Below are 115,343 nucleotides of genomic sequence, written 5' to 3' on the forward strand. Positions count from 1 at the left end.
ATCCGTTTGATTGTTCTTGCCATTTCACATCTCCTAAAAAGTTAGGTCGATGTGTCTACTTTTCTAAGGCAAGTCCAGCGTCCCGCTTGAATGATGGGTTAGAGGGTGAACTAAACATCTGGGTTAAAGATAACGAAATGTGGTGAATTTTCAAACTCAGGCAATTTGTCTGATAAATGAACGTGCTCAAAGTTTTTACCCGATTTTTCCATTCCGTCAGCCGCAAACTCCATAAATTTTGCAATTTTTCTTAGTTCAGCTGGGTTTGCTACAAGAGTTATTTCAGCCAACTCTTGCGGTTCAATTTCTTCAATGCTGAGACCTTCATTTTTGTATCCGTAGAGCTTCAAGTTTTTATACCTCTAACGTTTGACATAAGGGGCTGGCGACATTGGTGGCTCAACCCTAGTTATTAAAAATTGGTTCATCGAACAATGCTTTCGCCAGTCCCGCTTGATGGATGCGTTAGGGCTTGTTTGCACGATGGAAAAAGAGATAAATTACCCATGGCAACAGAACTGGAAATAGTAAATTTGTAACCACACCAGCGATGGCATTGAATTGGATTAAACGATAGCCTTCGTAAGCAAATAGCCAACTAAGTACACCATATGTGACAAGGCCACCGAAAAACCAATAAACCCGCTTTTGTTTTGATAGATGAGCGGATGTAGCAATTAGAAAAAACGGAGCCAGAGACACCAAAAGAAATACGAGACCTAAAAGTAACGTGACATACGGATTGAGCATTTCTATTCCCTAACGTTTGAATTAAGGGGCGCCATTAGGCGTCCCGCTTGAATGATGGGTTAGCCAGCAATGGGTGAGAAAGCCATAAGATAGCCCGCTCAACCGATAATTGCTGGGTTAGCAGCGGATTTGCAAGTTCATGCAAAGCCTCATTAACCAATGATGGTTCAATTTTTATATCTTCTCGGCATTCAATTGCATTAGCCCAAGCCTCAACCTCTGATGCTGAAATGGTACCTTGTGTAAATAACTGCAATGCATTCTGTATTTGCGCAGCCTCTAAGCTCACCAACTCGATTTCCCTATCCCACTCAAATTGAGCCAAATCAGAGATTGCCTGCTCAATTGGCAGTTTGAATTGAATCAAATTTTCTAAGGCGGTTTTGCGGTTCATGGCTAACGTAAAGTAGACCCCAAAAACGAACCTAATTTTTTATTTGGTCGAGGGGCTATAAATTTAATAAAATGATTTATCATAATAAAATCAATGCTTAGTGTTTTTATATTACACCTTAAATAGGGATCCCGTTATGGAAAACACACCTGATGTAAAACCGCCGCCAAAGTTGTTCCCTTTAATCGTCGAGCGGTTACGCGTGAAGCATTACAGCAAACGCACTGAAGAAGCTTATATTCAGTGGATTAAACGCTATATTTTGCATCATGGCAAGCGGCACCCGCGCGAAATGGGTGTGGCTGAAGTGGAGAGTTTTTTAACCCACCTTGCGGTTGAACGAAATGTCTCCGCTAGTACGCAAAATCAAGCCAAAAGTGCCCTGCTCTTTTTGTATAAAGAGGTGCTCGAAATGGAGTTGCCTTGGCTGGATAATGTGACACAGGCTAAAGCTCCCAAACGCATGCCGGTGGTACTTAACAAACATGAGGTGCAAGCCTTGCTGAACCGTCTGGATGGGACGCTGTGGTTAATAGGCAGCTTGCTTTACGGTAGTGGCTTAAGGGTGATGGAGTGTTTGCGCTTGCGGGTAAAAGACATTGACTTTGTGAAACGCGAGATTTTGGTGCGTGAGGGTAAAGGGTTTAAAGACCGGGTGACGATGTTGCCTGGAGCCTTGGTAGAGCCACTAAAGCAACATTTAATCAAAGTGCAGGCCTTGCATGATGAAGATTTGGCGGCGGGATTTGGCGAGGTGTATATGCCAATGGCGTTGGATAAAAAATATCCTAATGGCGGCCGTGAGTGGGCTTGGCAATATGTGTTCCCTTCTATTAAGCGCTCTATAGACCCGCTAACAAACAAAATTAGGCGCCATCATGCAGATGAGAAAACCATTCAGCGCGCGGTTAAAAAAGCGGCCAAAGGCGGCAATATTACTAAACTAGCCACGCCTCACACATTACGTCACAGTTTTGCCACGCACCTGCTTGAGGGGGGTTACGATATTCGTACGGTGCAGGAGTTGTTGGGGCATAGTGATGTGTCTACGACCATGATTTACACACATGTGCTCAACAAGGGTGGGCGCGGCGTTTCGAGCCCGCTGGATGTGATGTAAAGCAAAAAGCCAATCTCTTGGATTGGCTTTTTGCTCTTAGTTACTTTTGATTCATGTTTAATTTCGTTCACCAATATGCTGCTTACCCCTCATCCTGGCTAATTTGACCTGTTTTTGCCGCTCACGCAGCGATTCTTTTTTCTCGGCTGACAATTTGTCAAAGCAATACGGGCAGGAAATCCCCGCTTCGTATTGTTCGCTTTGCATTTCCTCTTTGGTCAGTGGCATGCGGCAGGCATAGCATTGGTCATGATCGCCGACCTCCAGGCCATGCTTGACAGCGACACGCTGGTCAAACACAAAGCACTCACCTTCCCACAGGCTTTGCTCCTTGGGGACGGTTTCGAGATATTTGAGAATGCCGCCTTGTAAGTGATAGACCTCTTCAAAGCCTTGCTGCTTCATGAAAGAAGACGCTTTTTCGCAGCGGATGCCGCCGGTACAAAACATCGCCACTTTTTTGTGTTTGGTTTTATCCAGGTTCTCGGCCACGTATTTGGGAAACTCGCGGAAGGTGGTGGTTTTTGGGTCCACCGCGCCTTTAAAGGTGCCAATATGCACTTCGTAGTCATTGCGCGTGTCTAGCACAATCACGTCCGGGTCTGAAATAATGGCGTTCCAGTCTTCAGGCTTCACATAGGTGCCCACGACCAGATTGGGATCCACCTCTGGCACGCCCATGGTGACGATCTCTTTTTTGAGCTTGACCTTCATGCGGTAAAACGGATGACTATCGGCCCAGGATTCTTTGTGCTCGAGATCAGCCAGTCGCGGATCCTGGCGCAAGTAGGTGAGCACGGCGCGGATATCTTCCGGCTTGCCGGCAATGGTGCCATTAATGCCTTCATGCGCCAGCAGCAACGTGCCTTTAATCTGGTGTTGCTGGCAAGTCTCTAAAATCGGTTGTTGCAGGTCTTTGTAATTATCCAGCGTGACAAATTTATAGAGGGCAGCGGTGAGATATTGGCTCATAAGAAATCTGGCTTGATTGCAAAAGCGCGATTTTACCACTCTAACCCACTGATGCAAAAAGAAAAACGGGCCCGCGGCCCGTTTTCATACGCACACTGATTGGCTTTAAGGCTGAATCACCAGTATCTCAGCTTTACCGAGGCCACCCATATCCCCCATCCAGCGTTGTACGCGCTGACTGCTGATTAGCGCAAAGCGGCTATCCAGCAACTTAAAGGATTTATACAGAATATTGAGGAAAGGTAGCTTGTGAAAACCGCAGTCTATCCAAGTGGCTTGCGGCGCTGGCGATTGTGCCAATAATAAAGTCCCGCGTTTCATACCGTAACCCAGATATACACCTGTGCTGCCCAGTACACCCAGCGTCCCCGCCATCATGTCCGAGCCGCAATAGTCACCGGCATTGCCTTCAATCAACAGCATGCCACGACGCATCCGGTCACCGGCACGTGCGCCAGCGTTGCCTTTGCAAATCAGAATACCATTTTGCAGTTGCGCCCCTAAAAAGTCACCCGCATCCGCCTCAACTACCAGCTGGCCAGCCGTCATGCCGAAGCCGATGTATTGGTGCGAAGAAGTTGTGTTTTTAAAAGTCAGCTTAGTTACCTCTGTGGCTGTGTCCACACTCACCTCAAACGCGTCGGCAACAGACAAATTGGCGGCCAGTTTGATGGCGCCGATCTCAGTCTCAGTTTTGCCTTGCAAGGCCAGCGGCAATAAGGCACGGCAATCGACCTTGGGCGAGAGTGGCTTGGCGGTTAATACGATATGGCTCATGCGGTCACCTCCCCGCTTAAAATTGGACGCAGTTTAAAGTGATGCTGGCCCAGCTTGCCGCCGTAGTTACCGGCAGAAATACGCAAGATGCCATTGTCTTTACCCAGGCTACATGCCGCTTCAATCCCAGCTTTCATCGAAATAGCAATATCTTCAAAAGTCAGGCCATTGACCACAATTTCCATCACGCTTTCCACCCGTGGATCGAGCTCGCTCTTAACCACGCCTTTAAGGGTTGGGCAGAATGCGTCGTTGGTACTTGCAAACATTTTGGGGTACTTGCTGCCCACCTTGGAACCAGAGCGCACCACCCCGCCCGGGAAAGGCATAATCACATTGGGCAGTTTGCGCATGGCATCAATGGCGGCTTCACAGGCCGTCAGCACTTGTGCCTGACTGGCCCCCAAGACCAGGAAGTTACCGCCGCCAATGGCACGTACCATACCGGTGGTTTCTTCGGTTAAAAACTCGCCATCCATGACCGGAATACGCCAGTAGCGCTTGAGCTTGCCCGTGGCGTCCGGGATTTGCTTGGACACCTGATAACCATCGCCAAAGAAGCGCAAATGCTTGCCCAGGCTGATCATGTCTTCTGACTCAATCCCGGCAAACGCTGCTGCTGTCGGGCAGGTCAGGATGCATTGCCCCATGCGCGTTTCCAGCTGTTGCATCAGTACTTTGCTACCCATGGCAAACATCAGCACACTGACGCCTGGACGGCCATCGGGGGTTTCGTCTGCGGTCAGTTCACGCTCTATGCCCGCCTCTACGCCACAGCCAATCACGCTGGTGGCAAAGCCGGTCATGGCATTGGCTGCGTTGTAGGCCCAGCGCAAGTTTTGCGCGGTAATCAGGATACGCGTGCCGCGCATATTGAATGCTTCAGCAAAGGTATCGTCTATGTCTACGCCATTTAACTGCATATTCACCCCTGGCTATGGTTAATGACATGATTGCGGCCATCTTCGGCAATCTGATCATCTGAAATTTTAAAGTTTTGCATCTGCATGGTGTGGTAGCGGTCAAAGTATTGCTTGATGTCTTTTTCCACCTGGGTATCAAAAGCAGGTTTGGCCGTGTGCGTTGCGCCCCAGACGACTTTCACCACTTTGCCTTCTTTCACCACCAGTTCGCCGTCTTTAAACACCAGGTCGGGCTTGGCAAACATCGCCTCTTTATCTGCCTGGTCAGTGTAAACGGTGATATCTGCCGCTGCGCCTACACCTAAGTGACCACGGTCTTGCAAGCCAATCAATTTCGCTGGCGCTGAACGGGTCATGGTGGCGATTTCATACAGACTGTATTCGCGTTCCAATGATTTGAGGTTGCTCATGGCTTGCGCATCGAGGTTGAGCTTGTCAAACGCGTCGTTACGGAAGGTTTTATCCATGAGCAACCGGATCAAGTGCGGATAGCTGGTAAACGGCGCGCCGTTCGGGTGGTCTGTGGTCAGGAAGATACGCCATGGATCATCTACGCTGAGGAAGACTTCGAGGCCAATCGCCCATTGCAAGGCATTCACATAATTCTGGTCACGGTATTTAAACGGCACTACGCCACAACCGGCATCGCATTCAATGTCCATAATCACCGATTTTTTCGGGTTAGCGACTTTGGCATTTAAATGCTGCATCATATTGTCGCCAGACGCGGTGACGGTCTGGCCGAACAGAATCTGCCCAACATCGGCAGTGATATGTTTATTCTTGTTGATCGCTTCGGCAATATTGGCAGCGGCGGAAGAAAACTTCTTGTCACCCTCGGTGCCATAGCTGTGAAACTGGATATGGGTCAAATGCATGGGGATGCCATCGCTGGCACCCATGGTATCCAGCGTGGTCTGGAAGTTACCCGCCACACCCAGGTTATTACAGTGCACATGCAAAGGTTTGGCAATACCTATCTCATTTACGGCACGGCTTAAGGCCTGCAAAATGCGGCGCGGCGTGATGTTGTAATAACTGTGCAGTTGATCCAGATCCTGGCGGCGCTCATTGAATTTAAACGCGGAAATGCCGCCCGGATTGACCACTTTGATGCCTATGGTTTGCGTCGCATGCAGAGTCCACGCCACATAGTCATTAATGGTTTTCTGGTCAGCATTCTGGCTCAGCAAACGCAGCAGGTAATCATCGTTACCCAGCATGGCGTAGCCGCCTTTATCAATCATCGGCGTGTCACCCATTTCCATATGCGCCTGACGCGCATTGACGGCGAGCACGGCCGGCTCAAAGGCAGCGGTATAGCCCATCTCGATATAGCGCATGCCGGTATCGGTGGTATTCGGTGTCGCATGGTGGCTGCAGTTGGCGCCGCAGATGTGAGCTTCAGGCTCCTCCAGCTTGCGCATGGCTTGGTATTCAGGCAACAGCATGCGCGCAATATTGACCTTGCCGCCACCGATATGGCTATGCATATCAATCGCCCCGGCCATCACGATCTTGCCATTCAGGTCGAACACCTGCGCAATTTTTTCACTGTCGGCCGGTTTGGCAATAATGCGGCCATCGCGGATATAAATATCCTGCACCACACCATCCTTGCCGTGCGCGGGGTCAATCACTTTAGCGTTCTTGAGTACGGTAATCATGCCGCCACTCCTTTAAGTTCTGTTTCTATCATGGCGATCACTTGTGACAAGGTGGGCAGGTCAGAAGGCTTGGCTGCGCTGAGCGGCAAGGTAACCGAGCCATCGACACGGAATTGCTGGCCATTGCAGTCCAGCCCTGGCGTCGCAACGGGGATAAACACTGCTGGCGTCTCTTCAAATTGGCTGTCAGCAGCACCGAGCACAATCACGGGTTTAGTGCCTGCAGGCGGCATCGCATCCGGGCTGTAACTATTCACCCATACCACCGCGTCATGGCTTTCCCAGTCTGGCGTATCAATAATCACGCCATTGAGCCAGGTATGTGCGTAGTTGACGCTGGTATCGCCATCACTGCCGCCAAGCGACAAACCCATGGCGCGGCTCTTCTGGTTCAAGGCGACCACGGTTTCAGTGATATTTTCAATGGTTAATTCGGCATGCGCATAGTGCAGGTCTTTGGACACCCACACCAAGGTGGCGTACTTGGCTGCCTTCAGGGTCTCAGCCACGGTTCTCAAACGGCTCACATCGACGCCGGCCACCTTGTCCACCGTCACAGGCTTGTCCATGACCAACGCACGCAGCGTGGCAACCACTTCCGGCAATTGTTCGCTTGCACAAGGGATCACTTCAGGCGCGCGTCCATCGGGAGAGACGCCAGGCTTGGTATTCAGCTCATCGCCGCCCAGGTAGATGATCTTGCGGGCAGCAGACTCGGTAAACATGGCCTCAGGCACCCACACCACGCGCTCGAAAAAACGGGTATTGTGGCTCACCACATCAGTGCCTATCATCAGGATCACATCTGCGCGGTTGCGTACTTCGGTCAAGGTGGTGGTCTGCCAGCCGCGATGCTGTAATACCTGCATGTTGCGCAGCGTGCTGCTGGCATTGAGATGCGTCATCGACGCATGCGTGTGATGCGAAAGGCTGACCAGAGCACGCGCACCGTGGACATCGGTACTGCTGCCGGCGATCAATGGCGTTTTGGCTTGCTTGAGCAGTTCGACGGCGGTATGTACGGCCTGGGTCAGCGACACGGGTTGCCCCGCCACCCGAGGTTGCGCACCATTACTCGTTCGAGCATAGAACTTTGCGGCTTTGCCACACGAAAACTGCTGTTTGGCAATGGCCTCCCCCGAAATGTCGTCACATAGCAAGCCACAAGCCGGGCATGCATGCATACTGTTTTGTTGATTTGTCATGGCTTTATAGTCTCTCGTTTTGATCTTTATGTATTCAATCCTGAATATCCACCTGACCGTGGGAAACCATCACATCATAAAACATCTGCTGACAATAGATAAAAAAAATAAAGCAATGAATGCCTGCTATTTAACGCAATAAAAGCCTGTCATCCGTATCTAAGGTTTATCAATCACAGTAAAAATAGTAGAATAGTCGTTTGTTTTTCTTGTTCATTACTTTATTTGGAGTTCTCATGGCTTTAGAGCGTACACTCAGCATCATCAAACCAGACGCCGTTGCAAAAAACGTGATTGGTCAAATCTACACCCGTTTTGAAAACGCCGGTTTGAAAATTGTTGCAGCTAAAATGACCCACCTGACTCAAGCTGAAGCTGAAGGCTTCTACGCTGTGCACAAAGAGCGTCCTTTCTTCAACGACCTGGTTAAATTCATGATCTCTGGTCCAGTGATGATCCAGGCTTTGGAAGGCGAAAACGCGGTTTTGAAAAACCGTGAACTGATGGGTGCAACTAACCCTAAAGACGCAGCCCCTGGCACCATTCGTGCTGACTTCGCTGAAAGCATTGATGCTAACGCCGTGCACGGTTCCGACTCTTTGGAAAATGCGGCCATCGAAATCAAATACTTCTTCGGTTAATCTCACACTTCGTCACTTAAAGACGATCACATTGATACCGAACTAGGAATACACTTGGTTAACTTACTGAATTTTAACCAATCGCAACTCGCCGAGTACTTCACCAGTCTCGGCGAGAAGCCTTTCCGCGCCAAACAATTGATGCGCTGGATGCATCATTTCGGGGTGCTTGACCTCGACCAGATGACCGATATTGCCAAAACTCTGCGCGAAAAACTGCGTCAGGAAACCGAATTTGCGCTGCCAGACGTGCAGTTGGAACAAGTGTCAGATGATGGCACCCGCAAATGGCTGATCGGCACTAATAACTTAAGAGACGGCACGTCTAACAGTGTGGAAACCGTCTTTATCCCTGAAGATGACCGCGGTACGCTGTGTATCTCCAGCCAGGTAGGCTGTGCACTCGAATGCACATTCTGCAGCACCGGTCGCCAGGGCTTCAACCGCAATCTTAACGTCTCCGAAATTATCGGCCAACTATGGATTGCCAATCACGCCCTGCGCCAGGCGCCTGGCTATGACTTGCTGCCACCCGGTGAGCGCATTATCTCCAACGTGGTGATGATGGGCATGGGTGAGCCACTGGCCAACTATGACAACGTCGTCACGGCCATGCAAATCATGCTGGATGACAGCGCTTATGGCTTAAGTCGCCGCCGCGTCACCTTGTCGACCAGCGGCATGGTGCCAGCGATGGACAGACTCAAGGAAGATTGCCCCGTCGCCTTGGCGGTGTCGTTGCATGCGCCGAATGATGCGCTACGTGATGAGATCGTCCCAATTAATAAAAAATATCCAATTAAAGATTTGATGGCCGCTTGCGAGCGCTACCTAGTCAAAGCACCACGTGATTTCGTGACGTTTGAATATGTCATGCTGGACGGCGTCAATGACACCCTGGAACACGCCAAGCAACTGATGAATATCGTGCGCGATGTTCCGTGCAAATTTAACCTGATCCCATTCAACCCGTTCCCTAACAGTGGTTACGGAACGTCCAAGCCCATGCAGGTGCGTGCGTTTCGTGATATGTTAATGCAGGCAGGCTTTGTGGTCACCGTGCGTAAAACCCGCGGAGACGACATTGATGCGGCCTGCGGACAACTGGCAGGCAAAGTGCTCGATAAAACCCGCCGCACCGAGAAAACCATAGCGATACACCCGGAACAGTAAGTGATGACAGCCCCCTTGTATAAGCCTTTCGTGGTCATCTCTGCAGTGACCTTGTTACTGTGGCTGTCAGGGTGTGCGCAAAACCCTTCTTCCAACGCTCAAGCTCAACCTTATGACCAGCAGCCTATCGGACGCGAAAGCGGCGATATGGAATCTGCCCGCGTGCATACTGAACTTGGCGCGGAATATTTCCGTCTCAAACGCTACGATGTGGCGCTTGAAGAGTTTAATACCGCGCTTGAACGCAGCGCGACCTATGCCCTGGCCTACAACGGTTTAGGCCTGGTCTATGCGGCCCTCGGTGAAAAAGCACGGGCAGAAGCCGCATTCAAGCGGGCGATTCAACTGCAACCAGCTAACTCGGAGTCACACAACAACTATGGCCGTTTTTTGTGCGACCAAGGCCAATACGATGCCTCACAAAAAGAATTTTTGCTGGCGGTGAAGAATCCGTTGTATAAAACACCGCAAATTGCGCTGTATAACGCCGGCGTCTGTGCCTTGCGTGCCCAGCAAAAAACACAGGCTGAGCAGTACTTTTATCAGGCACTGCAAGTGGACCCATTGGCCCACGCCAGTGCTTATCAATTGGCCAACCTGCAATTTGCACGCGGCGAGGCACAACTGGCACTCAACACCGTGCAAAATAGTGTGAATGTTGCCCCGACACCAGAGTCCCTCTTTTTGGCAGTCCGAATTTGCCGGTCCTTACAATTGGCCGATGATGCAAATTATTACAGTGTGCAACTGCACAAACTGTTCCCGAATGCCAATGAAACCAAACAATTGCTGAAAACGGAGTAAATGCACGTGACGTCAGAAGATACCACCAACGTCAATCCTGCACCGGCAGAAAAACCCAGACGTGGCCGTCGGCCCAAGAATGCTGCCACCACGCAGACGGCAGCCAGCCAGGCGCCCACAACAGAGACTGCGGTGAGCCTGGAGCAAACGCCTGCAGCAGTTTCGGTTGCGCAAGCAGCGGCCGCAGAAGCTTCGCTAATGGATACCACACCTGACGATACTAGCAATCTCAATCCAGCACCTACTGATGCGCCTGAAGAGTACGGTGCCGCCATGGGCTTGGAAAGCATCCCGCAGCAAGCAGTGAACACGTCCATCGCTTATGGTTCTGGCTGCGGCAATGTCCTCAAAGCGGCACGAGAGGCACAGGGCTTGAGTATCCACGAAGTGTCTGGCCAATTGCGCCTGGGCGTCAAGCAAATCCAGGCCATTGAGCAGGATGACTTTGATAAGTTGCCACAACCAAGCATTGTGCGCGGCTTTATCCGTAACTACGCACGCTTGCTCAATATTGATGTGGCGCCCATCATCGAGGCCTATCAACGCATCGTGCCTAACAAGACCCCGCTGCCCTTGAGTGTCCGCTCGAATGCCAGCCGTTCGGTGATTGATAAACCGGTGCGCGTCTTGCGTCCGCAACGCTTGCTCACCTTGCTGATCTTTTTGATATTAGCCGCGATTGCCGCCTATTTTTATATCAACCATATCAAGCCGCACACACTCAAAGATGCTTCACTGGCGCTGGATGTGGAAGAAATCAGTGAAACAACGGGTCAGCAAATCGAAATTCCAGTGCCTCCGGCAACTGCGACCGCCCCCGAAGCAAGCAACAGTGCGCCCGTAGAATCCGGCAATACTGCGAGTACAGCCTCGGTAGAGGCGCCCGCCGAAGCCAATCTAGCCATGCAACCGGCCGCAGGCATGCCGCCAGCGAGCCCGGCTGATACGGTTGCCAGCACGCCTACCATCGTTAGCACACCGACACCGGCGGCTGGTCAGTCGCTTGAAACGACCATGCTCAAAGCCGTGGATCCGCAGAAGGCAAACTTGAGCTTTAAAGTGACTGAAGACTCCTGGGTGCGCATTGAAGATATGCAAGGCAAAAAATTATTTAGTGAGGTACTCCCGGCCGGTTCAGAACGTCAGGTAGTGACAGACAAACCGGTCAATATCACGGTCGGGCATGCCGCCGGTACTCAGCTCACAATTGATAACCAGCCTTACGATTTAACCCAAGCCACACGTGGTCGTGTTGCGCGTATTCAATTGAAATAATCATGATATCCCGTAGACATACCCGTCAGGTCATGGTCGGACACGTTGCGGTCGGCGGTGGCTTATATGGTACACAGGTGTCGCCTGTGGTCGTGCAAAGCATGACCAATACCGATACCGCCGATGCGGCTGCCACCATCGCGCAGGTCTATGCCTTATGGCAGGCCGGCTCTGAAGTGGTCAGGATCACGGTCAACAGCGCCGAAGCTGCCGCGCAAGTTGCTACCATCCGCAAAGGCCTGGATGCCATGGGATGCTCTGTGCCACTGGTGGGCGACTTTCACTTTAACGGCCACAAGCTGTTGCAAGCTTACCCCGATTGCGCCGAAGCACTGGCCAAGTATCGGATCAACCCCGGTAATGTCGGCAAAGGCAGCAAGCGTGACGAACAGTTTGCGGCGATGATAGAAGCCGCCATCCAGTACAAAAAACCCGTCCGCATCGGCGTGAACTGGGGCAGCCTGGATCAAGCCAAAATGGCACAAATGATGGATGAGAATGGCAAGTCTGCCAACCCGCTCTCGGCCGATGCCTTGATGCGCGAAGCACTGATTCAATCCGCGCTCGAAAGTGCCCAGCAAGCCGTCGATTTAGGCTTAAACCCCGATCAAATCATCATTTCTTGCAAAGTCAGCAACGTGCAGGATCTGGTACTGGTCTATCAGGCGCTGGCGCAACGCTGTGATTATCCCCTGCATTTGGGACTGACTGAAGCGGGCATGGGCTCCAAAGGCATTGTTGCCTCCACTGCCGCACTGGCGATTCTTTTACAGCAAGGCATAGGCGACACCATCCGCGTCTCACTAACCCCCGAGCCGAATGAGTCCCGCACCAAAGAAGTGGTGGTCGCCCAAGAAATCCTGCAAACCATGGGTATCCGCTCATTTACGCCCTTGGTGACCGCCTGCCCAGGCTGCGGCCGGACCACCAGCACCTATTTTCAGGAGCTGGCGATGCAAATCCAGAGCTGGTTACGTAATCAGATGCCAATCTGGCGTAGCCAATACCCCGGCGTGGAAACCCTCAATGTGGCAGTCATGGGCTGCGTGGTCAATGGCCCTGGCGAATCCAAATTAGCCAATATCGGCATTAGCCTGCCGGGCACAGGCGAAACGCCGGTGGCGCCGGTGTTTGTTGATGGTGAAAAAACCGTCACCCTTAAAGGCGACCATATTGCTGAAGAGTTTCAACAGATCGTGGATGAGTATGTGCGCACGCATTATGCCGAAGGTGGCAAATTGCGCACAAATAAAGCGCCCGTGATCCCGATTGTGGCCGTATAAGCCATCCACCTCCCCCATTCGTACAAGATGAGTCAAACATTTCAATCCATTAAAGGTTTTTACGACATTCTGCCAGAAGCCACGCCCTTGTGGTTCAAGCTTGAAGATACGGCACGCCGGATCTTGAGCCAGTATGGTTACAACAATATTCGCATGCCACTGGTCGAGCCAACCGAGTTGTTTGTGCGCAGCGTAGGCGAGCATACAGATATTGTGGAAAAGGAAATGTACGCCTGGGAAGACAAGCTCAATGGCGACAAACTGACGTTGCGCCCGGAAGGCACGGCCGGTTGCGTACGTGCCGTGGTGGAACACAATCTCACTTACAATGGCCCGCAACGCCTGTGGTATATGGGACCCATGTTCCGTCATGAAAACGTACAAAAAGGCCGTCAGCGCCAGTTTCACCAAATCGGCGTAGAAGCCTTTGGCTTTGAAGGGCCCGATGTGGATGCCGAGCAAATCGTATTGCTGGCCAGACTGTGGCAAGCGCTGGGCATTGCCGACGTTGAATTACAGTTAAATAGCATTGGTGATGCCGAGGAGCGCGCGCAATATCGCCAAACCTTGATTGCCTATTTTGAGCAACACATGGACTTGCTGGATGAAGACGCAAAACGTCGTCTGCATAGCAATCCCCTGCGCATTCTGGATACGAAAAACCCACGCATGCAGGCCATGTGTGAGGCGGCCCCCAAGCTGATGGATTGCCTGGGTGAAACATCCAAGCAGCATTTTGCCCAATTGTGCACCCTGCTTGATCAGGCTGGCATTGCTTATACCATTAACCACAGACTGGTGCGTGGTCTGGACTATTACAACCGCACGGTCTTTGAATGGGTGACCACCAAACTTGGCGCGCAAGGCACCATTGCCGGCGGCGGACGCTACGACACGCTGGTAGAACGTATTGGTGGGAGTGCGACTCCGGCTTGTGGCTTTGGCATCGGTCTGGAGCGTGTATTCCTGTTGATGCAGGAATATGGCGTCACCGCCCAGAACCAACCCGATATTTATCTGGTCAATGTGGGCGAGTTGGCGACACAAAAAGCCTTTACGCTGGCCGAAAGACTGCGTAGCATGGGACTCAAGGTGGTCTTGCACGCCGGTGGCGGTAGCTTTAAATCACAAATGAAAAAGGCTGACCGCAGCGGTGCACGCTTTGCCGGCATTTTTGGGGATGATGAAGCAGCCGTTGACGAACTCACCTTAAAACCCATGCTGGGTCAAGGCGAACAAGCACGTGTCAGCTTTGATCAAGTCGCCTCCATCGTTAATGCGGGCTGATTGGCGGCAGTGTTCTGTTTGAATGATGACTGGTCTGAATAGCAAGGCTGGTAAATATCAACAACGGTCGCTGGCATGGCGATAAATCCGTAATTTTGTGAATCTGGTGATTGATCTATCAACATGAGCGAAATCTTAAATATCCAGGACCTCAATATTTACCCGGCCAATGCGCCAGGGCGCTACTTGGTCAAACAGGCCTCGCTCAGCCTCGCCCGTGGCAAGACCACTTGCATCGTGGGTGAGTCTGGTAGCGGCAAAAGCCTCACTGCGCTCAGCATCATGAAGCTACTTTCCCCGCAATTGCGCATGCAAGGCCGCGTGGTGTTTCAAGGCCAGGATCTCAGTCAATTAAGCGAGCGAGAAATGCAAGCCATCCGTGGTCGACAAATCGGCATGATTTTTCAGGAGCCCATGACCTCGTTAAACCCGGTACTCACCATCGGCTTTCAAATCGGTGAGCCACTGCAAACGCATTTAGCGCTTAAAGGTGCCGCACTTAAACAAAAAGTCGCTGAATTACTAACGCAAGTGGGCATTGATCCCACGCGCGCCAACAGTTATCCCGACGAACTTTCAGGCGGGCAACGTCAGCGTGTCATGATAGCCATGAGCATTGCCTGTCAACCTGCCCTGCTGATTGCCGATGAGCCGACAACTGCGCTAGATGTCACCGTGCAAGCACAGGTGCTGCGCTTGCTCGATGAACTCAAGCAACGGCTGAATATGGCGATGTTGTTTATTACCCATGACTTCGGTGTGGTCGCGGATATTGCCGACGATGTCATCGTCATGTTCAGAGGTGAAATCGTAGAAGCTGGCCCGGTCAACCAGGTATTGGATGCGCCACAGCATCCATATACCCGTGCCTTGCTCGCTTGCGTGCCTGATGCTGAGGGCAAAAAAGTGTTGCAGCCCATGCGCTATGACTGGCTGACGCCTGCGTGAGGTCGATATGACGGATTTCCTGTTACAAGCCCATCATCTAAGCAAAAGTTATCGCCAGCGGACGGGCACGCTCGGGCTGAATACCCAGACCATACATGCCCTCGACGATGTCAGCCTGCAACTCAAACGCGGCAGTACGCTGGCTGTGGTCGGCGAATCTGGCAGCGGAAAATCCACACTGGCTCGCGGCATTTTGCGCCTGTTGCCGCTAGACCAAGGCCAGGTGCTGTTCGATGGTCAAGACTTTCTCGCGCTAGACCAAAGTAGCCTGCGGCATGCACGCCGCCATATGCAAATGGTGTTTCAAGACCCATTTGCTTCACTCAACCCTAGAATGCGTGTGGGTGAAATCATTGCCGAGGGCCTGGTGATCCATGGCATCGGCGATAAAAAACAACAACAAAACAGCGTCTTTGAGATGCTGGAAAAAGTCGGGCTAAAAGCTGAAGATGCCAGCAAATATCCGCACCAGTTTTCAGGCGGCCAACGCCAGCGTATCGGCATCGCGCGTGCCCTGATTCTGCAGCCCAAGCTGGTCATCTGCGATGAGCCGGTGTCGGCGCTAGATGTATCAGTGCAGGCGCAAATCCTCCTATTACTCAAGCAACTGCAACAAGAAATGGGGCTCAGTTACCTGTTTATCACGCATGATTTACGCGTGGTCAGACATATTGCCGATGATGTTCTGGTCATGCAAAAAGGCAAAGTAATTGAGCAAGGAAGCGTAGAAACCATTTATAATGCTCCCCAACAAAAATATACCCAACAGCTGCTCAGCGCAATTCCTGGTCAAGGCCTGCGCGGGGCTGCCGCATAATTAAGATCCTAATACAAGAATACGCAGGAAATTCAATGGCATACGATTTGGAAGAACAGGAACAACTAGACGAGTTTAAAGCCTGGTGGAACAAAAACGGTAAACTGGTCACCCGCCTGGTGATTGCAGCGGTCGTCGTCTATGGCGGCTGGCAAGGATACCAGTCTTACATGAATAGCAAGGCCACTGCCGCCTCTACCGCCTATCAGACCTTGATCAGCAGCTCATTGCTGGATGTTGATAGCAAAAAAGCCGAGCAAATTAGCAAAGAAGCCCAAGCCATTGAGCAAGACTACAGCATGACCCCTTATGCAGGCCGTGCCGCCCTGTTTGCAGCGCGCGCATTGCATGAAGCCAAGCAGTCCGAAGCCGCTGAAAAGCAATTGCGCTGGGCGATGGCTGAAGCAAAAGAACCCGCCATTAAACAGATGGCCGCCATTGAAATTGCCGGCTTGCAAATTGAGCGCAATGCACTGGACGATGCCAAGAAAACCTTGGAAGGCATCAATGACCCAGGCTTTGATGGCATTAAAAACAGTTTGCTTGGCGATATCCTGATGGCGAAAAAACAGGAAAAAGAAGCGAAACAAGCCTATACCAAAGCATTGCAAGCGCTTGATCCTGAAGGAAAATTGTTTTACCTGACCCAGCAAAAGCTGGATGCTTTAGGATAATTGCTGATGAAGTTGAATGTTGCCGCCATGCCTGTCCCGTCTCACCGTCTCAAACAATGGACACTGGTTGCCCTGTGTTTCATCGGGAGCAGTTTGACTGCGTGTACGGCATTCAACGATGTTAAAACCAATTTAAGTGAAAGTATTTTTGGCGCCGAGCCTGCCAACCCGCCTGTAGAGCTTGAGGAAATCAAATCCTCTTACGAGACACGCGTACAGTGGTCCACCGATGTGGGCGAGGCAGGCCGTTTCAGCTACGTGCCCGTCCTGGCTGACAACATGGTATATGCCGTCAATGCTGAAGGCAGCGTGATGCAGCTTTCTGCAGAAAATGGCAAAACGCTGTGGCAAACAGAATTAGGCGAGCCCATCAGCAGTGGCGCAGGACTGGGCGGTGGCCTGGTATTGGTCGGGACCAGCAAAGGCCACGTCTATGCACTCAACTTGAATGGCAGAAAGCTCTGGAGCGCCGTGCTCTCCAGTGAAATACAAGGCTCCCCGCGCTATTATGATGGTACGGTGATTGTGCGTACCACCGATCACCACATTTACGGCATTGATGCGGCGGATGGCCGACGCAAATGGTCTTATGAACGTGCCACTCCTTCCCTCTCGCTCAAAACGCATGCCGGCATCGTCGTGGATGGCGGCGCCATTTATGCAGGCTTCCCTGGCGGGAAACTGGTGGCGATTCGTGCCGACAATGGCAAACTGATTTGGGAAGCAACGGTTGCCCAACCCAAAGGCGTGACCGAAATCGAACGGATTGCCGACATCACCAGCCTGCCGTTTGTCGATGGCCCGCTGGTGTATGTGGTAGCTTATCAGGGCAAAGTCGCCGCGGTTGACCGTCAGCGTGGACAAGTGGTGTGGAGCCGCGATATTTCAAGCTATGTCGGCCTGACCGCAGAGAATAACAAAGTGTACCTGAGCCACACCATCGGCTCAGTCTACTCACTGGATGCCAGCAATGGCAAAACCTTTTGGCGCCAGGGCAACCTGGGCTACCGTAACCTGACCGTGCCTCTGCCACTCAGCAATATTGTGGCTGTTGGTGACCTGGAAGGCTATGTCCATTTACTGAGCCAGGATGACGGCAGCTTTGTCGGCCGTCTGCAATTAGGTTCCAAACCCCTTATGGCATTGATCGCAGGCACCAATGCCAACCAGTTTCTTGCACAATCGCGTGACGGTCACCTTTACGCAGTGACATATAAATAATGCTACCTACCATCGTGCTTGTTGGCCGACCCAATGTCGGCAAATCTACTTTATTCAATCGTTTGACCAAATCGCGAGATGCGCTGGTCGCCGATTTGCCTGGTCTCACGCGTGACCGGCACTACGGCCGAGGCCTGGGCGCCAGCCAGCCCTATCTGGTCATTGATACCGGCGGCTTTGAGCCCACCGCAGATACGGGTATCTTGAAAGAAATGGCCAAGCAAACCTTGCTTGCCATTGATGAAGCCGATGTCATTATTTTCCTGGTCGACGCCCGTGCAGGCCTGACACCGCAAGAATTTACCATTGCGCAAACCTTGCGCAAGGCCCAGCGGCCGGTGCTGCTGGCAGTGAACAAAACCGAAGGCATGCGCAAAGCCATCGTCAGCGCTGACTTTCATGAACTGGGCATGGGTGAACCCCTGTCCATCTCTTCCGCGCATGGCGAAGGGGTCAGAGACTTGATTGAACTGGCGCTGGAAACCATCGCCGATAAGGAAATCGAAGCTTCCGAGCCTGTGAATCCGGACAATCCCCGCATTGCAATTGTTGGCCGCCCTAACGTAGGCAAATCGACACTGGTGAATGCGCTGCTGGGAGAAGACCGCGTGATTGCCTTTGACCAGCCAGGCACGACTCGCGACTCGATTGAAATCGCGCTCGAAAAGAACGGCAAGCACTATACGATTATTGACACTGCGGGCGTACGCAAGCGCGGCAAGGTCTTTGAAGCGGTTGAAAAATTCTCCGTGATCAAAACCATGCAAGCGATTGAAGACGCCAACGTGGCTATTTTGGTGGTGGATGCCCAAGAGGGCATTACCGAGCAGGATGCACACGTTGCGGCCTATATTGTCGATGCCGGACGTGCTCTGGTCGTCGCCATTAACAAATGGGATGGCTTGCAGGATGATGAGCGAGAATGGATCAAACGCGAAATCGACCGTAAACTGCAATTCCTCGACTTTGCCAAATTCCACTATATCTCGGCGCTGCGTAAAAAAGGCCTGAATGAGTTACTGGACTCAGTTGATGTTGCCTTTAAGGCGGCCATGGCCAAGTTAGCCACGCCACAACTGACGCGTGTGCTTGGCGAGGCCACCACCCAGCATCAACCACCCATCAGCCGTGGTATTCGCCCCAAACTGCGCTATGCACACCAGGGCGGCAGCAACCCACCGATTGTGGTGGTACACGGCAACCACATTGATGGCGTCAAAGCGAGCTATACGCGTTTTCTCGAAGGGGTGTTCCGTAAAGCCTTTCAATTGGTAGGCACGCCGCTACGCGTGCAATACCATCAGGGTGAAAACCCGTTTGATAGAGAAGACGAGCGCAAAAAAGGCGAAGGCCTGGTCACCATGCGTAGACGTAAAAATGAAATGCGCGCCAAGCTGAAAGCGCGCAACGAGCAAAATAAAACCAAAAAATAATTGCTTGGGCGCTCAGGATGGGCTTTTACTTTATTCCATCCTGCGCGGTCAAGCTTACACGCACAGGCAGCACGCCTCTTGAGTGCTCAACTTGAAATCAGACTTATTTCAAGCTGATTTCATAGGTTTGCCAGCCTTGTATGCCTTGCCAGCTTATCATCGCAGGCACATGCCAGCTGGTTATCCTCAGCAGCCACCCAACGGATCACCGACCATCCCTGCAGTTGTCCAATCTGCACCAGTGCCTTGATCAAAGCGGTGCCAACACCCTGCTCTCTGACCGCGGATGCTACAAACAAATCATCGAGATAACCGCCCATGCTCGCCGCCACAGGTCTGATACCAAAGGTCTGACAAAAGCACGATAACGTGCAAATCCAATCAGGCGCCCCTGCGCATCCACTGCCACCAAAGCAAACATGGCGGGAGACGGCTGGTGTAAGCACTGCCAGACCTGTTCCCGCTTGGCGACAGACTGATTCACAGCATAAAACCTGGCTTAGTCAGCATACAAGGCTGACCACTCGGCATGATCTTCACCAGCGATTGGACGAATATGGAAACGGGATGGTTGTGTCATGGGAGTTCTTCAGTCATACGGCAAACAAAAAAAGGGACCTTGCGGTCCCTTTGCATCCCTTTCAAAGGTTTATCGCAAGGTGGGCAACAGATTTTTTGCGCTCACGCCCAGCTCTTGTGCCATGCTGGCCCCCAACTTCTTGGCAAAGCGATCCACAACCGTCTCCTGGTAGGTGAAATCAACGATTTCAGCCTGCTTGATCACTTCACGGGCGACGTATTCTGCGCTGCCTTGCGCATCCGCCAGACCCAGCTTGATACTTTCTTCGCCGTTCCAGAACAGGCCACTAAAGGTGTCTGCATCTTCCTTGAGGCGGCTACCGCGGCCTTCACGCACCACGGTGATAAATTGCTGGTGGATTTGATTGAGCATGCTTTGCGCAAACGCCTGCTGCTTTGGATTGACCGGTGAGAATGGATCCAGCATGCCTTTGTTTTCGCCGGCAGTCATCAAACGGCGCTCTACCCCCACTTTTTTCATGGCTTCAGTAAAGCCGTAGCCATCCATCAGCACGCCGATAGAGCCAACGATACTGGCTTTATCGACAAATATTTTGTCCGCTGCGACAGCAATGTAATAGCCTCCCGAAGCGCAGATATCTTCAACCACGGCATAGACAGGAATTTCCGGGTGCAATTTGCGCTGACGGTGGATTTCATCATTGATGATGCCTGCTTGTACCGGACTGCCACCTGGACTGTTGATACGCAAGATAATACCCTTGGTGCCCTTGTTGTCGTAAGCATCATTGAGGCTGCTGATCACCGCATCGGCATTGACTTGGCCACCGGCCTCAATCACGCCGGAAATGTCGATCAGCGCAGTGTGGGCAATAGAGGTGCTTTTGCTTTGCCCAACCCAGCCCAACAACATCATGAGCAGGAAGAACAGATAGATAAACGTCAGCGACTTGAACAACACAGACCAGCGTCTGGCTGTTTTTTGCTCCTGCAATCCGGCCAGTGCAATTTTTTCTACCGTGCGCAAAGCCCAATCCTGCGAGGCAGGGCTGGGTTGTGTGTCTGAGGATGGCGTATGGTTTTCTTGCATCATTCAACTTTCGTCTATTAATTTTTAGCTATTCTAGCAATATTTGTGTGCTCGCCGTTGGCTATTTAAGAGGCTGTCACACGGACGAATCCTCATCACTAAAACTGATCGAGATGGACCGTGATCATGCCATCGGCTTCAGTAACAGGGATGGATGACAGGCGCTTGCCCTGGCATGGCCCCACCACACAATAGCCGGTTTCTGGCGCGTACATGGCTCCATGCGTCGCACAGATCAACCACTCTTGTGTCATGTTAAAAAATTTACCATGCTCCCAGTCCAGCTCCACCGGCACATGCGCACAGCGATTAACATACGCATAGGGCTTGCCCTCAAAGCGGACGACAAAGCCGGTGGCATGCGGACCGAGCGCCGGGATATCAAAGCGTAACCCATCGCCTTTTTCAGGCAAGGCGGCACTGTCAAAAGTGACGGCGTTCAGGCTCATGTCTGCTCCAATAACCAGGCGCTTAATGTTGCCACATCATGAAACAGGTAATCCGGGGAATACTGCTGTAAATGCTCAGCTGTTTGCGACCCATAACTGACCGCAGCCGTGATCACCCCTGCGTTTTTGCCCATTTGCATATCATATTGTGAGTCGCCTATCATCAAGGTACGCTCTGGCATCACCACCAGTTCGTCCATGAGCGCATCCAGCATTTGCGGATGCGGTTTCGAAAAACACTCATCCACGGTTTTGGTGGCATTAAAGCACCTGGCCAGGCCCGATTGTTGCAAAGCAGTATTTAAGCCACGCCGCCCTTTGCCTGTCGCGACCGCCTGCTTGCAACCTTTGCGGTCGATGGCAATAATCGTTTCGGCAATGCCTTCAAACAATACAATATTGTTTTCATTGTTGTAATAGTTACGGTTGTAATTGGAGACCAGGGCCTGTGCCTGAAACTCTGGAATATCACCAAACAGTACTTCTATGGATTCGCGCAGTCCCAGGCCGATAATGCTACGCGCACGTGCTTCGGTCAGGCCGGGTAGGCCTGCCTGTTCTGCGGCCTTAATCAGCGCCTGAGAAATCAAACCGGTAGAATCTGCAATGGTGCCATCCCAATCCCAGACAATTAAATCAAACTGTTTCACTAAATCAGACTTCTTCACTCAGCAAACTTTCTTTAAAACTCAACATTGATGCGGCCAGAACACACGACCAACTTTATTTTACGGCCTGAAGTTGACGTTGTTGTTGCAAAAAGCTTTCTAATTCTGCCGGCAACGGTGCCACCAAATGCAAGGGCTCTCCCGTCAGCGGATGGGCAATCCGCGTCTCGCTGGAATGCAAAAACATGCGTTTCAAGCCCTGCTTGCTTAATTGCTTGTTCAAGGCAAAGTCACCATATTTATCGTCACCCAGAATCGGGAAGCCCAAATGAGACAACTGCACCCGCAACTGGTGCGTACGTCCGGTGATTAATTTGGCTTGTAAAAAACTGTACTGTCCCAACACGGATTGCAGGTAAAACCAGGTTTCAGAGATTTGCGTTTCCACCTCAAACTTGCCTTTGGCCGCATGTCGCTTGGCGGTCAAGCCGCTTGCCTTGAGTGACTTTCTGCCGCCCGCTTCGTGATTGAGCAAAGGTTCATCCACGACTTGCACCCTGCGCTCACCACTTTCTGTCACGTATTTCTGCAAATCCAGGGTGACTTTCTTTTTCGCCTCTGTCCACTGCCCCTGCACCAGGATTAAATAGCGTTTATCCATATGATGATGGCGCATGGCTTCGTGCAAGGCAGTCAAGGCCGAGCGTTTTTTGGCAATCATCAATACGCCGGAGGTTTCACGGTCCAGACGGTGCACCAACTCGAGAAATTTGGCTTGCGGCCGCTCCAGGCGCAATTGCTCAATCACGCCCAGACTGATGCCACTGCCACCATGCACCGCCATCCCGGCCGGTTTATTCAGTGCCAGCATGGCATCATCCTCATAAATCACTTGCTCGGCCAACTTGGCCTTGACCGTGGGAGCGGCAGGCTTGGCTGCGGCTTCCGCAAGGCGAATGGGCGGCACGCGCACTTCATCGCCCAGTTGCAATCGGTATTCCGCATCAACGCGCTTCTTATTGACGCGGACTTCGCCACTGCGCAAAATCCGGTAAATATGGCTTTTAGGCACGCCTTTGAGCACCTTGGTCAGAAAGTTATCTACCCGCTGTGTTTCAGACGCCTCGTCCACCATCAAGAATGTGACGCGATCACTGGCGGGCCCGAGCTCGGAATCGAGGCTGGAAGCCATTGCGGCCGTCGCGGATGTGGATGATCGTAATTGTGAGCTCATAGTTGCAGGTCGTGCTTTGCTTTATCAGGACTTATGGATATACTGTCGAGATTCTGAATCAATGGTTTTCCGGCAAAAGCGACAACATTGCCATGCCGATTTCGAGATGACAAACTGTTTTCATCTCTGACCTGTAAGCCCTGATATCCGGACTCGCCAGATTTTGGGTCTCGTCACTGCATTCAGAATCAAAAAAATTTTGGTGAATACCGCTCGCCATCAAGTAGCGATAATTAATTAGAAATGTTTTAACGCGAAGCTCACGCAGAATAACCAAAGAAATGAGCTCGGCGTTAGCCAACCCGAATTTTAACGAAATTGCCCTCTGTTTAGGGTTTTATTTTTGCAGTCTATCGCGCTGGACAATACAGGTCACACACTCCTGCCACGCACACACTGCCCCTTGCAGAAACCGAGTCTTCAGCCACATTCAGTGTTGGCTGCACTCAAGTGCATATTGATGCCTGCCTGCTGCGCTGACAATCTTGTAGCGCACCTCGCAAAAGCCATTGCACATCCCCGGTGACATCTTGGTCACTTCGTTAAGTTCTGGTGGTTGTTTACGACCACGGCCCGCCCTGCGCACATCTCTATTCTGTGGCTTCGTCTAGGAGCCCTGCATGAAAAGAATGTTGTTTAACGCAACGCAATCAGAAGAATTGCGCGTTGCGATCGTCGATGGACAAAAACTCATCGATCTGGATATTGAACACGCTGGTAAAGAACAGCGCAAAAGTAATATCTACAAAGGGGTGATCACCCGTATTGAACCGTCTCTCGAAGCCGCATTTGTCGACTACGGCACTGACAGACACGGCTTTTTGCCGTTCAAGGAAATTGCCCGCAGTTACTTCCAGGAAAAACCAGATCAAGGACGCGCCCGTATTCAGGACGTGATCAAAGAAGGTCAGGAAGTCATTGTGCAGGTAGACAAAGACGAGCGCGGCAGCAAAGGCGCTGCGCTGACTACCTTTATCTCGCTGGCTGGCCGTTACCTGGTCTTGATGCCCAACAATCCACGCGGAGGCGGTGTCTCGCGTCGTGTGGAAGGTGAAGATCGCAATGAGTTGCGCGACACCATGGCGCAACTGGAAGTGCCTAACGGCATGAGCATCATTGCCCGCACTGCTGGCATTGGCCGCAATGCAGAAGAGCTGCAATGGGATTTGAATTACCTGACCCAATTGTGGCAAGCGATTGAAGATGCCTCCAATTTCCAGCCTGGCGCTTACTTGATTTACCAGGAAAGCAGCCTGGTGATCCGCGCCATCCGTGACTACTTCAGTGCTGATATCGGTGAGATCCTGATTGATACCGCTGACGTACACGAGCAAGCCTTGCAGTTCATGAACCACGTGATGCCAGGCAATGTCACCCGCGTCAAACTGTATCAGGACGAAATTCCGCTGTTCTCCCGCTTCCAGATCGAACATCAGATCGAATCTGCGTTTGCGCGTGAAGTACGTCTGCCTTCCGGTGGCGCCATCGTAATCGACCACACCGAAGCACTGGTGTCCATCGACGTCAACTCTGGCCGCTCCATCAAAGGCGCAGATATTGAACAAACCGCGTTTAATACCAACCTTGAAGCGGCCGAAGAAGTGGCACGTCAGATGCGTCTGCGTGACCTGGGTGGCCTGGTGGTCATTGACTTTATTGACATGGAAAACCAGCGCAACCAGCGTGATGTCGAGAACGCCCTGCGCGACGCCTTGCATCACGACCGCGCACGCGTGCAAATGGGCAAGATTTCACGCTTTGGCCTGTTGGAAATGTCCCGCCAGCGCCTGCGTCCTAGCCTGGGCGAAACCAACCACATGACCTGTCCTCGTTGTAACGGTACCGGTCATATCCGCGGTATCGAATCCACGGCCCTGCATATCCTGCGCATCACGCAGGAAGAGGCCATGAAGGACAACAGCGCCATCATTCAGGTACAGTTGCCGGTTGAAGCCGCCACCTTCCTGCTCAATGAAAAACGTGCCGACATCCACAAGATTGAACAACGTACCGGCGTGGAAGTGATCCTGATTCCTAACATCCATATGGAAACGCCAAATTACAACATCTTGCGTATCCGCCATGATGATGTGAACGAAGAAACCACGCAAGCCAGCTACAAGATGGTGGACTTGCCAAGCGAGTCTGATTACCAGCATCGCCTGGAACAGGCTGCAGCCCCGGCCAAAGCTGAAGCTCTAGTCAAAGGCATTACGCCTGCGACATCGGCCCCGATTGTAGAAGAGAAACCTGCGCCTGCGCCGGTACAAGTGACTGAGCAGAAAAAGTCATTCTTTGGCGTGATCAAGTCCTGGCTTGGTCTGGACGAAAAAGAAGTGGTGCCCTCAGAACCTGAAAAACCAGCGCGCGAAAGCAAAGAGCATGGCCGTGACCGGAACAAAAACCGTAACCGTCGTGACCGTCAGCGTGACCGCGGCCAAGAGCGTAATGAGCGTCCAGCCAATGAACGTACAGGCAAAGAGCAACAGGAAACGCAGCATGGTAGCAAACTTCGCCAGGAGCGTCCGGCACAGGAAAAACCTGCGCAGAGAGAACGTCAAGAGCGCCAAGCCAATCAAGAAGTCAAAGCAGAGACCAATCAGCCTGCATTGACCGCGCAATCAGGCGACAACAAGCAGGAACGCGGTGAGCGCGGCAACCGCCGTAACCGTCATGGCCGCCGTGATCGCCGTAACCGTGATGAAGCGCCCAACCAGAACGTTGTAGAGTCTGAAAACAGTGTGGTGACTGAAAATGCTGCATCCGTCAATCTTGCCGCTGCACCAGTTGTTGCTGACACAGTGCCTACGTTTGCGGTGGCAGAAACAACTGCCGCAGTTAGCCCAGTAGAAGTAGTGGCTGCCGCACCAATCGTAGAGAACCCGGCTGCCGCAGTGGAAGCGCCCGTTGAAGACACCGCCATCCAAACCGCAGATGACAATCAGGCTGAAGCGCCCAAGGCACAAAAACCTGCGCGCAATCGTTCAAGAGCAGGCAAGCCAGCAGGAAAAGCCAAAGCGAAACAGGCTGATCAGGCGGTAGACACCAGCGGGATTGAATTGGTGGAAACCGCTGCAACGTCCTCCCCTGTGGTGACTGAGGCTACAGAAGCCCCAGCGGACGCGAAAAAGAAACCGGCCCGTAAACGCAAGCCATCCACGGCAAAAACCACAGAAGCCCAGGCAGACAGTGGGATTCAACTGGTAGAGACCAAAGCAGAAGTGATGAATACGGGCGTGGAAGCCACCCAAAAAACCAAAAAGCCACGTAATGCGGCTAAATGGAAAAAAGATGAGGCCGGCACCGGTGAAGATGGACTGGTGATGGTAGAGACTCAGAAGTAAAACGCTGAGTATGATAAAAAAGAGGGCCTGTCAGGCCCTCTTTTTTTATGGCATCAATGGTATTACCAACTGGAGTGCCAACGCACGATACTCCAATAGCCGACTATCGTCAGCAAGATAGAGACCACCACATGCGAGGTGACATAAAGCAACATTCCACCGTAATTTTGCTTTTGTAACAAGCTGAAAGCTTCTGCCGAAAAGGTAGAGAAAGTGGTTAACCCGCCCAAAAAACCGGTTGTCATCAACAAGCGCCACTCCATAGACAGGGTTGGAATCACCTGCAAGATACCCAACGCAATGCCCATTAACAGGCCCCCAATGGCATTGGCGAGAAAAGTGCCGAGCGGGATCAGTCCGCCTTGATTCAAGCTCAATGCCAGGCCCCATCTGATCCATGCACCAACACTGGCACCGAATGCGACTGCTAGCCATGATTTCATTTGAATATCCTTCTAAAACGTGAACAGGCAATGTATCATAAGTTTAAAAACATTCAGCTTCAACCGCCCGTTGATTTAAAGAGATTGCCTTGCGTTTACTATTCGTTACTTCAGAAGTTTTCCCGTTAATCAAAACAGGTGGTTTGGCAGATGTCAGTGGTGCACTCCCCACCGCCCTCGCTAGCAGTGACACAGAGATTCAAATTCTGTTACCGGCTTATCGTGGCATGCTGGCGCAATGTAGTTCGCCCAAACACTTGGGCAGCTTACAGCCCTTCCATGATATCCGCTGCGAGCTCTACAAAACTTTGTTACCAGGCACCAATATCCCCTTGCTGCTCATAGACTGCCCTGCGCTCTATGACCGGGATGGCGGCCCTTACCATCACCCGCTACATGGGGAGTGGGAAGATAACCCGTTGCGGTTTGGGGTGTTGTCAAAAGTGGCAGCCATGCTGGCGATGCCTAACATGCTGCAGGCCTGGCAGCCAGAGATCGTCCATTGCAATGACTGGCAAACTGGATTAACACCCTACTACCTCAAGCAAATGGGCAGTCAGGCCAAGTCCGTGTTCAGCATCCACAACCTGGCCTTCCAAGGCAACTTTCATGCTGACTGGCGCTATCGATTAACCCTCAACCTTGAGGACTATCAGGCAGAAGGCTACGAGTTTTATGGCCAGGTCTCATTCATGAAATCCGGTCTGTTTTACGCCGATGCTTTATCAACCGTCAGCCCAACCTATGCCCGTGAAATTCAAACCGATCAGTTTGGTTTTGGTTTTCAAGGCTTGCTGCAGCATCGTGCGGCAGATTTAACCGGGATTTTGAATGGCATCGATACCGAAATCTGGAATCCCGCACAAGACCCTTATTTGCCAGCACACTACACTGCCAGTGCGTTATCCGGCAAGCAAGCGATCAAGCAAGCCTTGCAGGCAGAATTAGGACTGCGTCAGCAAGCAGATACGCCACTGTTGGGGGTCGTTAGTCGCCTCACCTATCAAAAAGGGCTGGATATGCTGATCGAGATTGCTGACGCACTGCTTGGCAGCGGCTGTCAATTAGCCGTGCTTGGCAGTGGTGAGGCCAGCATGCAACGGCAGTATCTGAGTTTAATGCAACGCTATCCTGGACAAGTGGCCGTGACCATCGGCTATAACGAGCCACTCTCGCACCGTATCATGGCCGGTACCGATATTTTTGTCATGCCCTCGCGGTTTGAGCCCTGCGGGCTGAACCAGATGTATGGCTTGCGATATGGCACGATTCCCGTAGTCGCCAATACTGGTGGACTGGCAGACTCAGTGCATGGCGGCGAAATCAATGCACAAGGAGTTCCCGGCACGATGACTGGATGGGTCATGGCTGACAATGACGCATCGACACTTTTGGTCACATTACAAACTGCGATACAGGTTTATGCCAATTCTGGTCAGTGGCAACAGCTGCAACGGCAAGCGATGCAACAGGATGTGAGCTGGGAAACCAGCGCCCAACACTATCAAACACTGTACCAAAACGTGCTTTCAAGCCCAAAAGCCTGATTTTTAAAGCCAGAGAGACAAAAAGGAGAAGTTGGCACGGAAGCTGCTTACTACTAATCAAGCTTCTCCAAAGCTAACTTCTCCTCCCTCAAGACGCCGAATAGGCGTCTTTTTTTTGCCTGAATTCAGACTCAGTCGATTATTCAGCAGCCGCAGGTGGTGTCATATTCAAAAAGTGTTCGCGGTAATACTTGAGCTCATCAATCGACTCATAAATATCCGCCAGGGCTTCATGACGGCTGGCTTTTTTAAATCCCGCATAAATATCCGGACGCCAGCGACGTGATAATTCTTTAAACACACTCACATCAAGATTGCGGTAATGGAAAAATGACTCCAGACGCGGCATGTAACGCGCCATAAAGCGCCTGTCCTGACAAATTGAATTGCCACACATCGGCGACTTGCCTGCTGGCACATGCTCTTTCAAGAATGCCAGCATGGCATCTGTTGCTGCTTCTTCATCCAGGGTCGATGCCTTGACCTTATCAATCAAGCCACTCCGGCCATGCGTGCCTTTATTCCAGGCATCCATGCCATCGAGTACCGCATCAGACTGATGAATGACCAGCACAGGGGACTCTGCAATCACATTTAATTGTGCATCGGTGACGACGGCAGCTAATTCCAGAATGCGGTCCGTGTCAGGCAGTAAACCGCTCATCTCCATATCCAGCCAGATTAAATTGTCCTGATTAGTTGCCAATTGTGTGCCTCTCGTCATGATTTCCATTAAAATGAAACATTATATTCAGTTCAGTGAACAAGGTGGAGTTAAATCCATCAAAATAGCTAACTGAAATCATTCATCATCATTACTGTTATGTCCGGATTATTTACTCAAATTTTTGTCGCTGTGATTGTAATCAGCTTGGCAGTACGTGTCTGGCTGGGCTTGCGCCATATTCGCCATATCCAGCAACATCGTGCACAAGTACCTGCCGCCTTTAGTCAAACAATTAGCCTGGAGGCACATCAACGCGCTGCAGACTATACGACCGCCAAGGTAAAACTGCGCCTGAGTGAAACCGTCATGGAGTCATTGATTTTGCTGGCACTCACGCTAGGCGGCGTTTTACAACTGCTGGATCAGGCCTGGCAACAATGGCTGCCTGACCATGAAATCATTCGTGGTGCACTGGTCATTTGCTCGGCCATGTTGATCTCGGGTGCAGCGACCCTGCCGTTTGATTACATTCAGACTTTTAAAGTCGATGAGAAATTTGGCTTTAACAAGATGTCACGCAGCATGTTTTTTAGTGACCTGGTTAAACACACCGTTGTTGGCTTAATGCTGGGCGGACCAATCTTGTTTGTCGCGCTCTGGCTTATGCAAGGTGCTGGCGATTTATGGTGGCTCTACCTCTGGCTGATCTGGAGTGCGTTTAACCTGTTTATGCTGGCCGTCTATCCCATCTGGATTGCGCCACTGTTTAACAAGTTTACGCCCATGCAGGATCAATCCCTCAAGGCACGTATCGAGGCCCTGTTGCAAAAATGCGGCTTTGCCAGCCAAGGCTTGTTTGTGATGGATGGATCCACTCGCTCTGGTCATGGCAATGCCTACTTCACCGGTTTTGGCAAAAACAAACGTGTCGTGTTCTTTGACACCTTGCTGGAAAAGCTCAGTGCCGATGAAATTGAAGCAGTGTTGGCCCATGAGCTTGGTCACTTCAAACACCAGCATGTCATTAAACGCATCATCATGATGTTTGGATTAAGCCTGTTAGGATTGGCGTTATTGGGTTACCTGATCAAACAGGAATGGTTTTTTACAGGGCTGGGGATTTCGGCACCGAGTAACCACATGGCTTTGCTCCTGTTTGTGCTGGTCTCGCCCGTCTTCATGTTTATTCTGCGTCCAGTCATGGCGGCCTACTCCCGAACCAATGAGTTTGAAGCCGACCACTACGCGGCACAACAATCCAGACCACAGTTTCTGATTGATGCACTGGTTAAGCTGTATCGTGACAATGCGTCTACGCTGACCCCGGATCCACTCCACTCTGCATTCTATGACTCGCATCCACCGGCGAGCCTGCGGATTGCCAAGTTGCAAACATACGCATGAAAGCGCTCCTGCTGATCAGTTGGTCTTTATTGCTCGCCAGCCATGATGCAAGCGCAACTGAAGCCCAGCTGCAAGCAGGAAAAAAACTGGTCGACACCCATTGTATCAGTTGTCATGCCAGCAGCTATGGCGGCGATGGTAGCGGCATTTATACACGTGACTACCGCAAGGTGCGCTCTTTCAATGGTTTAAAAGCTCAAGTCACCAACTGTAATACCATGCTCAACCTTAAATGGTTCGATGATGAAGAGCAGCAAGTGGTACAGTACTTGAATCACACCTACTATCATTTCTAGCATGTCGCATCCAGGCCTGATTGTCGCTGCCTACGGCAAGCGCTATAACGTAGAATTGCCCGATGGGCGAATTCTTAGCTGTGTCACGCGTGGCAAAAAAGTCGATAATGCGGCAGGTGACCGCGTCACAGTGACCCTCACTGCCAACAATGAAGGCGTCATTGAGAAAACCTCAGAACGGACCACCCTGCTCTATCGCAGCAATGCTTATAAAAGCAAAGTGCTGGCAGCCAATGTCACCCAGATATTGATTGTGCTGGCAACGCAGCCCAGCTTTTATGAAGACCTGCTCAACCGCTGCCTGGTCGCTGCAGAAGCCGCTGGCATTCGGGCTGTCATTCTCCTCAACAAATGTGACTTGCCTAACCCGCAAGCCCTACACAAGCTGGAGCAATATGCAGCGCTTGGCTACCTCACTTTACAACTCAATGCGCGGCAATCGGTAGAGGCGCTCAAACCGTTGCTGGCAGGTCATACCAGTGTGCTGGTAGGACAATCCGGCATGGGTAAATCCACAATTATCAATAGCCTACTCCCTGAAGCACGCAGCAAAACACAGGAAATCAGTACCACACTGGATAGTGGCAAACACACCACGACAGCCACCCATCTCTATCATCTTGATCAGGACAGTGCCATTATTGACTCACCAGGCCTGCAGGAGTTTGGGCTGTATCATATCAATGAGACCGAGCTTGAATATGCATTTGTCGAGTTCAGGCCTTTTATTGGTCACTGCAAATTCAATAATTGCACGCATACGCACGAACCAGACTGCGCGATTCTAAAGGCTGTCCAAGCAGGCAGCATTCCCCGCGAACGCTTACAAATATTCCAGCAAATCCGTAGCGAAAATAGCGTGCAAGTCTACGGTTAACCCCCCGTTTTTTATTCATCTGTCAGTATTTAGAGACAAAAAAACACCCTGCCGAAGCAGGGTGTTTAGTCTGTTTAACCGATCAATAACTTGATCGGTTATAAGCTGCGCTTGATTACAGTGCGAACACGCTCAATGCACCGCCGCCAGGAGCAGCGTTGTACTTGGTCAACTCTTTGTAACCACCAGCAGCACCCAGTGCGTCTGTGTCAGTAGTCATACCCAAGTTCATCGCAACACCAGCCCAACCACCGATACCAGACAAGATACCAACGTATTGCTTGCCTTTGTTACCGTAGGTGAATGCGTTACCAATCGCGCCGGAACCCACTTGGAATTTCCACAGTTCTTTACCGGTTTTCGCGTCAACCGCCTTGAACCAACGATCCAATGTACCGTAGAACACGATGTCTGAAGCCGTTGTCAGTGCACCACTCCACGCAGAGAACTTCTCTTTGTTGTACCAAACTTTTTTGTTGGTCATTGGATCGTAAGCACCGAAACCACCCATTACGCCGTCTGGACCAGCAAACATAGTCAGTGTCGCACCAACCCATGGTTGACCAGCAACGTATTTGGACTCAACTGGCTCGTATGTCATACATACGTGGTTCAATGGTGTGTACATCAAACCAGTTTTTGGTGAGTAAGCCGCTGGCTGTTGGTCTTTAGTACCCAAAGCAGCCGGGCAGATACCCTTGGCGTTGTAGTCTTGGTGAGTAGAAGCAGATGCCAGTTTGTTTGGCACACCTGTTTTCAGGTCAACATCAGTTGCCCAGTTAACAAATGGATGCACTTTTTCAGCAGCAACCAATGTACCGTTACCAGCTTGCCATGTGTAGATGAAACCGTTACGGTCATGGTGCCATGCGTATGTTTTGCCACCTTTGTCGAACAGGATCACTTCGTTAATACCGTCGTAGTCCCACTCATCGTGTGGTGTCATTTGCATTGCCCATTTAGCAACACCAGTATCCAGATCACGTGCAGTGATTGTCATGGACCATTTGTTGTCGCCTGGACGTACGTCTGGGTTCCAAACAGATGGGTTACCTGAACCGTAGTATACCAAGTTTGTCTTGGCATCATATGGCCACCAGCCCCATACGGAACCACCACCATGTTGCCAGCCGTCTTTCACAGCTTGTGGTTTCAACCAAGTACGTGTACCCAGTTCTTTTTCGCCGCCTTTGATCTGGTCAGCTGACAAACGCTTGAAGGAACCGCCTTCTTTGTTACCACCATTCACGTCTTGATAAACAGACAGTGCGTTATACAAAGGATTGTCCTTGTTGGTGTTAGCATCGTGCAATGTTTCGCTATCTGGGCCTGTTGAGTAGGCTTTCCATGCCAGAGAACCATCTTTCAGGTTGTATGCAGCGATAAAGCAACGTACGCCGAACTCAGCACCTGAGCAACCGGTCAGGACCTTGTCTTTGATCACGTGTGGTGCGTTGGTGTTAGTTGCACCGACTTTTGGATCAGTGTTTTTAACATCCCAAACTTTAGCACCGGTTTTTGCATCCAAAGCAACCAGCATGCCGTCGTTTTGTTGCAAGAAAATTTTGCCATCGCCAAAACCCAGACCACGAGTCACGTTGTCACAGCACAGCACAGCTTGAACGCTTGGGTCTTGTTTAGGGAAATAGGTCCAAACGATTTTCTGGTTATCGTTCAGGTCCAATGCATAGACGTTGTTTGGGAAAGCAGTCACGATATACATCATGTTGCCAACAACGACTGGAGAGCCTTCATGACCACGGTTTACACCGGTCGCGAATGTCCACGCCATTTTCAGGTTTTTAACGTTGCCCTTGTTGATTTGTGCCAAAGCACTGTAACCTTGGTTGTTGTGTTGACCACGTGGATGTGCCCAGTTGTTAGGATCTTTCATCGCAGCTTCTTGATCAGCAGCAGCGAATGCGAGCATTGGCATGGCAAGCGCAACGCTGGCAGCAATACCAAAAGCAGTTTTGATTTTCATGATAGTTATATCTCCGAGATAATCACAAGGTAGCAATTGTTAATATCAATTGCGCGGTGCTTAAATTGCCACTGGCACTAGGATTTCCAGAGCTGAAACATCCTGTAACGGATGTATGTCACTTTATTAAGCGCTTGTAACTGTAATACAAATAATAGCCCATGACAGCCAGCCAGTTTCAGGTTTTATTCATGGGCCAGAGCGGGAATTTTTCCGAAAACTTTATTGAATTGCTTTTTTTTTGTATCATCTGTTAACGGAAGGCCATGTCCTAGTGTGCCCTTCAGGTAAGCGTGCCCGATGTGATGTGCAGGCACCCTTTTCTTGAACATAAGGCAAACGTAGACGTGCTGAGACCCTGGTATTACTCACTGGTATTAGATAAAGATTCCCCTTCATCCATACATCAGCAACTCATAGACCACTTCAGGTCGATGATAGAAGCGGGTGACTGGTTAGGCGGCAGCCCCTTGCCCAGCTCACGCGACATTGCGCAACGCCTGGGGATCAACCGTAAAACGGTTTCTCGCGTTTACGAAGAGCTCTCTGCGCAAGGGCTGATCTACACCCAACCCAAGCGCGGCACTTTTGTGGCCGAGACTGCCAAGCGTGCCAGCACGGCAGACAAAGCGATAACTGACCTGAGCCTATCATCGCCCGCGCCACTCAGCGAAACCAGCAACATCGAAAGCCTGATCCAGAAAAGCAGTATACATCACCTGCGCCGGGCGGCATTGCATCTGCACAAATTGCGGCAAGCAGATTACGATGTCACGGGCTTGCATCACCTCAAGCATTTGCTGGCAAATTTGCTGGCACACGAACGGCGCTATCTGGTGCCGCCGGAACATATTGCCTGTGGCGCGCGACATGGCCTGCAACAGGCGATCCTATGCAATCTGGATGCCGCCCATGGTTATGTATTGATTGATGCCGCGGTCGGAACAGGTCTGGAGCGCGCATTAAAAAAACAGGGCATTCCGGTCATGCAACTGCCTGAAATGGCATGCAACCAGACACAACAGTTTATTGATCAGGTTGAAAAATACTGCATCAATTTTCCGGTATCCGCAGTGTGGTGTGACAGCAGCAAGATTGTATCGCCAGACCAGTTGGAAGCAGAGCAAGCACTGATTGCACAAAAACTGTCTGATTATGGCCTGCTACTCATTGATGACCAGCGCAGCCGCCTACCCCTGGGCCTGGAACACCAACCACCACTGGCAGCAAAGTACGCACGCAGCCTGCTCCTTGGCAGCTTGTATGGTACGTTTTGCGAGATGTTCAACATTTGCTATGTGGCGAGCAATCTGGGATTCACCGACAAATTTTTGAATGAGATGGACGCGCACTCACAATCTCCGTTGCTATTGAATATGCTGGCGCAAAGTGACCTGATTAAGCGAGGAGAGTATAAAAAACTGGTGACCACGATACATCGCACCATGGCGTAACCATGCGCGCATAGCAACGCACCAAACCGGTTGCAATGAACCAAACAATGGCAAAATCGGCTACACACAACCACCACAATGATGGAAAAAATCCCATTTACTCTAAAAATAGATTTTTAAAACATTGGGTTAAATTAATTTTATAAAGTTGGCACGAGAAATGCTAAAATCCAGCCGGGAGTGAGCTATCACTAGGACCGATACCAGCAGACTGCATATCCGCCGGTATCGGGGTAGCCACTCCCAAACTTGCATATTGATCTCATGCAGAATAAAAAAGGCAGCGCAATTGCGCTGCCTTTTTTATTCTGTCTTTGAGACTAGATTTACCTCACGGAGAGGCAAACCACAGCCCAATTACTCTTGACCGATTTGGTAAACTTCGTAGCTGGTTTCTACAATCTTACCGGTCGTCGCATCAACTTCGACTTTGACTTCTTCGTTGTCTGCTTCAAGGATATCGAACTCGTAAGAAGCTTTGCCATCTGGCTCCAGCTCATACTCTACTTCAACCACTTTACCAGCATGCGCAGCCAAAGCAGTGGCTTTGGCATCGGCTTCTGAAACTTTAGCCAAGGCTTTGAATTTCTCGTCATCCGCAGTCACTTCTTGCTCTACTTCTGTGACTTTACCTGTTTTGGCACTGCATTCGATATCCCAAGCGGTGCCGTCTTTAGACTGCACATCAAACTCGTATACCAATTGCTTACGCTCAGACTTGGCTTCGACTTTTACAATTTTGCCATCATGTACAGACAAGGCTGCTTTTACGCACTTACCCAGGCTGTCGTAGGCTTTTGGTTTGATAGTTTCATGGTCAGCAAATGCTGGAGCTGACAATACACCGCATACAGCGGCAATGATGAATGAGGCTTTAATTTGCATAATGATCTCCTAAGTTTAAGTCATGAACTCAACATGCCAGACAGCGCTAGGGACGCTTCTTGACACATTCATAACGATGCAAAGGATATCAAAAACAAACAGGGGTTTTGCAAATATTACACCTTATTAACAAAATGGTTTAAATCAACCATTTCACGCCCCACACCCGCACCTTTAGACCGCAACTGGCGCCTTGATGGCAGGATAAGGATCGTAGTTTTCTAGCGTAAAATCTTCAAATTTAAAGCCAAAAATATCGTTGACTGCCGGGTTAATGCGCATGTTAGGCAAGGCACGTGGTGTGCGTGCAAGTTGCTCTTTCACTTGCTCCATATGGTTGCTGTAGATATGGGCATCGCCCAGCGTATGCACAAAATCGCCCACTTGCAGGTCGCATACCTGCGCCACCATCATGGTGAGCAAAGCATATGAGGCAATGTTAAACGGCACGCCGAGGAAATTCTAACCACCATGAATGTGTTCATTACATACACATATCAATACCAACTCATCAGACTATCATTGTACAAAATATATAAAAATTGTACAAAACATAGACTCTTATAATTCCTATTCAAATTTGAAATAATGATTCTATAATTTCTGCCGTAAATGTTGAGAATTCCAGAGTTGGTATAATGATCAACCTGGCGATAGGCCTCTTAATTTAAATCAGCAACTTCCCCTTAAGGTTTTCAAATGAAGCAATATTTAGACTTGGCAAAAAATATTATTGACAATGGGGTTTGGGTGCAAAATGAACGTACAGGCAAAAGATGCCTTACATTAATTAATGCGGACTTAACTTATGACGTTGATGAAGGAAAGTTTCCTTTAATAACCACTCGAAAAAGCTATTACAAATCCGCAATTGCTGAAATGCTCGGCTATATTCGCGGCTATGACAATGCTGCGCAGTTTAGAGCCATCGGTACGAAAACATGGGATGCAAACGCTAATGAGAATAGTGCTTGGCTTTCCTCACCTTTCAGAAAAGGAGAGGATGATTGTGGATTTATTTACGGAAAAATAGGACGGAATTTCCCTAAACCAGACGGCGGTAGCATAGACCTCCTTAGAAAGATATACAACGACTTAAGAGCTGGTTTAGATGATCGCGGTGAAATCTATACTTTTTATCATCCAGGAGCTTTTCATATGGGTTGTTTGCGCCCATGTATGTATAGTCATCACTTCTCGTTACTTGGAGACACACTGTACCTCAATAGCACTCAAAGAAGCTGCGATGTTCCATTAGGACTGAATTTCAACATGGTTCAGGTATATTTTTTCTTAGCAATTATGGCTCAAATCACTGGCCACAAGCCCGGTAAGGCCTATCATAAAATCGTTAATGCACACATATATGAAGATCAATTAGATCTAATGCAAAATGTACAATTAAAACGTGAACCATTTGACTCCCCAACACTAAAAATAAATCCAAATATAAAAACTTTAGAAGACCTGGAAACATGGGTAACAGTAGATGATTTCGAAGTTATTGGATACCAATACCATGACCCAATTTCGTATCCTTTCTCTGTCTAAGACTTGTGGTTAAACACAAAGTCGAAACTAGGTTAAATCAGCCCCCTCGATAAACCCGTGATTTTCTGTGAGTTATAACATTTTAGAGAATAATAAAGCCCTCAATGAGGGTTTTAAAAACAACAACTCCTACACGCTCGTGGCATTGAAGGTGAATTCAGAAGCGAATTAACCGGCTTGTAGATTCTGCAGAATACCCACAAAAACAGCTACCGGTTATCCTCAGTTTGGTCATTCTGCCCATTGCTCGTTAGCAAAAAGTTAAGCGTGAACTTGATATTCATAAATAGCCAATAGTGAGGTTATTGAGCATCGCATAAAGCTTCTTACCTCACGTTGTTGTTGAAGCCATAGTGATTTTGTTAAACCATCCTGTCGGCTTATTGCTCTACTACCCACCCTTTTTCAATTAAAGCACTCAAGGTTTGTGGGGCTATACGTGTCTCATTCACTGCAAGACAGAGAAAGTGCGTTGGGCGAGACATTGCAACATACAAATTCCTGAGTTGACCTCGCTGCAATTTACTAAGGCTAGCTGGATTTTTCTTAATCCCTGCAACATATGGAAGTGCCATTTCCAAATCAAACTTCTTACTATTACCACCATAAGATTCCATTACTAACGAGGCAATGTGGGTTTCACCCTTCATGCTTGCCACTGTCCCTATTGTGTAATTTATATCTCGACCCATATGAGAAACTGCACAAAGATTTGGAAGTTGTGCTGGGTTTAACAAGAAAAAGGCCTGATCAAATGTGGACAGATTTTTGAAGGATTGAAGCAGAGTTCCCGTTGGAAGATAAGATTTTAAACGCGTATAAATGTAATCTATCAAAACATCGCGCGCTGCAGGAGTGGCATATAAATCAGGTTTTAGTATAAGATCTTGAACTAATAGATGTATGGGTAATGCAGTTCCAGTTTGCTCAGTGACTGCCTTTATTAAAGCATTACTATCTCTGATGCTCTCAACGATTGGAGAGCCGGCTTCCCGCATGATTAGCAATATTGCTCGTCGAACTTGAGCTACCCTTCCGAAAAGAATAGATTCATTATTGTGGTTAGGTGGGGGCAAGAGAGCCTGCCAGAAATTATCATTTGAATTAGTTGCCCCCGTCTGAGTTTGCGCAAACGCGGGCCAGTAATCACCTAAGTGTCGTCCAGGAACCACGTCTCCACTTCCGACTTTACGCGTGCACATGCCACGGACTGATTTTTTCTCCAACTCTAGGTCAGTAAAACGATCAATTACTAACTGACCAAATTTGGTTAGCACTTTCTCAACGTCAGCAGTCTTATATAGCAATAATACTGGCGGCATTTCTTGATTTGCTTCTCCAATCACAGGAAGCTGGGATAAGCGAACACTGGCTACTGCTTCAGCAATTTTGTTGCCAAATCGTTTACTAGTACTAATTACTTTATGACCTGCCCGGGGGAATGTGCAATTAACAATGCCTTCATCGTCCGTGAGGATTTTCTGATCAATATCTCCAAATCGTTGAACAGTGGATTTGTTTTCAAAGATGCTATTTAGAATACTTTCCTGTGCCCAGGAGGTATCTTGCATCTCATCAATAAATACTAGTGGAAAACGTCGGAAAATTACGTCCAGAAGATTCGGGTTACTTTTTAAAGCGCTCTCAGCAAAGGCAAACATATCTCGGTGCCGAAAGATTCCTGCGTCTAAAAGTGAATATTTCAGTTCTCGTACTTGTTTCCCAGATGGAGTGGTAGCGTTGGTCAGAGTTCCACTTTCGGTCGATATTTCCAATTCACTACCTTTAAAGTAGAGTGTATTGATTAATTCGTCTGCATTTTCCTGGTATTTTAGCCAACCCCGTAGTGTCTTAAATTTGTATTGCTGAAGAAGTTTCTGCGCTTTTTTTGCAAATGCATCGTCATCAATAATCTCAACTTTGATGCCCGCACTTCGGAGTGCCGGTAAAGCTATATATTGGTTCACAAAGCCGTGAATCGTCCCGATATAATGTGGGTAGGTTAAAAGTTTTTGGCCGTCGGCATTTAATTTTAAACGCCTAGTGATTTCTTCTCGAGCAACGTTTGTATGACTGAGTACGCAGAGCCCCTTCTTCTGCTGATTCCATTTTCTTGCAATTAGTAAAAGTTTTGCTGCAAGCAGTGATGTTTTACCACTTCCTGGGACGGCATTGAAGTCCCGTGAAGTTGTTTCTAGAATAGCTTCTTGTCTCTCAGTATCGCTAAAGTCCAAATCTGGACTGACTTCCTTTAACCACAAAAGATCAGCAGTGTTTAAATCAATAACTGACATAATTTAATTCACCGCCGTTGTCTCGGTTTTTGTTGCTGGTTTACTTTTATCCCCGGTTAGATGTATGAATGCCTTTTTTAGATACGGCGGAAGGCGATTGAAAAGTTCATCACCAGAACCAAACTCACCAGACAACAAAAGCTCTGCAGCATATTGGGCTACGATTGCCTTCGAAGCTTCTTTATTGTACAGAGGCTTGAAGATTTGATTTGCCAACTCCTCCTCAGTCAAACCTTTGGTTTCTAATTCCTCCCAAGATTCTTTTGCTGCTTCCTTGGCTTTAGTTTCATCAGCATCCTCTAACCTTTCACCTTTAGTTTTAGCTTTCCTTCCGAGCTGGATGGCGTAATACATGAGTTTTGCGCACCCAAAATAAGCGAGATCATATTCAAGCGTCCATTTGTCGGAAATACACACGATAGTGCTGCCTCCCTGCGCCCGATTACTCTTGTCTAGTAAAAACTTTGCAAGCTCTTCTTCGTTATAATCAGAAGTGAAACGTTTCTTTCCTTCCCCGGGGGCAGAAACAAATGTTTTAGCCGATTCAGGAACAATATCTCGATCAGTTAAGCAGACCACAGGAATTTTTAGCTCTGGTCCAGCACCTTCAACCTGCAAAATTCGAGCATAGTGAAAAAGCCCCGTATGACCTACATTTACCAGTGAAACACCATGTTTGGACAATGAGCGATCACAGACTTCTGCTAAGGTTGGAAGTAGGATAGCTTCAGCCGGACCTTCCACCATCATGACCCCTCTTGCAAAGAAGAGATTGGCTTTCGTCGCTTCTATAAATCTACGTAAGAATGAGTAGTCAGTTTTTTTCAGTTTAGTATTGCCAGCGGATAACGGGAAGGTCTGAGCCTTATGCACTAAGGTCATGTTCTCTATGTCTGTATGGGAAACTAATGATGGGCTGTGAGTAGTCATCACTACTTGTACTTGTCTTTCATCAGTTTCTTTGGTTTTAGAGTGATTTTCAAGCAAGTCCATTACTCTATATTGCAATTGCGGGTGCAAATGAGCTTCAGGCTCTTCAATTAATAACAGCGCAAGATCATCACCTTCTCTCAGCAAAACTAGTTCAGTTGCCATAAATAACGCATTGTTATATCCCAACCCGCGAGCACATCTGGCATTTGGATCCACATCACCTCCTGGCAACAAAGCTAATTCAAATTTTTCCAAGATTGGTGTCAGTGATAAATCTGGAGTGATACGAATCCGAGACTGCAACTTTTCACTCTCAAATGAAAACTCTTCTAAATAGTTTTGGTTGATGTCCTGTTCAACGCTTTTGATCACTGTATGCTCACCAATATGGTGCTGAGAAAATGCCATTAAACCTACAATATTCTTTGGAACGTCATTAGGATTGGCTGTTTGGAAGTCGTTGACTTCCTGTCCATCAATATTTTTGTGTGCTGCAAGTATTTGCGACAAGCGGGATTGTCTGCCGGGGCGCAGCTCCGCTTCAGCATCCCTTAATGGTCGCAGATAGGTTGCACGGATTAGCTCACGAACTGTGCTGCCTATTTCTTGGCCAATTCCCTCTTTCCCTGCACGTACAGAAAACTCAACTCGCGCGCGTTTGTTTGGCTGTGGAGGAATCCACCTTGCACTGAGGTGGATAATTAGTGAACAAGATCCATCGCTCTCATGAGTTAACCATTCAAGAACACTAGCTTGTTGTTCGCTCGATAGATCACATAAAGTAGCCTCAATCCAAAGGCTAGTCGCACGTTCTGTTCCATGTATATGAAAATCATGTTCATAGAGCCGGATGTTTTCGTAACTGGTAGTAAGAAGTATTTGCCTTATAGCATCGACTATTGTTGTTTTGCCAGCATCGTTTTCACCCACCAAAATATTAAGACCAGGCCTTAAAGCCCAATCCAGTGCAGGAGCCTTTTTACCATCTCCAAATGCTCGAAAATTATTGGCTCGAATGTGCTTTAGATACATATATCTCTCTTATTTTGTTATTAATTTTTTATTTAAGCTATGGACAAAAAATAGCCATTTTTTAATAATAAATCATAGTCAATGCAAATTATCTTCAAACGGTCTAAACATTCAGGGAAAAACTCGACTTAGGATTATTTTGGCATTTCATAACTAATATCCGAACATTACTAAATCACATCAAGATGTCACTCCCAATAGTCAATACTTGTATTACTCTGCTTCAATTATTTTCAGCGCTGTTTCTGATTTCTGATGCTTATCTACCAGAACAGAAAAGTGCTGATTAAGATAAACATGTTCTAAAGTTATTTGGTAATTTTCGGGACTCTTAAAAAACCATCTCAGCCTCATCAATATATTCTTGCGATTCCCATTCTGCTATGGTTTGGCTAAGGCATCGAAGGGACCAATCTATGCATTTGGATTTCTTCTTTTAGTTTTTTCTCATCTGATAAAACTGCTTATGGAGTATTTCAAATAGGCAGCCCTAATTTAACGTTGAGAGTGATATGAGTGACATTAGAAAGTTAGCATCTAAAATTGATTTAGCTTGTGATAGAAATGATCACGAGACTCTCAACGAAACACTTGATGAGATTGGCAAAATTAATCTAAAGCCTCTCTCTCCAGTGGAATGCGCTACCCTAAACTACTTTATCGCCAATGCCCACTCCGGGATAAGACGATCTGTAAAACAAAAACAAAACTGGTTAGGCGATCAACACCACCGAGAAAAGGAAATTCTACATTTAAGATTAGCGCTTTCTGACTTAGGCGAACTTACTGATGAAGAAATTCGAACAGACCTCAAATCTCGGATAACCACCAATCTTGCAAATGCTTTAAACAATATTGGCAGATTCGTAGAAGCCATTCAGCTTTGGGATCAAACATTAATAAGCTATCCATATTTCCCAATGGCAATGGGAAATAAAGCTTCAACAATGTTCGAATATGCAAGATATGCCAGCAAAGGTTACGTTCAAGCCATATTTCTCCAAGAAAGCTATAAATTGCTCAAATCAGCTTTGGAAATTGGTGTAGAGAAACAGGCGAGAAATGAGATGTCTGCTTTAGCTGACCACATAAACACCTTTGGAGACTGGGATTGGAACAAAGTTGAAATTCCCCTGCCAGCCTATCGTAAAGGGCGTACCAAGAAAGAAAAAACATATAGAAAGTGGTGCGTTGAGAATCAACTCTATCTTGATTTCTTGAATGACGTTTCTAGAGACTGGACCTCATTAGAAGATACTCTAACCTTGCCCAATATGGTTCAAGACATCTTGGAAGAGGATGTTTATTTACCTGCCCCATATGCTATTTTCAATCAGCTCAAGCAAGAGTACGTTTCTGCAAGGTTTTTAATTTTCGAAGCAATACAAGAAAAAGATAAACCGCTACATTTTTCAGATAGATGTGTAAAACTGTATGACGCTCTTGATTACAGGTATTACAGATTATGGGTTGAAAGACTAAAAATGTCGTTCCTTTCAATCTTTGCTATTTTCGACAAAATTGCATACTTGGTGAATGATTACTGGAAACTTGAGATACCCGTTAGAAACTTAAGCTTTCAGTCAGTATGGTTTGAGGACAGAGGTTTAACTAAAATCCGGGAGCAATTTTTGATTTCAGAAAATAAGCCTCTGCAGGGCTTATTTTGGTTGAGCAAAGATTTATATTACCGATCAAAAGATGTGCAATTGATTAGCCCTGAAGCCAAGACTCTAACTGATATCCGCAATCATATTGCTCATAAGTACTTGCGGGTCCATGATCACTATTTAAACAATCCCGCTCAAGAACGTAAAACTAAAGGAAAGGAATTAAGTTTCCCTGTCAGTGATATAGAGTTGGTTGAAGAAAGTATTAGATTATTAAAGCTTGCTAGGAGCGCGTTAATCTACTTAACCACTGCGATTACCTATGAAGAAAGTAAAAAGAGTGCGGACTCAAACTCAGAATACACTTTTCCAATGACAATACACTCAGTAAATGACAATAGTCGATTATGACCTTACAGGTTTAAATCAAGCCTTACTATAATATTTGATTGGATTAAGTCGACTTGCCAAAAGGGCCAATGGATTTAGTTATATCTCATTTATGCCCTGCTGTGGCCAGCATACTGTTTTGGCTGAAAAAAACCACACCGGAATAGCAATATCAGCAAGAGTAATTGACGCCAAAAGTGACAACACAATGACTATCTGGCAAGCAATCATCCGATACCTTGCATATTACTTGTCTGGAGCTGCACTAGGATTAGGGTTGTTTTGGATTGAATTTGATAGGCGCAAAACAAGGCTAGCAGGATAAGTTGGCTGGCACAGTTGTAGTTATAGCTAAAACCAGTGGATCGGGCTAGCTTACGTTTAAAAGTAACAATTACTGACTTTAGAGTTGGCTACAAAAACGGCAAATGCTGCCATTAGCAGAAAACTCTAGTTGCAGGTGACTTTCTTATGGCGTCCAATAAAAATCAACATTTTGTACCTCGTTGCTACCTTCGGCCATTTTCCCAGAATGAGGGTAAAACAATAAGCTTATATAACATTGACCGAGACAAAGCGATATTTGATTCCGCTTTGAAAAACCAATGTTCAAGAGATTATTTCTATGGAAAAGATGACAACCTAGAAAGAGCCATTCAGCAAGTCGAACGCCTTTACGCCAGTCTACTGCCGCACCTACTTCAACCTGGCTTCGTTTTGAATACGGACGCATCCAGCATTCTTTTCAGATTCTGGCTGCTACAACATCATAGGACGGAAGCTGCATCAATTCGTATGGCTCAAATGACTAATGAGGCAAATGGATTGCTTGGGGATCCAGGAATGTCTGTTGCTATAGAAATTAAGCAGGCAGTACAAATCTCAATGCAGACCTTTGCAGATTATATGTATTCGCTTGATGATCTAAAAATAGTGCTAATAGAGAACAAGACTGATACACCATTTATCACATCTGATGATCCAGCTGTGATGGTCAACCGTTTTGCTGACAGTAGGCGATTTGATGAGCGAAGTTATGGCTTGAATGCAGCTGGACTGATTTGTTTACTCCCACTGTCCCCTAAAGTCTGTTGTATGTTTTACGATGACTCTGTTTATAGCATTAAAAGTAAAAACAACTGGACATCGATAAAATCAACTATGGATGTAGACTCGCTTAATGCAACCCAATACTTAAATTGTTTTGCAAATCTATATTTCAAAGAAAAAGATGATTCCGGTATTTTCTCTAATTTACGAAATACAAATCGAAATATTAGGCCAGTCGAACGTTACCGAATTCATTATGCTATTAAAACCAAGACTGAAAATGACCACGAAGTTTTCACTGTAGTTGATAAAAAGAACATCCCAGCTCACACGCATGCATTACTACATCTGCTAGCTGTTCATATCAAACCACGAAATTGGCCAGGTTTCCTAAGATGGAGACCAGGTGGATATTATTATTCAAACAAGTTTGGGAGGGTATGTGTACGTAAAGCGCATGTTGTCAGTAGAGACTCGTATCCTTATATGAAAGTCAAAACTGGCCAGTAAACTCCACATTGTGTATTGCATTCATTTTGAGCAGTCGTTCCAGTTCTAATGATCAGCCCATATAACTCCTGCTAAATATGTTTTATTGCAGTTAAAGACTCAAATCTTTATTATGCTGCAAGGTTCTATAGAACCTACTTAAGTAACTAGCTGTTCATGCTTCTTCAACTTGAAACACATTAAACATGTTCAAAAAGGGAGTTTTGCTATGAAGGGGATTATTGCTGTACTCATTATTGTTTGCTCAAGCCTTGCCCATGCTCACTCTGGCGGTACAGATAAAAATGGCTGTCATCATGATCGCCAAACGGGTACATATCACTGTCATTAATTTGGAGGGTATATGGCTACTTTTAAAATTAAGGCACCCAAACCTCCTAAGCCACCAAAACCACCGGATCGATTACAAAATTTACAAACGGTACGCCCGCTCGGTAAAACAAAATGGGTTAAAGCACATTGGCGTTGGAATTATGGAACGCACCAATGGGAATGGGTACTAGGCCATTGGAGTAAATAACAAAAACGACTTGCAAATGTGCAAGCCGTTTTTGTTTTAGTTAAGGCCAGAGGCCGATCACTTCACTAATGACCAGAATGGTTAATCGGCTTCCTGACATTGACCTCCAACTCACCGTCAACGTGAGGCTTTTGACGTTCAATCTTAGTTAGATCCACTTCAACTATATGTGCTACCGTGCCGCTTGGATGTTTATAATCACCAGGATTTTTATAGTCATTTCGGGCAAGTCCGTCTCTCACTTTCACTGTCGTGAACATTCCACCCATCTCAAGTGATCCAAATTGTCCGTTGCCCATCATCATTGGCAATGTATTTTTAGGTAATGGCATATCCATCATCTCAGACATATCAGTCATTTCAGACATGCCCGTTTCACCCATAGGCATGTAGTCAGGGACGAGGTTGGTGATCTTTTTCATCAGATCACCCTGTTTCACACCTATCATGGTGGGGAAACTGTGCCCCATGGCATTCATGGTGTGATGGCTTTTGTGACAGTGAAATGCCCAATCGCCAGGCTCGTTTGCAACAAACTCAATGGCACGCATTTGACCAACGGCAACATCAGTCGTTACTTCTGGCCAACGTGCGGTTTTTGGCACCCAACCACCATCTGTCCCTGTGACTTCGAACTCATGCCCATGTAAATGGATGGGATGATTCGTCATGGTCAGGTTCCCTACGCGGATGCGTACACGATCATTTTTACGAACAACGAGAGGATCAATGCCTGGGAATGCGCGACTGTTCCAAGTCCATAAGTTGAAATCGAGCATGGTGTTCACTTTAGGGGTGAAGCTGCCAGGCTCGATGTCATAGGCATTAAGCAGAAATACAAAATCACGATCCACAGGCATAAACTTCGGGTTCTTGGGGTGAGTAATCCAACTGCCCATCATGCCCATAGCCATTTGCAGCATTTCATCCGCGTGAGGGTGATACATAAACGTGCCTGGTCGTTTGGCCTCGAACTCATAAACAAAGGTTTTGCCAGGCTCAATAGCCGGTTGCGTTAATCCACTGACACCATCCATACCATTAGGCAAGCGCTGACCATGCCAGTGAACACTGGTTTTCTCGGGCAAGCGGTTTGTCACAAAGATACGGACGCGATCACCTTCAACGACTTCAATGGTTGGGCCCGGGCTTTGACCATTGTAGCCCCAGAGATTTGCTTTCATACCCGGTGCAATCTCTCTTACGACAGGCTCCGCAACAAGGTGAAATTCTTTGACACCATTGTTCATCTTCCAGGGAAGGCTCCAGCCATTCAAAGTGACTACCGGCTGATATGGGCGTCCTGTATCTGGGTAAAGTGGCTCTTGTGTATTAGCCACCTCAGAGGTAATGATTTCCGGAATAGCAGCTAATGCAACCTTGCTGACCGCACTAACGGCAACGCCAGCCATGCCTAGTCCAGCATATTTAAAAAAGTTTCTTCTATCCATAGTTGTCATCTTATTGACCTTCCATCAAACGAGGACTGGCGACTAAAGTAGCTTGCAATTCAGCATCAGCTAACCAAAAGTCACGTAATGATTCGATATAGCCTTTGACGCTTTGCACTTGCGCCCTGGCATCGCCAAATAATTCAAATGGGCTTGTGAGCATGCCGTTATAGCGTAATTGATCTTCGTACAGTATGCGTTTGCGTAATGGCACAATCTCATCGCGAATGTGGCGTGTGACATCATGTTTGGTGCGATAGGTGTTATACCGCTCGCGTATCTCAGATTGCGCATTAGTCACCAACTGTGCAGTTTCCTGTACGGATTGCATATAAATGGACTCTGCTCGCGGCACCTTGGCCTGACCCCAGTCAAACAACGGGATCTCGAAAGCGATATCGATACCTTTCTTGTATGGCTCGCTTCTTCTGCCTTCCAATACTCTTGCCGGGCCTAACTCGATCACATTGATGAACCGCGTGGTTTTGGTCAGTCCTAGCTGCTTAGCCAAAGCATCCATTTCAGAGCGCTTAACCAGCAGGTCCAACCGTTGTTCGTAGGCGTTCTGTTCAAAGGCCTGTAACTCTGAAAGAGACTTAGGCAGGTCAGGTAATCGAGATTGGATTTTGAGTTGTGCAGCTTTCACACCTAATTGCCTGGCCAAAGCCTCATATGCCCTAACCTCAGCATTCTTCGCATTAGCATATTCGAGTGCGGCATCTGCATAGAAGCTTTGCTCACGTGACTGCTCCAAACGATTCCAGTTGCCAGTTTCATGCAGACGTTTAGCCAACACAGCACTGGCCTCTGCAGACTCTTTCACTTGTGCGCTATATCTCGCCAATTCAGTCGCGGCAACCGCATTGAAATAAGCTGTACGTGTCTGATAGGCAAGCTTCAGGACCTCAATAGCAGTAGAGGCTTGTGTCTGGGCAAAACGTCTTTTCTCAACCTCTACAGCTTTAGGCATCGTGATCAATGAGAAGACGTTGAACGTGAATGCCTGCTCAATCTTATACTCACCACCATTCCGTGCATAAAGCATAGAGAAGCGCGGATTAGGCAAGCGGCCTGCCTGGACAAGATCTGCTTCGGAGATTCCCAGCTCGTAGAATGAAGCCTGTAGTCCCTTGTTGTTATAAAGAGCGACCTGTACGGCACCTTCTACATCCAAAGGTTGTGCCAGCAATGCCTGTGTCTTGTCCTGCAGGGACTTTTTAGACTCCTCTGTCTTAGCCCATTCATACGCTTGCTTCAGGTGCGGTTGAGTTTGTTTTTGTACTTCATCCATGCCGCCATCTTTTGAGAAGGTCGCGCACCCACCTAATAACAAGCTTACGGCAACAAGAATGACACTGCGTGCTCTGAGATTTACAATATTAGTGCTCATGTGCACTCCCTTCAGATGATTCATGTTGATGATCTGAATGACTGTCTTGAGACGGTATTGCTGAGTCAATTGCTTCCCCATGATGGTGTCCCGCATGATGATGGCCACCAGATGCAGGTAAAGATAGAACACCAATGCCATGACGATAAACTACTTCACCACCCAGCCATGCCGTTGCCGCGACAGACAGGGATAAACCCGCCAGGCAAACTAATACAGGAATAGACATCGGGCTGTCCTGACGGGATTTCAACGAGTGCCAGATTGCAAGGAGCACCAATCCAACAGCAGTAGGGATTGCCCAGGCTCGATGCAACAACATGGCAGCATGGCCAGCGTCATCGTGATTCATGGTTGAGTTGAATGCCAGCCAACCAAAACCAACGGCAGCCACAGCACTTACACCGGCTAGCATCAATGCGTAATATCCTGCGGCGGCCAATGCCGTGGATGATGCAGATTGGCGGAACAGGCGGGCAGCAAGGCCTAAAATGAAAGCCACCATAGTCAATGCAATTGGGAAATGCACCACTGCCGGATGCAGGTTTGGAATAATTTGGAAGCCGGTGTGTTCTGAGGGCGCTACTGGTTTAGCAGCTTCTGAAGGCTCATGGATATGGCTTGAGTGATCTTCTTCCGCAAGTTCACCCACCGCATTTCCATGCTCATGGGGCGTTGATACAACCTCTTCACTATCACCTTCTGAATGATTCATATTTTGCATGGCGTGATGATCCATACCCGCATGGTTCATCATTGCATGGTCGTGTATGTGTCCCGACATTTCAGGGGAAGATGATTTGTGATCCATGCTCGCCATACTGCCGCCCATATCCTCAGCCTGACTATTCATGTCATGCATTTTGCTATGGTCCATTCCCGGCATGCTGTGATGGTCCATGCCTTTCATATTGCCGTGATCCATGGGGGGGATCTGAGACTTTGAGTCATGTGAAGCATGCGTATCGCCATGAGAGATACTATGTCCCATCGCTTCATGATTCATTGGTTGATCAGAGGAGTGCTGCATCCCCGACATTTGATGTCCTTGGTCTGCAATCGAAGAGTCTAGTGATGTCCAATCTGTTTGATTGTCACTATTTGTCGCCTTGTAATCTTCAAACGTGGACTGGTAAGGCGCGGAGCTTTCTTCCGCAAATGATGCGCTAATACCCAATGCTAATGTCATTGCAAGACACAATAAGTATTGATAGAGGGAGGCAAGCCTGACTCTCTTTAAGGTAGGAAATTTCATATAAACCTCTCATTTAGAATTCCCAACATCTATTGGAAACTCATTCTTTTGCTTGCCGCAAGCAGGCAAAAGCATAAGTGTAGTGGCTAAAGACCTGATAGGACTTTAGCCAATAACATACTAATGAGGGTAAAGCGCGGAGGTCGCTCAGGACCGGAGGATATGTGGCTAGTGAAATCTGGAACGATAAAACCGATGGCTGTACCTGCAACAATCAAATGATGCTTCAGCCCATCACTCGAAGTTGCAAAGGCGAAACCTGAGCAACAGACTGAACATTTGGAGCAATGGTTACAAGCGTGTTTAGTATCATCTTGATGTTTGTGAGCATGACTCTCCACAGCACCTTCGTGATGTTCATGGCTATGACCACTTACACCTTCATGACTGTGCTGGCTTTGTGGCTTCTCGCAATTCATCATGCTGACCGCTGCAATTCCCTGCACCGGTAGAATGATTGCGATGAGCCAAATAGCGAAGATTTGAATGAGCTTTCTCACGATGAGCTTATGATACCCCTAAATTAAAAATGATTCAGTGCCAAACTGAAATTTTCCTGTTATGAAATATCCTATGTTTGATTAAGCGCAAGTTGCTCCAAGATGGGGCACTCTGGGCGATCATCTCCATGACAGCAATGTACAAGCTTTTGTAGCTCTGACTTAATCGACATCAGGCTTTGAATCTTTTGGTCTAAGGCCTCAACATGGGCATTTGCCAATTCTTTCACTTTACTGCTTGGCCGATGCGGGTCTTGCCATAAGCTTAATAATTCCTCAATTTGCTTGATAGAAAAGCCTAAGTCGCGGGAGTGTCGAATAAAACTCAGCGTATGGATCTCTTTTTCAGAATATTGACGATATCCAGAAAAGGTTCTTGAAGCAGCAGGCAATAAACCAACGCTTTCATAATGTCGGATCATTTTGGTCGATATGCCTGACGCCTTAGCGGCTTGTCCAATGTTAAATAAACTCATCGTTCATACCCAAATGATAAACAAAAAAGCCTGCTGATCTAGCTCAGCAGGCAGAAGAGCGTTATTCACTCGCAGGTGGAAACCCTGCATCAACAAGCGCTGCAACGATCTCATCTTTTGCGACGCTGGTTTCAACCTTGACTGTCCTGGTTGGGGGATCCGTTGTAATGCTTGCTTCTGGATCGATTGCTTTGATTGCGCTTGTGACACCTCTTGCACATCCACCGCAGGTCATGTTTTCAATATGAAACTCCATCATCAACTCCTTAAAGAGTAATTGGTAGTGATACAAGCTTAAAGGTTCCAATAATGGTAAGGTCAAGCATTATTTAGCCATTAATTTTAACGGCTGTTTAATTCGACGAATGATGGCTTGAATGTGCGTAAGCGCAAGGCGTTACCTAAAACGAACACGCTCGACAAGGCCATTGCTGCTGCAGCAAATACTGGTGAAAGTAATAAACCCCAGGCAGGATAAAGCGCACCTGCAGCTACCGGAATCAAAACCGTGTTATAGGCAAATGCCCAGAACAGGTTTTGATGAATATTGCCTATTGTAGCTTTGGATAAAGCAATCGCATCTGGCACGCCTTGCAGATTGCCAGACATCAAGACGACATCTGCTGACTCTACAGCGATATCTGTACCGGTCCCGATTGCCAGGCCTACATCTGCTTCTGCCAAAGCGGGGGCATCATTGATGCCATCCCCTACAAAAGCGATCTGCCCGTAAGTCGCTTTCAAGCGGCGTACAGCGTTAACTTTTCCCTCTGGCATGACCTCAGCAATCACTTCATCAATGCCAAGCTGGCGGGCGATTGCGTGCGCGGTCTTGGCATTATCCCCAGTAATCATAGCCACTTTGAGACCTAACTGATGCAGTGCGGCAATCGCTCCCGGTGTCGAAGTTTTTATAGGGTCGGCGACTGCAATAATGCCAGCTAGCTGACCATTAATAGCGGCGTATAAGGGTGACTTACCTTCTTGACCTAATCGCTCAGCAGTTTGCGCAAAGACTTTCAAATCTAACCCCAGTTGTCGCATGAATCGATCAGCGCCCACTTCAACGAGACTCCCCTCCACAAGTGCCCTTACGCCCATGCCGGTCACAGACTCAAAGTCTGTTAAAGACGGTAGCGATTGTCCATTTTCAGTAGCAGCGGCCACAATAGCGCGGGCAATCGGATGCTCAGATTTAGATTCAACCGCCCCGACTTTTGCTAAAAGGCTGTCACGCTCAAAGCCCTCCGCAACGTCAAGGTCGGTCAGCACTGGCCGTCCCTCTGTTAGCGTACCGGTCTTGTCAACTGCAACGACCTTGGCATCCTTGAGTAACTGTAATGCTTCGCCTCTTCTAAACAATACGCCTAGCTCGGCACCTCGCCCCGTTCCAACCATGATTGAAGTTGGTGTGGCTAGCCCCATGGCACACGGACACGCAATGATCAACACGGAGACTGCATTTACTAGTGCGAAGGTCAACGCAGGAGATGGACCAAAGATCATCCAGCTGATAAATGTGAGCAATGCTGCGCCCATGACAGCAGGTACAAACCACATGGTCACTTTATCTACGAGCGCCTGTATTGGTAGTTTAGACCCTTGTGCCTGTTCCACCATACGTATGATTTGAGCCAGCATGGTTTGATTGCCAACTGCTGTGGCACGCATCTCCAACATCCCGTTCTGATTGACCGTACCACCTACTACGGAACTACCTAGAATTTTCTCAACAGGGATGGGTTCTCCAGTGATCATCGATTCATCAACGAAGCTTTTACCATTGGTGACGACCCCGTCTACCGGCACTCTTTCACCAGGTCGTACTTCGAGTACATCATTAAGGACCACTTCATTGATCGGAACATCCCAAAAGCGATGATTACGCATGACATGCGCTTCTTTGACCTGCATTTTTGCTAGGCGCTTGATTGCTTCGGAAGTACGCCCCTTGGCACGTGCCTCCAAAAAACGGCCAAGTAATATCAAAACGACGATGACTGCAGCCGCCTCATAATAGACATTGACAGTTCCTTCCGGTAACAGTCCGGAGGCGAAGGTCGCGACGATGGAATATCCAAAGGCCGCAGCAGTACCTACCGCGACGAGTGAGTTCATGTCAGGGGCAAGCCTAAGTAGCGCAGGAAAGCCTTTCTGGTAAAAGCGTCTACCAGGGAAAGCCAGTACCAGAGCAGTCAACACAAACTGCATGTACCAACTAGGTTTCATGCCGATAGTGTCCATAATTAACTCGTGCACACCTGGTATCAAATGCGCACCCATTTCCATGAGAAATACTGGTAACGACAGTGCTGCTGCCAGTATGAGGTCTCGCTTCAATTTGAGCAGTTCAACTTCTTTTTGACTCTCGGCTACACCTTGTAAGGAGGATAGAGAGTCAATGATCTTAGCTTCGTAACCAATACGCTCAATCGCGGAAATCAATTCTGCGGGGCCGACAGAACCAATAATTGATGCACGCTCAGTGGCCAAGTTAACTGTTGCTTCAAAAACTCCCGGTACAGATCTGAGGGCTTTCTCAACACGACCAACACATGACGCACAGGTCATGCCAATCACATTGAGTTCTATCTTGGATGTTGGAACTTCATAACCAGTTTTATGAACAGCTTCGATCAAGGCAGTGGGATCAACACCTTCGGTAGCTTGAATCGTCGCTCGCTCGGTTGTGAGGTTAACTGAGACATTTTTTACCCCAGGAACTTTTGTTAAGGCGGCTTCAACACGCCCCACGCAACTGGCACATGTCATCCCTTCGATGGGTAGGGAGATATTTTGAATGGCATCACTTAAAGTCTTTTTAGGCATGCTCATAATCCGAAACTTGTATTAGATATAAATCAGTCTAAAGCTTCCAACAATTGGAAGGTCAACTGATTTTATTCTAAATTAAAGAATCAGGTCAGTTTAGGCTTTAAGCTAGATCAAACAACGCCTCCGTTGTGGGCCGCATGGTGACAAGAAGTGCACAATGGAATGAGATCTCCTATTTGAAAAATTATAATCTTAGCCAAGGCAGGCAGCTAAAAATGAAAAAACTAGCGTTCGCTGGCTTTCCCCCAAAGGTCAGAGTGGTCAAGCCACTATATACTATGGGTCAGTTGTTATCAGAAAAATATTGGGTTTACTTCGTTCAGTCAAGTTGGCTTGAAATTGAATATCATAATCGCCTATTAAAGCGGTGAAGTCCAATATTTGGATTGAGTTCAGGGTAGCATTTCACATTATCGTACTATTTGATCTAGAAATTAGTGCTTATGTTGATGATGCATATCTGGAAAATGCGGGTGACTATGACTTAAGTTCTTATGCTCATGTGGGTGCACATGTGGTTCGCCTCCATCCCAATCGAACTCATGAGTGTGATGATGGTGTTCATCGTGAAAATGACTATGTTGATGTAGTAATTCTTCGTGATGATGCAGATGAGCATGATGCTCGGTTAAATGGAGCCAAACTCCAATCAGCATTAAACAGGTAGCCAACCAGAACAAGGTATCAGGTTGCTCATGAAGCAATAGAAAAGAGCAAGCTACACCAACAAATGGAGCAACAGAAAAATATGCTCCTGTTCTGGCAGTGCCAATGAGCCGCAAAGACATAACAAATAATACGAGACTAACCCCATAGCTGAGAAAGCCTATCGCGGCGGCACTCATACCTACGGTAAAGACAGGTAAAGCATTACCAAGGCTTAATGCAATTCCCAGATTAATCAAACCAGCCACTAACCCTTTGATACAAGCAATTAGAAGGGCATCATTTGCTGCAATCTTCCTGGTAAGGTTATTATCAATCGCCCAGCAAGCGCAGGCACCCACGATGGCCAAGGTGTCAAATGGAAAAGCTGAACTGAGCTGTTTAGGCCATGATAACAATAGGCTGCCCACCAAAATGCAAGTCATCCCAATCAAAATTCGCCGATCAAAGTGCTCCTTGAATATGAGCCAGGCCATCAGCGCAGTGAAAACACTTTCCAGATTAAGTAATAGTGACGCCATAGAGGCGGGTGTAGCGCGCAAACCCTGCATAAGCAACAAAGGTGCAAGTACGCCACCAAATAAAATACCCCCTGATAGCCAGGATAGATCTGATGCCTGTATAGAGAGGTGTTCACTATTATTTTGTTTAAACAAGCGAATTAGCGCATATAGGAGTAATAGGCCAATCCCACTCCCTGAATACAATAATCCAGCCAACATTTGTGGTGAAACATCACCAATTAGAAGCTTGGCGACAGGCGTCGCCAAACCAAATAAAATGGCAGCTAGTATGGCAAATATTGCTTCCGGATGTATTTTGAGAGAGGGCACATTAGCCATTTATGTTATCCCTTTATCTTATGGTTAGCGGCAAACTTACGAGCCATTGCCATTAATTGCAGCCATCACTTCTTTAAGTTTGTCCGTCACAAAAGTTAACCCGGCTTCATAGCGAATTCCATTGTCCACATAGGCATTTCGTTCAACATCCATGTCTACCGTATTACCATCTACAGAGCCTTGTACTAAAGAACGGTATAGGGTATCTCCCGAATTGGTTTTCACCGCGTTTAAATGTGATTCATTAGTCTGCTGCAACAGGCCTGCATGTTGGCCTGTTGGATTTTTACCTGACATTTGCTGCATCGCAGATTGCATTGCCGCTTTAAAATCTATGTCTTTCGCTTTATATTGTGGTGTATCGGCATTTGCAATGTTAGAAGCAAGTAACTCTTGGCGCTGACTACGTATCCGTAAAGCAGCCTGCTGCAAATTCAATTCTTCATCCAACTTTTTGAGCAACATCTTTTCTCTCCCTAAAATGCTTCGACAAATGATTAGCTGTGAATATCATTAGCAATTATTTCCGAAATCAGCTTTTTGACTTAGGTTTGAAAGTAATCAGTCGCAAGCCATTAAACACCACTATCAAACTTGCTCCCATATCCGCAAATACGGCCATCCACATGGATGCATTTTCAAATAAAGCTAAAAACAAAAATACAAACTTGATGCCTAAGGCGAGTACGATGTTCTGCCAAAGAATGGCGTGCGTTTGTTTTGAGAGTCGAATAGTTTCAGGTAGCCTACGTAAATCATCATTCATAACTAAAATATCCGCTGCTTCCATCGCGGTGTGCGTGCCAGCAGCGCCCATTGCAAAACCGATGTCTGCCCTTGCTAAAGATGGGGCGTCATTGATTCCATCACCGGTCATGGCGGTCACACCGAATTGTTTCTGAAGAGATTCAATTTCCTTCAATTTATCTTCTGGTAAAAGATTACCTTTTACCTCAGTAATACCCGCCTGGACACCGACCGTTTTTGCTGTGGCCGCATTATCCCCGGTCAACATAATTGGCGTGACACCAAGTAATATTAGTTCTGAAACTGCTGCTTTGGAGGAGGCTTTGATCGTATCGGCAACCGCACAAACTGCCAGCACCTTTTCGGTAGTAGCTAACAAACTGACTGTACGACCAGTGTTTTCCAATATTGATAATTGAGCTTCAATTTCTGGAGTGCAGAGTTCAAGCTCTTCAATCCATCGATGATTACCCAGGAAGTAAGTAGTATCTGCTATTCGGCCTTGGACGCCGCGTCCTGCAATAGCTTTGAAGTTTTTTACCTCCTTTGCCTGCGCAGATAAACCTTCTGCAATCGCTTTGGAGACCGGATGGTCAGACCTGCTTGCCAAGCTTTTTGCAATGCCCTTCAATTCGGCTGAGTCAGCCTGCAAATCGAATACTTCGAAATTAGATAACTTAGGCTTCCCTTCGGTAATTGTGCCGGTCTTGTCCAGTGCGACTGCTTTGATCTTGCGTGCCTCTTCAAGATACACGCCACCTTTGATGAGTATTCCTCTCCTCGCTGCCGCAGCAAGACCACTCACTACAGTCACTGGGGTGGATATCACTAATGCACATGGGCAAGCGATCACCAGTAAGACCAAGGCTTTGTAGATTGACTTCATCCATGTCCATTCCAGCAAGAATGGCATCCAGAGGGCTACGATGAGTGCAAGCACAAAGACCGCCGGGGTATAGAATGCCGCGAATGCATCTACAAATCTTTGTGTAGGTGCACGGGCCCCTTGGGCTTCCTCGACCGCATTGATGATTCTGGAGATTGTGCTATTCGAAGCAAGTGAAGTGATTCGAATCTCTAGTTCTGCGGCCTGGTTGATTGTCCCTGCAAATACCTCGTCATTGGGAGATTTATCAACCGGTAAGCTTTCACCAGTAACAGGCGACTGATCTATTGCACTTTGACCAGAGATAACGATGCCATCCAGTGGAATACGCTCCCCCGGTCGAATGCGTACCTTTGCATCGATAGGGATGTCTTTGACTAATTCACGCTTCCAAGCCCCATCCGGTTGCAAAACTTCGGCATCCTCTGGCGTTAATTCCATCAAACTCTTAATCGCATTCCTGGCTCTATCCACGGCCTTGGCTTCAATTGCTTCTGCAATGGCATATAGCGCCATGACCATTGCGGCCTCTGGCCATTGACCAATGAGGAAGGCGCCTGTGACAGCAACTGTCATTAATGCATTGATGTTTAAGCGGCCATCACCGAAGGCTTTTAGGCCTTTTACGTAGACATCCAGTCCAGCGAGTATGATGGATATGCTGGCTAAAGCCATTCCAAGATATTTAATTTCTTGAATATCCGGATATGCAAACTCAAGGACTTCAGCAATCACAGCCAAGATTAGACCGCTGATTGGCCTGCCCCATGTATTCCAGAATCCTTTTGATAGCTCTGAACCGCTTTCAAAACTCTCTGCATCAGAAATTAACTCTGAATTGAAACCTGCCTTTTTGATTGCCTCGACGGCAAGTTGGATGCTGTCAGCGTCGGCATTAATGATTAACTCCCGCGCCCCCAGATTAAATCTTAAGCTTTTAATTCCATCAATCTTAGCGAGTGCACGCCTGATTTCAGACTCCTCTGAGGCACAGTCCATGGAAGGTATACGAAATCTTGCGGCATTATCGTCTGCAGAAACTGAGTGGAGTGATGAGTCCTCTGAGATTCCAGCTACCTTTGTTGATCCTTTATCCATGCAGTCCGGGCACGGCACATTTTCATTTTTATGATTTTTAGAACTATTCACGATGTTCTCCTAGATGGAATCATGAAACATGTGTTTAAGATTACCAGGCTGCCCAAACGGCAACCTGGCACAAGCGATTGATTAACCAAAACTCCAAATCAATTGGTGATTTTGGCTTCGTTGAGCTCCCTTCTTGTTTCCATCCAGTCGTATGCAACTGGCAGGAAAACCAGAGTTAATGCAGTGGCTGTTAACAGACCTCCGATGACTACAACAGCAAGTGGTCTGAGGATTTCTGAGCCCACACCGGTTGCCAGTAGGAATGGAATTAGACCGAAAATCTCAACCATCGCTGTCATCATCACCGGCCTTAGTCGGAGGGTTGTACCTTCCAGTACAGCTTCATCTACGGTTTTACCTTCTTCACGCAACCCGTTGATAAACTCCACCAAAACAATACCGTTCAGCATGGCAACCCCGAATACGGCGATGAATCCAATCGCCGCAGGCACTGAAAGGTACTGCCCGGCAATCGCCAGCGAGAAAATTCCGCCGATAGCTGCAAAAGGTACGTTGGCAATAATCAGCCCGGCATAACGGAGTGAATGGAAGGCTGTATATAGCAGCACGAATATCAAGCCAATCGTGAGCGGCACAATAATTGCCAGCTTAGTCATGGCTCTTTGCTGGTTCTCAAATGCACCGCCCCATTGAATCCAGTATCCACTTGGCAGTTTTACTTGCTGTTCGATCGCGACCTGGGCTTCTTTAACGAAACCATCAATATCACGCCCTTGAACATCCATTTGGATGACGGCGTAACGTTGCAATTGCTCACGCCTGACGAATGAGTAGCCTTCCTCCACATCGACACTTGCTACTTGCGACAGCGGAATCAATGCACCTTGAGCTGTAGAGATAGGAATATCGTTAATCGCTCTGATATCGCTGCGATACTCAGGCTGCAGCCATACTTGTATGGCAAATCGTTTAACACCATCAATCAAGGTAGAGACTGGCTTGCCACCAATCCCGGATTGCACGACCTGGAGTACGTCATCAGCATTGATGCCATAACGAGCAATGGCCTCACGATCAACATTAATAATGAGTTGAGGTTTGCCTATATTGGCCTCCAAAGCCAAATCAGTGACGCCGTTAACCTTGGAGACCACTGCTCTTACTTGGTTAGCGATGCGATCAATGGTTGCAAGATCTTCGCCATAGACTTTAGCTGATAATGTCGCCCTTACCCCTGAAATCAGCTCTTCTACACGCGACTGGATAGGTTGTGATGCTGAAATGACAGCTTCAGGTACATCTTTCTCAACTTGCTCCTGGAGCTGCTGTGCGAGATCGCCATAAGTGATTTGTTCTGGCCATGCGTCTACAGGTTTTAAATGCACCAGAATTTCCATGTAGTTCACATCAGCGGTTTCACCTTTCTCGGCACGCCCAATCATCGCCAGGCTGCTTTGCACCTGAGGCATTTTCTTCAGGCTTTTGGCCACACGGTCAGAGACCGAAATAGACTGCTCAAGCGATGTGGAAGGAATACCTGTCACTCTAAAAAGGATGTCTTGCTCCTGTAGGTTAGGCATAAACTCTTTACCCAAGAATGGAAACATCGCTAACGCGGCTATGAAGGCAATACCAGTTGAGCCGACGACTAATTTTTTATGTGACAAACACCACTTTAACAGTGAGACATACTTCGGCTTTATCAAGCGTATCAGCCAAGGGTCTCTCTCCTCTTTTGGTTTCAATGCCAGAGAGCACAACACCGGGATCAGTGTAAGCGTCAGAATCATTGAGCCAATCATGGCGAAAGTCATATTGATGGCGAGCGGCTTAAACAGCTTCCCTTCCAAGCCAGTCAAGGAAAATATAGGCAGGAAAACAACGGTAATGATCAGTACACCGAAAGTGATGGGATTGATCACCTCACGTGAAGCATCCAGTACGATTCTGGATCTATCCACCTTCTGACCAGCGAAGTGCGCCAGGCGCCTGAAGCAATTCTCAACAAGTACTAACGGCCCATCAATGGTCATACCCAAGCCAATGATGAGGCCGCCTAATGACATCAAATTTGCTGAGATGCCATATTTCTCCATAAAGATAAAAGCAATCAGACGACCCATAGGAATGGCGACAACCACGACCAGAGCGGAGCGGACTTCGCCAAGCAGCATGAATAACACGGCAATCACTAGTAATGCGCCTTCAATCATGGCACGGTCTGCCATACGAATGGCTTTGTCGATAATCGCGGTGCGATCATAAACCGTTTCCAGCGTCACGCCTTTAGGCAAGGTGGCCTTAACCAGATTCAGCTTCTCTTTAGCGGCGTCAACAACTTGTTGAGCATTCTCACCAATCCTGGCAAGCACCATTCCCATCACGACCTCTTTGCCATCTTGCGTGACAGCACCGAAACGAGGGCCTGCGCCTTCAACGACTTTGGCAATATTTTCTACATAGACTGGGGTCCCTTGATTTTCAGAGACAACAATACGCTGAATGTCACGGCTATTCTTCACGAGCCCTAAACCTCGAACCAAGAACTGCTCTTGGCCTATGTTGACATACTGTCCTCCGACTTGATGGTTATTAGCGACTAAGCGCTCAATGACTTCAGAAAATGTCAGGCCATATTTGAATAGCTTTTGCGGATCAATTTGCACCTGAAATTGCTTTTCATTACCACCCCAGGAAGTGATGTCATCTACGCCAGGGACGGTCCGCATCACCATACGCACATTCCAGTCATGCAATGTGCGCAGATCCATGGTGGATTGCTTGTCAGACTTCAAGGTGTACCAAAGTACCTGGCCTAGCCCAGAAGTGTTAGGTCCTAGCGTTGGTTCGCCATATCCTGCCGGCATTCTGGAGCGGGCGTCAGCAAGTTTCTCACCCACCAAGAAACGTGCCTGTTGGATATCTGTGGTGTCAGAAAAATACACACTGACATACGACAATCCAAACAATGACACTGAACGAATTTCCTCAATGCCTTTGAGGCCTGCCAGTGAACTCTCTACCGGGAAGGTAATGAGTTTTTCAACATCTTCAGAAGCAAGACCGGGAGATTCTGTATATACGTTTACCTGTACAGGGGTCACATCCGGGAAAGCATCTAAAGGGACTTCCTGCCATGCCTTTGCACCGAAAAAAACCACGACCACAAATGCCAGAATGACCAGCAGCTTGTATTTAAGAGCAGCATCTAATATCCAATTCAACATGCTGTTCTCCTAGTGCTCATCACTGATTTGTGATTTGAGTTGCCGAGCTTTAAGTGCGTATACACCGGTCTGAACGATACTTTCATCCTCAGTCAGCCCTGTCTTAATTTCGACGTACTCGTTATATCGAGCACCAAGTTCGACCGCCCTTGCTTTGAAACCACCTTCCACGCTAACGTAAACATTGGGTATGCCCTGGACCATCACAACGGAAGTATTAGGCGCGACCAGAACTTCCTTGGTACCAGAATGATTCAGAACAACTTTGGCGAACATATCAATGCGGAGTTTTTGATCTGCATTTGGGAGCTCGATACGTGCCTTCACCGTACGCGTGGTTTTGTCTACGACACTGGATAGATAACTTACTTTACCGGTAAAGACCTCATCAGGATAAGCGGTCACGGTTACACTCGCTGTTTTGCCAACCTCAAGATATTGCAAGTCTCGCTCGGGGACATCAGCATCAATCCAGACAGTGGACATATCGGCAATCGTGAAGATAGTATCTGCTGGATTAGCCAACTCACCAATGACCGCATTTTTCTCAATCACAATGCCGTTGAATGGTGCTTTCAAGACGTAAGTAGAACCACTCGGCTGCCCCAGCCCGCCATACATTCTCAATCTTTCGGAATCTGCATAAAGTGCCGATTTAGCTCGCTCCAATGCTGACTGTGATTCGATAAATTGCTTTTGTGGAACAACCTTATCCTCATACAGCTTGGATATACGGTCGAAGTTTGCTTGGGCGAGCGCTAGATCAGTTTTAGAGCTTCTGAATTGGGCACGCGCTTCACCCATCTGGATACTGTCAATTTCAGCCAGAGTCTGGCCTGTTTTGACATGATCCCCAAGATTGGCAATGACTTTAGACAGCTTGCCTTCAATACGGGGCGTCACGTGCGCCAGCTTGTTCTGATTGGCCAGAATATTAGCCGTAAAACTGAGTTGATCCTGTATGGGTTGTTTGGTGACTTTAGCAATAGTGACACCGCTTTGCTGAATCTCTGAGTTGCTCAGTTTGATTAAGTCTTCGTCAGTCTTGGCCTCTGTGGCAACTGTTGAAGGTTCTGTTTTTGCTCCTTCAGCTTGGTTGCTTTTCGAGCTGCACCCGCTTAAAAGTATAAAGAAAATGATGACTGAGCATGCCAGCGCTACGACGTATAAATTTTTGAAGAACTTTAGCATTTTTATTTCCTAGTTTTGATTGGCCGCAGCGATAGGGGATAACCAGCCAGAGATATATTCCAGTTCAATCTGCACAAGACGAAGCTCCCTCTGAGCGTCAATAATGTCCCGCTGTGCATCAACAACTTGTCTTTGAACAATTAACAACTGAGGCAGACCAATTTCACCGTTTTCAAACGCTAATTTAGATAGATTCAGATTCTCTTCGAGCTTTGGATATACCTCGCTATCCAAACGTCTGACACGGTCTTTGATGTTTTCACGCCGCAGCCATGCCGCCTCTACAGTCGCTTTTGCATTACGAGTGCCAGAGGCACGATTGATTTCAGATTGAGTGAGTTCAGCCGACGCCCGACCAATACCTGCTGCATTTCGGCGGAAAATAGGCAAAGGCATAGATACACCAATGGAAGAGATATTGTCGCTACCTGCCAGGCTGGCCTCGGTCGTATTGATCAGACTGACTGTTAAGTCTGGGTAACGCATGCTCTTTTGCAGTTCTAAACGAGAACGTGCAGAAGCCTCTTTACTGGTAAGTGCCTGGATGCCTGGCCGTGTATCTAGCTTATTGAAAAGATCTTGCAGCGTATATTGCGTTTGATTTGGCGTTAACTCGCCCATGACTTCAGGAAAGTCATTTGCATTAAGCTGTAGTGTTGCAGCCAGTTGAGTTCTGGCACGCAATAGTTGCTCATTGAGGGAGATTAGCTGATTTCTTGCACGTTCTGCGTCCACGATGGCCAGATTGCCATCAAGCAAACTATCCTCGCCGGCACTAACTCGCTTACGTGAGAGTGAGGTGTTCTGCTCGATGAGTTTGAGAATGCGCTTTTCAACGTCTATACGCTTTTGTACGGCAAGCACGTTAATGAACTGCTCTTCTAATTGTGCATGCAAGAGCCGGTACTCTTCAGCGATATCCTGACTAATGGCCGTTTTGCTTTCTTCGGCCGCTTGTCTACGGAAGCCTTGTTGGCCTGCAATCTCAAAGGTTTGTGAAACACCAATACCATACTCGCCGCGATATGGGTCTGAACCACCTGTTTGCGCAATTCGGCGCGTTCTGGCTTCCAAACTCAGTGTTGGGTTGTAATAAAGTGGACCGGATGCGTCCTGGAATTCGCCGGCAGGAATACTCTGGTTGGCGATCAAGCGCTTCAGATCTGGGTTGTTCTGGGCAGCGATATTCCAAGCTGCGTCCAGTGTTAATGGTTCAGCCTGTATAGATGGGGCTGACAAGAAAGCTATTGAAACCAATAGCCATCTTCTAAAAGATGATTCAAACACGGTAAGACCTCTCTCGTTAGATCAATGATCAAGACGCCGAATAAATCGGCATCTTAGAAAAATTGATTAAGCGAGCGCAGGAGGTCGGTAGAGACTTTTCAGAACAGGATTGGTGAATTGATCTTTAGATTCGATTTTGAAAATCGTTGTATCTAATTCTGGTAGTGAATTAATAATTTCACTGGTTTCAATGGCCGTCATATGTGCAGAGATATGGCAAGCATGATTACAGAACTGCTCCGGCATTGGCACATTCTCATTATCCGAAATGGAATTAACATGCGACTTATTAATCAAGTGCACATCTTGCATCACGGCTTGAGACGTCGTTGCATCATCAAACAAAACTTCTGGCGAAAAAGCCCACACTGATGAACTCATCACTGAGATCAGCGCAAGAAAAACCATAAACTTTCTGAAAATTTGATACATGCTTTTTTAAATCTAACAATAACTTATTGATTAGTCAATTTTTTCAGTGTAACCAAATGTACGAGAATCCAATTGAGGGGTAATGCGTGGAGTCTCTACCTCAATGATGTTAAATCTGCAGAGTTTGCAGTCTCAGGATCGTCCTTCTGCAAAAAATGCATAATATGCAATATAAAAAATGGAATAAATACTTAAAATCAATGGGTTAAAAAATGGCATCCGAATTGCTTATTGGGAACGATAATCATTAGAAGATACATACAATGCTCATAAGTACTTTCAAAACAGGGATTGGAAAATACTTTTCTGTACCAGAAACACAAACCAGGTGGATATTTGCGATTTCATTATTCATCATGGTCACTGGCAACCTTTCCTTTTGTCAAAACCTGCTGAAAACTTATCCGTTAAGTTTCCATAACCTACCATTCTTAGTTTCTCTGGTAATTTTCTTCTTTGCTACAATCGCTATCGTCTTTCAGATTCTAAGCATAGGCAGACCAGCAAGATGGGTTTTAGCCGCATTGATCATCGTCGCTTCCACTAACGCTTACTTTATGGATAGCTTTGGTGTGGTTATTGATCACACAATGATGGATAACGTAGCGCAAACTGACCTCAAAGAAATGCAGGGATTGCTCAGCTTCGAGCTATTGTTCAGATTCGTTGCGCTTGGCTTGATTCCAGCCTACTTGGTCATAAAGTTCTTTCCAAAGAGTGCATCACTCAAACAAGAACTTAAAGGTAGACTAAAAGCGATTTCCGCACTTGGATTAACAGCCATCATGGTTGTTTTACCATTCACTGCTGGTTACGCGTCATTCATTAGAGAGCATAAAATTGTCAGATTTTATGCAAACCCGACTTACTCAATTTACTCTGCCTACAACTACTTGAGTCAAGAAGCCAAGGTCTATGAGGCACGCAATACAGTGCTCAAAACCATTGCTGGAGACGCAGTAAAGACTACCTCTACCAGTAATAAACATAAGCTGATTATTATGGTGGTTGGCGAAACAGCTCGGTTTGACAGGTTCTCGCTGAATGGTTATCAACGTATTACCAATCCCAACCTCGCAAACGCCAATGTGATCAGTTTTGATAACGTTTCCTCTTGCGGGACTTCTACAAGTGTTTCAGTGCCGTGTATGTTTTCTTCTCTTGGTAAGAAGAATTACGATAAACAGGCAGCATTAAATCAAGAGAATGTCATTGATGTGCTCGCCAGAAATGGCATTGACGTTTTGTGGAGAGACAACAACTCAGACTCCAAAGGCGTTGCTTTGAGAGTTAAATACCAAAACTTCCAGTCAACCACATTGAATCCAATTTGCGATCCAGAATGTCGGGACGTTGGCATGTTGGACGGTCTTGATAAGCACATCCAATCCAAAGGCGATAAAGACGTCCTCATCGTATTGCATCAAATGGGCAATCATGGTCCAGAATACTTCAGGAGATACCCAGCTAGCTTTGAAAAATTTAGCCCGGTTTGTAAATCCAAAGAGCTTAAAGACTGTACGAAACAAGAGATAGACAACTCCTACGACAATGCAATTCTTTATACGGATTATTTCTTGTCAGAGGTTATCAAATTCTTGAAACCCTATGAAGAAAATTATGATGTTGGAATGTTGTATATCGCAGACCATGGAGAGTCTCTTGGTGAATATGGAATGTATCTGCACGCGGCTCCAGTGATGATTGCGCCAAAAGAGCAAACCAGAGTGCCATTGATAGTTTGGACAGGAAACTCATCTGCTTTCCCGGAAAGTCACTTAAGGCAACATAAAAGCTTGGCGCTAAGCCATGATGATGTATTTTGCTCTTTGTTGGTGGCGTATGACTTCCGTTCAAGTATGTGTACGCCGTACGTGGAAGCAGCTAGACATCTGCATGACTCATTAGACCATGATGCAATTGCAGTAGATGATAAGGGCGCTTCAAGCTAAAAACAGTTTGAGTTATTGGTCCCAGTTAATTAGGGCCAACACCCACTCCATTCAAGTTTGGTTTGCCGTTTTCCTAAACAGTAACCTCAATTTTCTCGCGGAAAACGAAGTGCCAAACAATCCAGCTGATGTGTATGGTGTGTAACCAAGGTTGAGGCTTAATATTAAAGAGTGTCAGATTTACTAATTGAACCCAAAGATGGCTTTGAGAAGTTGCCAGCAAAAGGTAGATCTACATGCACCTTGCCCCATGAGCATACGAATACTGTTTATATCGGGCTAGGATATAATAGAACGGCCACGTAGTTCTTTTCAAGCATTTTATAAGTTTGCTTATTCTCTTCTAATAGAACACTTCAAGCACACCAAAAAATGCTCCCCAGTTATCTCGATGAGCCACACTGCAAATATGCAAAAGGAAATCTAATTTTGGCTCTCCTATTAGATAACTCTCTATAAGATAATACGATCCTGATGCCGTCAGAACTGCATTATTTTGCTTATCGAAATACTTTATCGGAGAGGTATGATAAGCATTTTTACCTTCATCATTTTGAATAAATCCTACTAAAAAAACGTGTTCAATTGGATGTGCCGATATCACTCGTTTGTAAAAAAAGGCATCTTGGATAACGCCATTAATACAGGTAAATTTCAGATTTGAGTTTAAGTGTACCAAATCATTTAGTGACACTCTCTCCAATTTAAGCTGATCTCGATTTCTTCTGATTACGTCATCTAAACTCTTAGGGATTAAATCAATTCCAAAACTCTCTTCATTCAAATTCGTCATCTTCATACCTCGAAAATTTATTTTATTTGTTGACACTATATATAGTGTAATGCTACTTTTGAGAAACTCGCAATATCCTATACTCCCAGCATCAGCCTGGAGTACATATGGATACCAAAATTGCGTTCGGAATTACTTTGAAGGGATTTAGAAAGTCAAACGGGATTACACATAGAGACTTTGGTACTAGTCGTACATATATAGGTTCTATTGAGAAAGGTCATGTTTCTCCAACTTTAGAGAAAATTGATGATATAGCCAAAGTTGTAGGTGTCCATCCTATCAGTTTGATTGTCCAGACTTATCTAAACATGGATGTGAATCATTCGTTTGAATATCTGATTTCCATAGTTAAAGAGGACCTAGCTAAATACCATTCAGATCTATGACTTACTATTTGGATAGCATTTATGTTTTTTTCTTTTTATCAAAAAAACAGTATTGAACTTGTTGACTATTCCCCTTGGTTTCTTTGTGAGGTGAGAGAGGAGGAAGGTGTTTCTGGAGATATCAGTTTTTCTAAAACTCATTTAATCGCAGATTTTATAAAGCTAACTGACTTTGCTTCAGGAAATGAGATAAACAAAGCATACGTCGTTATTCCTTACTGTTTGAATAATACAAGCGATTGGAGTTTGGCAAGATTAAGAGGAGTATCACTTGCACAATATTTTCATGAAGGAATTGAAAATATAGTATATCGCTATGAATTAGCTAACGAAGATACTTTTTTAGTTGACTCTTTAGGATTAAAAGTTGAAAGCGAATTAACTTTTAAACCGATTATAAAATTCAAGTAATCTAAATTGGTTTTATTGTATTAAACTCAATTACATTCTTTAAAAGAGGATCGTTTGAATTCTCTAGGTTAGACTGCAATAAGTTGACTCTTCTAGTCTGAACTTCAAGAAGATGTCTTAAGTGCTCATTGTCTTTGGCATACTGATCTGCTTTTGTTTTCCAAACGCGAACTTCCTCACGGCTACAATTCAGGCGCTCTTCTAAGCTTAGGCTCGGCAGAGGTGGGATTGTACTTTCTTTCTCACTCTCAACGAGTTTTACTAAATCTTTTCTTTGGCTTTTGATCTCTTCAAGCTTTTCTAAAGGCCAAACTCTATTATTTAGAGTACCTCTGCTAACCTTGGACAATCTAGCAAGCACTGACTGTGTAGGTTTGAGTTTAGGATTAGAGGATATTTTCTGTAAAGCATCAGAAATCCTATTTGTAACCGTAATAAAGTCAGCTTGATTTTTTTCTTCAAGAGCCTGAGGAAGACTTGATTTGTTAACTATTTTCAACTTTTTCTCCGAGACTTTCTAGAACCATCTTAGCTTCTAAAGCAGCAGTTAAATGAACGTCTTTAGCGTGAGCGAAAGCATCATCATGAGCCATCTGTATATTTTGCTCATAAATTCGCTTCCACTGAGGCACATGCGTTGATGTAATAATTGCTTGGCTACACTTTCCTGGATTACATTGAAGCGAACCAATGCAGGGACTTGTCTCTTTTGTCCCGTCTTTCAGTAAACGATCCCTACGACCTCCGCAATAGCCAGTGCCGACACTAGCAAAAGGAATACCTTGTTTTGAAAGCTGAGCCATTAGCATTTCTTTGGACCAGCCTTGAGCGGCCATGCCTTGAAAATATACCCTTCTTCTTTGTTTGAATTCCTCAGCCCCACCTCCAGCAACTGGCGTATCGGGATCATAAAGGCTTGAAGCAATCTCGGTGTATGCGTTAGTCGTCTGCCTCGCTCTTTGAGCAGAAATATCAGCAATATTCCCATACATCAAAGTAACTGACGGGGGTATTGCATTCAATGCAGAATATAAATGTTTCAATTGATGGGCAATAAACATTAAACCCAAATCAGCTCTAGCAAGTTGGTTCGCAAGACTATGACGAAGTTGGTGAGAACTGATAACCCAACTTCGCCATCTTTCTGTGGTATCGATTTCCCGCAAATAATTATTCATACTTCCAACAAATCCGGTAATGCTTAGAGGTGTTGGCTTTACTCCAATTGGTACAGTTTCTCTGCTAGAAATCAAATATGGATTGAATGTCACTCTTGAAATTTCTTCGAGACATCGCAATGCATCTCGCATTATTGGTATCGCTGGCCATATGTCATTTTCTTCTGGTGACAGGTCATCCTGGCTTTTAACTAATGTGCCCAGCAACACATAAATACCATGATGTTTCTTGATACAGCCTACTTGAAAGGTGGTCAAATCCGAATACCTGGCCCCTGTATACATTCCGATTATGGTATAAGCTGCCCGCTGGACCTTGTAAATGTAATCTAATACATCACTAAGTAATATTCCGTGATCCTCTTTGAATTTTGCTCTCAATTTGATAGTTCCAAAATGACGCTTCTTGCTTAAAGCCGCTGAAATTTCTCGGTCAATTTTCCTTATATTTGTATAGTCTTCAAAGACCAAATTCCCACCCGAAGAACATTCAAGAACTTTATGTTTTGGTATTTCAGCATGGCCATTATCAGCCGCTTCAATATTGAGCCAATTTAAAAAGCCTTTAACCTCTCCACAGGCACGGTTAGATAAGAATTTAAATAAATCATTTGGCATTACCGGATTGTAGTCCGTCCGCTGCGTTTCATACTTAAAAGCTAGCGCCTCAATATCAGTATTAGTCCAGAGCACCCCTTTACCCAAATATCTGGTTACGATTGGGCTTGTAAGGTCTTTTAAACCCTTTTTTAAAGCCTTACCATCTTTGAAGGAATATGATTTAAGAGTCTCCGCAATGTCATGAAGCCTAATATCCGTTATTGATGAAATATGACTCAGACTTCCTGATTGAGAACGTAATGAAATTAAACTTTCTTTATAAACTGCTGAGAAAAAGCGTGCCAGAATCTTGACCATTACAATAACTGTTTGTGGCTTTACCCATCCTTTTCCCTTTAGACTACTGTCAACAAGATAACTTATCGCTGTAAGTATTTTCAACTCATATATTAGCTGGTCTGGAATTGACCGGGCTTCATTTGAATCACCAGAAACATGACATCTATAGTTTTCCCAATTTATCTGAAGCCGAGAAATTGGTACTGATGTTTGTCTAGTTAAGCTTTCATCAAAAAAATCCCAAAAGTCGTCCTGAAATTTAGACTTCTTGGAAACATAAAACTCCTCGTCAAAGTTGAAGTCATTCTCTATTACGGATTTAATATCAATTTTCTTCGCTTTATCAATCACGGGTTACTCCATGATAGATTAGAGGGTCAATTACAACGTCTAGCGTCTCGGACATTTCGACAGCCCATTCAAGAACATCAGAATCGAACTCGCTTTCGTCTGGATCGAAAAGTTGCTCTAATAACTCGAGAGTTTTATCGTAATGATCTGCATTTGGTAGATTTTGAATATTGTTGTTCTGTAAGTCCAAGAGTTGACTTCGGTAGGCTGCTAACACTGGGAGGTGCTCTTTTAATAAGATCACGTTTTTACAAAAAAGACACATATTGAATCTAGTACATGCGGAACCTTGAACATACCCTTGCAATCTTTTTACAGAGTCAGGTGGATCGTAGGTGTTTTTACAATCTGCAACCAATCCCTTATAAATCTTGATTGGTTGATATTCGGGAGCCGTACTTATCTTTGTGGAGCACTCGTTTGTATAGTCAGCTCTATTCTCCCTAATTCTCTGCAAAGCCTCACTCACAACTTTACGAATTGGAATGTCAAGTCTGTTCTTATTTATATACATAAGAGTAGTTGTAATACTTTTGTGGCGAGCAACCTGCTGAATTTCAAAAAGGTCACGACCCGAAAGAGCCATATTGGTTAATTTAGTTGAGCGAAATCTCACCAAATTAAACTCCAACGGTTCTCCATCATCATTTCTTAAATCATATTTATTAACTATTTCTCTACACCAATTTGAAGTTTGTGCGGAACTCAGCCCAATTACCTCACCATACTTTTTTCGACTCCCTGCCTCATAAATTATCAATCTATTTTTAAGTTCGCATTCATCTTGCAATCCATCTCGCATGGTTTGTGTTAAAGCAACTAATGTGTCAAAAGCTTTCTTAACATTAATAGCTTGCTTTCTTTTAAGAGGTTGCTCATCCAAACTATCTAACAATGAGAGGTGCAGCTCCTTTTCCCCTCCAGAGCGTTTTTTTTCAAACTTTATGTAAGGCATGTTTGTTAATGGATGCTCATCAACATACGAATCTAGACTCAGGTTGAGTAAAGAGTCTGGATTTAATCCAGTGAGGTATATCAAATTCACAACCGTAGGCATAATCAAATTTCTCCCTATAAATGGAGTTACGCCCCAGCTGTGGTAGACATTCTGAATACCTCCGTGGGTATTACTGGCATGAAAGTAAAAATTCTTGTGTTTTGAACTATCCTCTGACTGATTTAAAAAGCTGGCATTACCCTTCATAACATTTTCAAAATACCATTGAAGATTGGCTTTAATTTTCCAGCCATGACCAGGATCATTAAGTCTCGCATTTGGGTTAGTTTCAGACTTAATTCGCGGGTCTTTCCCTTCGCCTGGCTTTAGGGAGGTGTAGCCGGCAAGGATTCGTAGGACAACTCTCATTTCTGAATTTACGGCTGTCAATATTTGTTCTAGCTCTTTATCCGAATAGTCTTTATGAGCATTAGTTTCTCTAAAGCCGGATTTTGTATTTGCATTCAGTATCGAATGACATGAAAGCAAATCTTGTGCAAATGCTTCCTTTAAAGTTTGCCGTACCGCGCTCAGAAAACTTACTAAGGTATGAGACGCGAGCTTTGGTAGGTCACTTTTTACATTTCCATGTAAGTCAGTAACTTTTTTCAATCGGACAAAAAAGAATTCATCAATATGTTCTTTTAAAATGAAAGGCCTATTTCCATGCTGCTCCTTCAAGTAAATCAATAATTTTCTTTTTGCTCCCATATAGGTTGATCTGGTTTCTTTTGTAGCAGCTCTGCTTGCCCTTTTATCGAATAACCAAATGATCTGTGCATATGGATTACCTGAAGTAGCCGCAGGTGGCTTCCCAAATTTTTCAATATCTAAAGGAGTTATGTTCGAGCTATTATTCAACTTTCACTCCAATTTTTTTTATGGGTGGTAATTCACGTGCTCTAATGTACGTTTCCTTAAAGATTTTTTCCGACTCTTCTATCCTTTTAATCATAAGAGGGTTATTTGATGCTTCTCTTAGCTTTTGTAGCAAGGCTACTGGAATCTGAGTATAGATTTCGGTTGTTTTAATGCTAGCGTGTCCGAGCATTTTCTGAAGATATAAAAGGTTATCTAGAAAGCTTCCACTTTCTTTTGCTTTCAGTATAGATATTGCGGTACCGTGTCTTAGTCTATGAGGTGACACTTTCTTACCTAGACCTGCCCTGTGAGCAGCATCATCCATAAATTTTTGTATTGCTTTAATGGTTAGCTCCTCTCCATATACATTAAAAAAAGCTGGTCTTGCTTGTTTTGGATTTGGGACATAATTAGCAAACATGTATGATTTTGAATTAAAGTAGCGATTCAATCTGACCAAGAGTGGTCTAGAAATGATTGTATCTCTCATTTTGTACGCACCATTTCGCCCCTTGCTACCCTTTATCCTTAATGGAAAATAATCATCAGTCTCAGGATAGTTTTCCATATTTGGAATATCATCTTGAGTGACTCTAAGAACTTCTGATACGCGAACTCCAGTGTCGAAAATAAAATGTGTGATAAGCCTTTGGATCTCCCAACGCATTCCTTTTGATAATTGAATAACTTCGTTGGGTAATAAATATCTAGGTATTCCTTTTGACGGATTTGAGGTTCGAAAACCAGAATTACAATATAGTGATTTCTTGTGTACTTTCCCTGAGCTCTCGCTAGCCAGCCAATTTGTAAAAGACTTAATAAGAGATTCATAACCTCTAACAGTGCTTGCTGCCAGCCCTTTATTTATTAAATGCTTATAAAAATCGTCGATGATAGTCAAATTTAATCCAACGATTGCTTGGTCCACTGTTACCTGCCCAAAGACTCTATGCGACTCGAGAAAACTACAAAAGTCTTTCAACCGTTTTGAATATAAGTCTAACGTGCATCTACTTCTTGATTTTGGAGACCCCACCATTGAATTCAGAAAATTTGTAGGAAGCTCTACTACACGCTCTAAATTATCAAAGAACAGGTATTCATTCTCGCAAACGGAATCCGCAGTATGGAGTATCAATTTGCACCTCTACTTTTGCTACACATTGATTATGTATTACAAAATCAAATAGCTAACTATTATTTATCGCGACAACATTATAAGAAAATAATATATCAACAAAAAAAACTTGTAAACCATAATTAAAGTTTAAATTGGTTTATTTGAAGGACTTGTGAAGAATTATTCTTACAGGTCTCACTCAATTAAACGTTACAGGCATGTGTTATGCCATTTAACAGTTCGCGGGTAAAAGTAGATTCAAATACGCTATCCAGTATCCGCAAAGGTCAAGTGCTCCGAGACCTCAAGCGATAAGGAAGATTTGAACGAGAAGCATAAGAATGAGGCAACTACTTGAAGATTCTGGCCCTATTAAATACAGGGATTTGAAGTGACATCTGCTTGAATATCTATGGAAAAGAAAGCAGATTTAAATTGATCAGATTAAATTTGGAATAACTGTAAGCGAGAATAATGTGTTTATTTTTGATACTTTAAATCTCAATAGACTTATGTAATGTACAAAAGCATTACGGTAGATAAATAGAAAAATATCCGCACTTCGCTGATAGAGCTGGCAGGATAGTTTGCCATCTGCCACATAAAACTGGAAAAAAGCATGGCATGGCGGCAACTTCATCCGCTCAACATCGGCCACATTCCAGGCAGACACAATTAAACGACGTGAGTCAGGGGTCTTTTTGATCTGCTCTATAACCTGCGAAATCTGGTCAATATGACTGCCATCCGGCTTGGGCCAATTGCGCCATTGATAACCATACACAGGCCCAAGATTGCCTTGTTCATCTGCCCACTCATCCCAAATGGTAACGCCGTGTTCCTTGAGATAGGCAATATTGGTACTGCCTTGCAAAAACCAGAGGAGCTCATGAATAATCGACTTCAGGTGTACCTTTTTGGTCGTTAATAATGGAAAACCTTCTGCCAGGTTAAAGCGCATCTGATAGCCAAACACCGAGATCGTGCCTGTACCGGTGCGATCAGTTTTGACATGACCATGCGCAAGTACGTGGTTCAGTAAATCATGATACTGTTGCATAGACAGGCTCCCGCTAATTTAGGTATTGGCGACGATAAATGCTTTAATCGCATCGACACTGACGTCCATGACGGTCGAGGTTTGCGGCAAGTCTTCCAGGCCTTGCAGGCTGGCTGGCCGCTCTGGTTTTTCTCCTAGAGCTTCCACGATGGCGTCTTCAAACTTGGCCGGCAGTGCCGTTTCCAATACTAGCATGGGCACATTTGGCTTACGGTGTTCCAGAGCGACTTTCAAGCCATCGGCAGTATGCGTATCAATAGTCACGCCATATTTTTCTTTGGTAGTGCGTATGATTTGCATCCGGTTGGCATGGTTACTATGGCCTGAAACAAACCCAAAGTCAGCCACTTTCTCAAAATAACCATCTGCATTCAGGTCAAACTTGCCCCCATGATCCACAGCGGTCCACAGCTCGCGTACCCTTGCGCTGTCTTGCCCCACCAAGTCATAGACAAAGCGCTCAAAGTTGGAGGCTTTGCTGATATCCATGGACGGGCTGGAGGTATGATAAGTATTGGCTGAACCACGCGGCGCATAAACGCCGGTATTGAAAAATTCGTCCAGCACATCATTTTCGTTGGTAGCAACGATCAATTGATCAATGGGCAAGCCCATCATGCGCGCAATATGCCCTGCACAGACATTACCAAAGTTGCCACTTGGCACGGTGAAGCTGACCTTCTGGCTGTTGTTTGTGGTCACAGCCAAATAGCCTTTGAAGTAATACACAATTTGGGCTGCAATGCGCCCCCAGTTAATGGAGTTGACTGCGCCGATTTTGTATTGCGCCTTGAATGCATGATCATTTGAGACGGCTTTGACCATATCCTGTGCATCATCAAATACCCCTTTAACCGCAATATTGAAGATGTTTTTATCTTGCAGGCTGAACATCTGCGCCGTCTGGAAGCGGCTCATTTTCTGGTAAGGCGACAGCATGAAGACACGCACGCCTTTTTTGCCACGCATGGCGTATTCGGCCGCTGAGCCTGTATCACCGGACGTTGCGCCCAAAATATTGGTGGTCTGGCCAGTTTTTTCCAGCACGTATTCAAACAGGTTGCCCAGCAGCTGCATCGCCATGTCTTTAAACGCCAGCGTTGGCCCATTTGAGAGACTCAACAGGTAGAGATTATCTTCGAGCTTGAGTGTAGGTGTAATGTCTTCGGCATTTTGGCCAGCACGCGCATATTGATAGACTTCAGCCCGATAGGTTTTATCAATAATGGCTTTGAGATCTGCGTGTGGAATATCACTGTCATCAACCAAGCGTGACAAAACCGCAAACGCCAGCTCACGGTAACTCATGCCACGCATGGCATTGAGGTCAGCATCGCTGAATTGCGGATACTGCTCAGGCAGATACAAGCCGCCGTCTGGCGCCAGGCCACCCAGCAAAATCGCACTAAAATTCAAAGCAGGCGATTGCCCGCGGGTACTGATATATTTCATTGTATGACACTCATTGAATTAGGCCGGGTCAGCATTACACTGACTTAGCGCGACAAGGATTCGACGCGGATTTTTGTCACTTTACCGGTCAAGGCGGGCAAGGCCTCGATACGGGCGATCGCGGTATCCATGGTTTTTTCCTGGGTGGTGTGGGTCAGAATAACGATATCCGCTTCTGACTCCCCATCTGCCGGCTCTTTCTGCAGCATGGCATCAATCGAAATTTGCAGATCAGCCAGAATCTTGGTCAAATCGGCCATGACACCAGGTTTATCCGATGCACGCAAACGCAAGTAGTAATCAGAATGCACTTCTGCAATCGGCAACACCGGCAAAGCTTGCTGTTGGTCCAACTGGTAGCCCAAATAGGCCACGCGTTGTTCGGCCTGCGTGCCCTGCAAGCGCGCGATATCCACCAGATCAGCCACCACAGCACTCGCGGTAGGCTCAGCGCCAGCACCGGCGCCGTAGTACAAGGTTGGCCCGACGGCATCGCCTTTCACCACAACGGCATTCATGGCGCCATCAACATTGGCAATCAGGCGTTTTTCCGGGATCAAGGTGGGATGCACACGCAACTCGACGCCCTCGCTGGTTTTCTTGCTGATGCCTAGCAATTTAACGCGGTAACCCAACTCTGCCGCATAGCTAATATCTTGAATGCTGAGTTGAGTGATGCCCTCAGTATAAGCTTGTTCAAACTGCATGGGCATGCCAAACGCAATACTGGCCATGATGGTCAGCTTGTGTGCGGCATCAATGCCTTCGACGTCAAACGTCGGATCAGCCTCGGCATATCCCAGACGCTGCGCTTCTTTGAGCACATCTGCGAAGGCGAGGCCTTTGTCACGCATTTCGCTGAGGATAAAGTTGGTGGTGCCATTAATAATGCCAGCCACCCATTCGATTTTGTTGGCACTTAAGCCTTCACGTAAAGCTTTGATGATGGGGATACCACCCGCGACTGCCGCCTCAAACGCTACGATTACGCCTTTATCGGCCGCAGCTTTAAAAATCTCGTTACCATGCACGGCCAGCAAGGCTTTGTTGGCGGTGACCACGTGCTTGCCATTGGCAATGGCTTGCAGCACCAGCTCCTTGGCAATGGTGTAGCCGCCGATCAACTCAACAACCACATCAATCTCCGGGTTATTGACCACGGCAAAGGCGTCGTCAGTCAAGGCAACCTGCCCATTCGTGACCTGTTTGGCGAGCTCCAGGTTGCGGTCAGCCACTTGCACAATACGGATATTGCCCCCAATCCGGCGTGCGATTTCCGCCTGGTTACGGGTGAGCACGGTGTAAGTACCACCGCCTACTGTGCCTATGCCCAACAATCCAACTTTTAATTCTTTCATACTTAATACTCACCATTGATTGCATGCCCACTGGCACACCTTTTATTTTGAATGTTTCTTTCGATACCCATCGAGGTAACGCCCTATACGTGTCATGGCCTCGGTCAGGTCATCCACATTAGGCAGGAAGACTACACGGAAGTGGTCTGGCGACTTCCAGTTAAAACCGGTCCCCTGTACCAACAGCACTTTTTCTTCGAGCAGCAAGTCCAGAATAAATTGCTGGTCATCCGCAATCGGATACATGTTGGCATCCAGCTTGGGGAACAAATACATGGCGGCCTGAGGTTTGACACAGGTCACCCCTGGCATCGCGGTCAACATCTCATAGGCCAGGTCGCGCTGTTTGCACAGACGACCACCAGGGGCCACCAGATCGTTGATACTCTGATATCCACCCAGCGCAGTCTGAATCGCCAGTTGGCCTGGCACATTGGCGCATAAGCGCATTGAGGCCAGCATATTCAGACCTTCGATGTAGTCCTTGGCGTCTTTTTTATCGCCAGAGATAATCATCCAGCCAGACCGGTAGCCACAAGCCCGGTAGTTCTTGGACAAGCCATTGAAGGTCACAAACAATACGTCATCGGCCAAAGAAGCAATCGACGTATGTGTATTGCCGTCGTACAAGACCTTGTCGTAAATTTCATCGGCAAAAATCACCAGACCGTGATGGCGGGCGATCTCAATAATGCCTTCTAGCGTCTCTTTAGGGTACAAGGCACCGGTGGGGTTATTGGGGTTGATAATCACAATACCTTTGGTATTAGCATTGATTTTGTTCTCAATATCCTCAAGGTCAGGCAACCAGCCAGACTGCTCATCACACACATAATGCCGTGCGGTGCCGCCAGCCAGATTGACGGCCGCCGTCCACAGTGGATAATCGGGCATGGGTACCAGAATCTGGTCACCATTATTGAGCAAGCCTTGCATAGCCATGACAATCAGCTCGGACACGCCGTTGCCAATAATAATGTCGTCTATGGTCACGCCAGTAATATTCTTTTGCTGGGTGTAATGCATGATGGCTTTACGCGCGGCAAACAACCCTTTGGAATCGGTATAGCCAGAGGCCTGATCCATATTATGAATCACGTCCTGAACAATTTCTTCTGGTGCATTGAAACCGAACGGCATCGGGTTACCGATATTCAGCTTGATAATGCGCTGCCCGTCTTCCTCCATCTGGCGTGCGCGCTGTAATACAGGGCCGCGGATGTCGTAACAGACATTACTGAGTTTGCTGGATTTATTGACTGGCTGCATAGCGGATTAACAAACACATCTGGCGTGTGTTAAGCTCTTAAAGTAAAACTTTCATTCTACCTGCAAACCCTTGCTACATCAATGAACCTAGTACGCGGCATCGGGTCTGGATTGGATAGTCCTTGCACATTCAGCCACCTCACAATTGAGCTTCAAACTTATGAAACTACATCTGCATACCGGTGAACAGCAATACCAGATTCATGGCGTCGATAGCGATGCGGTCACCATCAATCAGCAGCGCTATCCACAACCAGTCATTGTCAGCGATCAAGCACTGCGCACTGACTGGTTTCATGGCCCATGGGAAAAGCTGGACGCTCAAGCTTTATCACTCATTCTAGAGTTTAAACCAGAAGTCGTGTTATTGGGGACGGGAGACAAACAGCGCTTTATTCACCCCAAACATCTGCAGCCCTTTTTATCTGAACTGATCGCTGTGGAATGCATGACCACTGCAGCCGCTTGCCGTACCTTCAACATTTTGAGCGCAGAAAATAGAAAAGTCGTGGCTGCCCTGCTACTTGAAAAACACCTCTCGGACGCAAGTTAGCCGCTTACTGCGGCTTGAGCGTCACGCTTAGCCCATCCGAGGTGATTTTAAACTGGTCGGGTTGATACTTTCTCCCGGCATAACTCAAATCTTCCGGCTTCACTTCATATAGCACGACCTGCTTAAACCATTGCCGACCTATGTCTTTAGCCAACTGCTGGGCGAGGTTGCTCCACTCACTGCCGGCACCATCCAGCTGTAACGAATCCACCTCAGGCTGATCCAGCACCACCGCCTGTTGCGCCTGATCAAACCTCAACAAACCAGAGAGACCGAGTTTGCCGGTCGCAGAGTTAGCCAGCAAATCACTACGGACACTCGCATCCATCAAGGCATGTATGCGGCCCGAGCCAGGCTCGACCGACACGAGTGCATTAGAAAGCTGAAGATGAAATATACGCATGAGTGTGATCGGTTTTTCCAGTTTTCGATTCAACTTTTGCTGTAATTGTGCCGTATTAATATGCAAGGTGCGCTCGCCCAGACTCACACAGTGCGAGAGGAGTAACGCTAGCAAAACACTGAGGCAAAGCCCGATTAATTGACGCATTTGTAAGCCCTATTTAACACTTGTAACATTCAACAAAAATCGAAAACACTTCACAGAGGATACGATAAGATCGTGCGCTATGGAAATTAAACATCGCCTCCAGCCTGGATTTACATTGGTAGAAATGATTGTGGTCATGCTGATTCTATCAGCGCTGGCTGTGACTGCCTATGCACGTATTTCGCAGGTCGACTCACAGGCCAGACAAGCCAGCTTGTCAGCCTTCAAAGCTAACGTACAAGCGACTGCCATCATGGCCAAAGGCGTATGCATGTCCGACCCGCAATGTGACAGCCAGCAAGTGGCACCGTCAACTACGATAGAGGGCAATGTCATTTACTTCAGCCAAAGCTATCCTGTCGGCTGGCTGGGCAATAGTGATGGTGCAGGCACCCTCAACCAGTTACTAGACACTGGGAAATTTGCTATCCAGCCATCTCTGTCAGATCGTGAGCATGCCATCTATTATTTGCAAGGGGCCAGAAACAGCGCACACTGCAAGCTGGAATATATCCTGGCCTCCGGTGCAAACAACACTCAGCCCCTGACGATCCAGACAGACAGCAGCGGTTGCTAATATCAGGTCAACCAGGCACCAAAAATAAAAAAGCCGTGTGTTGAAATAACACACGGCTATATACAGCTCAACCCAAGCTTAAAGATGTTTGGTTGACAAGGTCAAGGTGGCGTTAGTGCCACCAAAACCGAAGCTGTTAGAAAGTGCGGTTTGCACCTTGGCAGATGGAATGGCCTGACGCACAATATTCAAGCCCTCAGCCGCCGGGTCCAGATGATCAATATTGGCAGAGGCCGCAATAAACCCATGCTGCATCATCAGCAAGGTATAAATGGCTTCATTGACACCGGCGGCCCCAAGCGCATGACCAGACAGTGATTTGGTGGAGGCAATCGCTGCCCGGCTTTGCTTGCCAAAAACAGCGCGAATGGCTTCAAGCTCTTTGGTATCGCCAACCGGGGTACTGGTCCCATGCGTATTGATGTAATCAATATCGTCTGGACTAATCCCTTGCAGGGCTTGCTGCATACAGCGCACAGCCCCTTCCCCGCTAGGAGCCACCATGTCATAGCCATCAGAGGTTGCCCCGTAGCCTATCACTTCAGCATAAATCTGCGCACCGCGGGCTTTGGCATGTTCGTACTCTTCAAGCACGACAATGCCGCCTCCACCGGAGATGACAAAGCCATCCCTATCCACATCGTAAGTACGGGAAGCTTTTTCAGGCGTCTCGTTATACTTGCTCGACAAGGCGCCCATGGCATCAAACAGATAACTCATGGTCCAGTGCTCTTCTTCGCCGCCGCCAGCAAACACGATATCCTGTTTACCCAATTGAATTTGCTCTACACCGGCGCCGATACAGTGGGCACTGGTTGAACAGGCAGAACTGATGCCGTAATTGACGCCCTTGATTTTCGCCCCGGTCGCCAAGCAGGCAGCAATGCCACTGCTCATGGTTTTGGTGACCATGTAAGGTCCCACACGACGAATCCCTTTTTCAGCCAGTGTATTGGTGCCTTCCAGCATACTCTCGGTGGATGTCCCACCGGCACCGACAATAAGGCCGGTCCGCACGTTGGACACCAGTTCCGCTGGCAGTTGCGCATCAGCAATCGCTTCCTGCATGGCCAACCAGGCATAAGCATGGCCTTTGGCCATAAAACGCAACAACTTACGGTCAATCAGGGCTTCGATATCCAAATTTTTAATCGAACCCGCCACGTGCGAGCGCAACCCGCGCTCGGCATACTCCGGCTGATAGCTTATGCCAGAGCGCCCGGCTTTCAGGCTCTCCAGCACTTCTTGTTTGTTATTACCGAGACTTGATACGATACCAAATCCTGTAATCACTACGCGACGCATTGCGCCTCCCTTAAACTTCAAAAAACGGTCACGAATACTAAAAATGATCCGTACTAAAAATTGTCTGTAGTGGTAAACAGCCCAACACGCAAATCGCTGGCAGAATAAATCTCACGACCATCCACCTCCATCCGTGCATCTGCGATACCCATCACCAGTTTGCGCATGATCACGCGTTTTAAATCAATGTGATAACGCACCAACTTGGCCTTGGGCAGGACTTGACCGGTAAACTTCACCTCGCCTGAACCCAGCGCGCGGCCACGTCCAGGCCCACCTTTCCAACCCAGAAAAAAGCCAACCAGCTGCCACATCGCATCCAGACCCAAACAGCCTGGCATCACAGGGTCTCCGGTGAAGTGGCATTCAAAAAACCACAGGTCAGGACGGATATCCAGCTCGGCAATAATTTCGCCCTGGCCATATTTTCCACCTTCATCAGAAATCTTTACGATCCGGTCAAACATCAGCATAGGAGGCAGTGGCAATTGCGCGTTGCCTTCACCAAACATTTCGCCGCGACCACAGGCCAGCAACTCCTCTTTACTGAAACTACTTTTTCTAGTCATGTATTTTTAGATTTTTAGTATAAAACAATATTTTCGCCGGAAATTGCGTTTAGTGAAAGCTTTTTGTCACGTCCTAGCTATACAGACCTGTATACTTTTATTCAAAACACAGGTAAGATTCCCGAAATTGTTACTGAATTTTACATATTAAAAAATGACTGCCTGACGGGGTTTTAATCAGGATTAGCGAATTTTTCACTCCGTTAAAGTTACAATTTAGTTACAATCAAAATCACTTAATACATTCAAATCATCAGGAAATCAGGCATGCAAGAACAACTCAACGATTGGCGTACCCATGCGCTCACACTCGAGTCAGAAGTCAACAAAGTCGTCGTCGGTCAGGAAACCCCGGTACGCCTGATTACCACGGCTGTGTTTGCGCGTGGTCACGTGCTGCTGGAAGGTGACGTGGGCGTCGGTAAAACGACCTTGCTGCGCGCATTCACCCGTGGCATTGGCGGTGGCTACCAGCGGATTGAAGGCACCATCGACCTGATGCCTAATGACTTGGTGTATCACACCTATTTGGGCGAAGACGGCAAACCTCATGTGAGCCCCGGTCCGCTGCTGATGTCGGGCCAGGATTTGTCGATCTTCTTCTTTAACGAGATCAACCGCGCGCGGCCACAAGTGCACTCCCTCATGTTGCGTGTGATGGCGGAGCGGACACTGACCGCGTTTAACAAAGAACACCACTTCCCGCACATGCTGGTGTTTGCTGACCGCAACCAGGTAGAGCGTGAAGAAACCTTTGATATTCCTTCGGCTGCACGTGACCGTTTCATGATGGAAATTCCAATCGTGGTGCCGCCTGCACACGACATTATGGAATCCCTGATTTTTGACACCCGCTTTCATGATGTCGACCAACTGATTTCGAATGTACCCGCCGATATTCTCCAGTTTGACCAGCTCAACAGCTTTGCCAAGGTGATCCAAGAAAATATTCAGGCCAGCCCTGCCCTGCGCAAATATGCGCTTGACCTCTGGCTCGCCACCAAAGATCCGGTGGCCTATGGCATCAAGGTCTCCAACGTAGACATGAAGCGTCTGGTACTGAGCGGTGCCAGCCCACGCGGGATGGGCATGCTGTTGCGTGCGGCCCGCGTCAATGCCTGGCTCAATAACCGCACTGCGGTGGTCCCGGAAGATATCCATGCGGTGTTCCACGAAACCATTGCCCACCGTCTGGTATTTAGCCCGGTCTACGAAATGCGCCGGACGGAAATCGCGCGCGAATTGCTGTCTGGCATCGTTCACGCGATCGCTGCCCCTTAATTGATGGCGTACGGATTCACAAAATAACGAGTGCTGAAAAGTGATGCAGACAATTAAGGAATTCAGCTACCACATCGGCTGGCGCTCGCGCTCACGCCGCCCTGGCCGCCACAAGAGCAATCAGCGTGGCATGGGGATGGAGTTTCGCGGTCACACCACGCTGTTGTCCTACCCGGACCCGCGCCGGATTGACATCCGCCAAACCATACGCGACCCCATGGAGCAGGTGTATGTGCGTATTTTTAACCAGAAAAGCGCCACACCTGTGTTTGTCTTGTGTGATATGTCGGGCTCTATGCAATACGGTACACCGCATACCAAACTGGTGACTGCAGCTGAAATCACCCGCTCGGTCGCGCAATCGGCCTGCCGCAACACGGATCCGGTTGGCTTTATTGGCTTTGATGATGCCTTGCATGACGCGTGGTTGTCTACCTTGTCTTCACGGCCACACAGCATGTTTGACCTGGCTGACCGCCTTGAAAACCATTTACCCAATGAGGTCGGTGCCGCCGCCCTGCTGGAAAGCGTCAGGCTGTTGCCACGCGAGCGATCCCTGATTTTCATGGTGTCTGATTTTCATATGCCACTGGAACAACTGGAAGCCGCGCTGGTGCTCATGCTGCGTCATCATATTGTGCCCGTGGTGTTATGGAACAGCACAGAATACAAGCAATTGCCGGAGTTTGGCATCACCAGTATCAATGACCCGGAAACCGGCGAGCGTCGCACCCTGTTTTTACGCGCCTCCTACCGTCAGCGCATCCTGGAAGCGTTTGCGGCCAGACGCCAGGCCATTGAAGATATTTTTATGAGATTTGATATGCAGCCGTTTTTTGTGGAAGACCAATTCGACGCTGATTTACTGACCGAATACTTCCATCAATACGTGCCTGCCTGAGGAAAGCGACCCATGAAAGCGCGCCACCATTTTTTATCTTTAGTGTTAGCGGCCAGCCTATTGGCTGCCGCGCTCAACAGTGTTGCTGATGTGATTTTGCCATCCGTTGACAATAAATTTGTCAGTGTCCAGGAAATCAACCCGACCCGCGATGCCGGCTTTTTCGTCGGTGACAAGCTGCAACGGACCATGATCCTGACCGTCAAGCAACCCTACGAACTGATCAAGGAGTCGCTACCGATTGTCGGTTATGAGCACCGTTACCGCGGCCAGATTTCTGGCATTGAGTTGACGGCCATTGACATGGAAGAAGCCCATGAGCCGCAGCAGACCGTGTATACGATACATCTGGAATATCAGGTCTTCAAATCTGGTCGCGTGGTTAAACCCGCCATCCTCAGAGGCGAAATTGTCAAGCTACGCCAGCAAGGCAGTCCAGACATCAAGCAATTCCGCATGCCTTCGTTTAACTTCAGGACCTCGCCCCTCTCTGTCTATGGCGAAGTCAACCTGAAGAATGAAATGAGCCCGTTTGTAGCGCCCTTGAAACTGCATGCCGATAAAGAATGGCTGGCACTAAAGGTGGCGGCGGCTGTGCTGGCCATCTGCTTGTTGGGCTTAATCTATATTCTGGCGGCCAATACCTGGTTACCGCGTATGGGTGGTGCCTTTGCCAAAGCCTACCGCAAACTCGGCAAATTTCCGGATGACGCGCAAGGTCTGCAACAGGCGATTTCTACGCTTCATGAAGCCTTACATCAAGTGGCAGGGCACAGCGTATTTGGCAACGGGATTGAGCATTTCTTGCAGCAAAAACCTGGCTTTGCCCCTGTCAGGCCAGAAATTGAACGTTTTTTTGCCTTATCTCGCCAAGTATTTTTTGATGCCAGTACACCACTGGAGCTGGGCATCCCGCCACGTGAATGGCTGAAAAAATTCTGTCGACATATGCGCGACTGCGAGCGCGGTTTGAAGCCTGAGGTACACGCATAATGGCTTTTACCCATCCTTGGCTATTGTGGGCACTGCCCCTGGCGCTGTTACCATTATTGCTGGAACGCTCCCATAGCAAACATTACTCATGGGTAAACTTGTTGCCGCCGGATCCGCTGTCCAAAACCATCGGTTTTTTACTCAAGGTATTGGCGGTCATTAGCATCGTATTCATTATTCTGGGCCTGGCCGGGCCACATAGCCTGGAGCAACAGGTCGAGCGGACTGGCATAGGCGCGCAGATCGGCCTGGTGCTGGACCGTAGCGCGAGTATGGACGACCCGTTTGTCGGAGATAAAGATGGCAATGTCGGTGAAACCAAGTCAGTCGCGGCCGCTCGCATCATGACCAAATTTGTGCAAAGCCGCCAAAACGACATGATGGGCCTGATTACCTTTAGTAACTCAGCCATGTATGTGTTACCCCTGACTGAAAATAAAGAAGCAATTTTGTCTGCCATTCAGGCGACTGCCGGCAACTCGCTGTTTCAAACCAATATTGGCGGCGGTTTGACCAGTGCGGTTGAATTGTTCAAGGATATGCCGGACTCCGGCTCTCGCGTGATTATTCTGATTTCTGATGGTGCAGGACGCGTCAGTGACATGGTGCAACAGAAGCTGCGTGACTGGCTGCAACGCTACAACATCGGCTTGTACTGGATTGTATTGCGCCAGCCAGGCGGCATTACCATCTTCGACCCCAAATACACTGCCAGTGGCTACGACGGCCCCATGCCATCTGAAGTGTTGCTGTATCAGTTCTTCCAGACGCTGCGCACGCCATTTAGTGCCTATGAGGCCGCAGATCCCAAGTCACTTGAAGCGGCAATTGCTGACATCAACAGCAAAGAAAAAAAACCGATTCAATATCTGGAAAAAATTCCCGGCCATGATTACACCAATGTGTGTTACTGGGTGGCTTTCGTCATGATTGCACTCTTGCTGGCGGTTAAATATTTGGAGATTCATACATGGCGCTCAGCGTAAATAAACTCGTGATTGGACTGGTCGTGGTCGCTACCGTGGCCGCAGGTACCATTACTTATAGCTGGCAACGCATCAAGCAAGTCGAAGCCTTTAATCAAGCCGTCGCGAAAGCTAAAAGCCCACAAACGGACCAGCAAAGCTTTGAGGCCAAGTATGCGGTCGCCTACTGGTTAGGCAAAAATGAACGCTACAAAGAATCGACGCTCTTGTTTACCAAGCTCATCGAGCAAGCTAATCCCAGTCAGCGCGCGGCCATCTTGCACAATGTGGGCAATATGTTTTTCATGCGTGCAATCCAAATGACGGGTGGCAACGACAACAGCACGCGTGATGAAATGGAATACCTGCTGTCGCAAGCGGCCACCTCTTATAAATCAGCCCTCAAAGCGGATAACAGCAACTGGGGCACGCGCCGCAACTATGACCGTGTCCTGGGCTTGCTGCCAGAAAAACCCACGCCAGGTGTAGGCGAATCTGACAATCCCGGGTTGATCATGGGCAACATTCCCAACGGACTGCCATAACAGGCGGCGATTCCCTATGGCTCTGGTTCTGAATATATTGACTGGCATGGCATGAAAATCTGGCTAAGACATTTTATCAAGCATCGCGACACGACCCTGCTGGCGCTGGCGCTGATATTGCTGCTGGGGGCAATTTTGCGGCCCAGCATCCCATTCAAGCATAATATTTATGCCTATTTTCTGGTTGCAGACATCTCGCAAAGCATGAATGCAGAGGACATGATGCTGCATGGCAAAAAAGTCACGCGCATGGCTTATATGCAAAACATGATGCATGAAGTGGTCGCTTCGTTGCCCTGTGGCACCAAAGTTAGCGTCGGCATGTTTGCCGGCAACTCGGTCGCCGCCATGTACGCGCCCATTGAGGTATGCCGTAACTTTGCCGCGATCCAGGACACCATTGCCCATCTGGACTGGCGTATGGCGTGGTCTGGCAACAGCCGGGTACGCGAAAGCCTGTTAGTGACTGCAAAAGTGGTCCGCGCCATGCCTGAGCCCGCACAAGTGCTGTATTTTACCGATGGCGAAGAAGCGCCCAAACTGCATGCCTTCAACACTAAAAACCTTGATGAGTTTCAAGGTGGCGATGATTGGCTGTTTGTTGGCATCGGCACCGAAGAAGGCATGGCTATTCCCAAACTGAGCCAGGATAACCAGGTCATTGGCTATTGGTCTAACGAGAGTTTTGCCATGCAGCCTGGTATCGCACAGATTTCCGAAAGCACCTTGGGCGTGCGCGATGATAACGTCGCATTTGGTGACCATGACCGCTACGTCTCCAAATTGGCCACCGAGTATCTGGAAAGCCTGACCAAAGAAATTGGTGCAAAATTCATCAAGGGGGACAGCACTTATACTGTACTCAAGGCCATGAAGGAACAAAAACCGGCTCGTCGCGATATTGCCCCCTTACCGCTGGATTGGTTATTGGCAAGCCTGGCGGGCTTATGCATCCTTGCCACCTATGCGAGCCATCATCCTTGGCGGCAAATCAAGCAGAACCTGCATCTTTACCGTCGTGAGATTCAATCCAAATTTTTTGTAAAAAGCGAGACCGTCGCTCACGACAACCATTTTCAATAACCGTTAACGCTGCGCCCCTCTAACATTCCAGGCCAAAAGTGCAGAAAAACCGAAGACATGACCATCTACAAAAGTGGCTATACTTTTCTCTGAAGCAACGCGACCCTGCTGTATGGCATCGCCCTGATGCGCTCACAACGCAACATAGCAGTCTACGCAGTCGCCAGGCAAGCGATTGACCAAATTGAGGGGGAGGCGCTTGTTTAACACTAGCACCATATCGCACACGGCCATCACTTTTCAGTATGAGCTATTCAAGCCTGCCCCAACGCAACCAGACTCGCAAAGCCGTTACGCTTGCGCTGTCGGCCTGGTCAGGGAGCAGTAGCATACGCTGCGTGCGCGGCATGGATTCAGGCGCAGCCTCATGCAGCGGTAGCATCTGCAGATGCAAGACCAGGCACCACGGATGCACCACACTGTCAGGGAGCACGCTGACCTGATAGACCTGTCCCGCCCGGTTCACGACAGCCATCTGCCCATACACATCCACACGCACGCTCTGGATACTGTGTTTCCAAGGCGTTGCCGCCAGTTGCGTCCAGTGCCAGCCGCTTGCCAGACCATAGACAGCCGTCGCAATTGCCGCCCAGATAAACGCTAATTTCCACCACAGGCAGGCCATCACCAGCATTGAAAATAAGCACCACCAGCCCCATAAAAGATATGATGGTCGCAAGCGCAGATCAATTTCAGTTGATAAAATAGTTTTTTTCATTGCATGAACCAGGGCAAAGCCGCGCAAGCGACTCTGGCCCAGAAGGAAAACCGAGTTATGTCCAATCCAGCCACCGCATGGCAAACGTTTTTAATCTCGCAAGGGGCTCACTTCAATTCACAAGGTGAAACCAGCTTCCCCATAGAAAAGGCCTCTGCGCAACTATTTGACCTGTCGGGCAATGGCCTGATCGCCATCAGCGGTGCAGATAGCCAGACCTTTTTGCAGGGCCAGGTCACCAATGATATTAAACTGCTCGTCCAAGGTGCGCAATTCAATGGTTATTGCACGCCCAAAGGCCGCTTGCTGGCGCTGTTTTACACCTTTACTGTTGAGGACGTCATTTACTTGCAATGCCCGCGTGCCTTGGTGCCAGACCTGGTGAAACGCTTGCGCATGTATGTACTCCGCAGCAAGGTGGTGGTAGAGGATGCCAGTGAACGCCTGTACAGCCTGGGATTGGCGAGTGATGCGCTTGCGAGCACATTGACTGGCCTGCCCGCCGATCCGCATCAACTGGCGCAAACAGAGCTGGGGACTCTGATCCGCCTCGCTGACGCTGGCACACAACAACGCGCCCAGCTGATTGTCGCTGCCGACCAGGCTGAAACCGTTTGGCAATCGCTGCGCGCGACCTTCACCCCTAGCAGCACGGCTCACTGGGAAACGCTGGAAATTCAGGCGGGGATTCCGCAAGTCTACCCAGCCACTAAAGAACAGTTTGTCCCACAAATGGTCAATCTGGATGCATTAAATGGCATCAACTTTAAGAAAGGCTGCTATACCGGCCAGGAGATCGTTGCCCGCACGCACTATCTGGGCAAGGTCAAGCGCCGCACATTGCTGGCACAGCTGCCTAAAACCGCCCAAGTCCCACTGGCAGGCGACACCTTGCAGGATGCCCAGACACAAGACGCGGGTCAACTGGTGCGCGTTTCGCCCGATGCCTTGAGTGGCGGCTGGTGGGTATTGGCAGAATGCCGGCTGGAGGCCAAAGAGATTCTCTGGCAAGGTCAGCCCTTGCTGTTTAAAGAATTACCGTATGCCTTGCCCTAATCTACTAGGTCAATAAAAATAAAAAAGGCGCTTGAAGCGCCTTTTTTATTGTGGCGGCTGCGCCGGGATCACAGGCGCTGCATCTGCTGGCTTGGCTGCAGCGTCGGTCTGGCTCTTGCTGGCTGAAGACTTGTTCTGAATCACCTGAAAAAATACTTCGTCCTGCTTCACCAGGCCCAGCTCACTGCGTGCCCGCTCTTCAATCGCAGACTGTCCCTGCTTGAGATCGCGCACTTCAGCGCGCAGTGTTTCATTGCGTTGCCGATAATAATCGTTACGCTTTTGGTGCGCCTCAATCTGCTGTGAATATTGCCATACGCGCAACCAACTGCCCTTGCCCAGCCACAACGGATATTGCAGCAGGGCAATCAGGACCACTAATACAACTGTCAGTTTACGCACCGTGGCCCAAAATCAGTTATTTGAACAACTGATAGAAAGCAGACAAGCCAGCGTAGCTGGTGGCATCGCCCAACTCTTCTTCAATACGCAGCAACTGGTTGTACTTGGCAACGCGCTCTGAACGGCACAGGGAACCTGTCTTGATTTGCAAGGCATTGGTCGCCACAGAGATGTCGGCAATCGTCGTATCTTCGGTTTCGCCAGAGCGGTGTGACACTACGGCCGTGTAGTTGGCACGTTTTGCCATCTCGATGGTCTGGAAAGTTTCAGTCAAGGTACCAATCTGGTTGACTTTGATCAGCACAGAGTTGGCCACGCCTTTCTGGATGCCTTCACGCAGGATTTTTGGGTTGGTCACAAACAGGTCATCGCCGACCAACTGTGTGGATTTACCCAAGCGTTGTGTCAACAGGTCCCAGCCCTCCCAGTCAAACTCGCTCATACCATCTTCAATGGTGATGATAGGATACTTGTCGGCCAAGGTAGCCAGGTAGTCACAGAACTGGGCAGAGGTCAGTGCAGCGCCTTCAGACTCGAGGTGGTATTTACCATCACGGTAGAATTCGGTACTGGCGCAATCCAGACCCAGGTAAATATCTTTGCCTGGCTCATAGCCAGCCGCTTCGATGGATTCCATGATCAGCTGCAAGGCAGACTCATTGGAAGGCAAGTTAGGTGCAAAACCACCTTCATCGCCCACGGTTGTCGCCAAGCCTTTGGCATGCAAGGTTTTCTTCAGTGCATGGAACACTTCTGCACCCGCACGCAAGGCTTCACGGAAGCTTGGCAAGCCCGCTGGCACAATCATGAATTCCTGAATATCCACAGAGTTATCTGCGTGTGCACCACCGTTGATGATGTTCATCATAGGGGTTGGCAATTGCATGAACGCAGAGCCACCCAGGTAACGATACAGTGGCAAACCGCTTTCTTCAGCCGCCGCACGTGCACAGGCCATAGACACGCCCAAAATCGCATTTGCACCCAGACGGTCTTTGTTCTCGGTACCATCCAGTTCAATCAGCGTCTTGTCGATAAAACTTTGCTCTTCAGCATCCAGGCCAATGATCGCTTCGGTAATTTCCGTGTTGACGTTCTCAATCGCGTTCAATACGCCTTTGCCCAGGTAACGGCTTTTATCGCCATCCCGCAGTTCCACGGCTTCTTTGGTACCGGTAGATGCGCCTGAAGGCACTGCCGCACGACCAATCACCCCGCTTTCCAGCAAAACGTCGACTTCAACCGTCGGGTTGCCACGGGAATCCATAATCTCGCGGGCGATAATATCTACAATAGCGCTCATGATTTATCCTTATCTAAGATGAAAAAAATTATAGGGTTTGTTCTGCGAAACCGGCTTTTTTGACCAGCTTGTCGAGATCGACCAGCAAGTGCAGCAAGTCTTCCATTTTGCCCAAGGGCCAGGCGTTCGGGCCATCAGACAAAGCTTGGCTCGGGTCAGGATGGGTTTCCATAAAGACGCCGGCAATACCACTCGCCACCGCTGCACGTGCCAACACCGGCACAAACTCACGCTGACCGCCACTCTTCTCGCCCTGCCCGCCTGGTTGCTGGACAGAATGGGTGGCATCAAATACCACTGGACACTGTGTTTCACGCATAATCGCCAAACCACGCATGTCAGAAACCAGCGTGTTATAGCCAAACGAAGCACCGCGTTCGCAAACCATAATATTGTCGGCACCACCGTTGGCTTCTTTAGCCTTGTTGACCACTTGTTTCATGTCACCAGGGGCTAAAAACTGGCCTTTTTTGATATTGACCGGCTTGCCAGACTGGGCACAAGCGACGATAAAGTCGGTCTGACGGCACAGAAAAGCCGGGGTTTGCAACACATCCACCACCGCGGCCACATGAGGCACCTGTTCTTCGGTATGCACGTCGGTCAAGATCGGTACACCGACCTGGGCACGCACTTCGTCCAGAATTTTCAGGCCCTCTTCCATGCCAAAACCACGGAAAGTCTTGGTCGAACTACGGTTGGCTTTGTCGTAAGAAGATTTATAAATAAATGGCACCCCCACGCGGGCAGCCATCTCTTTTAACTGGCCAGCCGTATCAATTGCCATTTGTTTGGATTCAATGACGCAGGGGCCAGCGATCAGAAACAAAGGATGTTCGAGACCAACGTCAAAACCACATAATTTCATTCAACATTCCTTATTTTTTGGATGCTTTTTGTGCCAGCGCAGCCTGCACATAGGCTTTAAACAATGGATGACCCGCACGCGGGTTAGACGTAAACTCGGGGTGGAACTGGCACGCGACAAACCACGGATGCACAGACTGTGGCAACTCAATCATTTCACACAATTCTTCACGCGGCGTGCGTGCAGAAATGACCAGACCGGCGTCTTTCAACTGGTCCACATAGTGGTTGTTGACTTCATAGCGGTGACGGTGACGCTCATTAACTTCGCTGCCGTAAATGCTGGCGGCCAACGTGTTCGGCACAATCGGACAGCTTTGCGCACCCAGACGCATGGTGCCACCGAGATCGGAGTGTTCATCACGCTTCTCGATCTTGCCGGAAGCATCTTGCCACTCGTCAATCAGACCAATCAATTTATGCTCGGTGCCAGGGTTAAACTCAGTGCTGTTCGCATCCTTAAGCCCTGCGACATTACGCGCATACTCAATCACTGCCAATTGCATGCCCAGGCAGATACCCAGGTAAGGCACTTTGTTTTCACGCGCATACCGAATGGCCGCAATCTTGCCTTCGGTACCACGTACGCCAAAGCCGCCAGGAATCAGGATCGCATCCATGCCCTTGAGACTATCGGTGCCACTTTTCTCAATGTCTTCGCTATCGATGTAGTGAATCTTGACCTTGGACTCGGTATGAATACCAGCGTGTATCAGCGCTTCGGTCAGCGACTTGTATGACTCGGTCAAATCGACATACTTACCGACAAATGCGATATCGACAATCTCTTTGGGATTGGCTTGCGCGTGAGTAATTTTTTGCCAGGCAGACAAATCCGCTGCTTTGGCCAGAATATTCAGTTTGTGGCAAACAATCTCATCCAGCATTTGCGCGTGCAACAGGCCGGGAATTTTGTAAATCGAATCGCTATCAATGGCACTAATCACCGCCTCAAAAGCCACATTGGTGAACAAGGCAATCTTGCGTTTTTCGTCTTCAGGGATTTCACGCTCGGCGCGGCACATCAAAATATCCGGCTGAATACCGATTTCGCGCAATTCTTTCACCGAGTGCTGGGTGGGTTTGGTTTTCAGCTCGCCTGCGGTTGGAATCCATGGCAACAGGGTCAGATGGATATAACAGGCGTTGTTTCTGCCCTCTTCAATCCCCATCTGACGAATCGCTTCCAGAAACGGCAAGGACTCAATATCGCCGACCGTACCGCCCACTTCGACAATCGCCACATCCGCGCCTTCAGCACCACGTTTCACGTGTGCCTTGATTTCATCGGTAATATGCGGAATGACCTGTACGGTTTTACCCAGATATTCGCCACGGCGTTCTTTCTTGATCACCGTCTCGTAAATCTGGCCTGTGGTAAAGTTGTTACGCTTGGACATCTTGCTGCTGATAAAGCGCTCGTAATGGCCAAGATCGAGATCGGTTTCCGCGCCGTCGTCGGTCACAAACACTTCGCCGTGCTGAAATGGCGACATGGTGCCGGGGTCAACGTTGATATAGGGATCAAGTTTCAGCATGGTCACTTTAATGCCACGCGATTCGAGAATGGCGCCGAGGCTGGCGGCCGCGATACCTTTTCCAAGAGAAGAAACAACACCGCCGGTTACGAATACATATTTGGTCATGGATCAGGTACTTTGAGATTGTTACAGACGGGAGAACATTTTACCGTAAAGCCCCCTCTCCCACAATGAAAGTCAGGCATTAAATCTGGCAGAGACTCGCCAAGGCCTGCGCTTACGCATACAATTCAATGATGTATGACACTCAAACAAACGCTCCAGCCCTGTGGCAACCATTATTGCCGCAACCGCATGCGCAAAGCCATAAATATAGCCGCGGCTATGTGCTGATCCAGGGTGGCTACCCGGTCACTGGCGCAGCCCGCCTCGCGGCAATGGCGGCAGCCAGATGCGGGGCAGGCATGACAGCGATTGCGGCACCAGCGATCGCACTGCCTATTTATGCCAGCGCGCTATTGAGCGTGATGGTGAAACCCTATGCGAATACCGCAGAATTACAGACACTGCTTGAAGACACCCGCGTGAGTTGCTATTTAATTGGCCCCGGGGCAGGTCTCTCACAAGACACCAGACTCACCACCCTGGCCATGTTAGCCACAGGCAAACCGGTGGTGATCGATGCCGATGCCCTGACAACCTTTGCCGGTCAGGCAGACACCCTCAAGCAAGCAATACGTGCAAGTTGCGTGCTCACCCCGCATGAAGGCGAGTTCAAAAGCGTTTTTGGAATGAGTGCGGCGCATGATAGACCCACCCGTATCACACAAGTAATGACGGCGGCACAAACCTGCGGGGCGATTGTTTTACTCAAAGGGGCCCACACCATTATTGCCACACCGGAAGGCCGGGTGTTGATCAACGAACAGGCACCACCGACCTTGGCGACTGCAGGCGCTGGCGATGTGCTGGCGGGCATGATTGCCAGTCTGTTGGCACAAGACATGCCCGCATTCGAAGCATGTGCGGCGGCCACCTGGATGCATGCGCAAGCCGCGCGTTTATTTGGAGTGGGATTGATTGCAGAAGATTTGCCAGGGATGATTCCGGCCGTGTTGCAGGCGCTTTTAAAAACTTAACCCTTTTCTAAAGATTCGCCTTTGCTAAGCGCACTTGATTTCGCGTCACTTTTAACGCTTCATCTTGTTTTTCATCAGCGCATTTTGCTCGCGCTTCCAGTCGCGCTCTTTTTCAGCATCGCGCTTATCGTGTTGTTTTTTACCTTTAGCCAGGCCAATTTGCACTTTTACCCGTCCGCGGGTGAAATGCATGTCCAGCGGCACCAATGTGTACCCTGCACGCTCGACCTTACCGATCAATTTGTCGATCTCTTCGCGGTGCAGCAGCAATTTGCGTGTACGGATCGCATCGGGACGCACATGGGTGGATGCCGAGCCTAGCGGCGTAATGTGGCAACCGATCAGGTACAACTCCCCACGCATGACCACCACGTAGGATTCCTTGAGGTTGGTACGGTTATCGCGTATCGCCTTGACTTCCCAGCCCTCGAGCACGAGGCCGGCTTCGTACTTTTCTTCAATAAAATAGTCAAAAAACGCTTTTTTGTTTTGCGCGATAGTCATAACGCTGCTGTGCGGGCTTAAATCACTTAAAATAGCATTTTAACCCAAAACCGACTTTCGTTCTGACGCAATGGCTCAAGTAGAAAAAACCGTGCTGGTCATGCATTCGTGTGAAGCGATGTTTCAATTGGTCGATGCCGTTGAAACTTATGCTGACTTTTTACCCTGGTGTGGCGGTAGCCAGGTCATCGAGCGTACGGATACCGTGACCCAGGCTACCATCCACATCCGTTACCACGGCATACAGCAGCACTTTACAACACGCAACCACAAACAGTTCCCGCACCGCATGGAAATCACGCTGGTGGATGGCCCGTTCAAGCAACTGAGTGGACACTGGCACTTTATAAGACTGCGTGAAGATGCCTGCAAAATTGAATTCAAGCTTGAATATGTCTTTGCCAACGGCCTGATTGAACGCATGATTGCGCCGGTGTTCAGCCATATTGCCAACACCTTCGTCGACAGCTTTGTCAAACAGGCTGGCAAGCTCCAACTCAAGTAATGACCAAACCGGTCACGCCAGCCATGCCAGAAGAACTCACCGGGATGCTTAATATAGAAGTGGTCTATGCGCTGCCAACGTCGCAAACGCTGATCACACTCGTGGTGCCGCCCGGCACCACCGCAATCGCGGCCGTGCGACAGTCAGGCATTCTGGAACAACACCAGATTACCGCAAGCAAAGAATTACCCTTAGGCATTTTTGGCAAAAAAGTCAGCCACGACAGGCCACTAAAAGCGATGGACAGGATAGAAATTTATCGCCCGCTGATTGCGAACGCCAAAGAAATGCGCCGTCAGCGTGCCACTAAACAGAAAACAGCCACGACCAAGCGGGCCAATTCCCGTTAATTACGTATTGCACCATTCAGCGCACTGACAAAACTGCAGGCTTTCTGATCAACACCATCAAGATGCATTACTCGGGTGGACAATTTTCGTCGATTTCTTGCTGCGCGGCTGCCAGCCCCTGACGAATTTGCTCATCTGACAGATATTCGCGCTGACCATTCTCGTTCACATTCTGCATGCGGCCGCCCACGGCATAGTTGCGATAGTTGCTTCTGGCTGCTGCACAATTTTGGGCTTTTTGACGCGCTTCCATCGCCTTGAGCGCTTCAGCTTCTGGGGACGCATTCTGCCCGGCTGAGTTCTCGGGCATTTTCTGTTTGGCCGGATTCATTTGCTCGCGCGAATAGGCGTCGGATCGCGTCAGTGGCGTATCCGCTGGCACCGTCGTCGCCTTGATTTTTTGCGTGGATGGACCGGCGACAGGAGGCGTATCCGAATAATTCATAATGCCTTTTTCATCGCGCCATTTATAAATCTCGGCCGCAGCCTGCATGGCCCAGCACAAGCCCAGCATCAACATCCATCTCAACGTCATTCTCATTTGATAAACCCACACTTGCTTAGAAAAAGGTTAAGTAAAGGCCTCATGCACAAACCATGCCAGACATCAGCAAACAGAACTGCAAAAACGCAAAACGCTTTGTCAAGGCAAAGTGAAATCGGTATAATTATATTTTGGAGATAAGGAATTCACATGCGTTTGTTGCAACAAGCTCTTACCTTTGATGACGTTTTACTCGTTCCCGCACATTCGAATGTGATGCCGCGCGAGGTCAATCTCAGCACCAAGCTTACCAAGAGCATCACCTTAAATATTCCCCTGCTATCTGCTGCGATGGACACCGTCACTGAAGCACGCATGGCCATTGCCTTGGCGCAACTGGGCGGCATGGGCATCATACACAAAAACATGTCGGTAGAGATGCAAGCTTCTCGCGTCTCCCGCGTAAAACGCTTCGAGTCCGGCGTTGTCATTGACCCGGTCACCATCCACCCGGCCATGAGTGTGCGCGAGGTGATGAATATCACCCAACAGCAAAAAATCTCAGGCTTGCCAGTGTTGCAAGACGGCAAGGTAGTCGGCATTGTTACCAACCGTGACCTGCGCTTTGAAACCAACCTTGATCAAGCTGTCAGCAATGTGATGACCCCGCAAGACCGTCTGGTCACCGTGCGTGAAGGCGCCAGTCGCGAAGAAATCATGGGCTTGCTGCATAAACACCGTCTTGAGCGCTTGCTGGTTATTGGTGAAAACTACGAGCTCAAAGGCTTGATTACCGTTAAAGACATTCAAAAATCGTCAGATCACCCCCTGGCCTGTAAAGATGAAAAAGGCCGCCTGCGCGTCGGCGCGGCAGTGGGCGTGGGTGACGGCACAGAAGAACGCATTGCCGCACTGGTTGAAGCCGGTGTCGATGCCATTGTGGTAGATACCGCGCATGGTCACTCACAAGGCGTACTGGATCGCGTCAAATGGGCTAAAACCCACTATCCAAAACTGCAAGTGATTGGTGGCAACATTGCCACGGCAGAAGCAGCGCTGGCCTTGGTGGATCATGGCGCTGACTGTGTCAAAGTGGGCATCGGCCCTGGCTCTATCTGCACCACCCGTATCGTGGCTGGCGTCGGCGTGCCGCAAATCACAGCCATCAGCAATGTGGCCAAAGCCCTCGAAAAATCAGGCGTGCCATTTATTGCAGACGGCGGGATTCGCTTCTCTGGCGACATTTCCAAAGCCATTGCTGCAGGCGCGTACAACGTCATGCTGGGTGGGATGTTTGCAGGCACTGAAGAAGCGCCTGGCGAAGTAGAGTTGTACCAAGGTCGCTCTTACAAATCCTACCGCGGCATGGGCTCCATAGGCGCCATGCAAAAAGGCTCTTCTGACCGCTACTTCCAGGACAGCACGGCCAACGCCGACAAGCTGGTGCCTGAAGGCATCGAAGGCCGCGTCCCTTATAAAGGCAGTGTCGTTGCCGTGATCCATCAGTTGATGGGCGGCTTGCGTGCCTCCATGGGTTATGTGGGCTGCGCTTCTATTGAAGAAATGCGTAACAAGGCAGAGTTTGTGCAAATCACCAGTGCCGGTATGCGCGAGTCGCATGTGCATGATGTGCAGATTACCAAAGAAGCACCGAATTACCGTATTGATTAACCCATATTGATAAACGCGAATTCATCCATTTAATCAAAGCCTCAGAGGACACAGAGATCACAGAGAAATGACTTCTCTAAGACTCTGTGTCCTCTGTGCACTCTGTGGCTAAACAAATGTCTCATTCAAAAATCCTGATTCTAGATTTCGGCTCCCAGGTCACCCAACTGATTGCACGCCGTGTACGCGAAGCGCATGTCTACTGCGAAATTCATCCTTGTGATGTGTCCGATGAATTTGTCCGCAATTTCGGTGCTGACGGCATCATTTTGTCTGGCAGCCACGCCAGCGTTTACGAAGAAGAAACTGACAAGGCCCCACAAGCCGTGTTTGAACAAGGCGTACCTGTGCTGGGCATTTGCTACGGCATGCAAACCATGGCGCAGCAGTTAGGCGGCAAGGTTGAGGCAGGTGCAAAACGCGAATTTGGCTACGCCCAAGTGCGTGCACGTGGCCACTCTGCCCTGTTTCGCGACATTCAGGATGCCACCAACGCTGAAGGCCACGGCCTGATCGACGTCTGGATGAGCCACGGCGACAAGGTCACCGAACTGCCTGACGGTTTCAAAGTGATCGCCAGCAACGACACCACGCCCATCGCCGCCATGGCTGACGAAAGCCGCAAGTTTTACGCGGTGCAATTTCACCCTGAAGTCACCCACACCAAGCAAGGCCAGGCCATGCTTGAGCGCTTTGTACTGGATATCTGCGCGGCCAAGGCAGACTGGATCATGGGTGACTATATCGCCGAAGCCGTTGCAAAAATCAAGGCACAAGTTGGCGATGAAGAAGTCATTCTCGGCTTATCAGGAGGCGTAGACTCCTCCGTGGCAGCCGCACTGATACACCGTGCCATTGGTGACCAACTCACCTGCGTCTTTGTCGATCACGGCCTGCTGCGTCTGAATGAAGGCGATATGGTGATGGACATGTTTGCTGGTCGTCTGCACGCCAAAGTCATCCGCGTGGATGCCTCTGCACAATTCATGGGTAAACTGGCTGGCGTCAGTGACCCGGAGGCCAAGCGCAAGATCATAGGCGCAGAATTCGTTGAAGTGTTTAAGGCCGAAGCCGCCAAGCTCAAGGCCAGCGGTGCCGGTCACAAAGGCGCCACCTTCCTGGCACAGGGCACCATTTACCCGGATGTGATTGAATCGGGCGGCGCCAAGTCCAAAAAAGCGGTCACCATCAAGAGCCACCACAATGTCGGTGGCTTGCCAGAACAATTAGGCCTCAAGCTGCTGGAGCCATTGCGTGACCTGTTTAAGGATGAAGTGCGTGAACTGGGCGTCGCGCTCGGCTTACCCCGCGACATGGTTTATCGCCACCCCTTCCCTGGCCCTGGCTTGGGCGTACGCATTCTGGGTGAGGTCAAACAGGAATATGCCTTGTTACTGCAACGTGCAGATGCCATCTTCATTGAAGAGTTACGTAATACCGTAGATGCCGCCAGCGGTAAGACTTGGTACGACCTCACCAGTCAGGCATTTACCGTGTTTCTGCCGGTCAAGTCTGTCGGCGTGATGGGCGATGGCCGAACTTACGATTATGTGGTGGCCTTGCGTGCCGTGGTCACCAGCGACTTCATGACTGCACATTGGGCGGAATTACCCTATAGCCTGCTGGGCAAAGTGTCTAACCGCATCATTAATGAAGTGCGCGGCATTAACCGCGTGGTTTATGATATTTCCGGCAAACCTCCCGCAACCATTGAGTGGGAATAAGCTTTAAACACTATTCTGACGGCCTACACTGAGAACAAAAAATGAGCACTAAATCCATCATCCTTACTGGTGATCGCCCGACTGGCCCGCTGCATTTGGGGCACTTTGTCGGCAGTTTGCGCAACCGTGTCAAATACCAACATGAATACAAACAGTATGTCATGTTGGCCGATGCGCAAGCGCTGACCGACAATATGGATGATATCGACAAGGTGCATCGCAACGTGGTGGAAGTTGCGCTGGATTATCTGGCAGTCGGTATAGACCCCAAGCTGTCGACCATATTTATCCAGTCGCAAGTGCCTGAACTGACTGAGCTGGCGTTTTACTACCTCAACCTGGTCACTGTGGCCCGTTTGGAGCGCAATCCGACGGTGAAAGAAGAGATACGTCTGCGTGATTTTGAGCGCGACATTCCTGCCGGTTTCCTCACCTACCCGGTCAGTCAGGCAGCCGATATTACGGCCTTTAAAGCAACGCTGGTACCAGTGGGCGAAGACCAGATTCCCATGATTGAGCAAACCAATGAAATCGTGCGCCGCTTTAACCGCACCTATAAAAACATTCAAACCAAGCAAGAGATCCTGGTTGAAACCAAGGCGCTGGTGCCTGAACTCGGCCGCTTGCCTGGTATTGATGGCAAAGCCAAGATGAGTAAATCCCTGGGCAATGTGATAAATCTGGGTGCAAGCGCAGACGAAGTCACCAAAGCCGTCAAGCGCGTCTACACCGATCCCTTGCATTTGAAGATTGAAGATCCTGGCCATGTAGAGGGCAATATTGCCTTTACCTATCTTGATGCGTTTGACCCGGATAAAGCAGCGGTCGCCGAGTTAAAAGCACACTACACACGCGGTGGACTGGCAGACAGCATTGTAAAAAAACGCCTGGAAGCCGTATTGCAGGAAATGCTGGAACCCATTCGTAGCCGCCGGGCCGAACTGGCCAATGACAAAGGCTACATTTTGCAGTTGCTGCGCGAAGGTACCGAGCAAGCGCGTGAAGTCGCCGCTCAAACCATGAGCGAAGTGCGCGCGGCGCTAGGCCTGAATTACTTTTAAATGGCGCAGGCATCCACACCTCACCTATGAGCCGGGGCTTTGTCAAAGAAGACGATCTGGAACTGGCGGGCACCGATTTACCGGAACGCCCCATCAGTGCGCATGTCAATTACGTCACGCCTGCAGGCTTGCAACAATTGCAGCAGGCAGTGAAAGCGCTGGAAGCTGACCGCTTGCACTTTAGTGCGCGCAAGGAAGATCCCAACGCGCAACAGAAGCTGGCCGAGATAGACCGCGACCTGCGCTACTTTGTCGCACGGCTGGAAACCGCACAACTGGTGGATCCTGGCCAACAGCCACAACATACGGTGCTCTTCGGCGCGACCGTGACCGTAGAAGACGAGCAGGGGGCGCAACAGGCTTACCAGATTGTTGGAGAAGACGAGGCAGACATTGCGCAGCACAAAGTCAGCTATGTTTCGCCCGTGGCCAAAGCCCTGCTAGGCCGTAAAGTCGGTGACACCACGGTCTGGCAACGGCCTGCGGGTCCCTTGTCACTGGATATTTTAGACATTAAATACTGAAAACACGATGAACGTTTCCCAAGCAATTGAACAACGCCGCTCTATCAAAGCCTATGACTCTGCACACCGCATGACAGAGGCAGAAATCCAGCAACTCTTGTCGCTGGCCATGCTCTCCCCGACCGCTTTTAACATCCAGCACTGGCGTTTTGTGGTCGTGACTGACCCGGTCTTGCGTCATCAGATCCGCGCAGTGAGCTGGAACCAGGCACAAGTCACCGATGCCTCATTGCTGATTATCCTGACTGCGGATTTAAAGGCCTGGGAAAAAGACCCTGCCCGCTACTGGGTCAACGCGCCACAGCCGGTCAGTGACTACCTGGTCAAGGCCATTCATGGCTATTACACTGATCAACCTCTGGCACAACGCGATGAAGGCATGCGTTCTTGCGGCATGGCAGCCATGACCTTGATGCTGGCCGCCAAAGAAATGGGCTATGACACCTGCCCGATGGATGGTTTTGATTTTGAGGCTGTGTCCAAATTAATCAACTTGCCTGAAGATCATGTCCCCGTGATGTTTGTCGTGGTAGGGAAAGCCCTCGAAGCAGCCAAGCCACGTGGCGGCCAATTGGCGATGGATGAAGTCGTCATTTATAACCGTTTTTAGCAATATTACGATGCCTGAAGCAGGCGCACCTTTTTAATTATTGATTGAGAGTTCTTGCATGTTAGTTGCGAACAATATCACCATGCAGTTTGGCTCCAAGCCACTGTTTGAAAATGTTTCCGTCAAATTTGGTGATGGCAACCGTTATGGTCTGATTGGCGCCAATGGCTGTGGTAAATCCACGTTTATGAAAATCCTGGCCGGGGTGCTGGAGCCTACCAGTGGCAACGTCAGCCTGGACCCGAACGAACGCATGGCTTTTTTGAAGCAGGACCAATTTGCCTATGAAGACCAGCGCGTGCTGGACGTAGTCATGATGGGTCACGAGCAAATGTGGAAAGCCATGCAAGAGCGTGACGCGATTTACGCCAACCTCGAAGCCACCGAGGACGACTACATGCGTGCCGCCGAACTGGAAGGCGTATTTGCAGAGTATGACGGCTATACTGCCGAAGCACGTGCTGGCGAATTGCTGTTAGGCGTAGGCATTCCCCTGGAGCAACATAATGGCCCGATGAGCGCCGTAGCCCCAGGCTGGAAGTTGCGTGTGCTGCTGGTACAAGCCCTGTTTGCAAATCCGGATGTGTTATTGCTGGACGAACCGACCAACAACCTGGACATCAACACCATCCGCTGGCTGGAAGATGTGGTCAATAATCGTGACTGCACCATGGTCATTATTTCGCACGACCGCCACTTTTTAAACCAGGTCTGTACCCATACCTGCGATATGGATTACGGCAAGATTACCTCTTATCCAGGTAACTATGATGATTACATGGAAGCCAGCATTGCCGCACGTAATCAGCAAGCCAAGGACAATGCCAAGGCCAAACAGCAGATTGCAGACTTGCAGGACTTTGTCCGTCGCTTTTCGGCGAATGCGTCTAAAGCTAAGCAGGCAACCAGCCGCGCCAAACAGATTGATAAAATCAAGGTCGAAGAGTTTAAACCCTCTAGCCGCCAGTATCCGTTTATTCGCTTTGAATTTGACGACAAAGAGAAGCTGCACCGCAATGCCGTCGAGCTCAAAAAACTCGGCCATGGCTTTGACAAACCCTTGTTTAACAACGTGGAATTGATCTTCGAAGCAGGTGAAAAAGTCGCCATCATTGGTGAAAACGGCATTGGTAAAACCACCTTTTTGCGGTGCCTGGCCGGGGATTTGCAGCCCAAGCATGGCGAAGTCAAATGGGCAGAAAAAGCCAAGCTGGGCTATTTTGCGCAAGACCATGAATACGAGTTTGCAGAAGGTGAAGACTTGTTTGAATGGATGACCAAGCAACGCCAGCAAGGCGATGATGACAACACCGTGCGCAGCATGCTGGGCCGTTTGCTGTTCCCGACCGAAGCCACTAAAAAATCAGTCAAAGTGCTGTCCGGGGGTGAAAAAGGCCGCATGCTTTACGGCAAACTGATGCTGGCGAAAACCAATGTTTTGCTGATGGACGAACCGACTAACCATATGGACATGGAGTCGATTGAAGCGCTGAATACGGCACTGGACAAATACAAGGGCACCTTGTTTTTTGTCAGCCATGACCGTGAGTTTGTCAGCTCGATTGCCACCCGTATTATCGAAATCAAGGCGGATGGCATTGTCGACTTTACCGGCAACTATGAAGACTATTTAGCTAGCCAGGGGATTGCCTAAAAACTGACGATACATTCCGTTACACAGCTGACCACCCCTGACAAACACCCGATACAATCGGGTGTTTTAATATCATCATTGCAAATTCGCAATGGTGATTGAAAGGATCCATCATGAAACTGAACAAACTGGTATTCGCGGGGCTTTTGGTGTTGGTGTGCGGAACTGCCTTTGCCGAGCATGGACATGATTGCGGTAAAGGCAAATTTGACCCTGCCAACTGGCAAGCACAGCGCCTGGAGCACTTTGAACAGCATCAGGAAAAATTGCATACCATTTTGCAACTCACTAGCGCACAAGAAAATGCCTGGAAAACCTATCAGGCACAGATCAAACCGCAAGACAAGGAACATCCGGACTTTGCAGAGTTAAGCAAACTGAATACCTTGCAACGCCTGGACAAAATGGAAGCCTGGGATAAAGCGCGTGACGCACGTCAGGCTGAACGTGCCAAAGCCATCCGTACATTTTATGCCCAGCTGAATGATGCGCAGAAAAAAGCATTTGATGAAAATGCCTTACCGCAACATCCGCATCATGCCGACGCGCATCACGAAAAACCTGTGCGTGAATAATCTCAACGCGTTTCACAGACTCACCGGCCCCAATGGCCGGTTTTTGTGCTCAAATACTCCCCTTGCAAGTCCGAGACACTTTTATGACTGACGGCCATCCTGATACCCATGTGCTTGTCGTAGATGACGACGATGCCATCCGTGATTTATTGTGCGACTTTTTGCAGGATAATCAACTCAGCACACAACAAGCCAGCAATCATGCACAAATGTGGCAAGCGTTGCAGCAGCGCATGCCTGATGTCATTATCCTCGACATCAACATGCCGCAGCGGAGTGGTATTGAGCTCTGCCGTGAACTGCGCGAGTCCGGCAAATACCATCTCCTGCCCATCATCATGCTCACAGCCAGAACCAGCTCTCTGGATACCATCATGGGCCTGGAAACCGGGGCTGATGACTACGTTGCCAAACCGTTTGAGCCGCTGGAACTGCTGTCGCGTATCCGTAGCGTGGTCAGACGGTCGCGCATGATGCTGGAGAGCGCAGGCAAACCCGATCACGAATGGCAGACCGATCACGCTCTTTTGCGTTTCATTGAGTTTAACGAATGGACTCTGGATATTCAAAACCGTACCTTGGTCGACAGCCAGCATACGCGGATTCCCCTCTCCAATGCCGAATTCAAGTTCTTGCGTTTCATGCTCCTGCATGCCAACCGCACCTTGAGCCGTGATCAGCTCATGGAAGAAATGCATGGCCGAGAGGCGGGTCCATTTGACCGGTCAATAGACTTACAAATCAGTAGATTAAGACAGAAACTTGAAGTGGATACTAAGAATCCATCCATGATCAAAACGCTACGCAACGAAGGCTATTTACTCACCGCCGAAGTGCGTTACATTAAATGATGTGTGACATTCAATGACCGGATACACAAGATGATGAAAAAATGGCTAGGCACCATGTCGGTTCGTATTTTCCTGATCACGGTGATCGGTATTCTATTGACCGCCACCACGGTCAGGATGCTGGGCCAGCGGGACTTTAAAGAAAATGAATCTCGCATGCGCGACCAATTTGCCTTTGACCGTATTGAGAGCATGGTGCGCATACTTGAAGCCACCGTCCCCGAAAAACGCGTCGAAATTCAAGATGTGTTTAAGCGTATGGGCAGCCGCGTCACCATTGGCGCCAACAAACCTTCACAGGTGCCCGCCTTACCCGCAGAACTGGCGCACTTGAATACCTTGCTGGTGCCAGAAGTGGCAGACATGATTGATCTGGTGCCCCTCAGTAATTGTGCTCCACGCCGCATGCCACTCCCGCCGCCTACGATGGGTTTTTCACCGCCTCCCCGTCCCCATGGACAATGCCTGGCCATTTATACCCACCTTGAAGACCAGACACCGGTACTGATCACTCTGCACTATGGCGGCCATAGACCACCGCCACCGCACGAACGCAACCCGTTAGCCATTTTACTGGCCTTCCTCGGCTTACTGCTGATCATTTGGACCGTAGCCTCCGTGGCGACCAGACCACTGCGTAAACTGGCCGATGCGGCCTTGCAGCTCGCCCATAATATCGAGCACCCGCCGCTGCCAGAAAATAAAGGCTCGACAGAGGTCCGCCATGCCGCCAAAGCCTTTAATGAAATGCAACGCAGCATCCTCAAGCATATTCAGGAGCGTGGCTTTATTCTGGGGGCCATCGCGCATGACCTGCAAACACCGTTGACCCGTCTGCGCTTGCGCCTCGAAAAAGTCAAAGACCCAGAACTCAAGCAGGGACTGATCAAAGATCTGACCGCCACCCAGGAAATGGTCCGGGAAGGACTGGATTTTGCGCGCCTCTGCGGTGAAAACATCCACAAAAACAAAGTGGATCTCACCGCCCTGGCAACGGCTGTTTGCGACGACTTTGAAGACGCAGGCCAAGCCATTCAAAAAAAACTACCCGAACAGGCAATCACCGTCATGGGCTCAGCCCATTTGCTCACACGCTGTCTCACCAACCTGCTCAACAATACCATTGCCTATGCAAAAACGCCTGCCTTATCCATTCAAGTCAAAGGTAAACAAGTCATCTGTACCGTCTCGGACAATGGCCCAGGCATTCCTGAATCTGCCCTAACCAGCGTGCTGGAACCGTTCCGGCGCCTGGAGGACTCCCGCTCCCGCCAGACCGGTGGCACCGGCCTCGGCCTGGCCATTGCACGAATGATTGTTGAAAAACACGGTGGAAAAATGGCATTGAACAACAAGACAGCCCCTGAAACCGGCCTGGTCGTGCAGATTGTGCTACCACTGAACTAAATCAGCCGTTGCGTAACACTGCTTGCATATTTTTGTTGAAGCGCGAGGCCACCACAGTGTAGACTAGCGCCCTTATCAAGGCTTGCTGGTCGCAATGATTACGCAAGACCTCCCGGAGAAGTGGCAGAGCTGGTTGAATGTACCTGACTCGAAATCAGGCATACGTGAAAGCGTATCGGGGGTTCGAATCCCCCCTTCTCCGCCAGTCATCTCAGGCATGAGAAATCCGTAGCTGGATTCCGATGACATTTTATTCACGCCTGTTTAATGTTCACCCATTCATTCTACTTGCTTAGAACAACCATACTACTCGACATCCAGTTGACTCATTTTTTGCTTGAAGCTGTCTACAGAAAAATCAACCGCAGCAAGACATGCAGCCATATCAAATTGATTGTCACTGATATCAATATAGCCCATTCCCCAGTCACCATATAGCCTCCCTGGCAGATCACCGCTTAGCTTAGGATTGTCACGATATTTTTGTGTCGCCGATCACGCAGGATATTCGCTAGCAGCGCATCGACACTGTCCGCTTCCCCTTCAAAATATTGCGTGAAATTTAAGCCATCAAACAGTAATACACCGGTAATTCCATCAAGGCTGTTAGCAGTGCGCGCAGTTTTAACGATCTCAGGCACCACCAATACGTCGTAGTGCTCTTGGTTTAATACGCTGGTATACAGAACAAATTTCATGGCTGTGCTCATGTTTTGAGATACTTACTGATATACGATAAATAATTGATCAATATGCATATTTAAAGCGTCATGTTTTATCTCGTCTGTTCGTCGCAACAGTTCTAGCAAGCGCGCTAGCCCCGTCCTGACTGATCCTACAGCCCCTTGTCATCAATAACTGCCTGATCCTGCATCAAGCTCGACTACGTTGTTTAACGTATTAATCAACCATGACTTCGGTGCGAGCATAGTAGCAAACAAGCTTGGCAGTAAACCGTGCAATGGTGATCAGCCCTTCTGTTTCTCTTTTCTTCAGGCCCGCGAGATCGGTGGTCAACGCAAAAGAGTAACAGGTCATAGAGCGCACTTCCCCATATTCAGCCAGCCCCCCATAGGCGGCATGCACACCTCTTATCCATCATTCAGCCGCTCTCAAGCCTTGTTCCTTGAGCCAACGACTATCACGCCTAGCAGCGCCATGTTAACGAGCTCACTTGCACATTCTTAACCCAGTGGAGTCTTTCAATATGTCAGAGCATACTTGTAGTCCCGGTTGTCAGCATGGCGTTACCCCAGGTAATGAAGCACACATCAAAGAAGAGTTTCACGAGGCAAGGAGGTCTTTTTTAAAAGATGCCTTTGCCGTCGGCAGCACCACTGCCGCGCTTGGCGCGATGGGGATTACCATGTCGTCAAACGCCTTTGCTCAGAGCCCCAAGGTCGGTACGGGCCGCGCCAATCATTTTTATGTCCCTGCCAATGACAAAACGGTCCATTGGGGATTTTTCAGTAAATCCCTCAAACCGTTAATTGAGGTCGAGTCTGGGGACTATGTCACCCTGGAAACGCTGACCCACCATGCCAATGATGATGCCGAACGGATGGTGAGAGGCGATGCGGGCGCAGAAAGTGTGTTTTACTGGGATAGTAAGCGCAAGGGGGTAGACCGGCGCGGGATAGGCGCCATGAATGCCAAAGTGGGCGCAGGGGGTGGCTTAGGTGTCCATATTTGTACCGGGCCGATTGCGGTTAAGGGGGCTGAGCCGGGTGATATTCTGGAAGTCCGCATTGTGGATGTCACTCCCAGACCTAGCGCTAACCCCTTGTACAAGGGCAAGGCCTTTGGCAGTAATGCTGCCGCCTGGTGGGGATTTCATTACGGTGACACGATAGAGGAGCCGAAAAAACGTGAAGTGATCACCATTTATGAAGTCGATGCGACCGGCGAAAGAAACTATGCGTCCGCAGTGTATAACTTCCGCTGGACGCCACAAACCGATCCATTCGGAATTGTGCACCCCATCATTGACTACCCAGGCGTCCCGGTCGACCATAAAACCATCAAAGAAAATCATAATGTACTGAAAAACGTCCGTATCCCTATCCGTCCGCACTTCGGTACTATGGGGGTCGCGCCAAGTGAAGCTGACATGGTCAACTCGATTCCTCCCAACTACACCGGCGGCAACATAGATAACTGGCGCATTGGTAAAGGCGCCACGCTCTACTACCCGGTATCGGTGTCAGGCGGCTTATTTTCGGTCGGCGATCCGCATGCGTCACAAGGCGATTCCGAGCTGTGTGGCACGGCCATCGAGTGTTCTCTGACCGGCACTTTTCAGCTGATTTTGCATAAAAAAGCCAGCCTGCCCGGCACGGCACTGGAAAGCCTGAAATATCCACTGCTGGAAACGCAAGATGAATGGCTGTTGCATGGGTTCAGTTACCCTAACTACCTGGCCGATCTGGGTCCAGATGCACAGAATAGTATTTTTGCCAAATCTTCGGTCGACTTAGCCTTGCGCGATGCCTACCGCAAAATGCGTGATTTCTTGATGACAACGCAAGGATTGAGTGAAGACGAGGCGATCTCGCTGATGTCGATTGCGGTTGACTTTGGCATTACGCAGGTGGTGGATGGCAACTGGGGCGTACATGCCTTGGTGAAAAAAAGCATTTTCCCGCCGCGCAAAAATTGATCACGCACCACAGCATCAGCCGGATAAACTGCTAACGGAAAGGCAACGCGCCTCTCTGTTAGCAAATCTATTTAAGAAGAAGGATGCTTTCTAAGAAAAAACAGGATTGAGCAGAGCAGCGTGCAATGCATGCAGTGACTAGATTAAAGCGCGAATCTCGGGCAAATTGCGCCACCAGCCATACACGTCCATGCCGCAGCCAAATACGTAGCGGTTTGGCACCACCAACCCGACCACATCGGCTTGCAATGGCTTTTGCAAGCCATTGTCTTTTTCAGTCAGCACCGCGGTGAGCACGTGGCGCGCACCTGCCGCATGGCAAAAGCGCACCACTTCTGCCAAGGTAATCCCCTCATCCAGAATATCGTCCACAATCACCACAGTTTGGTCACGCAGGTCTAACTCGGGCTGCTTGCTCCAGACAATTTCATGGCCAGCGGTGCCGTGATAGCGATTGGCCTGCAAGTAGTCTATTCGTGCTGGCAGATTGAGTCGCGCCATTAATTGACCAGCCAGATAAAGGCCGCCACGCATCACGCAAAGCAACACGATGCTTTCGCTAGCAAGGTCTTGCATGCGCTGCTGCAACTGTAACGCAACGCGCTCGATGGCGGCGTTGACCTCTTCTGCGGTAAATACCACCTGCGATTGCGCCAGCCAGTGCGACGGCGGTTGATCCTGCGGTGCAACCATGCGCGTTAGAGGCTCAGGGTTTTCAGATACGCTCTGAAGCTGTCGGCGATTTCGGGGTGTTTGAGACCCAACTCAACGTTGGCCTGCATAAAGCCGAGTTTGCTGCCGCAATCATAGCGTTTGCCCTTGTAGCGGTACGCCATGACTTTCTCGTACTGCATCAAGGCAGAAATACCGTCTGTCAGTTGAATTTCGCCGCCTTTGCCTGGCTTGACGTGCTCCAGGCACTCAAAAATGCGTGGGCTCAATACATAACGACCGACCACGGCCAGGTTGGAAGGCGCTTCTTCTGGTTTTGGTTTTTCTACCATACCTTTCACTTCGAGCAAGTCATCGGTTTTTGCCACGGCATCCACCACACCATAGCTGCTGGTTTCTTCCGGTGAAACCGTTTCAATGCCCAAAATGGAGCATTGCTGCTCTTCATACATGTCTACCATTTGCTTGGTGATGGATACATCACCAACCAGCAAATCGTCCGCAAGTAAGACTGAAAATGGCTCATCCCCGACCACAGGCTTGGCGCAAAGCACGGCATGTCCCAGGCCCAATGCTTGTGACTGGCGGATAAACACGCAGCTGACGCCTTTGGGCAGAATGCTGTGCACGATATCCAGCAATTTTTGCTTGCCGGCCGCCTCGAGTTCGGCTTCCAGTTCATAGGCCTTGTCAAAGTGGTCAGCAATCGAACGTTTGTTGCGACCCGTGATAAAAATTAACTCGGTTGCGCCAGCGGCAATCGCCTCTTCGGCTGCATATTGAATCAGCGGCTTATCGACGACAGGCAGCATTTCCTTAGGGCTAGCCTTGGTCGCTGGCAAAAATCGGGTCCCTAGCCCTGCCACCGGGAAGACTGCTTTTGTAATTTTTTTCATGGTCGTATCCTCAATAAATAAAATAGTTATAACAAAAAATAAAGGTGTGACTCAAATTTTTAATATAGATTTCAACTTTAAGCAAAGAACGATCCCTGCCAGCAATGCCGTTACCGCATTGGCGATAATCACCGGCCAATCACCGATCAAAAGACCATAAATCAGCCATAACACCACGCCAGAAGTGAAAATGGTGTACATCGGCAACGAGATGCCGCTTAAATCCCTGGTACGCCATGATTGCAAAACTTGTGGGATAAAGGCTAACGTGGTGCACACGGCAGCGATTGATCCAATACAGGTGTTTACTATGCTCATTTCAAATCTTCTACTTCGGCACCAAAGGCCTGTAACTTGAGTTTTTTGAGTTGATCTCTGAATTGGGCCGCTTTTTCAAACTCAAGGTTTTTGGCCGCGTCGTGCATGGCTTTTTCAATGCGCTTGATTTCCTTAGTCAGCATTTTTTCGCTCATGCTTTCATAGCTGGCCTGTTCCTGCGCAGCCTTGCGTTCACGCTGTGCCTCATCCTTGTCATAGACGCCATCAATGATGTCTTTAATGCGCTTGGTGACGCCTTTGGGCGTAATGCCATGCTCGGCGTTAAACGCCAATTGAATCTTGCGGCGACGGTCCCCTTCATCCATCGCCAGCTTCATGCTGCGTGTGATGCTATTGGCATAAAAAATGACGCGCCCATTCAAATTACGCGCCGCACGGCCCGCTGTTTGAATCAATGAACGCTCAGAGCGCAAAAAGCCCTCTTTATCGGCATCCAGCACAGCCACCAGCGACACCTCGGGGATGTCCAGGCCCTCACGCAGCAGGTTAATGCCGACCAGCACATCAAACTCACCCAGGCGCAAGTCACGGATGATCTCCACGCGTTCCACCGTATCAATATCGCTATGCAAATAGCGGACCTTGACGCCATGTTCGCTCAGATAATCCGTCAGGTCTTCAGCCATGCGCTTGGTCAGGGTTGTTGCTAGCACGCGTTCGCCCACGGCGACACAGCGTTTGATCTCGCCGAGCAGATCATCTACCTGAGTATCGGCAGGTTTGACGGTAATTTCAGGGTCTACCAGTCCGGTTGGCCGAGCAATCATTTCCACCACTTGCTGCTGATGCTCTTTTTCGTAATTGGCAGGGGTGGCCGAGACAAATACGCATTGCCGCATAATACGCTCAAACTCTTCAAACTTGAGCGGACGATTATCCATAGCCGAGGGCAGGCGCCAGCCGTAATCCACCAGGTTAGCCTTGCGTGAGCGATCGCCCAGATACATACCGCCAATTTGCGGCACGGTCACATGACTCTCGTCTATGATCATCAGCGCTTCAGCGGGCAGGTAATCAATCAAGGTCGGCGGCGGGTCGCCGGGGTTGCGGCCCGTCAAATGACGGCTGTAATTTTCAATGCCTTTGCAAAAGCCGATTTCGTTAAGCATTTCGAGGTCAAAACGCGTGCGTTGCTCAATGCGCTGCGCTTCTACCAGCTTGTTTTCACTCAGGAAAAAACTGACGCGCTGACGCAGTTCTTCCTTGATGGTCTCCATGGCGCGTACCGTCGCTTCACGCGCGGTCACATAATGGCTGGACGGGAAAATACGGAAATTGTGTATCTTGTTAAAAATCTGGCCTGTCAGCGGATCAAACAACTGAATGGTATCAATCTCGTCATCAAACAGATTGATTCTGACCGCCGTTTCACTGTTCTCTGAAGGAAACACGTCAATAATGTCGCCCCGGACACGGAAGCAGCCCCGGCTAAAGTCAAAGTCGTTGCGGTCATACTGCATGGCAATCAGGTGCGCAACAATGTCTTTTTGTGCAATCTTTTTGCCCTGATGAATATGCAACACCATGCCATGGTATTCGCCTGGATCACCAATACCGTAAATGGCCGAAACAGTAGCCACAATCACGGCATCTTCGCGCTCGAGCAAGGCTTTGGTCGCTGACAAACGCATCTGCTCAATATGTTCGTTGATGCTGGAGTCTTTTTCGATAAACAAGTCGCGCGAAGGCACGTAGGCTTCAGGTTGGTAATAATCGTAATAGCTGACGAAATACTCGACGGCATTATTGGGAAAAAACTCGCGGAACTCGCTATAAAGCTGTGCCGCCAAGGTTTTATTCGGTGCCATGACAATCGCCGGTTTGCCGGTACGTGCAATCACGTTCGCCATGGTGTAGGTCTTGCCAGAGCCTGTCACCCCCAGCAAGGTTTGAAACTTGAGGCCGTCATGAATCCCCTGCGTCAATTTTTCAATTGCCTGTGGTTGATCCCCAGCCGGTGGAAAGGGCTGGTGTAATTCATATTTACTACCGGGGAAAGTAACGATCACAACAACAGTCTGTGCATGGGATAAATAATATACGTTCTATTTTAACTGCTTTTGCGCAGGCAGGCATATGATTTACAATTTTATCAACTACTTTGCGCCTGAACTTTTATCGCAAGCACCAGTCAGTTAAACCACAATGAATCATATTCTTTTGGGGGTCGCGTGAAATTCCTTTTAATAGCCATTTTGGCACTCGGTACACCAGCGGCGCAAGCCTACAATCAGCAAGCCCTGATGGAAGCTTACTTTGGCGTGGTCATGATACGCGGCTACAATCAGGAAGGTGGCATGGCCTATGGTTCCGGCGTGGTCGTCAGCGACAATTCAGTGGTCACCAATTGCCATGTCTTGCGCGCAACCAAACAGCCCTGGGTCTCCCGTGGCGAAGACAGCTACCCAATCACCAGCGTACGCGCAGATGCCTGGCATGATTTGTGTCTGGTGACCACTAGCAATATGCCCTTCAAGCCAGTCCCGCGCGGCAACAGCCTGGCCTTGAGTCGTGGCCAGGAAATCACCGCGATTGGACACTCAAATGGTGTGCCTGCGCCGATCACCTCTATTGGTGAAATTCAGGGCTTGTATCCCACGCCTGCCGGCAATATGATCCGCAGCAGCGCCAAGTTCCTCATGGGGGCCAGCGGCAGCGGCTTGTTTGACATGGATGGCAAACTGGTAGGCATCAATACCTTTAAAACCGCAGGCAATGGTGGCAGCATTCACTTTGCATTACCCGTCGAGTGGCTGGAGACCCTGGAGAAAATGCCTGACAGTAACGTCTTTCCAGTGTCAGGCAAAGCATTGTGGGAGGAAGACGAAGACAAAAAACCCTACTATATGCGTGCTGCCGTGCCCGAATCCCGTCAAGATTGGCCCGCACTGGCACAAGTCAGCCAACTTTGGACTCAACAAGAAACAAGTAGCCCAGATGCCTGGTTTAGTCTGGGGCTGGCAGAAATGTCACTCAAGCACTTTGATGTCGCCGCCTCCGCCTTTAGCCAAGCCGTCAAACTGGACAAACAGTTTGTTGAGGCCTGGTTTAGACGTGGTGAAATGGCCCAGAAACTGGGAGACCAGCACACCGTGCATGAGATTGAGAGCCAGCTGCAACAAATAGATCCTACCCTGGTGCCTGTCTACCAGGCTTATCTCGGCTGCGGCAAACAATGTTAAATCTTCCTGTCATCATTTTCGCCTCACCGCCCCGCCCGGGGCGACCAGCTTAAAACACCTGGCGCGCTTTTTGCGCGCCTTTCACTTCCCTATCCGCTTGTTTTTGCGTAAAATATTGCGTTTTTCATTTTTTTGCAGGCTGCATATGCAGCCTGCTTATTAAGCATACGACCCAACAAGGAAGTGATCTTGAACCAAGCTGCTGCCAACGTGCTGTCCGCACGCGTGTTATCCATTAAAGAATCGCCCACCTTGGCCATTACAGCCAAAGCGGCCAAATACAAGTCTGAAGGACGTCCTATCATTGGTCTGGCGGCAGGCGAACCAGATTTTGACACGCCACAACATATTAAAGATGCAGCCAAGGCAGCGATTGACGCCGGTTACACCAAATACACCCCTGTGAGCGGGATTCCCGCCCTCAAAAAAGCCATCGTCAACAAATTCAAGAACGAAAATGGCTTTGATTACGCAGCCAATGAAGTGATTGTTGGCGTCGGCGGCAAACAAACCATTTTCAACCTGTGTCTGGCGGTGTTAAACCCAGGCGACGAAGTCATCGTGCCTGCCCCCTACTGGGTCAGCTATGCCGACATTGCCATGGTCGCAGAGGCAAAACCGGTGATTATCGAATGCGGGATTGAGCAAGGCTTTAAACTGCTGCCCGCGCAACTTGAAGCAGCGATCAACAGCAAAACCAAACTGGTGATGTTTAACTCACCTTCCAACCCAACTGGCGCAGTCTATAGCCTGGATGAGCTCAAGGCGCTGGGCGAGGTGCTGCTCAAACATCCACATGTGCTGGTCGCAACTGATGACATGTATGAACACGTCAACCTGACCGGCGAAAAATTCCACAACATCCTCAATGCCGCACCAGGCCTCAAAGACCGCTGCATTGTGCTCAATGGGGTGTCAAAAGCTT

107 protein-coding genes, 1 tRNA gene and 2 pseudogenes (1 of these 110 running past the window's edge) are annotated in these 115,343 nt (G+C 48.5%); 51 read left to right on the plus strand and 59 right to left on the minus strand.

Annotation, left to right across the window (positions count from 1 at the left end):
* Nucleotides 1-110: 110 nt before the first annotated feature.
* The 3 genes from ACT53C_RS12620 to ACT53C_RS12630 form a co-directional block, all read right to left on the minus strand.
* Complete coding sequence (locus ACT53C_RS12620; protein WP_476146596.1) at nucleotides 111-350, minus strand: Imm32 family immunity protein; 240 nt, start codon at nucleotides 348-350, stop codon at nucleotides 111-113.
* Between the two features lie 115 nt (nucleotides 351-465).
* Nucleotides 466-750 (minus strand): hypothetical protein, encoded by a 285-nt coding sequence (locus ACT53C_RS12625; protein ID WP_476146598.1) that lies wholly within the window; start codon nucleotides 748-750, stop codon nucleotides 466-468.
* Nucleotides 751-784: 34 nt separating this feature from the next.
* A complete protein-coding gene (locus tag ACT53C_RS12630) occupies nucleotides 785-1,144 on the minus strand; it encodes a hypothetical protein (protein WP_476146600.1) in 360 nt (119 codons plus the stop codon).
* 136 nt (nucleotides 1,145-1,280) lie between these two features.
* On the opposite strand from ACT53C_RS12630, the gene ACT53C_RS12635 reads away from it, so the two are divergent.
* On the plus strand, nucleotides 1,281-2,264 hold the full coding sequence (locus tag ACT53C_RS12635; protein ID WP_476146602.1) for an integron integrase: 984 nt from the start codon (nucleotides 1,281-1,283) through the stop codon (nucleotides 2,262-2,264).
* 57 nt (nucleotides 2,265-2,321) lie between these two features.
* Here the strand turns inward: ACT53C_RS12635 and trhO are convergent, their stop codons facing one another.
* The 5 genes from trhO to ACT53C_RS12660 all read right to left on the minus strand — a co-directional run bounded on the left by trhO (nucleotide 2,322) and on the right by ACT53C_RS12660 (nucleotide 7,808).
* Nucleotides 2,322-3,236: an oxygen-dependent tRNA uridine(34) hydroxylase TrhO gene (trhO, locus tag ACT53C_RS12640; RefSeq protein ID WP_476146604.1), complete on the minus strand. Its 915-nt coding sequence runs from the start codon at nucleotides 3,234-3,236 to the stop codon at nucleotides 2,322-2,324.
* A 105-nt stretch (nucleotides 3,237-3,341) separates the two neighbouring features.
* Complete coding sequence (locus tag ACT53C_RS12645) at nucleotides 3,342-4,013, minus strand: formylmethanofuran dehydrogenase subunit C (RefSeq protein WP_476146606.1); 672 nt, start codon at nucleotides 4,011-4,013, stop codon at nucleotides 3,342-3,344.
* Nucleotides 4,010-4,936 (minus strand): formylmethanofuran--tetrahydromethanopterin N-formyltransferase, encoded by a 927-nt coding sequence (fhcD, locus tag ACT53C_RS12650; protein ID WP_476146608.1) that lies wholly within the window; start codon nucleotides 4,934-4,936, stop codon nucleotides 4,010-4,012. The genes ACT53C_RS12645 and fhcD overlap by 4 nt, the downstream gene beginning before the upstream one ends.
* 2 nt (nucleotides 4,937-4,938) lie before the next feature.
* The gene (locus tag ACT53C_RS12655) at nucleotides 4,939-6,603 is read right to left on the minus strand and encodes a formylmethanofuran dehydrogenase subunit A (protein ID WP_476146610.1); all 1,665 of its coding nucleotides are present in this window, start codon (nucleotides 6,601-6,603) and stop codon (nucleotides 4,939-4,941) included.
* Complete coding sequence (locus tag ACT53C_RS12660; protein ID WP_379075968.1) at nucleotides 6,600-7,808, minus strand: formylmethanofuran dehydrogenase; 1,209 nt, start codon at nucleotides 7,806-7,808, stop codon at nucleotides 6,600-6,602. The genes ACT53C_RS12655 and ACT53C_RS12660 overlap by 4 nt, the downstream gene beginning before the upstream one ends.
* A gap of 236 nt (nucleotides 7,809-8,044) precedes the next feature.
* Here ACT53C_RS12660 and ndk point away from each other — a divergent pair, with 236 nt between their 5' ends.
* From ndk to der, 11 genes are all read left to right on the plus strand, one after another.
* On the plus strand, nucleotides 8,045-8,449 hold the full coding sequence (gene ndk, locus ACT53C_RS12665) for a nucleoside-diphosphate kinase (protein ID WP_194748437.1): 405 nt from the start codon (nucleotides 8,045-8,047) through the stop codon (nucleotides 8,447-8,449).
* Between the two features lie 54 nt (nucleotides 8,450-8,503).
* Complete coding sequence (gene rlmN / locus ACT53C_RS12670; RefSeq protein WP_194747785.1) at nucleotides 8,504-9,622, plus strand: dual-specificity RNA methyltransferase RlmN; 1,119 nt, start codon at nucleotides 8,504-8,506, stop codon at nucleotides 9,620-9,622.
* A gap of 3 nt (nucleotides 9,623-9,625) precedes the next feature.
* Entirely contained in the window at nucleotides 9,626-10,426 is an 801-nt protein-coding gene (gene pilW / locus ACT53C_RS12675; protein ID WP_275356379.1) for a type IV pilus biogenesis/stability protein PilW, read from the plus strand.
* Nucleotides 10,427-11,701, plus strand: coding sequence for a helix-turn-helix domain-containing protein (locus ACT53C_RS12680; RefSeq protein ID WP_379075963.1), 1,275 nt, complete (start codon nucleotides 10,427-10,429; stop codon nucleotides 11,699-11,701).
* A gap of 2 nt (nucleotides 11,702-11,703) precedes the next feature.
* Nucleotides 11,704-12,984: a flavodoxin-dependent (E)-4-hydroxy-3-methylbut-2-enyl-diphosphate synthase gene (gene ispG, locus ACT53C_RS12685; protein WP_476146613.1), complete on the plus strand. Its 1,281-nt coding sequence runs from the start codon at nucleotides 11,704-11,706 to the stop codon at nucleotides 12,982-12,984.
* Between the two features lie 27 nt (nucleotides 12,985-13,011).
* Nucleotides 13,012-14,271, plus strand: coding sequence for a histidine--tRNA ligase (gene hisS / locus ACT53C_RS12690; protein WP_476146615.1), 1,260 nt, complete (start codon nucleotides 13,012-13,014; stop codon nucleotides 14,269-14,271).
* Between the two features lie 123 nt (nucleotides 14,272-14,394).
* Nucleotides 14,395-15,219 carry an ATP-binding cassette domain-containing protein gene (locus ACT53C_RS12695; protein ID WP_476146617.1) on the plus strand — a complete coding sequence of 275 codons (825 nt, stop codon included), beginning with the start codon at nucleotides 14,395-14,397 and terminating at the stop codon, nucleotides 15,217-15,219.
* A gap of 7 nt (nucleotides 15,220-15,226) precedes the next feature.
* Nucleotides 15,227-16,036, plus strand: a complete 810-nt coding sequence (locus ACT53C_RS12700) for an ATP-binding cassette domain-containing protein (RefSeq protein WP_476146619.1) — start codon at nucleotides 15,227-15,229, stop codon at nucleotides 16,034-16,036.
* A 35-nt stretch (nucleotides 16,037-16,071) separates the two neighbouring features.
* Nucleotides 16,072-16,710, plus strand: coding sequence for a YfgM family protein (locus tag ACT53C_RS12705; protein WP_194747799.1), 639 nt, complete (start codon nucleotides 16,072-16,074; stop codon nucleotides 16,708-16,710).
* Nucleotides 16,711-16,716: 6 nt separating this feature from the next.
* Entirely contained in the window at nucleotides 16,717-17,931 is a 1,215-nt protein-coding gene (gene bamB, locus ACT53C_RS12710; protein ID WP_379075947.1) for an outer membrane protein assembly factor BamB, read from the plus strand.
* A complete protein-coding gene (der, locus tag ACT53C_RS12715; protein WP_379075944.1) occupies nucleotides 17,931-19,364 on the plus strand; it encodes a ribosome biogenesis GTPase Der in 1,434 nt (477 codons plus the stop codon). The genes bamB and der overlap by 1 nt, the downstream gene beginning before the upstream one ends.
* A 119-nt stretch (nucleotides 19,365-19,483) precedes the next feature.
* Here the strand turns inward: der and ACT53C_RS12720 are convergent, their stop codons facing one another.
* From ACT53C_RS12720 to ACT53C_RS12740, 5 genes are all read right to left on the minus strand, one after another.
* The gene (locus ACT53C_RS12720) at nucleotides 19,484-19,684 is read right to left on the minus strand and encodes a GNAT family N-acetyltransferase (protein WP_476146623.1); all 201 of its coding nucleotides are present in this window, start codon (nucleotides 19,682-19,684) and stop codon (nucleotides 19,484-19,486) included.
* A gap of 329 nt (nucleotides 19,685-20,013) precedes the next feature.
* Complete coding sequence (locus ACT53C_RS12725; RefSeq protein WP_194748439.1) at nucleotides 20,014-20,994, minus strand: S49 family peptidase; 981 nt, start codon at nucleotides 20,992-20,994, stop codon at nucleotides 20,014-20,016.
* A gap of 98 nt (nucleotides 20,995-21,092) precedes the next feature.
* A complete protein-coding gene (locus ACT53C_RS12730; RefSeq protein WP_313987870.1) occupies nucleotides 21,093-21,443 on the minus strand; it encodes a Rieske (2Fe-2S) protein in 351 nt (116 codons plus the stop codon).
* Nucleotides 21,440-22,093, minus strand: a complete 654-nt coding sequence (locus ACT53C_RS12735; protein ID WP_194748440.1) for an HAD family hydrolase — start codon at nucleotides 22,091-22,093, stop codon at nucleotides 21,440-21,442. The genes ACT53C_RS12730 and ACT53C_RS12735 overlap by 4 nt, the downstream gene beginning before the upstream one ends.
* 73 nt (nucleotides 22,094-22,166) lie before the next feature.
* Nucleotides 22,167-23,243, minus strand: a complete 1,077-nt coding sequence (locus ACT53C_RS12740) for a pseudouridine synthase (protein WP_476146790.1) — start codon at nucleotides 23,241-23,243, stop codon at nucleotides 22,167-22,169.
* Between the two features lie 662 nt (nucleotides 23,244-23,905).
* On the opposite strand from ACT53C_RS12740, the gene ACT53C_RS12745 reads away from it, so the two are divergent.
* Complete coding sequence (locus tag ACT53C_RS12745) at nucleotides 23,906-26,629, plus strand: Rne/Rng family ribonuclease (RefSeq protein WP_476146625.1); 2,724 nt, start codon at nucleotides 23,906-23,908, stop codon at nucleotides 26,627-26,629.
* A gap of 62 nt (nucleotides 26,630-26,691) precedes the next feature.
* Here ACT53C_RS12745 and crcB read toward each other — a convergent pair whose 3' ends face one another.
* Nucleotides 26,692-27,072 (minus strand): fluoride efflux transporter CrcB, encoded by a 381-nt coding sequence (crcB, locus tag ACT53C_RS12750; protein WP_476146627.1) that lies wholly within the window; start codon nucleotides 27,070-27,072, stop codon nucleotides 26,692-26,694.
* A gap of 89 nt (nucleotides 27,073-27,161) precedes the next feature.
* Between crcB and glgA the strand changes: the two genes are divergently transcribed.
* Nucleotides 27,162-28,619: a glycogen synthase GlgA gene (glgA, locus tag ACT53C_RS12755; protein WP_476146629.1), complete on the plus strand. Its 1,458-nt coding sequence runs from the start codon at nucleotides 27,162-27,164 to the stop codon at nucleotides 28,617-28,619.
* Between the two features lie 139 nt (nucleotides 28,620-28,758).
* Here glgA and orn read toward each other — a convergent pair whose 3' ends face one another.
* A complete protein-coding gene (gene orn, locus ACT53C_RS12760) occupies nucleotides 28,759-29,343 on the minus strand; it encodes an oligoribonuclease (RefSeq protein WP_275355495.1) in 585 nt (194 codons plus the stop codon).
* A 99-nt stretch (nucleotides 29,344-29,442) separates the two neighbouring features.
* On the opposite strand from orn, the gene ACT53C_RS12765 reads away from it, so the two are divergent.
* The 3 genes from ACT53C_RS12765 to rsgA are packed head-to-tail and all read left to right on the plus strand — an operon-like array spanning nucleotide 29,443 to nucleotide 31,863.
* A complete protein-coding gene (locus tag ACT53C_RS12765) occupies nucleotides 29,443-30,690 on the plus strand; it encodes a M48 family metallopeptidase (RefSeq protein WP_275355496.1) in 1,248 nt (415 codons plus the stop codon).
* Entirely contained in the window at nucleotides 30,687-30,986 is a 300-nt protein-coding gene (locus tag ACT53C_RS12770) for a c-type cytochrome (RefSeq protein WP_194747813.1), read from the plus strand. The genes ACT53C_RS12765 and ACT53C_RS12770 overlap by 4 nt, the downstream gene beginning before the upstream one ends.
* Nucleotide 30,987: 1 nt before the next feature.
* Nucleotides 30,988-31,863, plus strand: coding sequence for a ribosome small subunit-dependent GTPase A (gene rsgA / locus ACT53C_RS12775; protein WP_476146632.1), 876 nt, complete (start codon nucleotides 30,988-30,990; stop codon nucleotides 31,861-31,863).
* A 115-nt stretch (nucleotides 31,864-31,978) separates the two neighbouring features.
* Here the strand turns inward: rsgA and ACT53C_RS12780 are convergent, their stop codons facing one another.
* The gene (locus ACT53C_RS12780; protein ID WP_476146634.1) at nucleotides 31,979-33,847 is read right to left on the minus strand and encodes a PQQ-dependent dehydrogenase, methanol/ethanol family; all 1,869 of its coding nucleotides are present in this window, start codon (nucleotides 33,845-33,847) and stop codon (nucleotides 31,979-31,981) included.
* Nucleotides 33,848-34,194: 347 nt separating this feature from the next.
* On the opposite strand from ACT53C_RS12780, the gene ACT53C_RS12785 reads away from it, so the two are divergent.
* The gene (locus ACT53C_RS12785; RefSeq protein ID WP_476146636.1) at nucleotides 34,195-35,301 is read left to right on the plus strand and encodes a GntR family transcriptional regulator; all 1,107 of its coding nucleotides are present in this window, start codon (nucleotides 34,195-34,197) and stop codon (nucleotides 35,299-35,301) included.
* A gap of 357 nt (nucleotides 35,302-35,658) precedes the next feature.
* On the opposite strand, the gene ACT53C_RS12790 is transcribed toward ACT53C_RS12785, so the two are convergent.
* Nucleotides 35,659-36,186: a PepSY domain-containing protein gene (locus ACT53C_RS12790; protein WP_194747819.1), complete on the minus strand. Its 528-nt coding sequence runs from the start codon at nucleotides 36,184-36,186 to the stop codon at nucleotides 35,659-35,661.
* 174 nt (nucleotides 36,187-36,360) lie between these two features.
* A pseudogene (gene thyA / locus ACT53C_RS12795) lies at nucleotides 36,361-36,645 on the minus strand (thymidylate synthase); the annotation flags it as partial.
* A gap of 240 nt (nucleotides 36,646-36,885) precedes the next feature.
* On the opposite strand from thyA, the gene ACT53C_RS12800 reads away from it, so the two are divergent.
* Nucleotides 36,886-37,737 (plus strand): thymidylate synthase, encoded by an 852-nt coding sequence (locus ACT53C_RS12800; protein WP_194741784.1) that lies wholly within the window; start codon nucleotides 36,886-36,888, stop codon nucleotides 37,735-37,737.
* A gap of 380 nt (nucleotides 37,738-38,117) precedes the next feature.
* Here ACT53C_RS12800 and ACT53C_RS12805 read toward each other — a convergent pair whose 3' ends face one another.
* Nucleotides 38,118-40,031 carry a UvrD-helicase domain-containing protein gene (locus ACT53C_RS12805; RefSeq protein WP_194741783.1) on the minus strand — a complete coding sequence of 638 codons (1,914 nt, stop codon included), beginning with the start codon at nucleotides 40,029-40,031 and terminating at the stop codon, nucleotides 38,118-38,120.
* 3 nt (nucleotides 40,032-40,034) lie between these two features.
* The gene (locus ACT53C_RS12810; protein WP_194741782.1) at nucleotides 40,035-41,996 is read right to left on the minus strand and encodes an ATP-dependent nuclease; all 1,962 of its coding nucleotides are present in this window, start codon (nucleotides 41,994-41,996) and stop codon (nucleotides 40,035-40,037) included.
* 512 nt (nucleotides 41,997-42,508) lie between these two features.
* On the opposite strand from ACT53C_RS12810, the gene ACT53C_RS12815 reads away from it, so the two are divergent.
* The 4 genes from ACT53C_RS12815 (at nucleotide 42,509) to ACT53C_RS12830 (ending at nucleotide 46,076) form a co-directional block, all read left to right on the plus strand.
* Nucleotides 42,509-44,017 carry an LA2681 family HEPN domain-containing protein gene (locus ACT53C_RS12815; RefSeq protein WP_194741781.1) on the plus strand — a complete coding sequence of 503 codons (1,509 nt, stop codon included), beginning with the start codon at nucleotides 42,509-42,511 and terminating at the stop codon, nucleotides 44,015-44,017.
* 450 nt (nucleotides 44,018-44,467) lie between these two features.
* Nucleotides 44,468-45,556, plus strand: a complete 1,089-nt coding sequence (locus tag ACT53C_RS12820; RefSeq protein ID WP_194741780.1) for a DUF4238 domain-containing protein — start codon at nucleotides 44,468-44,470, stop codon at nucleotides 45,554-45,556.
* Between the two features lie 208 nt (nucleotides 45,557-45,764).
* Nucleotides 45,765-45,887 carry a YHYH domain-containing protein gene (locus ACT53C_RS12825; RefSeq protein WP_194741779.1) on the plus strand — a complete coding sequence of 41 codons (123 nt, stop codon included), beginning with the start codon at nucleotides 45,765-45,767 and terminating at the stop codon, nucleotides 45,885-45,887.
* Between the two features lie 12 nt (nucleotides 45,888-45,899).
* Nucleotides 45,900-46,076, plus strand: coding sequence for a hypothetical protein (locus ACT53C_RS12830; protein WP_194741778.1), 177 nt, complete (start codon nucleotides 45,900-45,902; stop codon nucleotides 46,074-46,076).
* Nucleotides 46,077-46,141: 65 nt separating this feature from the next.
* On the opposite strand, the gene ACT53C_RS12835 is transcribed toward ACT53C_RS12830, so the two are convergent.
* The 14 genes from ACT53C_RS12835 to ACT53C_RS12900 all read right to left on the minus strand — a co-directional run bounded on the left by ACT53C_RS12835 (nucleotide 46,142) and on the right by ACT53C_RS12900 (nucleotide 64,371).
* A complete protein-coding gene (locus tag ACT53C_RS12835; protein WP_194753422.1) occupies nucleotides 46,142-47,536 on the minus strand; it encodes a multicopper oxidase family protein in 1,395 nt (464 codons plus the stop codon).
* 1 nt (nucleotide 47,537) lies between these two features.
* Nucleotides 47,538-49,013, minus strand: a complete 1,476-nt coding sequence (locus tag ACT53C_RS12840; RefSeq protein ID WP_476146792.1) for a TolC family protein — start codon at nucleotides 49,011-49,013, stop codon at nucleotides 47,538-47,540.
* The gene (locus tag ACT53C_RS12845) at nucleotides 48,907-50,172 is read right to left on the minus strand and encodes a DUF2231 domain-containing protein (protein ID WP_194753421.1); all 1,266 of its coding nucleotides are present in this window, start codon (nucleotides 50,170-50,172) and stop codon (nucleotides 48,907-48,909) included. Before ACT53C_RS12845 ends, ACT53C_RS12840 begins: the two co-directional genes overlap by 107 nt.
* Before the next feature lie 86 nt (nucleotides 50,173-50,258).
* The gene (locus tag ACT53C_RS12850; RefSeq protein ID WP_194753420.1) at nucleotides 50,259-50,672 is read right to left on the minus strand and encodes a hypothetical protein; all 414 of its coding nucleotides are present in this window, start codon (nucleotides 50,670-50,672) and stop codon (nucleotides 50,259-50,261) included.
* A 71-nt stretch (nucleotides 50,673-50,743) separates the two neighbouring features.
* Nucleotides 50,744-51,148 carry a Cu(I)-responsive transcriptional regulator gene (gene cueR, locus ACT53C_RS12855; RefSeq protein WP_194753419.1) on the minus strand — a complete coding sequence of 135 codons (405 nt, stop codon included), beginning with the start codon at nucleotides 51,146-51,148 and terminating at the stop codon, nucleotides 50,744-50,746.
* 61 nt (nucleotides 51,149-51,209) lie between these two features.
* A complete protein-coding gene (locus ACT53C_RS12860; RefSeq protein ID WP_255520513.1) occupies nucleotides 51,210-51,470 on the minus strand; it encodes a heavy-metal-associated domain-containing protein in 261 nt (86 codons plus the stop codon).
* A 20-nt stretch (nucleotides 51,471-51,490) separates the two neighbouring features.
* Nucleotides 51,491-53,977 (minus strand): heavy metal translocating P-type ATPase, encoded by a 2,487-nt coding sequence (locus ACT53C_RS12865; RefSeq protein ID WP_476146645.1) that lies wholly within the window; start codon nucleotides 53,975-53,977, stop codon nucleotides 51,491-51,493.
* Between the two features lie 440 nt (nucleotides 53,978-54,417).
* On the minus strand, nucleotides 54,418-55,491 hold the full coding sequence (locus ACT53C_RS12870; protein ID WP_194741770.1) for a DMT family transporter: 1,074 nt from the start codon (nucleotides 55,489-55,491) through the stop codon (nucleotides 54,418-54,420).
* A 36-nt stretch (nucleotides 55,492-55,527) separates the two neighbouring features.
* Complete coding sequence (gene flgB, locus ACT53C_RS12875) at nucleotides 55,528-55,956, minus strand: flagellar basal body rod protein FlgB (protein WP_194741769.1); 429 nt, start codon at nucleotides 55,954-55,956, stop codon at nucleotides 55,528-55,530.
* Nucleotides 55,957-56,023: 67 nt separating this feature from the next.
* The gene (locus tag ACT53C_RS12880) at nucleotides 56,024-58,273 is read right to left on the minus strand and encodes a heavy metal translocating P-type ATPase (RefSeq protein ID WP_368667978.1); all 2,250 of its coding nucleotides are present in this window, start codon (nucleotides 58,271-58,273) and stop codon (nucleotides 56,024-56,026) included.
* 98 nt (nucleotides 58,274-58,371) lie between these two features.
* On the minus strand, nucleotides 58,372-61,461 hold the full coding sequence (locus ACT53C_RS12885; protein ID WP_194753417.1) for an efflux RND transporter permease subunit: 3,090 nt from the start codon (nucleotides 61,459-61,461) through the stop codon (nucleotides 58,372-58,374).
* A gap of 9 nt (nucleotides 61,462-61,470) precedes the next feature.
* Nucleotides 61,471-62,652 carry an efflux RND transporter periplasmic adaptor subunit gene (locus ACT53C_RS12890; RefSeq protein WP_194741767.1) on the minus strand — a complete coding sequence of 394 codons (1,182 nt, stop codon included), beginning with the start codon at nucleotides 62,650-62,652 and terminating at the stop codon, nucleotides 61,471-61,473.
* A gap of 9 nt (nucleotides 62,653-62,661) precedes the next feature.
* Nucleotides 62,662-63,939, minus strand: coding sequence for a TolC family protein (locus ACT53C_RS12895; protein WP_368667977.1), 1,278 nt, complete (start codon nucleotides 63,937-63,939; stop codon nucleotides 62,662-62,664).
* A gap of 66 nt (nucleotides 63,940-64,005) precedes the next feature.
* A complete protein-coding gene (locus ACT53C_RS12900) occupies nucleotides 64,006-64,371 on the minus strand; it encodes a hypothetical protein (RefSeq protein ID WP_194753416.1) in 366 nt (121 codons plus the stop codon).
* Between the two features lie 263 nt (nucleotides 64,372-64,634).
* On the opposite strand from ACT53C_RS12900, the gene ACT53C_RS12905 reads away from it, so the two are divergent.
* Nucleotides 64,635-66,323, plus strand: a complete 1,689-nt coding sequence (locus tag ACT53C_RS12905; RefSeq protein ID WP_194753415.1) for a phosphoethanolamine transferase — start codon at nucleotides 64,635-64,637, stop codon at nucleotides 66,321-66,323.
* 343 nt (nucleotides 66,324-66,666) lie between these two features.
* Here ACT53C_RS12905 and ACT53C_RS12910 read toward each other — a convergent pair whose 3' ends face one another.
* Nucleotides 66,667-67,116: a hypothetical protein gene (locus tag ACT53C_RS12910; RefSeq protein WP_194741765.1), complete on the minus strand. Its 450-nt coding sequence runs from the start codon at nucleotides 67,114-67,116 to the stop codon at nucleotides 66,667-66,669.
* 107 nt (nucleotides 67,117-67,223) lie between these two features.
* Between ACT53C_RS12910 and ACT53C_RS12915 the strand changes: the two genes are divergently transcribed.
* Together ACT53C_RS12915 and ACT53C_RS12920 are read left to right on the plus strand one after the other, a co-directional pair.
* Complete coding sequence (locus ACT53C_RS12915; protein ID WP_194741764.1) at nucleotides 67,224-67,505, plus strand: helix-turn-helix domain-containing protein; 282 nt, start codon at nucleotides 67,224-67,226, stop codon at nucleotides 67,503-67,505.
* A gap of 21 nt (nucleotides 67,506-67,526) precedes the next feature.
* On the plus strand, nucleotides 67,527-67,916 hold the full coding sequence (locus ACT53C_RS12920) for a hypothetical protein (protein ID WP_194753414.1): 390 nt from the start codon (nucleotides 67,527-67,529) through the stop codon (nucleotides 67,914-67,916).
* 1 nt (nucleotide 67,917) lies between these two features.
* Here the strand turns inward: ACT53C_RS12920 and ACT53C_RS12925 are convergent, their stop codons facing one another.
* From ACT53C_RS12925 to ACT53C_RS12960, 8 genes and pseudogenes are all read right to left on the minus strand, one after another.
* Nucleotides 67,918-68,415, minus strand: a complete 498-nt coding sequence (locus ACT53C_RS12925; protein WP_194741762.1) for a hypothetical protein — start codon at nucleotides 68,413-68,415, stop codon at nucleotides 67,918-67,920.
* Nucleotides 68,402-70,345 (minus strand): tyrosine-type recombinase/integrase, encoded by a 1,944-nt coding sequence (locus ACT53C_RS12930; RefSeq protein WP_194753413.1) that lies wholly within the window; start codon nucleotides 70,343-70,345, stop codon nucleotides 68,402-68,404. Before ACT53C_RS12930 ends, ACT53C_RS12925 begins: the two co-directional genes overlap by 14 nt.
* Nucleotides 70,338-72,203, minus strand: a complete 1,866-nt coding sequence (locus ACT53C_RS12935) for a site-specific integrase (protein ID WP_194753412.1) — start codon at nucleotides 72,201-72,203, stop codon at nucleotides 70,338-70,340. Before ACT53C_RS12935 ends, ACT53C_RS12930 begins: the two co-directional genes overlap by 8 nt.
* Complete coding sequence (locus ACT53C_RS12940) at nucleotides 72,196-73,131, minus strand: tyrosine-type recombinase/integrase (RefSeq protein WP_194753411.1); 936 nt, start codon at nucleotides 73,129-73,131, stop codon at nucleotides 72,196-72,198. Before ACT53C_RS12940 ends, ACT53C_RS12935 begins: the two co-directional genes overlap by 8 nt.
* A gap of 673 nt (nucleotides 73,132-73,804) precedes the next feature.
* A pseudogene (locus ACT53C_RS12945) lies at nucleotides 73,805-74,383 on the minus strand (thymidylate synthase); the annotation flags it as partial.
* An 18-nt stretch (nucleotides 74,384-74,401) separates the two neighbouring features.
* The gene (gene thrC, locus ACT53C_RS12950) at nucleotides 74,402-75,835 is read right to left on the minus strand and encodes a threonine synthase (RefSeq protein ID WP_194747823.1); all 1,434 of its coding nucleotides are present in this window, start codon (nucleotides 75,833-75,835) and stop codon (nucleotides 74,402-74,404) included.
* 44 nt (nucleotides 75,836-75,879) lie between these two features.
* A complete protein-coding gene (locus ACT53C_RS12955; RefSeq protein WP_476146652.1) occupies nucleotides 75,880-77,193 on the minus strand; it encodes a homoserine dehydrogenase in 1,314 nt (437 codons plus the stop codon).
* A 42-nt stretch (nucleotides 77,194-77,235) separates the two neighbouring features.
* Nucleotides 77,236-78,462 (minus strand): pyridoxal phosphate-dependent aminotransferase, encoded by a 1,227-nt coding sequence (locus ACT53C_RS12960; protein ID WP_476146654.1) that lies wholly within the window; start codon nucleotides 78,460-78,462, stop codon nucleotides 77,236-77,238.
* A gap of 160 nt (nucleotides 78,463-78,622) precedes the next feature.
* Here ACT53C_RS12960 and ACT53C_RS12965 point away from each other — a divergent pair, with 160 nt between their 5' ends.
* Entirely contained in the window at nucleotides 78,623-79,015 is a 393-nt protein-coding gene (locus ACT53C_RS12965) for an Mth938-like domain-containing protein (RefSeq protein ID WP_476146656.1), read from the plus strand.
* 4 nt (nucleotides 79,016-79,019) lie between these two features.
* Here the strand turns inward: ACT53C_RS12965 and ACT53C_RS12970 are convergent, their stop codons facing one another.
* Nucleotides 79,020-79,565: a DUF1439 domain-containing protein gene (locus ACT53C_RS12970; RefSeq protein ID WP_476146658.1), complete on the minus strand. Its 546-nt coding sequence runs from the start codon at nucleotides 79,563-79,565 to the stop codon at nucleotides 79,020-79,022.
* Between the two features lie 79 nt (nucleotides 79,566-79,644).
* Between ACT53C_RS12970 and ACT53C_RS12975 the strand changes: the two genes are divergently transcribed.
* The gene (locus tag ACT53C_RS12975) at nucleotides 79,645-80,142 is read left to right on the plus strand and encodes a prepilin-type N-terminal cleavage/methylation domain-containing protein (protein WP_476146660.1); all 498 of its coding nucleotides are present in this window, start codon (nucleotides 79,645-79,647) and stop codon (nucleotides 80,140-80,142) included.
* A gap of 78 nt (nucleotides 80,143-80,220) precedes the next feature.
* Here ACT53C_RS12975 and fabB read toward each other — a convergent pair whose 3' ends face one another.
* Together fabB and fabA are read right to left on the minus strand one after the other, a co-directional pair.
* Nucleotides 80,221-81,447, minus strand: coding sequence for a beta-ketoacyl-ACP synthase I (gene fabB, locus ACT53C_RS12980; RefSeq protein WP_476146662.1), 1,227 nt, complete (start codon nucleotides 81,445-81,447; stop codon nucleotides 80,221-80,223).
* A 53-nt stretch (nucleotides 81,448-81,500) separates the two neighbouring features.
* Nucleotides 81,501-82,016, minus strand: coding sequence for a 3-hydroxyacyl-[acyl-carrier-protein] dehydratase FabA (gene fabA, locus ACT53C_RS12985; protein ID WP_476146664.1), 516 nt, complete (start codon nucleotides 82,014-82,016; stop codon nucleotides 81,501-81,503).
* Between the two features lie 267 nt (nucleotides 82,017-82,283).
* On the opposite strand from fabA, the gene ACT53C_RS12990 reads away from it, so the two are divergent.
* The 6 genes from ACT53C_RS12990 to ACT53C_RS13015 are packed head-to-tail and all read left to right on the plus strand — an operon-like array spanning nucleotide 82,284 to nucleotide 87,784.
* On the plus strand, nucleotides 82,284-83,297 hold the full coding sequence (locus ACT53C_RS12990; protein WP_476146666.1) for an AAA family ATPase: 1,014 nt from the start codon (nucleotides 82,284-82,286) through the stop codon (nucleotides 83,295-83,297).
* 43 nt (nucleotides 83,298-83,340) lie between these two features.
* Entirely contained in the window at nucleotides 83,341-84,198 is an 858-nt protein-coding gene (locus tag ACT53C_RS12995) for a DUF58 domain-containing protein (RefSeq protein WP_476146668.1), read from the plus strand.
* Nucleotides 84,199-84,210: 12 nt separating this feature from the next.
* Complete coding sequence (locus ACT53C_RS13000) at nucleotides 84,211-85,191, plus strand: hypothetical protein (RefSeq protein WP_476146670.1); 981 nt, start codon at nucleotides 84,211-84,213, stop codon at nucleotides 85,189-85,191.
* Nucleotides 85,191-86,177 carry a vWA domain-containing protein gene (locus ACT53C_RS13005; RefSeq protein WP_476146672.1) on the plus strand — a complete coding sequence of 329 codons (987 nt, stop codon included), beginning with the start codon at nucleotides 85,191-85,193 and terminating at the stop codon, nucleotides 86,175-86,177. The genes ACT53C_RS13000 and ACT53C_RS13005 overlap by 1 nt, the downstream gene beginning before the upstream one ends.
* Nucleotides 86,162-86,701, plus strand: a complete 540-nt coding sequence (locus ACT53C_RS13010; protein ID WP_476146674.1) for a hypothetical protein — start codon at nucleotides 86,162-86,164, stop codon at nucleotides 86,699-86,701. Before ACT53C_RS13005 ends, ACT53C_RS13010 begins: the two co-directional genes overlap by 16 nt.
* A gap of 51 nt (nucleotides 86,702-86,752) precedes the next feature.
* The gene (locus ACT53C_RS13015; protein ID WP_476146676.1) at nucleotides 86,753-87,784 is read left to right on the plus strand and encodes a vWA domain-containing protein; all 1,032 of its coding nucleotides are present in this window, start codon (nucleotides 86,753-86,755) and stop codon (nucleotides 87,782-87,784) included.
* 250 nt (nucleotides 87,785-88,034) lie between these two features.
* Here ACT53C_RS13015 and ACT53C_RS13020 read toward each other — a convergent pair whose 3' ends face one another.
* The gene (locus ACT53C_RS13020) at nucleotides 88,035-88,502 is read right to left on the minus strand and encodes a hypothetical protein (protein WP_476146678.1); all 468 of its coding nucleotides are present in this window, start codon (nucleotides 88,500-88,502) and stop codon (nucleotides 88,035-88,037) included.
* Between the two features lie 57 nt (nucleotides 88,503-88,559).
* On the opposite strand from ACT53C_RS13020, the gene ygfZ reads away from it, so the two are divergent.
* Nucleotides 88,560-89,558 carry a CAF17-like 4Fe-4S cluster assembly/insertion protein YgfZ gene (gene ygfZ / locus ACT53C_RS13025; protein ID WP_476146680.1) on the plus strand — a complete coding sequence of 333 codons (999 nt, stop codon included), beginning with the start codon at nucleotides 88,560-88,562 and terminating at the stop codon, nucleotides 89,556-89,558.
* A gap of 45 nt (nucleotides 89,559-89,603) precedes the next feature.
* Here ygfZ and ftsB read toward each other — a convergent pair whose 3' ends face one another.
* The 4 genes from ftsB to ACT53C_RS13045 are packed head-to-tail and all read right to left on the minus strand — an operon-like array spanning nucleotide 89,604 to nucleotide 93,776.
* Complete coding sequence (ftsB, locus tag ACT53C_RS13030) at nucleotides 89,604-89,960, minus strand: cell division protein FtsB (protein ID WP_476146682.1); 357 nt, start codon at nucleotides 89,958-89,960, stop codon at nucleotides 89,604-89,606.
* A 16-nt stretch (nucleotides 89,961-89,976) separates the two neighbouring features.
* Nucleotides 89,977-91,263, minus strand: coding sequence for a phosphopyruvate hydratase (eno, locus tag ACT53C_RS13035; RefSeq protein ID WP_194747853.1), 1,287 nt, complete (start codon nucleotides 91,261-91,263; stop codon nucleotides 89,977-89,979).
* A 28-nt stretch (nucleotides 91,264-91,291) separates the two neighbouring features.
* The gene (gene kdsA / locus ACT53C_RS13040) at nucleotides 91,292-92,131 is read right to left on the minus strand and encodes a 3-deoxy-8-phosphooctulonate synthase (protein WP_476146684.1); all 840 of its coding nucleotides are present in this window, start codon (nucleotides 92,129-92,131) and stop codon (nucleotides 91,292-91,294) included.
* Between the two features lie 10 nt (nucleotides 92,132-92,141).
* Nucleotides 92,142-93,776: a CTP synthase gene (locus ACT53C_RS13045; RefSeq protein WP_194747857.1), complete on the minus strand. Its 1,635-nt coding sequence runs from the start codon at nucleotides 93,774-93,776 to the stop codon at nucleotides 92,142-92,144.
* 128 nt (nucleotides 93,777-93,904) lie between these two features.
* Between ACT53C_RS13045 and ACT53C_RS13050 the strand changes: the two genes are divergently transcribed.
* The gene (locus ACT53C_RS13050) at nucleotides 93,905-94,750 is read left to right on the plus strand and encodes an NAD(P)H-hydrate dehydratase (RefSeq protein WP_228518739.1); all 846 of its coding nucleotides are present in this window, start codon (nucleotides 93,905-93,907) and stop codon (nucleotides 94,748-94,750) included.
* A 51-nt stretch (nucleotides 94,751-94,801) separates the two neighbouring features.
* Here ACT53C_RS13050 and smpB read toward each other — a convergent pair whose 3' ends face one another.
* Complete coding sequence (gene smpB, locus ACT53C_RS13055) at nucleotides 94,802-95,254, minus strand: SsrA-binding protein SmpB (RefSeq protein WP_194747859.1); 453 nt, start codon at nucleotides 95,252-95,254, stop codon at nucleotides 94,802-94,804.
* Between the two features lie 70 nt (nucleotides 95,255-95,324).
* On the opposite strand from smpB, the gene ACT53C_RS13060 reads away from it, so the two are divergent.
* On the plus strand, nucleotides 95,325-95,759 hold the full coding sequence (locus ACT53C_RS13060; protein ID WP_194747861.1) for a type II toxin-antitoxin system RatA family toxin: 435 nt from the start codon (nucleotides 95,325-95,327) through the stop codon (nucleotides 95,757-95,759).
* Nucleotides 95,759-96,109, plus strand: a complete 351-nt coding sequence (locus ACT53C_RS13065) for an RnfH family protein (protein ID WP_476146687.1) — start codon at nucleotides 95,759-95,761, stop codon at nucleotides 96,107-96,109. Before ACT53C_RS13060 ends, ACT53C_RS13065 begins: the two co-directional genes overlap by 1 nt.
* Nucleotides 96,110-96,176: 67 nt before the next feature.
* Here ACT53C_RS13065 and ACT53C_RS13070 read toward each other — a convergent pair whose 3' ends face one another.
* A complete protein-coding gene (locus ACT53C_RS13070) occupies nucleotides 96,177-96,644 on the minus strand; it encodes a DUF4124 domain-containing protein (protein WP_275355541.1) in 468 nt (155 codons plus the stop codon).
* A gap of 159 nt (nucleotides 96,645-96,803) precedes the next feature.
* On the opposite strand from ACT53C_RS13070, the gene guaB reads away from it, so the two are divergent.
* The 10 genes from guaB (at nucleotide 96,804) to ACT53C_RS13120 (ending at nucleotide 106,875) form a co-directional block, all read left to right on the plus strand.
* Nucleotides 96,804-98,264 carry an IMP dehydrogenase gene (guaB, locus tag ACT53C_RS13075; RefSeq protein WP_194747867.1) on the plus strand — a complete coding sequence of 487 codons (1,461 nt, stop codon included), beginning with the start codon at nucleotides 96,804-96,806 and terminating at the stop codon, nucleotides 98,262-98,264.
* Nucleotides 98,265-98,380: 116 nt separating this feature from the next.
* Nucleotides 98,381-99,988 (plus strand): glutamine-hydrolyzing GMP synthase, encoded by a 1,608-nt coding sequence (gene guaA / locus ACT53C_RS13080; protein WP_476146689.1) that lies wholly within the window; start codon nucleotides 98,381-98,383, stop codon nucleotides 99,986-99,988.
* A 41-nt stretch (nucleotides 99,989-100,029) separates the two neighbouring features.
* The gene (gene trpS, locus ACT53C_RS13085) at nucleotides 100,030-101,049 is read left to right on the plus strand and encodes a tryptophan--tRNA ligase (protein ID WP_338654440.1); all 1,020 of its coding nucleotides are present in this window, start codon (nucleotides 100,030-100,032) and stop codon (nucleotides 101,047-101,049) included.
* 26 nt (nucleotides 101,050-101,075) lie between these two features.
* Nucleotides 101,076-101,573 carry a GreA/GreB family elongation factor gene (locus ACT53C_RS13090; protein ID WP_476146692.1) on the plus strand — a complete coding sequence of 166 codons (498 nt, stop codon included), beginning with the start codon at nucleotides 101,076-101,078 and terminating at the stop codon, nucleotides 101,571-101,573.
* Between the two features lie 7 nt (nucleotides 101,574-101,580).
* On the plus strand, nucleotides 101,581-102,183 hold the full coding sequence (locus ACT53C_RS13095; protein WP_476146694.1) for a nitroreductase family protein: 603 nt from the start codon (nucleotides 101,581-101,583) through the stop codon (nucleotides 102,181-102,183).
* 58 nt (nucleotides 102,184-102,241) lie between these two features.
* Nucleotides 102,242-103,837, plus strand: coding sequence for an ABC-F family ATPase (locus ACT53C_RS13100; protein WP_275355546.1), 1,596 nt, complete (start codon nucleotides 102,242-102,244; stop codon nucleotides 103,835-103,837).
* 113 nt (nucleotides 103,838-103,950) lie between these two features.
* The gene (locus ACT53C_RS13105) at nucleotides 103,951-104,412 is read left to right on the plus strand and encodes a Spy/CpxP family protein refolding chaperone (protein ID WP_476146696.1); all 462 of its coding nucleotides are present in this window, start codon (nucleotides 103,951-103,953) and stop codon (nucleotides 104,410-104,412) included.
* An 83-nt stretch (nucleotides 104,413-104,495) separates the two neighbouring features.
* On the plus strand, nucleotides 104,496-105,263 hold the full coding sequence (locus ACT53C_RS13110) for a response regulator (RefSeq protein WP_194747880.1): 768 nt from the start codon (nucleotides 104,496-104,498) through the stop codon (nucleotides 105,261-105,263).
* Nucleotides 105,264-105,293: 30 nt separating this feature from the next.
* Entirely contained in the window at nucleotides 105,294-106,670 is a 1,377-nt protein-coding gene (locus ACT53C_RS13115; RefSeq protein WP_476146698.1) for an ATP-binding protein, read from the plus strand.
* 114 nt (nucleotides 106,671-106,784) lie between these two features.
* Nucleotides 106,785-106,875: transfer RNA gene (locus tag ACT53C_RS13120), tRNA-Ser, on the plus strand.
* Between the two features lie 253 nt (nucleotides 106,876-107,128).
* Here the strand turns inward: ACT53C_RS13120 and ACT53C_RS13125 are convergent.
* Both ACT53C_RS13125 and ACT53C_RS13130 read right to left on the minus strand, forming a co-directional pair.
* A complete protein-coding gene (locus ACT53C_RS13125) occupies nucleotides 107,129-107,368 on the minus strand; it encodes a BLUF domain-containing protein (RefSeq protein ID WP_476146700.1) in 240 nt (79 codons plus the stop codon).
* 202 nt (nucleotides 107,369-107,570) lie between these two features.
* On the minus strand, nucleotides 107,571-107,756 hold the full coding sequence (locus ACT53C_RS13130) for a hypothetical protein (RefSeq protein ID WP_476146702.1): 186 nt from the start codon (nucleotides 107,754-107,756) through the stop codon (nucleotides 107,571-107,573).
* 121 nt (nucleotides 107,757-107,877) lie between these two features.
* Between ACT53C_RS13130 and ACT53C_RS13135 the strand changes: the two genes are divergently transcribed.
* Entirely contained in the window at nucleotides 107,878-109,329 is a 1,452-nt protein-coding gene (locus ACT53C_RS13135; protein ID WP_338654453.1) for an acetamidase/formamidase family protein, read from the plus strand.
* 138 nt (nucleotides 109,330-109,467) lie between these two features.
* Here the strand turns inward: ACT53C_RS13135 and ACT53C_RS13140 are convergent, their stop codons facing one another.
* The 4 genes from ACT53C_RS13140 to uvrB are packed head-to-tail and all read right to left on the minus strand — an operon-like array spanning nucleotide 109,468 to nucleotide 113,245.
* On the minus strand, nucleotides 109,468-110,022 hold the full coding sequence (locus ACT53C_RS13140) for a hypoxanthine-guanine phosphoribosyltransferase (RefSeq protein WP_476146704.1): 555 nt from the start codon (nucleotides 110,020-110,022) through the stop codon (nucleotides 109,468-109,470).
* Between the two features lie 5 nt (nucleotides 110,023-110,027).
* Nucleotides 110,028-110,897: a UTP--glucose-1-phosphate uridylyltransferase GalU gene (galU, locus tag ACT53C_RS13145; protein WP_476146706.1), complete on the minus strand. Its 870-nt coding sequence runs from the start codon at nucleotides 110,895-110,897 to the stop codon at nucleotides 110,028-110,030.
* A gap of 51 nt (nucleotides 110,898-110,948) precedes the next feature.
* Nucleotides 110,949-111,215 carry a SemiSWEET transporter gene (locus tag ACT53C_RS13150; RefSeq protein WP_476146708.1) on the minus strand — a complete coding sequence of 89 codons (267 nt, stop codon included), beginning with the start codon at nucleotides 111,213-111,215 and terminating at the stop codon, nucleotides 110,949-110,951.
* On the minus strand, nucleotides 111,212-113,245 hold the full coding sequence (uvrB, locus tag ACT53C_RS13155) for an excinuclease ABC subunit UvrB (protein ID WP_194747899.1): 2,034 nt from the start codon (nucleotides 113,243-113,245) through the stop codon (nucleotides 111,212-111,214). Before uvrB ends, ACT53C_RS13150 begins: the two co-directional genes overlap by 4 nt.
* A gap of 162 nt (nucleotides 113,246-113,407) precedes the next feature.
* Here uvrB and ACT53C_RS13160 point away from each other — a divergent pair, with 162 nt between their 5' ends.
* Nucleotides 113,408-114,418: a trypsin-like peptidase domain-containing protein gene (locus ACT53C_RS13160; RefSeq protein ID WP_476146710.1), complete on the plus strand. Its 1,011-nt coding sequence runs from the start codon at nucleotides 113,408-113,410 to the stop codon at nucleotides 114,416-114,418.
* Between the two features lie 189 nt (nucleotides 114,419-114,607).
* Nucleotides 114,608-115,343 carry the 5' portion of a pyridoxal phosphate-dependent aminotransferase gene (locus tag ACT53C_RS13165; protein WP_476146712.1) on the plus strand. 479 nt of this gene lie beyond the right edge of the window, so 736 of the gene's 1,215 nt are visible here — the first part of the coding sequence; its start codon is at nucleotides 114,608-114,610; its stop codon lies off the right edge, out of view.

The organism is Methylophilus sp. DMC14 (assembly GCF_056314085.1).

Bases quoted from the DNA above. Each gene is read 5' to 3' on its own strand.
- ACT53C_RS12920 (WP_194753414.1), top strand. From the start codon at position 67,527: ATGTTTTTTTCTTTTTATCAAAAAAACAGTATTGAACTTGTTGACTAT.
- orn (WP_275355495.1), bottom strand. From the start codon at position 29,343: ATGACGAGAGGCACACAATTGGCAACTAATCAGGACAATTTAATCTGG.
- ACT53C_RS12830 (WP_194741778.1), top strand. From the start codon at position 45,900: ATGGCTACTTTTAAAATTAAGGCACCCAAACCTCCTAAGCCACCAAAA.
- pilW (WP_275356379.1), top strand. From the start codon at position 9,626: ATGACAGCCCCCTTGTATAAGCCTTTCGTGGTCATCTCTGCAGTGACC.
- kdsA (WP_476146684.1), bottom strand. From the start codon at position 92,131: ATGAAATTATGTGGTTTTGACGTTGGTCTCGAACATCCTTTGTTTCTG.
- ACT53C_RS12890 (WP_194741767.1), bottom strand. From the start codon at position 62,652: ATGCTAAAGTTCTTCAAAAATTTATACGTCGTAGCGCTGGCATGCTCA.
- ACT53C_RS12695 (WP_476146617.1), top strand. From the start codon at position 14,395: ATGAGCGAAATCTTAAATATCCAGGACCTCAATATTTACCCGGCCAAT.
- ACT53C_RS12960 (WP_476146654.1), bottom strand. From the start codon at position 78,462: ATGCAGCCAGTCAATAAATCCAGCAAACTCAGTAATGTCTGTTACGAC.
- ACT53C_RS12800 (WP_194741784.1), top strand. From the start codon at position 36,886: ATGAAGCAATATTTAGACTTGGCAAAAAATATTATTGACAATGGGGTT.
- ACT53C_RS13090 (WP_476146692.1), top strand. From the start codon at position 101,076: ATGAGCCGGGGCTTTGTCAAAGAAGACGATCTGGAACTGGCGGGCACC.
- cueR (WP_194753419.1), bottom strand. From the start codon at position 51,148: ATGAGTTTATTTAACATTGGACAAGCCGCTAAGGCGTCAGGCATATCG.
- ACT53C_RS12720 (WP_476146623.1), bottom strand. From the start codon at position 19,684: ATGGGCGGTTATCTCGATGATTTGTTTGTAGCATCCGCGGTCAGAGAG.
- ACT53C_RS13095 (WP_476146694.1), top strand. From the start codon at position 101,581: ATGAACGTTTCCCAAGCAATTGAACAACGCCGCTCTATCAAAGCCTAT.
- bamB (WP_379075947.1), top strand. From the start codon at position 16,717: ATGAAGTTGAATGTTGCCGCCATGCCTGTCCCGTCTCACCGTCTCAAA.
- smpB (WP_194747859.1), bottom strand. From the start codon at position 95,254: ATGACTATCGCGCAAAACAAAAAAGCGTTTTTTGACTATTTTATTGAA.
- ACT53C_RS12815 (WP_194741781.1), top strand. From the start codon at position 42,509: ATGAGTGACATTAGAAAGTTAGCATCTAAAATTGATTTAGCTTGTGAT.
- ACT53C_RS12915 (WP_194741764.1), top strand. From the start codon at position 67,224: ATGGATACCAAAATTGCGTTCGGAATTACTTTGAAGGGATTTAGAAAG.
- ACT53C_RS12645 (WP_476146606.1), bottom strand. From the start codon at position 4,013: ATGAGCCATATCGTATTAACCGCCAAGCCACTCTCGCCCAAGGTCGAT.
- ACT53C_RS13100 (WP_275355546.1), top strand. From the start codon at position 102,242: ATGTTAGTTGCGAACAATATCACCATGCAGTTTGGCTCCAAGCCACTG.
- ACT53C_RS12995 (WP_476146668.1), top strand. From the start codon at position 83,341: ATGCAGACAATTAAGGAATTCAGCTACCACATCGGCTGGCGCTCGCGC.
- ACT53C_RS12970 (WP_476146658.1), bottom strand. From the start codon at position 79,565: ATGCGTCAATTAATCGGGCTTTGCCTCAGTGTTTTGCTAGCGTTACTC.
- thrC (WP_194747823.1), bottom strand. From the start codon at position 75,835: ATGAAATATATCAGTACCCGCGGGCAATCGCCTGCTTTGAATTTTAGT.
- ACT53C_RS12625 (WP_476146598.1), bottom strand. From the start codon at position 750: ATGCTCAATCCGTATGTCACGTTACTTTTAGGTCTCGTATTTCTTTTG.
- ACT53C_RS13135 (WP_338654453.1), top strand. From the start codon at position 107,878: ATGTCAGAGCATACTTGTAGTCCCGGTTGTCAGCATGGCGTTACCCCA.
- ACT53C_RS13125 (WP_476146700.1), bottom strand. From the start codon at position 107,368: ATGAAATTTGTTCTGTATACCAGCGTATTAAACCAAGAGCACTACGAC.
- galU (WP_476146706.1), bottom strand. From the start codon at position 110,897: ATGAAAAAAATTACAAAAGCAGTCTTCCCGGTGGCAGGGCTAGGGACC.
- ACT53C_RS13105 (WP_476146696.1), top strand. From the start codon at position 103,951: ATGAAACTGAACAAACTGGTATTCGCGGGGCTTTTGGTGTTGGTGTGC.
- trpS (WP_338654440.1), top strand. From the start codon at position 100,030: ATGAGCACTAAATCCATCATCCTTACTGGTGATCGCCCGACTGGCCCG.
- ACT53C_RS12730 (WP_313987870.1), bottom strand. From the start codon at position 21,443: ATGAGCCTGAACGCCGTCACTTTTGACAGTGCCGCCTTGCCTGAAAAA.
- ACT53C_RS12905 (WP_194753415.1), top strand. From the start codon at position 64,635: ATGCTCATAAGTACTTTCAAAACAGGGATTGGAAAATACTTTTCTGTA.
- ACT53C_RS12770 (WP_194747813.1), top strand. From the start codon at position 30,687: ATGAAAGCGCTCCTGCTGATCAGTTGGTCTTTATTGCTCGCCAGCCAT.
- ACT53C_RS12805 (WP_194741783.1), bottom strand. From the start codon at position 40,031: ATGTCAGTTATTGATTTAAACACTGCTGATCTTTTGTGGTTAAAGGAA.
- guaA (WP_476146689.1), top strand. From the start codon at position 98,381: ATGTCTCATTCAAAAATCCTGATTCTAGATTTCGGCTCCCAGGTCACC.
- ACT53C_RS12655 (WP_476146610.1), bottom strand. From the start codon at position 6,603: ATGATTACCGTACTCAAGAACGCTAAAGTGATTGACCCCGCGCACGGC.
- ACT53C_RS12725 (WP_194748439.1), bottom strand. From the start codon at position 20,994: ATGCAAGAAAACCATACGCCATCCTCAGACACACAACCCAGCCCTGCC.
- fhcD (WP_476146608.1), bottom strand. From the start codon at position 4,936: ATGCAGTTAAATGGCGTAGACATAGACGATACCTTTGCTGAAGCATTC.
- ACT53C_RS12870 (WP_194741770.1), bottom strand. From the start codon at position 55,491: ATGGCTAATGTGCCCTCTCTCAAAATACATCCGGAAGCAATATTTGCC.
- ACT53C_RS13115 (WP_476146698.1), top strand. From the start codon at position 105,294: ATGATGAAAAAATGGCTAGGCACCATGTCGGTTCGTATTTTCCTGATC.
- ACT53C_RS12745 (WP_476146625.1), top strand. From the start codon at position 23,906: ATGAAAAGAATGTTGTTTAACGCAACGCAATCAGAAGAATTGCGCGTT.
- ACT53C_RS12990 (WP_476146666.1), top strand. From the start codon at position 82,284: ATGCAAGAACAACTCAACGATTGGCGTACCCATGCGCTCACACTCGAG.
- ACT53C_RS12680 (WP_379075963.1), top strand. From the start codon at position 10,427: ATGCACGTGACGTCAGAAGATACCACCAACGTCAATCCTGCACCGGCA.
- der (WP_379075944.1), top strand. From the start codon at position 17,931: ATGCTACCTACCATCGTGCTTGTTGGCCGACCCAATGTCGGCAAATCT.
- ACT53C_RS13140 (WP_476146704.1), bottom strand. From the start codon at position 110,022: ATGGTTGCACCGCAGGATCAACCGCCGTCGCACTGGCTGGCGCAATCG.
- ACT53C_RS12700 (WP_476146619.1), top strand. From the start codon at position 15,227: ATGACGGATTTCCTGTTACAAGCCCATCATCTAAGCAAAAGTTATCGC.
- ACT53C_RS13000 (WP_476146670.1), top strand. From the start codon at position 84,211: ATGAAAGCGCGCCACCATTTTTTATCTTTAGTGTTAGCGGCCAGCCTA.
- ACT53C_RS13010 (WP_476146674.1), top strand. From the start codon at position 86,162: ATGGCGCTCAGCGTAAATAAACTCGTGATTGGACTGGTCGTGGTCGCT.
- ACT53C_RS12955 (WP_476146652.1), bottom strand. From the start codon at position 77,193: ATGAAAGAATTAAAAGTTGGATTGTTGGGCATAGGCACAGTAGGCGGT.
- ACT53C_RS12780 (WP_476146634.1), bottom strand. From the start codon at position 33,847: ATGAAAATCAAAACTGCTTTTGGTATTGCTGCCAGCGTTGCGCTTGCC.
- flgB (WP_194741769.1), bottom strand. From the start codon at position 55,956: ATGTTGCTCAAAAAGTTGGATGAAGAATTGAATTTGCAGCAGGCTGCT.
- ACT53C_RS12825 (WP_194741779.1), top strand. From the start codon at position 45,765: ATGAAGGGGATTATTGCTGTACTCATTATTGTTTGCTCAAGCCTTGCC.
- guaB (WP_194747867.1), top strand. From the start codon at position 96,804: ATGCGTTTGTTGCAACAAGCTCTTACCTTTGATGACGTTTTACTCGTT.
- ACT53C_RS12975 (WP_476146660.1), top strand. From the start codon at position 79,645: ATGGAAATTAAACATCGCCTCCAGCCTGGATTTACATTGGTAGAAATG.
- ACT53C_RS12660 (WP_379075968.1), bottom strand. From the start codon at position 7,808: ATGACAAATCAACAAAACAGTATGCATGCATGCCCGGCTTGTGGCTTG.
- ACT53C_RS12865 (WP_476146645.1), bottom strand. From the start codon at position 53,977: ATGCCTAAAAAGACTTTAAGTGATGCCATTCAAAATATCTCCCTACCC.
- ACT53C_RS13045 (WP_194747857.1), bottom strand. From the start codon at position 93,776: ATGACCAAATATGTATTCGTAACCGGCGGTGTTGTTTCTTCTCTTGGA.
- ACT53C_RS12845 (WP_194753421.1), bottom strand. From the start codon at position 50,172: ATGAAATTTCCTACCTTAAAGAGAGTCAGGCTTGCCTCCCTCTATCAA.
- ACT53C_RS12635 (WP_476146602.1), top strand. From the start codon at position 1,281: ATGGAAAACACACCTGATGTAAAACCGCCGCCAAAGTTGTTCCCTTTA.
- ACT53C_RS12740 (WP_476146790.1), bottom strand. From the start codon at position 23,243: ATGGCTTCCAGCCTCGATTCCGAGCTCGGGCCCGCCAGTGATCGCGTC.
- ACT53C_RS12965 (WP_476146656.1), top strand. From the start codon at position 78,623: ATGAAACTACATCTGCATACCGGTGAACAGCAATACCAGATTCATGGC.
- ACT53C_RS12630 (WP_476146600.1), bottom strand. From the start codon at position 1,144: ATGAACCGCAAAACCGCCTTAGAAAATTTGATTCAATTCAAACTGCCA.
- ACT53C_RS12790 (WP_194747819.1), bottom strand. From the start codon at position 36,186: ATGCAAATTAAAGCCTCATTCATCATTGCCGCTGTATGCGGTGTATTG.
- fabB (WP_476146662.1), bottom strand. From the start codon at position 81,447: ATGCGTCGCGTAGTGATTACAGGATTTGGTATCGTATCAAGTCTCGGT.
- ACT53C_RS13065 (WP_476146687.1), top strand. From the start codon at position 95,759: ATGACCAAACCGGTCACGCCAGCCATGCCAGAAGAACTCACCGGGATG.
- eno (WP_194747853.1), bottom strand. From the start codon at position 91,263: ATGAGCGCTATTGTAGATATTATCGCCCGCGAGATTATGGATTCCCGT.
- ACT53C_RS12835 (WP_194753422.1), bottom strand. From the start codon at position 47,536: ATGACAACTATGGATAGAAGAAACTTTTTTAAATATGCTGGACTAGGC.
- fabA (WP_476146664.1), bottom strand. From the start codon at position 82,016: ATGACTAGAAAAAGTAGTTTCAGTAAAGAGGAGTTGCTGGCCTGTGGT.
- ACT53C_RS13150 (WP_476146708.1), bottom strand. From the start codon at position 111,215: ATGAGCATAGTAAACACCTGTATTGGATCAATCGCTGCCGTGTGCACC.
- ACT53C_RS12705 (WP_194747799.1), top strand. From the start codon at position 16,072: ATGGCATACGATTTGGAAGAACAGGAACAACTAGACGAGTTTAAAGCC.
- ispG (WP_476146613.1), top strand. From the start codon at position 11,704: ATGATATCCCGTAGACATACCCGTCAGGTCATGGTCGGACACGTTGCG.
- ACT53C_RS13110 (WP_194747880.1), top strand. From the start codon at position 104,496: ATGACTGACGGCCATCCTGATACCCATGTGCTTGTCGTAGATGACGAC.
- ACT53C_RS12900 (WP_194753416.1), bottom strand. From the start codon at position 64,371: ATGTATCAAATTTTCAGAAAGTTTATGGTTTTTCTTGCGCTGATCTCA.
- ACT53C_RS13050 (WP_228518739.1), top strand. From the start codon at position 93,905: ATGATGTATGACACTCAAACAAACGCTCCAGCCCTGTGGCAACCATTA.
- ACT53C_RS12765 (WP_275355496.1), top strand. From the start codon at position 29,443: ATGTCCGGATTATTTACTCAAATTTTTGTCGCTGTGATTGTAATCAGC.
- ygfZ (WP_476146680.1), top strand. From the start codon at position 88,560: ATGTCCAATCCAGCCACCGCATGGCAAACGTTTTTAATCTCGCAAGGG.
- hisS (WP_476146615.1), top strand. From the start codon at position 13,012: ATGAGTCAAACATTTCAATCCATTAAAGGTTTTTACGACATTCTGCCA.
- ACT53C_RS12840 (WP_476146792.1), bottom strand. From the start codon at position 49,013: ATGCGGGACACCATCATGGGGAAGCAATTGACTCAGCAATACCGTCTC.
- ACT53C_RS12810 (WP_194741782.1), bottom strand. From the start codon at position 41,996: ATGTATCTAAAGCACATTCGAGCCAATAATTTTCGAGCATTTGGAGAT.
- trhO (WP_476146604.1), bottom strand. From the start codon at position 3,236: ATGAGCCAATATCTCACCGCTGCCCTCTATAAATTTGTCACGCTGGAT.
- ACT53C_RS12910 (WP_194741765.1), bottom strand. From the start codon at position 67,116: ATGACGAATTTGAATGAAGAGAGTTTTGGAATTGATTTAATCCCTAAG.
- ACT53C_RS12820 (WP_194741780.1), top strand. From the start codon at position 44,468: ATGGCGTCCAATAAAAATCAACATTTTGTACCTCGTTGCTACCTTCGG.
- ndk (WP_194748437.1), top strand. From the start codon at position 8,045: ATGGCTTTAGAGCGTACACTCAGCATCATCAAACCAGACGCCGTTGCA.
- rsgA (WP_476146632.1), top strand. From the start codon at position 30,988: ATGTCGCATCCAGGCCTGATTGTCGCTGCCTACGGCAAGCGCTATAAC.
- ACT53C_RS13015 (WP_476146676.1), top strand. From the start codon at position 86,753: ATGAAAATCTGGCTAAGACATTTTATCAAGCATCGCGACACGACCCTG.
- ACT53C_RS13020 (WP_476146678.1), bottom strand. From the start codon at position 88,502: ATGAAAAAAACTATTTTATCAACTGAAATTGATCTGCGCTTGCGACCA.
- ACT53C_RS13070 (WP_275355541.1), bottom strand. From the start codon at position 96,644: ATGACGTTGAGATGGATGTTGATGCTGGGCTTGTGCTGGGCCATGCAG.
- ACT53C_RS13005 (WP_476146672.1), top strand. From the start codon at position 85,191: ATGGCTTTTACCCATCCTTGGCTATTGTGGGCACTGCCCCTGGCGCTG.
- crcB (WP_476146627.1), bottom strand. From the start codon at position 27,072: ATGAAATCATGGCTAGCAGTCGCATTCGGTGCCAGTGTTGGTGCATGG.
- ACT53C_RS12885 (WP_194753417.1), bottom strand. From the start codon at position 61,461: ATGTTGAATTGGATATTAGATGCTGCTCTTAAATACAAGCTGCTGGTC.
- ACT53C_RS13060 (WP_194747861.1), top strand. From the start codon at position 95,325: ATGGCTCAAGTAGAAAAAACCGTGCTGGTCATGCATTCGTGTGAAGCG.